The following is a 115,343-nucleotide window of genomic DNA, read 5'->3' as shown; positions in this document are numbered from 1 at the left end:
TATCCTTGTTCTACATAAGTTTTGAAGTTGAAATCTCTACCGGATTGTATGTTTTGAAAGTTAATGGTAACATATTGATCTCTATCGGCTCTACTTTGTTCATGCCATAGTCCAACGGCATGACCAATTTCGTGAATAGTGTTTCCTGTACTACAGCCACTTGCCAAATTGATATTTTGTCTTCCACCTACCATTCCTACACTTGATGAACATCCGCTACCAGGTCTAAAATAGATATAGTTGGATTCATTAGTTCTTTCGATAAAAGTAAGATTGGTATTGTTCTCCCAGCTAGCAATTGCGTTAGTAACTCTAGCTTTATTAGGAAGGTCACTTGCTATGGTGTAGTAAACTGTATTATCAGGCCATCTACCAGAGGTACGTCCAACACTTCTGCTTAAAGAAGCGTCTTGTCCATCTTCTAATACAAAATTAGAATTTTCTGTGTATACCTCGTCCTTAGGAAGGATAATGTCACCTTCAAAAATTCTTTTTCCATCTACTAGTTCATAGCTGATTGGTAATCCTGCGTAAAAACCTTCTTCGGTTGTTCCAATTTTATTGAAACTAGCTCTTTCAGCCCCATCAAAGACTTGAGTATCCGGGTTCAGGTTTTCTAATTCAGAAATTGGTTCATTTTCTGAACATGAGAGTACGGCCATGGCTGTACCCAACAATAAGATTGATTTGTTGATTTTCATTTGAGTTTGTGTTTAAATTATTAATAATATGTTAAACCCAAATGATTATCAAATATTACTTTTTTGTAACAAATTAACTTTTGATTAAAAAAAACGGTTAAAATGTTAAACTGAGTTTAAAAGTATTTTGAAATAGACGCTTTTATCCTTCCTTCAATACTATTGAATGTTTTTGTATTACATTTAATTGGGGGAATTTTACACCTTATGATTCGATAAATAAAATCCATTTATATTTAAGTTAGTAGCTAGTAGTTCAAGACTACGAGCTTTTCTATGTATCAAGAACCTGGATTCTGTATCGCCAAGTCGGATATAATTTGCCACTGATCTTCATTGTTTTTAATAAGAAGAAACGTGACTTGCATACTACTTTCTTTATTTTTTAAAAGAACAATTGCTGTTGCAGAATGTTTAGCGACATTAATGTTCAGAAATTCTGTATCATATTTTTTACCACCAATTTTCTCCTGTGTCATTAATGCAATGTATCCAGCTCCCGGAATGATCGAAGTTTTTTCTGGAGTAGGATATTGATTAACTATAACCCTAAAATCTGGATGTAATATTGTATCAAAGGCCGGTATATCTCTTTTTTCTCCAGCAATTATAAATGTTTCTATTACTTCTGTGATTTCTTTTTTCATATCCTTTTCTGAGTTTTGAGACTTACAATTGGTTGTACTTAAACAAAAAGTGCACACCATAAGAATTATCATGCTTTTCATCGTTTTAATTTTAAAGTTTTATACGATATGAAACTAGAAATATGAGTAAAGGAATAATGTGACTATCGTCACAAAATAAAACTTATAAGGATCTTTTTCTGATTCTACTTAGAGTTTCTCTTGTGACGCCCATATAAGAGGCTAAATGTTGAAGTGGAATTCGCTTAATTAGTTCGGGATTGTTTTTTAATATGTATTTATAACGATCTTCTGGTTTTAGGGAGGTTAGCATAGAAGTAAATTTATGTTGTTCACTTAACAGATGTTCTAATAACTTTCTTCCTAACCGTTCGAAAGAGGCTGACTTATCATATAGTTGTAAAAGATCGCTTCTTTTGATATAAAACCCTTCTACATCCGTAATAGCAATCATACTTTTTATAGAGGTTTTTTGAGAAGCAAGACTTGTAATTTCACTTGCAAAATCTGAAGATAGAAAAAAAGAACTATAAACTTCTTTAGTAATAATGATTAATCCAGTCGTTAAAATCTATATATCCGATAATATACTGAGGAACTGGGTCTTCCTTTAATTGTTCAGAAAGTTGATCAAATGCTTTTTTCTTTTCTTTTTCAGGATATTCAACAGTTTTTGATAAAAACTTTAATAATAATTTCTCATAGGATTCTATGTTTTTTTGCTTTTTTAAATGTTTTTTTATAGCATCAATTAGGTATCTTAAAGTAAACTCATTTTGGAGTTCATAATGCACTAAGAGATTAAGCCAATATGTATAAGTGATTAGATCTTTTCGATCTTTTTTGGTTTGACAATTAAGAATATCATTGATCCAATGTAATGCCTTTTTATAATCTTTTTTCTGAAAGTATATGTTGGCAAATTGAAAGCGGAAAGAAAGCCAGTAATCTGCAGGGATCATCGTTTTGTTATTGCTAATGAATTCCTGAATATTCTCAATCACCTCTTGCGTATTGTGAAGATCTTTAAGGTTTCTGTGGATTTCTAATTCAATGTTATAAAGTCGTAAGGTTTCTTTTATTAAAGAAGCAGAAGATGTTGTAATTTCTTTTGCTTTTTGTTTTAATAGTAAAATTCTAACAAAAGCTTCTTTGTGTAAGTTTTTAAATACCAGATACCCAAGATAGTTGTTGTAGACCGAGAAGTAGGTTGTGAAATACTCTTTTAGTAATTTTGGATTCTGTTCCCATTCTTTTATGAGTTTTTCTATAGTATGTTTTGCTTTTTCATAGTTTTTTGCTGCAAGCTGTTTTCGGTATATATGAAGGGTTTTTAATGTTTTGTTCTGAATTCGATGTGTTTTTTTATGAGATAAAGAGAAATTTATGGGATCAATATTTGCTAATAAAAGATTGATATACTCTACAGTTGAGTTAAGTGAAGTTTTTTGTTTTGAGACAATGTTTTTTAAAGTTTCGAAATCCTGCGGATATAGAGCCTGGTGTACTTTTCTTTTCCAATCCCGAAGTTGAAATAATAATAAATCTTGTTGGAAATGTATCGCTTTTTTCTCTGCTCGATTTAGTTCGCTTTCGCAAACGGTATATAAGCCTTTATGAAACAAAATTTCTATATTACGTAGAATGTCTGTTAATTCTGCTTGTATAGAAATTCGGGCATGATAATTTCTTAAAGATTGTAAAATACGTTGCTTTAAGTAATTTTTTATTGTGGTTAATTGATTTGTAAAGGCTTTGTTTTTAAATAACTCTTTAATTTCGGCTTCGTTATATTTTTTTTGCGCATCAATTGCATTAAATAATGTTACGTATTCTGACGTTTCATTTCCTTTTATATTAACTTTAAAATAACGCTTTTCGCTCTTGGTTAATGACTTTATCAGAAAAAATAATTCTTCGTTTTTTTTCATTTTAGAAACCTATGTTTTTTCAAAAATAATGTTTTTCTTGCTGACTTCTATCGTATACCTTTGAGATATTCTTAATCAATACAATATATTATTATGTCAAATGCAATTAGCTGGTTTGAAATACCAAGTACCAATTTTGAAAGAGCAGTAAAGTTTTACAGTGAACTTTTAGAGACAGAGCTTCAGCCTATGGATATGGAGTTTAAAATGGCATTTTTTCCATACAAAGATGGAGGTGTAGGAGGTTGTGTAACAAATGGAAATGGAAACACACCTTCTCAAGAAGGAACATTTGCTTATCTTAATGGAGGAGATGATTTATCTGTTCCATTAGCTCGTGTAGAGAAGGCGGGAGGAAAAATTTTAATGCCAAAAACGTCTATTGGAGAAAATGGTTTTATGGCAATTTTTCTAGATACGGAAGGAAATCGAGTAGCGTTTCACTCCATGACTTAACGTTTTTTTAGTTGTTATTTAGAGTGAAGTCATAACACGCAAGTTTTGATTTCACTCTAAATAACAGTGTGATTATATTTAAATTTTAATAATTTGGTTTATGCAATATTTCACCGAAGATTTCACCGGCTTTTTTGAAGAACTATCAAAGAATAATCATAAAGAATGGTTTCATACACATAAAAAGAGATATGAAGCAAGCGTCAAGAAACCTTTTGAGGTTTTTATAAGCAAAATGGTTCAGGAAATACAAAAATATGACCCTAAGTTAAAGATCGAACCTAAGGATTGTATACTTCGTATTAACAATGATATTCGTTTTTCTAAGGATAAATCACCATATAATCTACACTATACTGCATTTGTATCCAGAGGTGGTCGTAAAGACAAGAGTATTCCAGGGATGTTTTTGCGTTTTTCTCCGGAGATGGTAGGGGTTATGGGAGGATGTTTTGGTATTTCGAAGGAGCAATTACAGAATATAAGAACTAAAATCAATCAAGATCCCTCGGCATTTAGAAAACTGATAGAAGTTAGTGATTTTGTTCAAAAATTTGGGGAGATCAAAGGGAGAGCTTTGAAGCGAATTCCTAAAGAATGGAAAGAAGCATATAAAAAGGAACCTTTGATTGCCAACAAACAGTTTTATTTTGTAGGAGAAGAAGCTCCATCTCTTATTACTAGTGAATCTCTTGTTGATGAGCTTATGGATTATTGGAAAGTGATGCATCCTGTAAATGAGTATTTAACCAAAGCAATTCTATAATGGCATACAGCGAATATATAGCCGATCGGATTCATCGGGTTTTCCAGGAAAAAAGAGCAAATTTCTATACAAAGAAAATGATGGGAGGTCTCTGTTTTATGGTAGATGATAAGATGTGCTGCGGAATCCATTATGATAAAAAGAAGGAGACAGATCTTTTAATGGCTCGTATAGGAGAAGAAGCATATACAGAAGCGATAAAAAGAGAAGGTTGCCTTCCTATGGATTTTACGGGCAGACCAATGAAAGGATATGTTTTTGTAACCGCAGATGGGTTTGATCTGGATGAAGATCTGGAATATTGGATACAATTATGTTTGGATTTCAATCCTTTGGCAAAAAAGAGTAAAAAGAAAAAATAATTTTTCAAACCGATAACGGCTTTTCAATTAGGATACTTATTTCTTTTAACATACTTCTGTAATCCTATCCTTGCTTTCTCGACCTATGGGATATGTCTAAGCAAGTTTTTAATAAAACGAACGTATTTATAGCATTACAATATTTATTTGCAAGAAAGAAGCAAAGCTTTTTAGCAGCGATAGGAGTTTTATTAGGTGTAACAACTTTTATTGTTATGATCAATTTTATGACGGGAGTTAATGACTTTCTGGATGATGCAGTCTTTAATGGAAGTCCTGATATAATAGTTAGTGCAAAGTCTAAAAAACAATCTACCACAACTTCTAATTTATTATCCAATTATATAGAAAACAGTAACAAGATTGATGATGTTCTGAAAGTCGATGATAATGTTCAATCCTTTGCACACCAAATCATTTCGCCAGCAATTTTGATTAGCACATCTAAGCAGTTCCCTGGCAGTATCAATGGGGTTTTTCCTGCTCAGGAAAGTAATATGGTAAACTTAGAAAGACGATTAATAGAAGGAGAAGGTTTTCAGAGTTTGTTAAAAGAAAATTCTATACTGTTAGGAGTTAGTCTGGCCAAACGATTACAAGTTTCTGTAGGAGATCAGATAAAAATGATACTCCCTAATGGTAAGAATCAAGAGCTAAGAGTTTCCGGGATATTTAGTTTCGGAATAACCACTATTGATAATGTAAGAACCTATGTTTCTGCAAGCACGTTACAGAATTTATTAGACCAAAAAAATAGTATTACAAACATTCATGTAAAACTAAAAGATAGAGATGATGTTCGTCTAAAAAGCGATTTAACTGATAATATTGATGGAATCGCGACAGAAGACTGGAAGGATAGTAATAAGACGATAGTGATAGGGAATAAGGTTCGCGATATTCTTACCTGGTCTGTTTCTTTTGCACTACTTTTAGTAGCAGGATTTGGAATTTATAATATTCTTAATATTACAGTGATCCAGAAGAGAAAAGACATTGCGGTGCTAAAAACCATTGGGTATTCTAGTAATGATATTGTGTTTATTTTTCTTATACAATCACTTATTATTGGAGTATTAGGTGCGTTTTTCGGAGTTTTTTTTGGATACCTAATTAGTTATTTAATTTCTACCACACCATTGGATACATCAGATTTTATAATTGTGGATACCTATCCCATTAATTTTAAGATGTCATATTATATGCTAGGATTTTTCTTTGGAATATTGACAACTATTTTTGCAGGGTATTTTCCTTCCAAAAAAGCAAGTAAAGTGGATCCTGTGACTATTATAAGAGGAATATGATTTTAGAAACACAACATATAGATAAGTATTTTCTTGAACCAGAAAAGCATCAGGTATTAAGAGATGTTTCTTTGTCAATTTCTGAGGGGGAACTGGTTTCAGTATTTGGAGAATCCGGAAGTGGAAAATCAACCTTATTATATATTCTATCAACCTTAGATACCGATTTCGAAGGAAATTTGAATATATATGATCAGGATATTAAAAATTTGGCATCTTCGGCTCTCACCGATTTTAGAAATAAACATATTGGATTTGTATATCAATTTCATTATTTGCTTCCTGAGTTTAGTGTACTACAGAATGTAATGCTTCCAGCAATGAAATTATCTCAAAAAAGCAAAGAAGAGATTAAAGAAAATGCCTTGGGTTTATTAGATGAAGTAGGCATGAAAGCTTTTGCGAAACGGCCTTCATATCAGCTTTCTGGTGGTCAACAACAGCGAGTGGCTATTGCCAGAGCTCTTATTAATGACCCAGCCTTAATTATAGCCGATGAACCAACCGGAAATCTGGATCAAAAAAACTCTGAGTTAATTTTTGAATTACTTAAAGAAATAACCACATCTAGAAATAAAGCGGTGGTCATCGCAACACATAATCCTAAAATTTATCATAATTCTCACCGTAGTATTGAAATGATTGATGGTTCTATACGACTATAAGCGTGTAAAAACTTAAAAATCAATAAAATGGAAACTTCTTTAAACAAAAGTATTATTATATTCGATGGTGAGTGTAATCTATGTAATGGTGTTGTAGGTTGGTTAATGCAGTTTGCTCCAGAAGATCTTTTTCATTTTATTCCTTTTCAATCTCCTCAAGGTCAGAAACTACTAAAAGAACATGGATATCCTACGCAGCGATTAGATACTGTAATTCTTATTGATGAAAATGGATCACATACCCATTCGGATGGTTTCTTAAGGATAGTATCTAAAATTCCAAAATGGAAACGTGTAGCAGCTTTGTTAGCATTTGTTCCGAGAATGCTTCGGGATGGGATCTATAGATTAGCCTCGCGTAATCGAGTGAAATGGTTTGGTCAATCACAGAGTTGCACTATTAATTTTAAATAAGTTTCTCTTTATTTTAAGACTAATTACTTCAAAAACCAAATTAAAAAGAATGATTACATTTGAGAGCACACTTCTCAATTATTGTAATGGCTTTTTTTAAAACACAAATACTTTTCCTTTTCTTATTACTATTTATTATAATACCCATTTTTACGAAAGCGCAGGATACCAAATTCATCATTCCTGATAGTCTAAAAACTAAAACTCCAGAAGCGTTGGTAGACTTGATTACCTCTTCTGATGCTGATCATATAGAAGTCTATGAAGAAGTATTAGAGAGTTTTCATAAAAATGATACGGTTATTGGGAAGATATATATCGAATTAGGACAGTTTTTTTACATGAAAGAAGATTTTAAAAGAAGTGTTACATACGCGAATAAACTTCTTAATAAGAAACAGATAATTACGAATGATAAACTAATATTTTCAGCATACAGGATAATAGGGTCAAGTTTTTTACGTCAAGGAAAATATCAGAAATCGTATGATTACTATTATAAAGCACTACAAATCGCAAACCAACAAGAGAATCTTAGAAACATAATTATCGCAAATTCTGGACGAATATTAGTATTGCAAAAAATGAACAAATTGGACAAAGCTTTAGAAATTTCTAAAGAAATGTTACAAGCTATTAATAAAACTTCTTTTAAAAATGGAAAGAATCATGTAGCCATATTTACTAATATCAACGAAGTGTTCTTAGGTAAAGAAGAGTACGACTCTGTATTATACTATGCGGATAAAGGTATTAACATGAGTAAATCGTTGAACTATAAAGAAGGCCTCGTGGATTTGTATATTAAAAAAGGGATTGTCTATTATTATAAAAAAGAGTTTGATCAGGCTTTTGATAATTTAAAGAGTGCAAAAGATCTTTTAGATCTTTACAAGATAGGGAACAAGTTTTTCCCGACGGTAAAGGTTAACTACTATATGGCAGCTTGCTATTATGAACAACGAAACTATGATAAGGCAATTTCTTATTTATACAATACCATGGATTTTATTGAGGAAAAAGATAGAAGTAGGCTACCTGTAATCCAATCACACCTGTTATTAGCCAATTGTTATTTTAAGAAGAAAGATTACAAACAAGCACATTATTGGGAAAATATCTATGTAAAATTGAATAAGAACTATCAGGAAGAAAAGGATAAAACAGTAAACACAATTTATGAAAAAGAGATTGAAAAACACGAGAAAGAAATAACACAGTTAAAAAACAAAGAAAACATCTCAAAGTATCTGTTGATTGGTTCTATTACAATGTCTCTGATATTATTGTTTATAGGGTTTACATATTATAAAAAGCAACAATCAAACAAACTGGTGTTTTCAGAATTAGTTGAAAAAATCAAACATTTAGAGGGAGAAAAGAGTAAAAAAACCTCCAAAGATAGTAGTGCAACCATTGTAATTGATGATAAAAAAGTTACAGCAGTACTAAAAGGATTGGAAAAGCTGGAAGATGAGGAGTATTTTTTAAAATCTGAATGTGGTTTAGGGTTAATGGCTAAAAAAGTAAAGACCAATACCACTTATCTTACCAAGATTATTCATGCACATAAAGGTAAGAATTTTAATGAGTATATCACGGATTTAAGAATTGAGTATGCATTAAAACGATTAAAAAATGATAAAAAATTCAGAGCCTTTTCTGTTAAATCAATTGCTGCAGAAGTAGGCTATAAAAGTGATGATGCTTTTGCGAAACGTTTTAGAGCAAAAACAGGTTTAAATCCATCCTATTATATTAAGAATATAGAAAAGCTGCAACAAGATAATAACATTGCGGAAAGTGTATAAAAAAATAACCCGTTTTTGTCTAATATAGGGTAGATCTATTGTGATTAGTCCTCTTTAAAAAATATATTTCAGTAATGAATATAAATTATGGGGGATTCTGAAAATCCAAAAAAGAGTAAGAGCAACACCTAAATTATCTTGTTTATGAAGCAACAACAAAAAAACAAAATCGATCTAAAAAAGTTAACGATTGCAAGGATTAACTTAGATTCAATGCGTAATGTTAATGGAGGTAGTAGTGTCCCTACAAGTGGTGATCCAGATTATTTTTATTGTATTTTGGAGCATTGATTAATACTAATAAAATTATTGGAAGACCCTGTGTATTATGCAGGGTTTTTTTATTACCCTGTTTTATCCAAAACAGGGTTGTTTTGTTTTTTATCCTCTTTTTTTCAATCTAGCTTAGTCTCACAATCAAAGCGATGTCGACAATTGATTTTGATAAGGGGAAACCGAAAACCTTAAGATAGAGTAGGTACTTAAAACACAATATCATGAAAAAATCATTAAAAAATTTAGAATTAAAAAAACAAACGATTAGTAGTTTAGAACTTGATAAAGTAAAAGGAGGTGTGGGCTTACAAACATATTATTTATGTGGGAATACTGCCAGAACAGGAACAAATGGAGTTCCAGTTTGTATGGAACATTAATATAATGAATTATATAAAAAAGGGCAAACCGAAAACCTTATAACAGAGTAGGTACATAAAAACACGTAGATATGTTAGATAAAATTTTAGAGATGAAAAATGTCTCAATCATAGAAAAGAACCAACAACAATCTGTAAAAGGAGGAAACAATTATCCACACTGTATTTGGTTGGGTGGTCCTGATTGCCAACCTATACATATGCATTAATCCCATAATACATTTTGCGTTTTTTAGAAAAGATTCTTCAATAAGTGGAGAGTCTTTTCTTTAAGTGATTATCTCGTTAGGTCTTGATTACAATATGGAAATTATTGTAATTGATCCAATAAACTTATTTTAAGAAAGTAATTATTACATTTGGATCATCACACAATATTGATCCAAATGATTTCTTTTGTTAAAAGATGCATACCTAAATATGTACTTCTTTATGTATTTGCATCCGTTTTTTCAATAACAAAAACATACGGGCAAGAACAATCAACAATAATTCCCGATAGTTTACGATACAAAACCGCCGAAGAACTAGTAGAATTAATAAAAAAAATATACCCGGAAGAAACTGGTATATATGAAAAAACACTATTAGATAAGCGATATTCAGATGTTGCTATAGCAGAAAAATATTATAGTATTGGACGATTTTTCTATGATAAAGAAGCATACGCAAAAAGTTTAAAGTTTTTGGATCAAACCATAGTAATAACTAAAACTAAAAAAGAATTACAACGGTTAGGCAAAGCGTATAGTTTAAAAGGGCATGTGTATTTGCGAGAAGGTCAAGATCAACAAGCATTGGATGCATATTATGCAGCAATAGATATTGCGATTACAACAGGTGATATTGATCGTGAAATGATAACCAAATCTGGTCTTATCATAGTGCTTACCCGAATGAATCAGCTAGACAAAGCACATGAAATATCAGAGCATATGATACAGAATATCCATCGTACTTCGTTTGTAAATAGTAAAAATCATGTTCGTATATATACAACGATTAATGATGTATACATAGCGAGAGAGATGTATGATAAAGTATTGTATTACGCTGATAAGGGAATTGAGATTAGTAAATCTATCGATTTTAAAGTAGGACTTCTTGATTTATATATAAAAAAGGGAATGGTTTTTTATCATCAAAAAGATTATACTAAATCGCTAGATTATCTAATCAAGTCCGAGAAGATTTTATCGACAGAAAATATAGAAAACAAGTTTTTTCCAAGAGTTAATATCAACTATTTTATGGCTAGTTGTTATTATCAACAACAAAAATATAACCAAGCAATTACCTATGCGCATAAAAGTATTGATGTCTTAAAAGAGAGTGATAAAAACAAAGAACCTGTTATTCAATTGCATCTATTGGTAGCCAATTGTTATAGAGCAAAAAAAGAGTATGAACAAGCGCTATTCTGGAATGACGAATATGTAAGACTTAACAAGTACTATCAAATAAATAAAGATAAAACAGTACATAAAATTTACAAGAAAGAAACTCGACAACTAGAGTCGCAAATAGACATTTTGCAAAGTGAAATGATAGCAGATAGTAGAACTAAATATATAACCAATGGTATTTTGATTACTATTTGTTTATTACTTGTAAGTATGACAGGCGTGTATTTTAGAAAGCAACAAAAGAGTAAAAATAAATTTGTTCAGTTAGTTGAAAAAATAGATCAGTTAGAAGCTAAAAAAATGATAAAAAGTAGCAAGGTGTCTACAAAGGAATTAAGTATTGATGATCAAAAAGTTAGTACGATACTCCAGAAATTGGAAAAATTGGAGGCGCAAGAATATTTCTTAAAATCAGACTGTAACCTAAGAGGAATGGCAAAAAAGGTAAAAAGTAATGCAACCTATTTATCTAAGATTATTAGTACATATAAAATGAAAAACTTTAATGAGTATATCAATGACTTAAGAATAGAGTATGTACTTAAGCGATTAAAGGAAGATAAAAAGTTTAGATCTTTCTCTATTAAATCGATTGCTATGGAGATTGGTTATAAGAGTGACAATTCATTTACGAAACATTTTAGAGCCAAAACTGGAATCAATCCATCCTATTATATCAAGAAATTAGAAAAACTAGCAACCGAGTATACCTAATTTATTATGAGCAGTATAAGAAACGCAAATTGGACAATTTGAGGTTTGTTAGTTATGAATAGAAAAACATAAGAAGTATATTTCGTTTAATGAATAGTTGTATACGTTTCTATATGACTTAATTATATAATAAATATGAAAACTTTTAACTCATGAAAAACGAAAAAATAAATACAATTACACTGAAAAAGCTTACCATAGCTAGAATTACAATGACAGAAATGAATCAAGTTAAAGGTGGTAGTAGTTCTCCTACTACAGATGAGTTTTATGATACCCATATTCAATGTAATGACAGTGATACTTTTTAATTATTAGGAAGTAGTTTTCTAAAAAAGCACACAAATTTTAGTAACTCAAAATTAGCTCCGCAGTTTGAACAAACTGCGGAGTTTTAGTTTTTAAGCTTCTAAGTTGTCGTCTACTTTAGTCCTATCAGGATTTGATAAGGGGAAGCCGAAAACCTTAGTATAGAGTAGGTACATTTTAAATTTCATATCATGAAAAAATCATTAAAAAATTTAGAGCTTAACAAACAAACGATTAGTAATCTGAACCTTAAGAATATTAAAGGAGGAAGTGTAACAGGTACTATGTCCTTTGGTTGCGGAGGACCGAATGCTACAAATGCATTATGTAATTCAGTGCCTATTTGGGAAGGAGGAATAGGATGTGTGGCTAAATAAGAAATAGTTACCGTAATATTATAATCAAAATAATTTCTATTTCCCTACGATCTATTCGTAGGGAAATTTTAAAACCAATAACCTGAAAATGATAATAACATCTTGGAATATCTGATTAAAAATGATTTTTTGGAAAAATTCCTTGCTTAGTCATCTATTCGTTATTGTATGCTGTTTATCACTATATAGAATTTTCTGGATATAGTTTTCGATAAACGTTTTTATGCAAACAAAAGATATCTGATAATCATAATATACTTCTTTTTTAAAGAGCTTTCTCCTCATTTTGTCCAATATAGGGTCATATAATTTTTCATTTCTCTAATTAGGTGCTACATTAGACCACCAATGCAATAACACGAATTGATCTTCAATGAACACTACCAAAGTTTTAAAGGAAAAATTAAAAGAAATACACCATATTTTAAAAGAAAATTATACGAACAAAGAACATCTAGGTGTTTTGTCTGGTATTTCTGGCATCTCACTTTTTCAGTTTTATTATGCTCGATTTATAGAGGATGAACAAATTGCAGACATAGGAGTAGCCGTCATATCAGAAACTATACAACGTATGAACGATGGGTATTCTTTTCCTTCCTTTTGTACAGGTATAGCAGGAGCTGGATGGGTGTTAGAGTTATTAAATGAGGAAGAATTTATTGACATTGATAATGATGAACTTTTATCAGATCTGGACACCTATCTTTTAGAATCCATGAAATCAGATATCAAAAATGAATATTTTGATTTTTTACACGGAGCAATAGGGTACGGGTATTATTTTTTCAAAAGATATCAAAACACAGCGTCGGATTCATTAAAACAAAAGTACGCAGCCTATCTTCATTTGCTTATTGAAGCTCTTAAAGAGAGTGCTCGTACAGATCAGAGAGGTGTTTTCTGGATGTATGAATTGCATAAAAAGGATAAGCTTCACGGAGCTAATTTAAGTTTATCACACGGAATGGCGAGTGTCATTAATTTTTTAAGTAGATTGTATACGTATGAAGAGTTCCAAGAGTCCATAAAGGATTTGCTAATTGGCGCAGCGGATTTTATGATTAGTTATAAGTATCCTGATGAAAGCAACAGTTCCCTATTTCCGAGTTGGGTGTATCCGGAAATGGATGAATATACCAATAGTAGATTAGCTTGGTGCTACGGTGATTTAGGAATAGGCATTTCGCTTTGGAGAGTAGGTAAAGCATTAGATAATGATAAATATCAAGAATTAGCGATACATATTTTGAAATATGCTGCCAAAAGGAGAGACGCAGAAGAAGCAAGAATACATGATACAGGATTATGTCATGGCATGTTTGGAATCATTACTATATTCAATCACATGTATATAGAAACTAAAGAAGAAATATTTAAAGAAACAGCAGATTTTTGGATGGGAGAAGCGCTAAAGATGGATACATATAAAGACGGTTATGCAGGTTATAAACAATGGAGAGGTGATCTGGAACAATGGAAAAACGAATCTAATTTATTAGAAGGCATTGCCGGAATTGGCTTGTCAATAATTTCCTATTTGACGCCATCAGAAAATCAATGGAACGAATGTTTAATGATTAGCTAATCCGAAATAGCGAAGAAAAACTATGAGCTATAAAAATTTCCCAAAATACGTATTACGTACTCCACTATTTTCCTTTTCATTTTATAAAGAACTAACTAGTAATAGCACATTACAAGAAAACGAGCTAAAACAAGTTTGCTCTAATGAAATTATTAAAGAAGCTATTTTTTTGGCATCGCCTTCTTTATATCAGGAGTTTGAAAAATGGTTGAAAGGAGATATCAAAGAAAAAGCAGCTTCAGAGCGCATGATGTATTCTGTGTTAAAATACATTAGTAGAATGTCCTCGCGATGTACACCATTTGGGCTTTTTGCAGGAACAGCAGTTGGAAATTTTTCAGATACTACCAATATTGAACTTTTGGATAAATCAAAAAACAATCGTCATACCCGATTGGATATGAATTATCTGGTGGCGTTATCTCAGGATATTGTTAAAGATAAAGTCATTAGAGATCAACTTCTGTTTTATCCGAATACCAGTGTTTATAAGGCAGGTAAACAACTGAGATATGTAGAATACACCTATGTAGAAAGTAGAAGAGTTCATCATATCGTAGCAGTAGAAGATTCTGAATATTTACAAAAAGTACTTTCTGAAGCGAGAAAAGGATCTCAGCTTTGTGATTTAGCAGAATTATTGGTAGATGATGAAATTAGTAAAGAAGAAGCGTCTGGATTTATAGATCAATTAGTAGAAAGTCAATTGTTGATTAGTGAGTTAGAACCATCTGTTTCTGGGCCTGAATTTTTGGATCAAATCATACCAGTTCTTAAAAAAATATCAGGCACCGAACAAATCATTTCTGAGCTAGAAACTGTACAGCTAACACTGAAGCGAATAGATAAAAATATAGGAAACCCAACGAAGGAATACATTGATCTTAGTGAATCTTTAAAGAAATTAGGTACCGGTTTCGAATTGAAGTATATGTTTCAGACAGACATGAACCTTTCTTTAGAAACAAATACGATTAGTCACGAAACCTTAAGGAAGATCAAGAAAGGATTATCATTACTTAATAAACTTACATTACCACCAAAAGAAACGCTTAATTCCAGATTTAAAGCAGCATTTTATGAGCGATATGAGAGTAGAGAACTTTCTTTATCAAAAGCACTTGATGTAGAACTTGGAATTGGTTTTTTGCAGGATAAAGACTCGGGAGATGTGAGTCAAATAATTGATGATCTTGTACTACCATTCAAGCAGGAAAAAACAGTCGCAAGGGATGTTAGATGGTCACCCATACATGCAGTATTAAATAAAAGACTATTAGAATGCATTAAGGAGCAGCAGCGTACTTTGGTATTAACAGACAAAGACTTTAGTGATTTTGAGGAAAATTGGGATGATTTACCTGATACTATTTCTTCTATGATAGAGTTGGTTGAGGTAGACGGTGTCGAAAAAATTATTATGTCTAGTTGTGGAGGCTCAAGCGCAGCAAACCTTTTAGGACGCTTTTGTCATGGAGATGAAGATTTGGACACCTATACGAAAGAAATAATTGATCTAGAAACAAAGTTAAATCCCGATAAAATTCTTGCAGAAATTGTGCATTTACCAGAGTCTCGAGTAGGAAATATTTTGATGAGACCTAGCTTTAGAAAGTATGAAATACCATATTTAGCAAAGTCCATTCTGAATGATGAACAACAACTTTTGTTGGATGACTTAATGATTTCTGCCAGTCCGAACGGAAAGGTAACGTTGAGGTCCAAAAAATTCAATAAAGAAGTAGTTCCACACTTAACCAATGCACATAATTTTTCTAGTAACGCACTACCTATTTATCAGTTTTTAGCCAATATGCAAACTCAAAATCAGAGAGGAGGCATCGCTTTTGATTGGGGTCCATTTGCCGAAGAGTATGATTTTTTACCAAGAGTAGAATATAAAGATATTATACTTTCTAATGCTATTTGGAATATTACATCATCAGAAATTCAACCTTTATTAAAGAATCTGAATGATGAAAATAAGTTTTCCAAAGAATTGGAAAACTTTGTGGATAGTAAAAGTTTACCTCAGTTTGTTCTTCTGGTAGATGGAGACAATGAATTGCTAATCAATACTAAAAATATTACATCTGTAAAAATGTTATTGAATACAGTAAAAAAGAGGAGTAGATTTAAGCTCAAAGAATTTTTGCATGTTAATGGGAGTTTGATAAAAGAAAGAGGAAACGTATTTACAAATCAAATTGTTATGTCATTTTATAATGAAAAGAAATTAAAAAACTTGCAGAATTAATGATGGATGTACAAAGATCTTTTATAGTAGGTAGTGAATGGTTGTATTATAAAATATATACCGGACCAAAAACCTCGGATTTGGTTCTAACGGATATTATTAAGCCTACTGCAATGTATTTATTAGAAAATAATATCATTGATAAGTGGTTTTTCATTCGGTATAACGACCCAAAGCATCATATTAGAGTTAGATTCCATTATGAAAATCCTGAGAACGTGGCTGGAGTTATTAATGCTTTATATAGTTCACTTAAAGAGTTTTCTGATGAAGATCTGATCTGGAAGATACAACTGGATACGTATCAAAGAGAAATAGAACGCTATGGAGTAAAGACCATGAGTGAGTCTGAAGAATTATTTTTTCTGGATAGTAAGATGGTCGTAGATTTTTTGGATATGATTGATGGAGATGAAGGAGAAGAGCTAAGATGGTTATTTGGAGCAAGAGCGATAGATCAAAAACTCCAAGATTTTGGTTACAATGAAGATGAAAAAATGGTTTTAATGGAACGATTAAAGCTAGGTTTTGGAGCCGAATTTGGAATGAATAAAGGTCTCAAAAAACAGATGGATAAGAAATTCAGGAATGAGCATGATAAAATTAAGAGTTTTTTGAATTTCGAAAGAGAAACAGATGCTGATTATGCTCCTATTATTGATGTTTTGGAAGAAAAGAGTAAAAATAGTGAGCCTTTGGTTAGAAAGATTCTATCCGTTGTAAGTAAGCCTGAATTAGATGATATGATGGGTAGTTATATTCATATGCTTATGAATAGGTTATTTAGATCTAAAAACCGTTTACACGAAATGGTAATATATGATTTACTTTATAGAACCTATAAAGTAGCGTGGGGAATTAGAAAGTTTAAGAATAAAACAGAATCCACTTAACAAGTGTAAGGCATAATTTGTTTTTTCTGGATTTGGGCGTGACCACAAGGGCCGCGCTTTACATTCCAATTCCTCCCACTTCCTTTCAGTCAGGCTGTGGGATTTCTATTGCAATCGCTCACGAAAAAAAAAGAATCAAATTAACCAAAGGAAAATTTACCATAAACCACCTTTTGGTAGATATTTGTATTGCTGAATTACGATTACGAGCTTACGTTTCAATTTTATAGAATGTTATTCTTTGAGTATCTTTTTAGTGGTAGAGCCTGTTTCAGAATATATCATCATTAGATATAAACCAGAATGAAATGAAGAGATGTCAATACTATTGGTAATTGTGCCAGTATCTAGACGCTTCGAAAGAACTAATTTACCCTGAAAATCAAAAAACTCAACACGTTTTAACGATAAATTGATTTCACTCGATATATTGATAGTAGTATTGGATGGTATTGGATAAATAGTAATACCGTTTGCGAGGTTTTCATCATCAATTCCTAAAGTGTTGTCAAAATTAATACTAAATTGAGTTGCAGCAATATTTCCATTTCCGTATAGGTCAGTTAGACTATTTGTATTAATATTTATAGTGATGGTTGCGGATGTAATTGCCGTAATTGTAGCAGTATAGGATAGATCTCCTCCAGAAAGATTAGAAGCTATTCCATTTTCTACAATGATATCGTTTAAATCGAAACCAGTTATATCTTCACTAAAATTAATAGTGATTTCAAATGAGTCATTACTGGTTGGATTAGGTTCTGTAGATGTTATGCTTACCGTTGGCGGCGTTATATCAGTGATGGTTATATTTACACTAGATGAGTTAGTACAAGTTCCTGCTGTTATATATGTAATTATGTAGGCATTAGGTATTGAAGTAGATACGTCGATTTCTCCTGTACTACTATTAATTACTAATCCTGCTGGTGTAGATATGAAATCACCGCCCATTATTCCTGTTACAGTTGGAGTTGGATCTGAGCCAGTAGTTGAATAAGAAGTCTCTGTATATGAAAACGATGCATCATCTAAAGCATTGATGCTAATATCAAAAGTGGACGAATTACTACAAATTCCGTTAGTTGTATAGGTCACAGTATATTCTCCAGGCGCACTGTCCGCAATGTTAATAGTTCCCAAAGCAGGATCTATAACCAAACCTGTAGTGCTTGAAAATGTACCACCTATTAATCCAGTGATTGTTGGAGTAAGATTTGACGCATCTGTACAATAAAGTGCTGCATCATAACTAAAGCTAGGGTCGTCAAGTTCGGTGATAGTTACAGTTACATCACTTGTGTTCGGACAGGTTCCGTTAGTTGTATAGGTCACAGTATATTCTCCAGGAGTGCTGTCCGCAATGTTAATAGTTCCCAAAGCAGGATCCATAACCAGACCTGTAGTGCTTGAAAATGTACCACCCATTAATCCAGCAACTGTTGGAGTAGGATTTGATGCATCTGTACAATAAAGTGCTGCATCATAAATAAAGCTAGGGTCATCAAGTTCGGTGATAGTTATAGTTACATCACTTGTGTTCGGACAAGTTCCATTAGTTGTATAGGTCACAGTATATTCTCCGGGTGTGCTGTCTGCGATATTAATAGTTCCCGAAGAAGGATCTAAAACCAAACCTATAGTGCTTGAAAATGTACCACCTATTAATCCAGTGATTGTTGGAGTAGGGTTTGATACATCTGTACAATAAAGTGCTGCATCATAATTAAAGCTAGGATCGTCAAGTTCGGCGATAATTACAGTTACATCACTTGTATTTGGACAAGTTCCGTTAGTTGTATAAGTCACAGTATATTCACCAGGTGTGCTGTCTATGATATTAATAGTTCCCAAAGCAGGATCTAGAACCAGACCTGTAGTGCTTGAAAATGTACCATTAGCCAATCCAGTGATTGTTGGAGTAGGATTTGATACATCTGTACAATAAAGCGCTGCATCATAACTAAAACTAGGATCGTCAAGTTCGGTGATAGTTACAGTTACATCACTTGTATTCGGACAAGTTCCATTAGTTGTATAGGTCACAGTATATTCTCCAGGTGTGCTGTCTGTAATGTTAATAGTTCCCAAAGCAGGATCTATAACCAGACCTGTAGTGCTTGAAAATGTACCACCTATTAATCCAGTGATTGTTGGGGTAGGGTTTGACGCATTTGTACAGTAAAGTGCTGCATCATAACTAAAGTTAGGATCGTCAAGTTCGGTGATAGTTACAGTTACATCACTTGTATTTGGACAAGTTCCGTTAGTTGTATAAGTTACAGTATATTCACCAGGTGTGCTGTCTATGATATTAATAGTTCCCAAAGCAGGATCTATAACCAGACCTGTAGTGCTTGAAAATGTACCACCCATTAATCCAGCAACTGTTGGAGTAGGATTTGATGTATCTGTACAGTAAAGTGCTGCATCATAACTAAAGCTAGGATCGTCAAGTTCAGTAATAGTTACAGTTACATCACTTGTGTTCGGACAAGTTCCGTTAGTTGTATAAGTTACAGTATATTCTCCAGGTGTGCTGTCTGTGATATTAATAGTTCCTGAAGAAGGATCTAGAATCAAACCTGTAGTACTTGAAAAAGTACCACCCATTAATCCAGCAACTGTTGGAGTAGGATTTGATGTATCTGTACAATAAAGTGCTGCATCATAATTAAAGCTAGGATCGTCAAGTTCGGTGATAGTTACAGTTACATCACTTGTGTTCGGACAAGTTCCGTTAGTTGTATAAGTTACAGTATATTCACTAGGTGTGCTGTCTATGATATTAATAGTTCCCAAAGCAGTATCTATAACCAAACCTGTAGTACTAGAAAATGTACCACCCATTAATCCAGAGATTATTGGAGTAGGATTTGACGCATCTTTACAATAAAGTGCTGCATCATAACTAAAGCTAGGATCGTCAAGTTCGGTGATAGTTACGGTTACATCACTTGTATTTGGACAAGTTCCGTTAGTTGTATAAGTTACAGTATATTCTCCAGGTGTGCTGTCCGCAATGTTAATAGTTCCGAAAGTAGGATCTATAACCAAACCTGTAGTGCTTGAAAATGTACCACCAGCCAATCCGGTAACTGTTGGAGTAGGATTTGATACATCTGTACAGTAAAGTGCTGCATCATAACTAAAGCTAGGATCGTCAAGTTCAGTAATAGTTACAGTTACATCACTTGTATTCGGACAAGTTCCGTTAGTTGTATAAGTTACAGTATATTCACCAGGTGTGCTGTCCGCAATGTTAATAGTTCCGAAAGCAGGATCTATAACCAAACCTGTAGTGCTTGAAAATGTACCACCATCCAACCCAGTGATTGTTGGGGTAGGGTTTGACGCATCTGTACAATAAAGTGCTGCATCATAACTAAAGCTAGGATCGTCAAGTTCGGTGATAGTTACGGTTACATCACTTGTGTTCGGACAAGTTCCGTTAGTTGTATAGGTCACAGTATATTCACCAGGTGTGCTGTCGGCGATATTAATAGTTCCCAAAGCAGGATCTAGAACCAAACCTGTAGTGCTTGAAAATGTACCATTAGCCAACCCAGTAACTGTTGGAGTAGGATTAGATGCATCTGCACAATAGAGAGCCTGGTTATAATTAAAAGATGGATCATCTAAAGTATTAACCATTATTGTAATTGTTGTACAGGTGGCTATAGTTTCATCTATACATCCTAGATCACCATCTTCACCTCGTATGTAATAAGTGGTGCTTGGTATAGTGGGAGTTACTTCAAAAGTTGAAATATTTGTAGTAGTAGTCCCTAATAAGTTTTCTCCGCAAGAATCCGTATAAATAGACCAAGTCGATGCACTATTTAAATTACCAGATATGGTAATGATAGAACTTTCACCTTCGCACAATTCGGTTGTTCCAGTTACTTCTGTTATAATAGGGCTTATGCAAATAGGAACCTGTTTGAACCAAGCAAATCGAGGTGTATTAAAGCTACCTAATATAGCATCTTTTAAACCATCTCCATCTACATCTCCAAAATCTATAGTAGCAAAACTACCAATTTGTCCACTAGTAAGTTCACCATTAAATACGTTTTGGGTAGAAGCAAAACTAGGAATTGTTGTTGTACCAATATTTTCTATCCATCTAACGAAACCAGTATCAGTCATAAAAAACATGTCATAATCTCCATCTTTGTCAAAATCTTCAAATACAGGTATTGGAACATCCATATTATTAAAAGCATTTTCATCAATCCAAGGACTGTCCGTTTCAGACTGAAGTTCGAAGATGGGAGTGTTTATAGTACCAATATTTTTATAGTAGGTTAATTTATCACTACCTAATGCTACCATATCTAGATCTGAGTCATTGTCGAGGTCTACAAAACCTAAACCTGGAAATTCAGCGATCTCCTGATCGTTAAGTCCTGGTAAACCATCTGGGATATATTCAAAAACAGGGATTTCAGGGGTTCCTATATTTCTATAAAAAAGAACATCATTATTACGATCTCGTTCATAATCATAGTCGGTGCCTATGAATAGGTCTAGGTCTCCGTCATCATCAATATCTGTGAGTTGAGGTCTATTTTGATTTCTTACGGTCAGATCTCTGTCAATCCAAATAGTGTCCAAAGTCGGTATTGATGCTGCTATCCAGTTAGGAGCGGTTGCTGTTCCTTCGTTTTTAAAATAATGTATGGTACCTCCTTGACTACCAGAAATAAAATCTAGATCCCCATCATTATCTAGATCCCCAAGTATTGCAGAACGTAAGCGACCTCTTGTTATAGAGGTATTAGGTATTGTTGCTACATCTAATCCAGCAGGTTCAGATCCTGGTCCGGTAGACGTGCCGTCAGGATTTCTTAGAAGATTTCCTCCCTTAAACTCCCAACTTATGTAATCAGCTTGCGAAAATAGCAGTTGATTTCCTAAAATGAGGAGGACATAAATACATATTATATTTTTTATCATTCTATTCCAAATAAAGCCATTCACTCCATAAAATATAGAGTCTAATTACACTTGCTTTTGTATACAATTTATTTAAATAACAATATTACAGGTAACAAACCAATTATGTAAAAGAGGGTAATTCTGGAGAAATTTTACGTTCTCGTTATTTTTGGTTTCAAGAGTAATATTATAATTATCTAGAGGGGGGATGTTTGATAATATGATTTGGTTTACTACTTTTTGGCAAAACTAAGGATTAAGTCTTTGTTTAACAAAATAAAATAAAATTAACTTGTTGTGTATTTGGAAAAAGTTGTGCAACCTGCTAAGAGATAATAAATTGTATTTACCACACAACAATTAGGTATGCGCAACTTTCAGGCAAGTTAAAATAAAATACTAAAGGTTTTAAAAGAATTAGATTCTGAAATAGATTATTTATGTCTAATACGTAAACCTAAACTGAGAGATAAAGAGTTTATAGCTGTTGATTTAACTTCAGAATGTATGCGTATTGATAGTGAATGTCAACTTTTTCGAATTTTGCCTTCTGATTTATCTCACAAAATAGAACGGAGTGTTTACAATAGAAAGAAGCGCAGGTTGTTTTCTTTTAGAGAATCGCTTCGCAAGGCATTGGTAATGAAGTTGAATCAATCGCAACGCTGTTATATCATTGACAGTATGCCTTTGGAAGTTTGTAAGTTATCCAGAAGTAAAATATGTAAAGAACAAAACTATAGCTTACCTGAAAATTAATATTCCCTAAATGCTCAATGGGTTAATAGTATTAGACGAACCAATAGATTTTTATATAGTCGTAAATCCAATGTATGAAAATACTAAAACGTCTCCGGGAGAAACGTTAATTGAATAAGCTCCATCAAAATCAGTTTGTACTCCATTAGAAGTTCCTTTTACGATCACATTAACTCCTGGTAAGGGAGTTTCGTTAACAATATCAGTTACTGTCCCTGACATCTTTTTTTTCTTGAGAGATAACTCCAACTACTAAAAATAAAAATAAAGTGATTTTTTTTGCCTCATGTTTTCCTTTTATTGATTATTTGTGTTGTTCTAAATTAATAGTTTGAAGGTTTTCTTTTTTTTTTTTATCTCAACAACAGCATTTTGATAATGAACGACATATAACTGCAGATAACTGTTGTCATAAGTTTTTGTGGCTAAACTTTTTTTGTTTTTTATGTTATTTAATGATACTTTTTCACAATTTTTTAACTAAATCAAGATCATTCTGTGGCAAAAAGAGTGATTAAGAAGAAGTACCATTTCTATTTTTGGATAATATACTTTCTTTTTAATGTAATTAGATGAGGGTGTTACTTTAATGATTATTGGTAATCTTGTAGAGATTGGAGATAAAAGAATCCCCATAGGCCGAAACTATTCAATTCACGCTAAAAAACAAATATTAAAAAACAAAGGCAATCTATTTAATGAATAACTAATATCTTAATCCAATTCTATACAATATAAAAAAATAGCCTTTTTAGTACAATTGGCATAACCAAAAATATAGCAAATACATTCACATGAAACTAAGTACACTTGATTACTCAATTATAATAGTTATTCTTCTTACCACACTTTTGATAGGCTTAATAGTATCAAAAAAGGCAGGAAAGAATACTTCAGAATACTTTTTATCAGGAAGAAATATGCCTTGGTGGTTATTAGGTTTCTCTATGGTAGCAACTACATTTTCTACCGATACCCCGAACTTTGTAACAGATATAGTGAGAAAAGATGGTGTTTCTTCAAACTGGATGTGGTGGGCGTTTTTAATTACAGGTCTGCTCACTGTTTTTATCTATGCTAAACTTTGGCGGAGATCTAATGTGAGTACAGATATTGAGTTTTATGAGTTACGTTATGGTGGTGCTCCTGCTGTTTTTTTAAGATCATTTAGAGCTCTATATTTAGGTCTTGTTTTTAATGTTTTTGCAATGGCAGGTGTTACTCTTGCTGCGATTAAAATAGGTAGTATTATGCTCGGTTTAGAACCGTGGGAGACTATTGTATATGCAGGAATAATTACTGTAGTTTTTAGTGCTCTAGGAGGTTTTAAAGGTGTCGTGTACACAGATTTTTTATTGTTTTTTATAGCGATTGCAGGAGCAATAGGAGCAGCATATTATTTAGTGAACATACCAGAAGTTGGTGGGCTTAAAAGCTTGATGGAACATCCTAATGTGTCTGATAAATTATCTTTATTACCAGATTTTGATGATAAAGAAGCACTCATCACGTTATTAATTATACCATTAGCGGTACAATGGTGGAGTTCTTGGTTTCCAGGAGCAGAACCTGGAGGAGGAGGCTATATTGCGCAACGTATGCTTGCTGCTAAAAATGAAAATCATGCAATAGGAGCAACGTTCTTTTTTAATATAATGCATTATGCATTAAGACCTTGGCCTTGGATATTAGTTGCATTAGCTTCGCTTATAGTATTTCCTGATATCGCTAGTATTCAAGAGGCTTTTCCAAACGTATCCGAAGATAAATTAGGACATGATTTGGCATATTCAGCGATGTTGGCAAAATTGCCAAGTGGATTATTAGGTTTAGTGTTTGCTTCACTTATAGCAGCATATATGAGTACCATTTCTACACATCTTAATTGGGGATCATCTTACATTGTAAATGATTTTTATAAGCAACAGATAAAGAAAGACGCATCGGAGAAAGAGTTGGTAATGATTGGAAGAATATCAACAGTTGTTTTAATGGTATTGAGTGCTTTGTTTGCATTATATCTTAAGAATGCAAAACAACTTTTTGATATCATTATAATGTTTGGTGCAGGAACTGGACTTATTTTTATTCTAAGATGGTTTTGGTGGCGAATAAATTCTTGGAGTGAAATCTCTGCAATGATTATTTCGGGAATTGTTTCGTTAATATTTTCTTCATCAATTGGTGATTATGTATTTGGTGATGATGCAATAATGCCAAGTTGGGCAAAACTTCCTTGTATTGTGCTCATAACAACCATTATGTGGATAAGTGTAACGTTTTTAACAAAACCTGAAAGCGATAGTGTTTTGCAGAATTTCTACAGAAAAATACAACCTGGAGGACCTGGCTGGAAAGGTGTTATTGCCAAAGCAAAGCAAAACAATATTGAACTTATAAATAATATAGAAGGTTGGAGTGTACCATCAGGGATTTTAGCGTTATTACTAGGATGTTTCCTAGTATACGGAGTGTTATTTACTACGGGGCATATTATTTATGGAAATCTACAAGAATCATTGATTCTAGGATCAGGGACCATCATTTCTGGTGTTCTGTTAGTCATAGTGTGGAAAAGGATTGGAAAGAACCTTGTTGTTTAATAATAGAATAGATTTTTTATAAATTTAGTAATGAATAGCACTGATATTTCTCAGTGCTATTTTCTTTTTTAGAAGTACATTTCTTGTAATTTTTATTAGAGTTAACTAATTATAATAATACGATATCAAGTAATTTATTAGAATATCATAAAAATTACAGTTATAGGATTTTGCCTCATAATATCTACAAAATGATGTCATTTATCTATTTTAAAAATAGCTGATAAAAGCTATTCCGGAAAAATTATAAAACAATAAACTAGCCTTCGACAGGCTCAGACTGACAAACGTAACCTTCTTCTCCTATTAGAATGACAGTGATAATAGATTAGATATAAGTATTACCTATTCATCTCTAAAATGAAAATATATGTATTAATCTTGGAATAATCATTCCAAGATTAATACATTTGTTCTGTGAATAAAAAGCAGGCAATAGTATCATCCGCTTTAAAACTCTTAACAACCCAAGGAGTTCATAATACTCCAATGTCCGCCATCGCTAAGGATGCAGGAACTGGAATGGGAACTATCTACAATTATTTTCCAAATAAAGAAGTATTAATCAATTGGATCTATGTTGATATTAAAGAGAAGGAAAAAGACGTTTTTTTAGAGTTTCAATCTGATCGACCTATAAAAACTCAATTTGAAAATTATTTTATTTCAGTTGTTGAATTTTTTATTGGGAATCCAAGCTTTTTTAAATTTATGGAACAACTTCATGCCTCTCCAATTATCACTGAAGAAAGCAGAGAGGAAGGTGTTAAATCTGTTGAACCTTTTTTACAACTATTAAGTCAAGGAAAAAAAGAACATATTATTAAGAATATTGAAATTGAAGAATTATTAATGTTTGTTGGTGGAGCTGTTTTATCCTATTTAAGATGGTATTCAATAAAACCAAAAACCAAGAAAACATCTCTAAAAAGTCAGATGCAAATGACTTGGGATGCTATTAAGGAATAAAAAATTTAATTAACCATTGGAATGAATGTTCATTCCAAAATATTCACACAATTATGATTAAAAATGTATTAATTACCGGGACTTCATCAGGTGTTGGTTTAGAAAGTGCTATTCTTTTTGCGAAAAACGACTACAAGGTGTACGCAACAATGCGAAATCTTGCCAAGGCCGATATTCTTAGAAAGAGAATTAAAGAAGAAAATCTGAATATAGAACTATTACAACTCGATGTAACAAAAGTTGATACTATCAGTGCTGCTATAAATACTATTATTGAAAATGACGGAAAAATAGATATTTTATTTAATAACGCGGGAGCAGGTTTCGCTAAAACTACAGAACATGCTACAGAGGATGAAATTCGATGGGTTACAGAAGTCAATTATCACGGTGTTGTTTTCTGTACTCAAGCGGTATTGCCTTTTATGAGAAAGCAAAAGTTTGGTCAGATCATCAATATAACATCTGTTGGAGGTTTAGTCGGGCAACCTTTTAATGAACTATATTGTGGAGCTAAATTTGCAGTAGAAGGTTTTATGGAGGCATTAACTACCTATGTTAGTGATGCTTTTAATATCAAAATCACTTGTTTAGAACCTGGAGGAATAGTTACAGAATTTATGACTTCTGCAATTGACAAAACAAAGGTAGAAGGCGATCTGGCTTCTGGCGAATATTTACCGATATTTCAAAAATATTTAGCGGGGAATCAACAAAGAGCAAATGAAAGCAAAGAACAAGTCTATCAAACAGGCTTGGAAGTTGCTATGGTTGCACTAAAAGTGGCTCAAAGTGAAAATCCACCTTTACGTATGCGTACTTCTAAATGGGCAGAGGACTTTTGTAAACTAAAAACTCAGGCTGACCCCGATGGAAACAAACTAGTACAGCAAATAAAGAACAGTTTTTTATAGAATATGAAAGCAATATACTGGTCAACTACGATTCTATTATCAGCATTTCTTTTATGGAGTGCCTATACATACATGTTCCATAAGCCAACTATTCAAGGGGTTAAAATATTAGGTTTTCCTGATCATTTTAGAATACAGATTGCAGTCTTAAAAGTTATTGCATTAATTGTGATAATAATACCTCAGTTTCCAATTCAAGTAAAGGAATGGGCTTACGTAGGAGTTATTTTATTTTTTGTAACAGCTATTGTAGCGCATACAGCGCATAAGGATCCATTCATTATAACACTAGTCAATCTATTTTTAATAGTTGTAACAATAATATCAAACCTATACTTACATAGATTAGCAAACTTGCATTAATTTTGATTATTAAAGATATAAAATTGATAATCTCAAATACATAATAGAAACAAGCAAAACAGAGTTACTGGATAACTGGTTGGATAAAAAAAGCGATAAAACAAAAAAGCCTTAACTTGAATAAGTTAAGGCTTAATTTTGCTCCCCCTCTTGGGCTCGAACCAAGGACCCTTTGATTAACAGTCAAATGCTCTAACCAACTGAGCTAAGGAGGAATTTCGGTTAACAAGAGAGAAGTGTTTTTCTCTTTTGCGAGTGCAAATATATACTAATTTTTGATACTCAAAAAGATTTTTTTAATTTTTTATCAATTTCCGAAAATTGCGCGGTAGATATCATTACCATTTGCGAAAAGTAATAAAGCAATCAAGATTACAAAACCAACAAGTTGTGCATACTCCATAAACTTGTCATTTGGTTTTCTACCAGCTATAATTTCGTACAATAAAAACATCACATGTCCACCATCCAGTGCAGGTATAGGTAGAATGTTCATAAAAGCTAAAATAATCGATATAAAAGCCGTTGTACTCCAGAAAGCAGCCCAATCCCATACAGGTGGGAAAAGATTCCCTATAGCAGCAAAACCACCAATCTGTGTGGCTCCTTTTTTTGTGAATACATACTTAAATTGTGCGATATAGTCATGAAGCTTCCAATAACTATAATCAAACCCTTTGCTGATGCTTTGACCAAACGAGTATTCTTCTCTGTTTATTTTGTAAAAAACAGGTAATACTCCGATTGTTCCTTCTTCATCAGTTTTTACAGTAATAGTATTCTCAGATCCGTTTCTAAGGTAGGTAATATCAATTTCTTTTTCTTTGTTAGTACTTACTTCTTGTTTAAATTCATGCCACCAAGTTATATTCTTTCCATTAATAGATGTGACTTTATCACCATTTCTAAGTCCAGCAGCATATGCAGGTTTATCAACCACTACTGTATCCAATACAGTCTTGGTTCTAATCCCAAATGGCTTCATAACACCTTCCTCAAACATTGTTTGACCAATATTTTCTGGAATATCAATTGTTTTTGTATTTCCGTCAGCGGATAAAACGGTAATGTTTTTTACATCTCTTAGAAAAAGATACATATTAATATCAGTAGCATCCTTGAAATCCTCTCCATTTACTTTTAGTATTCTATCTCCATCCTGAAATCCAAATCCTTCGAAAATCTCTGCAACCTCATAACCATCAGGAATATCTTCTACAGATACATAAGAAGTTCCCCAGGTGAAGATAATTGCCATATAAATTAAAAAACCAAGAACAATATTTACAGTTACACCACCAAGCATAATAATTAGTCGCTGCCACGCTGGCTTAGATCTAAACTCCCAAGGTTGAGGTGGACCAGCCATTTGCTCTTTGTCCATGCTTTCATCGATCATCCCGGCAATTTTTACATAACCACCAAGAGGTAGCCATCCAATACCATAAACCGTTTCTCCGATTTTTTTCTTGAATAGTGAATATTTTACATCAAAAAACAAATAGAATTTCTCTACTCTAGTCTTAAATAATTTAGCCGGAATAAAGTGCCCTAATTCGTGAAGAACGATTAGAAGAGACAAACTTAATAGTAGCTGTAATGCTTTTACAATAATGGGACTCATATGGTCTTATTCAAAATTAAATCACGCAAAAGTAACCTTTTAGAGTAGTTTATGAAAGAAATCTAGTCTACAGATTGTGGTTTTAATATTTTTTTATGGAAAACTATAATTCTGTAAAAGATAATCCTCGTAATTTTGCAACTCTAAAATATCAGTATGCTTCGATTTTTTTCTAAGTACAAATTCTTTGCCATAGTTTTATTTATTCTATCCGCGATTATTATTTCTATTATTTATTCTATTCTAAAACCAAAACGTGTACTTAGAGTGTATGAACCGGATATGGTGAGTATAGAATTGGTTGATAGTACGGTACAACATGTTCGAAAATATCATAAAATAACGGATTTTAGCTTGTTAAATCAAAATGGAGAGAAAGTAACCCAAGCAAACTATCACAATAAAATATATGTAGCTGATTTTTTCTTTACCACCTGTCAGACGATTTGTCCGATAATGACAGGGAATATGAAAAAGATCCAAGAGGAATTAAAGAATGATCAGGAAACACTTTTATTATCACATACTGTTATTCCTGAAACAGATAGTGTGCCTCAGCTAAAAAAATATGCTTTAGAAAAGGGAGTGGATGATACAAAATGGAATTTAGTTACAGGAGATAAAAAACATATTTATGATTTAGCAAGAAAATCGTATTTGGTTGCAAAAACAAATGGTGATGGAGGGCCTTATGATATGATACATACAGAAAATTTCGTTTTAGTCGACAAAAAGAAACGTATTCGTGGTTTTTATGATGGTACAAATGAAGAAGAAATAGAGCGTTTACTGGAAGATATAGCAGTTTTAAAGAAAGAAAAATAAAATGTCACATTAAACACCTGAATGTTTAATGTGACAATAAGTAAATAGATTTATTATTAAAATGAATCAGATGTATTATTCCTGTAGTGGACAATCAGCGGGATTTTCATCGCACACTTCATTAATCCATTCTTGGAATCCTTCATAAAATGTTTCGTTAAAGAATTCTATAAGTTCATTAAAATCAACTTCCTCAAATAACTCATCAATATCAAGAGGTTCCTGAGGTTTGATATTGTAATTAAGGAACTCAATTTCAGAATCTTGTTCTAACTCTATCACTAGCTTAAGAGGTTGATTCATTACTGTTTCTGTTTGGGTTAATGGGAACGGGAATACCCAATTTTCATTAGCTTCTTCACAAGCTCCAATAGGCCCCGTTAATCTTATTCCTTGTCCACTATTCAAATAATATTCATTGCCAAATAATGACTGAACAGATGTGTTTTCTGGAACATAGTTATAGGGATGAGTTTCTACCACTTGACCTCCATTATCGAGCCAAATAAAACGCGACGCCTTAGATACTTTGATTCCGCAGAAATTATTTGGAAAAATTACTTCTCCATCATATTCAGGAAGTGTAGGCAAAAACTGAACTGGTATTTTGATAGTAGGTTTATCATCGATGATATTCGTGAAATCTAACTCAATACGATAGTTTTGCATCCCCTGAGTTCCATAAGATAATTGAATATAATCTGGCAATTGAGGAAAATCTTCGGGAGTAGGAGGGTTTCCACCTCCTCCTGGAGGATCAATCACTGGATCTGGTTTATCCATCATAAAATCGAATTGATCTTTACTCATTGCATTTTTTACGCGTAAACGAAAAGAGGTATTCGTTTTTGTATTCCAGGAATATGTATATACTTTGGTTGTATTTGCAGGAACTTCGAAACCTTCAGGATATAATCCGTTCGGGTTTTTCATTGATTTCCACTTACCATTAGAGTAATATTCAAAGTATAATTCAGGGCCCACATACGCATCGCAAGGAGGGCTTTGACAAAAACCTCCAGATGTATTGGAGGCAATATGATCATTGTCCCTGTTTTGAATCGCTTTACTACAGATTTTACCTTTCCATTTTTTGATTCCATTCATTACAGCATGGAGCTTATATCTTGGTCCTTTATTACAGTATGAAGCCGGTATACTTGCACAATCATTAATAAAACCAAAATAATTATTAGGCGTCTTATCTAATGCTACAAATTCTGGGGTTCCTAAAAATCCATATGCAATTGAACTTGTAAAATCACTATTCTTACAAGCAATTACCCGAGTAGGATTGCCTTCATTACCAATAGGAAAATCGACTGCTACATCTCTTGCCCATCCTTGTTCCTGTAGTTCACTATTTTTAGCTAATGTTTCTCCATGTTTTATTTTTAGAAAAGATGGAACCTGAGTTCCTGGTTCAGAAAGAGCCCAGAACACTTCTTGCTCTGATACTTCTTTTCCTGCGAGTTTAGTAATATTTTCTAATACAGAGCATTCATTACAATCACTTTCTTCTAATATGAAGGTTCCCTTAAGTTCTCCATCATCAATTTTTTGAAAGCGAACTATATTTCCATTTGATAAGGTGATTTTAGCTTTAGAATCCGAAATTTTGGAATGCTGTTCTAAGCTATTGGTTTTGGATTCATTAACATCAGCTTTCTCGCAAGAAAACAGAAGCAAGACAAATGAATACAACCAAAAGCTATATTTTGAATTTTTCATTATTGTAAGGTTTTATAAGGTATTGTGTACTTACTCTTTTGTAAGGCTTTTCAGTTTCCGCCTTTTCTAAATTTAGATAGGACGAAATTATAAGTAGAAGCATCGATGAATGTCCGAGAATTTTGAAATTCAAAGATTTCGGACTGATTTTGGGTGATTCACCCTATTATGGATAGGTGTAAAAACTGTGATTTTGAAAGTTCTATATAGTAAAGGGAAAGCGTAAAGGTTGTTTTTTAACTATTTGTTATCTGTTTTTCCAGAAGATAGCTTTTTCAATACATATTTTTCCACTACTTTTGCCTTGTTTAAAATTAATCTAAATAAACACTTGAAACTTACTATTGCAAATCTCAAAAAAGGTCAGCGTGCGTTGATTAAGGAAATAACCTCGGATATTATCCCTCTTAAGTTATTAGAAATGGGATGTCTACCAGGTAATGAAGTGCAGTTGTTACAGACAGCACCATTTCAATGCCCTATGTATCTTACAATTAATGGCAGTCATCTTGCCATTCGTAAAGAAATTGCTTCACAGATTGAGATTGAAATTATTTAACAGTATTACTTTTTATGGCCAAGCAGATTAAAGTTTCACTTATCGGAAACCCAAATACAGGTAAAACATCTGTTTTTAATTTGCTAACAGGATTAAACCAGCAAGTCGGTAACTATCCTGGTATTACAGTAGAAAAGAAAGAAGGAGTTTGCAAATTACCTCGTGGAGTAAAAGCTCATATACTGGATTTACCAGGAACATATAGTCTTAATGCATCCTCATTGGATGAAAATGTAGTCATAGAAATCCTTCTGAATAAAAAAGATAAAGATTTTCCGGATGTGGCTATAGTAGTAAGTGATGTAGAAAATCTTAAAAGAAATTTACTCCTTTTCACACAAATAAAAGATTTAGAGATTCCTACCATTCTAGTCATCAATATGGCAGATCGTATGAAGAGAAAAGGAATTTCATTAGATATTCCTCTACTCGAAAAAGAATTAAATACTAAAATCGCATTGGTAAGTGCTAGAAAAAATGAAGGGATAGATGAACTTAAAAAACTAATTCTTTCTTATACTTCTCTACCGACTAAACCTTGTGTTAATGCACTAACGTTTGCTCCAGAATATTTTGATAGACTTAAGCAGGCATTCCCTAATCAGTCACTTTATAAACTTTGGTTGGTAATTACACAAGATGTAAACTTTAGAAAAATTGATAAGCAGAAACCTTCGGTAGCCCCAGATTTTGAGATTAAATCCGAGAGTGAATTGAAGAGATTTCAACAAAAGGAAACTATAAAAAGATATCAGTTTATAAATGAGGTTCTTAAAAAGGGGTTAGTAGTTGATGAAAAAGCAGCAACTGGAATGCGAGCTAAACTGGATCGAGTATTGACACATAAGTTTTGGGGGTACTTCATTTTCTTTGCTATTTTATTATTAATATTTCAGGCGATTTATGACTGGTCATCGTATCCAATGGATTTAATTGATGAAGGATTTGCCTGGCTAAGTGAAGCAACTAGATCTGCACTACCATCAGGACCGTTTGTAGATTTAATTACAGAAGGTATTATACCAGGATTAGGAGGGATCGTAATTTTTATACCGCAGATAGCGTTTTTATTTCTTTTTATTTCTATTCTGGAAGAAAGTGGGTATATGAGTCGTGTCGTGTTCCTTATGGATAGAGTAATGCGACGTTTTGGACTAAGCGGAAAAAGTGTAGTTCCTTTGGTTTCAGGAACAGCGTGTGCAATTCCGGCAGTGATGGCTACTCGAAATATTGAGAACTGGAAAGAGCGTCTTATTACAATTTTGGTGGTTCCATTTACTACCTGTTCTGCTAGACTACCTGTATATTTAATAATTATTGCATTAGTTATTCCTGATGAAAAAATAGGTTGGATATTTAGTTATCAAAGTCTAACACTAATGCTATTGTATTTTATCGGTTTTGGAGCAGCCGTTGGGTCTGCTTGGTTGCTGAATAAAATGCTTAAGATCAAAAGCAAAAACTATTTTGTTATTGAGATGCCGGGTTATAAGATTCCTTTATTTAAAAATGTGGTGATTAATGTGGTCGAAAAAACAAAAGCATTTGTTTTTGGAGCCGGAAAAATAATTTTGGCAATTTCTATCGTTTTATGGGTGCTGGCGAGTTTTGGACCTAATGAAAACTTCAATAATGCTGAAGAAATCATAGCCGCAAAATATACAGATCTTTCTCAAGAAGAATTAGATCAAAAAACAGCATCTTACAAATTAGAATATTCGTTTATCGGTTATGCTGGTAAGGCTATTGAACCAATTGTAGCTCCTCTCGGGTATGATTGGAAAATTGGGATAGGAATTATTAGCTCTTTTGCTGCTAGAGAGGTTTTTGTAGGAACACTTGCTACAATTTATAGTGTGGGTAGTGATGAGGAGGAAACGATAAAAAACAGAATGGCCGCTGAGATAAGTCCGGTAACTGGAGGGCCTTTATTTAATTTGGCTAGTGGAATTTCTTTATTGTTATTTTATGCTTTTGCTATGCAGTGTATGAGTACCTTAGCTATTGTGAAACGGGAAACGAATAGTTGGAAATGGCCGATGGTACAACTTATATTTATGAGTATCTTAGCATATAGCGTGGCATTAATAGCATATCAAGTTTTAAAATAAAAAATATTAGTTTTTGTATCTTTATTCGACTGATTAAATATGAATATTCTTATCCAAAACATATTAGTACTTGTCGTATTTGCAATAGCAATAGGATTTTTGATAAAAAAGTTCTTTTGGAAGCCTCGAGTTTCTTCGGTAAATAAAAAAATACCTGGTTCTTGTGGTAAAGGTGGTTGTGGTTGTCACTAATTGAATCATGACAACTATAATTATTTTAATAGCATACTGGTTTGATTATAAGTCAAATAAAAAGCAGTTCATTTCGGATCTAAGAGGAGGATTGTTATTTTTTCTATTATTATTTTTTACATTCTCTTTATTACATTTTGTTCTAAATCTGGGGATTCTATATGCAGTATTAGCAATTGGAATTGTGATTCCGATAAGTTTGTTGGTAAAATATCTCATTAAAAAGAGTAAATATTATAGGTAATTTTAAGTCTGAAATGGTATAACCTATTTCCTTCGTAACCATTTTACAGAGCCGTTACTGCTGATCAAATACACACCGATAAAAATTAAAACACAGCATAACAGTTTGGTAACAGTAATATCTCCTTGATATTGACTATTAACCACAAAATATGCTATACCAGCAACTAATAACATTGCCACAGCCGGTTGTACATATATATAACTACTAGAAACTGTAGGTTTTACAAACTGCAAGGCAAACACATTTAATAAATACGCTAAAAATGTGGGTCCAATTATCACATAAAATAAGGATATCCAATTAGAAGTTTCATAGGATCCAAAATCTGTATCCAGTAATTGACTAATGCAAAAAGGAAACATAAAGATAAAACCAAAGAAAAAAGTCCAAACAATAACAGTGATAGGTTTATATTTTACCATTAGTGGTTTTACAAGAACCAAGTAGAACGCAAATGCTAATGCATTAATACCTACAAATATATTTCCCTTTAAGGATCCTGTTCCTAAACCAGAGTTGCCTAAATAAATGAGTAAAACAGCTCCACTTCCACCAATACATATACCAATAATCCGTGTTAGTGTTAGTGGTTCTTTTAATATAAAGTAACTAATAATGACTGTAAATATGGGCATCGCAGTAACAATAATGGCCGCATCTACCGGAGAAGTCAAACTCAACCCATTCATAGAGAAGAATTGGTTTGTAGCGACACCTAATAATCCACAAAGTAGTAATCTTGGAATATCTTCTTTTATCACTCGCTCTTTGATAAAAAACTTTAGGATAAAGAACAAGAGTCCAGCTCCACTAATTCTAAGGAAAACCAGAGCGGAAGCACCTATTTTATCAGGCATTAATCCTTTTGCGATAAGATAATTGGCTCCATAGATCATATTAACACATAATAATGCAATATGAGCTTTAGCTTTATTAGAAATCATCCTGTAAAGTTAATGAAACCCGATTTTAAAAAGTTTGAAAAACGCATTTAAAATGCTTGGTAGAATGAATCCTGTTGGAAACGGAATCTAAAATGCATTTTTTTAAATATTTAAACAAACCACTTAGTTAGTGATTTAACAAAAAACATAAAGTAATAAATAATCACTATTATTTATTTAACAACCATTTCTAAATAATACTCAGAAGGATCTGTTTTTTGATCCCCAGAAGGATGTGGACTTAGATTATATCCATATATCGTTTGATCCTCAGATTTTAAGATCTCTTTGTTATTACTAGGTGTAATTCCTTTTGCTCCTATAATTATTAGTTTTTGTTCTAAAAGAGTATCATTCTCATATATCCCAATGATAACTTTTGCCTGTCCTTCCCAAACGCAGGTAACATAAGTTGGACAACGCGAATCTTCTATTACTTTTACAAATTGGATACTTTTAGTTTTAAAATTAACCTTCTTACCTATTTTTAGCTTCGTAATTATTTTAGGAGGGGTTACCTTTTTTGTAGTGTTTTGAGCTTGAGCTTTTATAAAAAGAGGGCTAAAAACTAAAAGTAAATAGATGAATCGTTTCATTATCATTAGGTGTTTATTTTATTGTTGGTTTTTGTTTAATATATAATATCTATGTTCGTCTAGAATTCTACCGTTCTTAACAACAGCTTTTTGGAATATTCCTTCTTTGTTATATCCGTTTTTCTCTAAGGTTTTCATAGACCCTATGTTATGCTCGAATATACCAGAAAAAATTCTAATTAAATTTAATTTTTCAAATCCATATTCGGTAATTAAAGCTACAGCTTTTGTAGCAATTCCATTTCCCCAATAGGGTTCGCCAATCCAATATCCTATTTCAGCTGATTTTCGGTAAATATCTTCTTGTATTATTAAACTTATTACACCACAAAGTTCGTTTTTAAATTCTATACCAAAACTTTGCTTTGGATTTTGCGATTTTGTTAAGTTAATAAAAGATTCTGCGTCATTTTCATGATAAGGATGAGGAATATAGTCTCTTAAATTATTCCAGATATTTTCATTATTAGCAAGTTTCGCTAGCTGTGATTTATCTGATAATTCTAATCCTCTAATTTTAATTTTTTTATCCTTCAAATTAGTAAATTTATTAAGAAAATGTGCTTAGACATATATTTTCTATTAAAGATATATAAAAAACCATACCAAATTATTCAAAATATAATCACTTTCTGTTTTTTACTAATATCTTTACGTGCAGAATATGTCAAATAAGAAAGTAATAATTATAGGATCTGGTATTGCGGGACTTGCAGCAGCAATTCGTTTGCGTAACCAAAATTTTGATGTACAGGTTTATGAAACCAATACGTATCCTGGTGGTAAATTAACTGAAATTCAGACAGATGGATATCGTTTCGATTGTGGACCTTCATTATTTACAATGCCACAATTTGTAACTGAGTTATTTACTAATTCTAAGAAGAAAGTTTCGGATTATTTTGAGTATTCAAAGAAAGAAGTAGTTTGCAATTACTTTTATGAAGATGGAACTAGATTTTCAGCTTTGGCGGATGCCAGAAAATTTGCAATTGAAGCAGAAAAGATATTTGATGTAGAGGAAACAGAAATACTTCGATATTTTAAAAATAGTAAACAGAAATATGATTTAACTTCATCTCTATTTCTAGAAAAATCCCTACATAAATTATCCACGTATTTATCTTTTGATACTATAAAAGCTATTACAAGAATAGGAAATTTAGGGATTAACACTAATTTGCATAATCATAATATCAGTAGTTTTAAGGACCCAAAGCTGGTTCAGTTTTTTGATCGATTTGCAACATATAATGGATCTTCACCGTATCTAACACCGGGAATTATGTCTATGATTCCTCATTTAGAACAGTACTATGGAACTTTTTTTCCAAAAGGAGGAATGCATAGTATTACTAAAAGTCTTTATCAATTAGCCCTTGATTTGGGTGTTACTTTTCATTTTGAATCCAAAATAGATCAAATCATTATAAAAAAGAAAAAGGCAACAGGAGTTACAATAGATAATAAGTACCTGGAAGCTGATGTCATAGTGTCCAATATGGATGTAGTTCCAACTTATCGGAAACTATTACCTGATCAGAAACCTCCTGAGAAAACACTGAAGCAACCTAGATCAAGTTCCGCGTTGATTTTTTATTGGGGGATAAAAAAAGAGTTTCCTGAATTGGATTTGCATAACATCTTTTTCTCAAAAAACTATAAAGAAGAGTTCCAGTATATTTTCGAAAAGAAACAAGTTTCTAATGATCCTACTGTTTACATCAATATTACATCTAAAAATGAATTAAATGATGCTCCGAAAGGATGTGAGAACTGGTTCGTGATGATCAATGTTCCCTGTAATGAAGGGCAAGAATGGGATGAGGTCATCAATCAATCTAGAAAAAATATTCTGGATAAACTTTCAGGAATCTTACAAAGTAATATTGAGGAATTAATCCAAACAGAACAAGTTTTGGATCCAAGAAGTATAGAGCATAATACCCAATCTTATCAAGGGGCGTTGTATGGTTCTAGTAGCAATAATAAATATGCCGCTTTTTTGCGACATCCAAATTTTTCAAAAAAAATTAAGAATCTTTATTTCTGCGGGGGCAGTGTTCATCCTGGTGGCGGAATTCCATTATGCTTATTGTCTGGAAAAATAGTTTCCGAATTAATCCAGAAAGATTTTAAATCCTAAAAACATGCGTGCAGAAAGAAAACTACTTATTTCTATCATACTAATTTGGTTATTCAATATTTCAGGAATTATAGGGATTCTTATTGGATATGATGATTGGTTTTTGCCTTTGACTCCTCTTAATTTGTTGTTGTATTTAGGGTTGATTATTTGGAATTCTAAATTCAATAAGTTTTTAATCTTAGGATTATTAATTCCTTTTAGTATAGGAATGATTACAGAATACTTAGGAGTGAATTATGGATTAATTTTTGGGAATTATCAATATGGCGAAAACTTAGGTGTTAAGATTTTAGGAGTTCCCTGGATTATAGGAGCGAATTGGGCCTTATTAGTGTATTGTACTTCGGCTATTTCGAAAAAAATACATCCTAGTGCAGTAGTTTCCTCATTTATTGGAGCAGTACTAATGGTTGCTCTAGATGTTATTATAGAAGTTTCCGCACCAAGATTTGATTTTTGGGAGTTTGAAAATGGAGTAGTTCCTTTACAAAATTATGTTGGATGGCTGATCACTGCATTTATAGCACATCTTTTATTTCAAAAAGTTTATAAAACCTTACATTATGGCATATCGGTTCATGTTTTCCTAGCTATATTTATCTTTTTTACCACATTTTTATTCTATTAGATGCAAAAGTATGACTACATCATTACAGGTACAGGTGCATCGGGTTTGATGCTGGTATATCAAATGTTGACGGATGGTTTTTTTGATCAAAAACAGATACTCTTAATAGATAAAGAGATAAAAAATCAAAATGATCGTACCTGGTGTTTTTGGGAAGAAGAAAAAGGAGTTTGGGATGCTGTAGTTTCAAAAAAATGGAGTCATGTTTTCTTTGGTAGTGAAGATTTTTCAGATACCAAAGACATTTCACCTTATAAGTACAAACTCATTCGAAGCAAGGACTTTTATAATTTTGTTTTTACATTTTTACAGGAAAAATCTAATGTCACTTTGGTGCAAGAAAAGTTGATTGGTCTTGTTGATGAAGGTGACATTGTAGAGGTAGAAACGGATAAAAGAAAATACTTAGGAGATAAAGTTTTCAATAGTGTTCTATTATCTTCAGCGTATAAAACACAACAACGATATCCGCTATTAAATCAGCATTTTATTGGATGGTTCATAAAGACTGAAACTCCTATTTTTGAAATAGACACAGCTACTTTTATGGATTTTAAGGTAGATCAGAAAGGTAATACACGGTTTATGTACTTTTTGCCAACTTCAGAAACCGAAGCTTTGTTTGAATACACATTATTCTCTAAAGAACTTCTTTCTAAATCAGCATATGAAACGGAAATCAAAGTATATTTAGAGTCCAAAGGAATTAAAGAATATCAAATTACGGAAAAAGAGAAGGGTTGTATTCCAATGACCTGCTACGAATTTAGAAAACAAAATTCTAAGAATATACTTCACATAGGAACAGCGGGAGGATGGACAAAACCCAGCACCGGTTTTACATTTCGTAATTCTGAGAGAAAAGTAAAAAAACTTGTTGCGTTTCTTAAGAAGAATAATGACCTATCTAGATTCGAAAAGCGAACTAAATTCTGGTACTATGATTTATGGTTACTGGATTTTTTGTCAAAAGAAAATCAAAACGGAGCAGCCTTGTTTTCCAGGTTATTCAGAAGAAACAAAACAATCAAGATTCTTAAGTTTTTAGATGAAGAAACGTCTTTTTTAGAAGATATAAAAATTATGTCGACTATGCCAATAGCAAAGTTCTTAAAAATAATATGGAAAAGGTTCCTTAAATAAAATTGATTTATTCTATTTTAAAACCAACCATTGGGATTTCATTTATAACAATGATAAGTTCTTTAGCATTAGGAATAGTAGTTAGATCAATATCGAGTCCAATTTTTCCTTCATTGTATGCTATTTCTCCTGTATAATTGAATTGTGTGTTATTGATTAGATAAATAATAGAATATACAGGTTCCTTATACTCAATAACAAACTTCTGAATGGTGTTATCTTCTTTCTTAAGGATTCCTGAAGAAGGAGTAATTAAATTAAAATCTTGGGATTTTTTATGGTTATAGAATAATGGAGCTTCAGAAAATGTTTCTTTGGTAATACTTTCTGTTAACAAACTATTCTCGTAAAAATCAGGGTAGTGCTCTTTTATGAATACTTCAGGAGCTGTTCCAAAATAAAAATAATTAGGTTTTTCTACGAATTTTTTAGCGTCAATGTCATAATACCCAGTACTTCCCCAAGTAGCATCAATTAAATATTTTTTAAAATTAATTTCTATGATATTCCATGCGTGATCGATCCGATATTCTTTTCCGATGTGATTTATTTGATTTTTAGCTTTTCCTAATACATAAAAACAAGTAATTTCAAGATGATCACAAAGATCCTTATAAAGTTGAGTGTAACCTTCACAAACAGCGGTCCCATTTGAGATGACTCTTTTAGAAATTTTTTCTCTGTATTTTTTTTCAGTCTTTAAATGTTTTTTGGATCCTGATTTTGTTTTGTCATAATCCATATAGTTAGTGGAGCGAAAACTAGGGAAAGGATTATGGCGAACTGATTTATATGAATTAGCATAATCGGTATAATATTTTCCAGATTCTTTATAATCATACAATATGTTCTTTGTTATCCAGGAAAATACGGCTTTCGCCTTATCTAATTCAGAATCAAAATCTTTTGAAATTTGATCTGCAAGTTTTTTTGAAGTCTTAAATTTTTTAGGATATAGACTCACAATAGAATCAATCCTATCGAAGTCTTGACCATTGGATTGATAAAAAGATAGTAGGCCAAATAAAATAAGAAATACCAGCTTATACATATATTATTTTAGCATCAATTATTAAACCAAATAAGTTACAATTAATAGTTTAATTCTGAAAAGGAACCACTAATTATATCATACCCCGCTCTTTTTGAATCTGTTCGTAAGCTTTTTGCACTTCTTTAAATTTTTCTTCAGCCCCTTTGATATGAACTGGATCCATATGCTGTACCTTGTCTGGATGGTATTTTTTTGCCATTGTTCGATATGCCTTTTTTATTTCGGCATCAGAAGCAGTTTTTTCAATCTCCAGAATTTTATAGGCGTGATCCCCAGTTTTAAAGAACATTGCCTTGATACTTTCAAAATCACTAAAATTCACACGCATAAAACCAGCCATTTTTTGAATTTCTATGGCTTCAGCTTGACTTACATTTCCATCTGCATTAGCAATTCCGAAAAGAAAATGAAGAATTTGGAGCCTAGCAGCATATTGGGTGCGCTGCGTTAGAAACATACAAATTCGCTGAGCAGAAATCTCCCTATTTTTTATGATTTCGTTAAAAGTTCTAAAGGTGGCATTGGCACGTTCTTTACCGTAAGCGCTTACAAAGTATTGTCGTACATAATCTAGTTCTGTTTGATTAACGCGACCATCAGCTTTTATTACGATAGATGAAAGAGAAAGTAAATTAAGTTCGAAATCACCCGGACTCACTTGTTTTTCCTGAGTAAATACTTGAGTAAAACCCTTACTTCCTTTAGTTCTTGTAGCATCAAACAAGCTGCCTAAAATAAAACCTAGTATCGCTCCAGGGAATCTGAAAAATACACCTCCTACCAAAGCAGCAATCCATTTAATCATTCATAGTCAATTTTGAAGGTGTAAAGATAATTCAATTATTTACACAAATTCATTTATATCCTATTAGTAAGATACTATGGAGTTTTGTTACTAAAAATAATAATTAAGATAGTAATAGAGATCTTTTCCGACTACTTGGCAGTCATAAGGATGTGGTACATTATTTGTATCTTTGCATCAAAGTTTTAAATAAAAAAATAGTTAAGAAATATGTATCCAGCAGATTTAGTAAAACCAATGCGTGAAGACCTAACTAATATAGGTTTTGATGAATTACAAACAGCAGCAGATGTAGAGGCTGCAATTGCAAAAGAAGGGACTACTCTAGTGGTTGTGAATTCGGTATGCGGTTGTGCCGCAGCGAATGCGAGACCAGGAGCAAAAGCATCTTTGGCTAATAATAAAAAACCAGATAATTTAGTAACTGTTTTTGCAGGAGTTGATCGTGAAGCAACGGATAAGGCACGTGGATTTATGGTGCCATTTCCTCCTTCATCACCATCGATGGCTCTGTTTAAGAATGGAGAACTAGTGCATATGTTAGAGCGTCATCATATCGAAGGAAGACCTGCAGATATGATAGCAGAAAATTTAAAAGATGCTTATAATGAGCATTGCTAGACTATTATAAGTTGATTGTAAAATATAGATAAACCACTTACAGCTGTAAGTGGTTTATGTTTTGATATCATTTATAACCTAAGAATTGTTTCCTAATGTTTTAGTGATCGTAATTTTATGGACTAAAGAATTGGCTAACTAAAAATAATATCAGACCTTGCACAATGGTAACACAAGTCAAAAATTATTAATTGCTAAGAGAAGGTATGGGGGCTTTAAAAAGGATAATTTCATATCCGCTTTCGATAGTTTTCTATTTATTTTTTGGATTAACACTGTGTGTTTTTCAACCATTGCAGTGGCTTGGAGTCAAATTAGGTGGAGCAAAAAGCCATAGAGGTGTAATAAACCTGATGAATCTTTGTTTATTACGATGTTTGCATGTCTTAGGGGTAAGGATAAGTTTTAAAAACCAATATAAGTTACCAAAAGACCGTTCCTTGATTGTTGTTTCGAATCATCAAAGTATGTTTGATGTTCCTTTAATATCTTGGTATTTACATTCCCATAAGCCAAAATTTATTTCAAAAATTGAATTGGGTAAAGGAATTCCAAGTATTTCTTTTAATTTAAGGCATGGAGGACATGCATTAATTGATAGAAAGAATCCGAAACAATCGATACCTGCAATTTCTGACTTCGGAAAATATATTTCTGAAAACAAGTTTGCAGCGGTTATTTATCCTGAAGGAACGAGAAGTAGAAACGGACAACCAAAAGAGTTTGCGCATACAGGTTTAAAGATATTGATGAAGAGGGCTGCGGATGCATTGATCGTTCCGGTGACCATTAATAATAGTTGGAAACTGGTGCGATATGGTAATTTCCCGATGGGAATAGGAGTGCATCTTACGCTAGAAGTACAAGAGCCTATTGAACCACAAGGATTATCAATAGAAGAAGTATTGAATATCACAGAAAAGAGAGTGATCTCAACTATAAAAACGTAAAAACATAGTCATGGCTATAGATAACATAAGACTAGAGGTAATGCAATTACTGGAGAAAAAAATCGAATCCTATATTGATAGATTTTTGATTCCCATAGATAAGGTATGGCAGCCTACCGATTTTTTACCTAATTCTCAGAATGAAGACACTTTTTATGATGAGGTTAAAGAGCTAAGAGAATTAGCGAAAGAACTTCCATATGATTTCTGGGTAGTTTTAGTAGGAGATACGATTACAGAAGAGGCGCTACCTACCTATGAATCTTGGTTAATGGACGTTGAGGGAGTTAATCAACACGAAGGAGAAGGAGGAAATGGTTGGTCTAGATGGGTTCGTTATTGGACCAGCGAGGAGAATCGACACGGGGATACCTTAAATAAATATTTATATCTATCTGGAAGAGTAAATATGATAGAGGTAGAGCGTACTACACAACATCTAATTAATGATGGCTTTGATATTGGTACAGATAGAGATCCGTACAAAAATTTTATATATACTAGTTTCCAAGAATTAGCAACTAATATTTCTCATAGCCGAGTGGCTAAGTTAGCTAGAGGATATTCGAACAAATCATTGGCTAAGATGTGTAAGATTATTGCAGGTGATGAAATGCGTCATTTTAATGCCTATAGTGAATTTGTAAAAAATATTTTTGAGGTAGATCCTAGCCAGATGATGGTCGCGTTTAGTGATATGATGAAGCATAAAATTGTAATGCCAGCAGTGTTTTTAAGAGAATCTGGGAATACGATTGGTAGTGCTTTTGAAGAGTTTTCTAATGCAGCTCAACGATTAGGTGTGTATACTTCTCAGGATTATATAGACATTATGCAACGTCTGATAGATAAATGGGAAATTGATAAACTAGTAGATCTTACAGATGATGCCGAAAAAGCGCGTGATTTCGTAATGAGACTACCGGCTAGAATGCAACGTATCAGTGAAAGGTTGGTAATTCCGGAAGAAGTTTTTGAATTTAAGTGGGTACAACCTGCATTGATTAAATAACTGGTAAATACGTATGATTGAAGATCAGATCATAAGTAAAACTGTAGATTTTGTAAAAAACACACTTCACGGAGCAGAAGGAGGACATGATTGGTTTCACATCCAAAGAGTGTTTAAAACATCACAAAACATAGCCAAAGATGAGGATGTCGATTTTCTGATAGTTTCTTTGGGAGCATTACTTCATGATATTGCTGATTCTAAGTTTCATAATGGAGATGAAACTATTGGGCCTAAAGTAGCAAGTGATTTTTTAGTAAGTATAGAAGTTGATAAAAGAATCATAGATCATGTGGTTCTTATTATAGAAAATATTTCTTTTAAAGGAGGAAATACTTCACAAAAATTTAAATCTCCCGAATTAGATGTTATACAAGATGCAGACCGGCTGGATGCTATAGGAGCTATAGGAGTTGCTAGGTGTTTTAATTATGGAGGATTCAAGAATAGAGTCCTATATGATCCCGAAATAGCACCTAATCTTACTATGACAAAAGAAGAATATAAAAGTTCTACCGCTCCAACAATTAATCATTTCTACGAAAAACTATTGTTACTTAAAGATAGAATGAATACCAAAACTGGTAAAAAAATAGCAGAGGAAAGACATCGTTTTATGGAGGTCTTTTTAGAGCAGTTCTATAGAGAGTGGGAAGGGCAGTAAAAAATGTATTTGTTGTGTATAAACTTGCTATAAAATAAGTACAGAGTCGAAAGCAAAATTGTATTGACCCTGTACTTTAAAAAAGCATAAATATGACGATTGCTTATAACTTACTATTGTTTTAGAATCTTTATATTTTTCTGTACTCCATCTTTTTGCATCTTTAAGATGTAGAAGCCTTTTGCTAATTTCTGTGTATCAATTGTTGCCTGTTTTCCATTGATAGAAATTTTAGTTTTCTGAACAGCACCATTTGATCCGATAAGTTGAATGGAACGAGCTGTTTTTTTAGAGCTAATTCCACCTATGGTTATCTTATCTGTAAAGGGTATAGGGAATACTTTGATTCCATCAAAATCGGTAAGATCTACCAATGGTGGAGTAGTATCAGTATTTTGAATTGCAGGCATTATATCGGTTTGTTCTGATGTGTTATACCTAACCGTGAATTCTGCAACAGATGCCCATCGTTTATCATCGACTTCAGAAAGTGCTCTGAAATAAAGATAGCGACAATTAAAATTGTCAAACTCTACTGTTTGTTTTAAAGTAGATTTCTGAAAAGTTCCTGCAGATAACTGAATCCAAGCATTACCATCCCAACCAAAAAGTATATAATCTTTTACCATTCCAGTGGTACCTGTTTGTCTTCCTTGATAAGAAAATCCAACTAAGTCCCTCGATACACCAAGGTCAATGGCAATAAAATGAGGATGAGATGTGTTATCATCGTACCAATTAGAGTGCCAATAGGTGTTTGGGTCACCATCTGCTGCTTTTTCTTTGGCATGATCAGCATTTGTCGTTTCCTCACTATTAGTATCGTAGACCACGCAACCTTCACAATTGTCAATAATATCAGGAGGATTGACAATAGTTCCTACTTCTACCTGTATCAAATTTGAGTAATTAGAATAACTATCTACATCATAAGCTCTAACTCTATATGAATAAATTCCATCTGCTACGTTTTTATCAATATAGTTGGTTACACCAGTCCCTACATAATCTATCCTTTCGAACGAGTTACCACTACTTCTTTCAATAGTAAAACCATTTTCATTATTAGAATTATCTGCCCAAGTTAAGGTTACATCATTTTGATTAATTTGCGATGTTAACTCACTTGGTGGATTGATTTCATCAGTGTCGGTACCTTCATCAAAAAGATCAGCTTCCCATATTCCACGCCCGTAGGTAGCAACACGAATTTTTCGAGTAGGATAGTGTATTTCTAAATCTGAGGTTTGTACCCTTGGTAAGTTTGTAGAGAAAGGTATCCAAGAATCAAGAGTGTCATTCGTATAATATACTCCAGATTGCATTCCTACATATAATCCATTGGCAGCAGTGTCATCAAAAACTAAGCATTGAGCAGAAATATTAGGTAGGTTTCCTCTTATGTTTGTCCAAGTATTTCCTGAGTTTGTAGAAATATATACTCTGGATCCTGTAGCTGCTATAGCTACTCTTTCAGGATTGTTAGGATCTACCGAGATAAAGTTTACATCTCCTCTAAAATCACTTACTTCAGTCCAAGAAGGATTATTACTTTGCCCATTTTTGGTTCTCCATACTCTTCCTTCTTCAGCTATATAAATGTAGTTGTTGTTAGAGTTTGCAATTGCGATTTCATCTAGTTTACCACTAATATTGATATTTGCTGTAATGTTTCTCCAACTGCCATTACTACCTCCATTATTACTCCGGTATAGGTCGTTATAACCAACATATATCTTTTTGTTATCAATTGGATCCATCATAAATGGAGTTACCCATTCTCCACTAAAGTTTCCTGGCTTACTTATGTTTCCAATACTATTTCCACCATCAGTACTTTTATAAAGAGATCCGAATTGAACAGTTCCGTAAACAGTATTTTTGTTTTTATGATCTATGAAGCATTCCATTCCATCAGCTCCTAACCATTCTTTAAATTGACGATTAGAACCGCTCATAATATTAGTTCCATTATCCTGAGCACCTCCTACGATCATATTGGCATCCGTTTTAGCACCTCCAATGCGATAATATTGTCTTACTGCTAATCCGCCTTGGGTAAGATCGGTCGTGTTATTTCCTCTATCTCGACTTCTAAAAATACCACCGTCAGAGCCTATATATATGGAACCTTTTACATACTGCATTACTTCTATATCAGCATGTACATAGGAACGATCACCAGGAGAACTCCAAGTTGCTAAGGTGGTAAAACTCGAACCACCGTCTAAAGATCTGGAATAATTCATTCCTCCTACATGAACTTCATTTGCATTAGTGTCTGATACGGTGATAGCCATATCACGAGAAGCCTGAGTGAAATAAATCTGATCAGTGGAAATATTATTATAACTTGCACGAATACTAAAACTGGTTCCTTCGTTTAACGATCTATATAGATATCCAAAACCGCTTCCTCTTTTCTGTACAAGATATACAGCGTTTGGATTTGCTGGCGTCACAGCCATCTTCATACGTTCACTACTAGCAATACCGCTGGTAACTCGGTTAAAAGAGCTTCCGCTGTTAGTAGATCGATAAAAACTTGTTCCGCAGGCGTACACTATATTTGTGTTTCCAGGTTTAAAGGCGACATCTTCAGAACGCGTGTTTAGAACATTGCTAAAATTGGCACCACCATTGGTGGACCTATAAAGTGCTTTAGTAGTACCAATAAATATAAGATCACTATTGGGGTGAATAAGGATGGTCCTCGGTGTACCACTTACCCTGTAAATTTGTGACCAGGAATTCCCACCATTAGTAGATTTCATAATTTGACCTGCAGAATTTCCTAAATAAACAATGTTGCTGTTATTTGGATCGATAGCGATTGACCATATAGACATATTTGCCATTTGATCTCCTAAGGGTTTCCAGTTTTGACCAGCATTAGTGGACTTCCAGATCCCTCCTCCCGGAGATCCTGCATATATCGTATTTTGTTGATTTGGTTCTACAGCTATTGCTGTAATTCTCCCTAATCCAGGAGACCAGCTTCTGGTACGTGTCCAGTTAAAAGGCCCAAGTTCGGTCCAACCACTATTTTGTTGAGCATTTTTATTTAATGATTCTGTGTTTTTCAGAAATTTTTCAGTTTCATCTACTACTTTGCGGTCACTTATTATATATCCATTAGTGTCAGCATTTCTCTTCGCCCAATATAGGTTTCGCATAAATAGCTTATAACCACTTCCTTTTCCTTTATCTCTATTTTCAAAATGACGTTTTCCTATGCGCTCTAATTTTTTTATTTTGACGTTTTCTTCTTCCATAACTTGGAAAAATTCTTGTGCTTTTAATGGTATATAGCATATGTTCATAAATAACAGTAAGAGAAATACCTGTCTTTTTTGTAGTGCATATATGGTTTTAAAAAGTATCATAATATTTTTTTGGTTAAAAGAATAGTTTGATAATGGATACTGAAAAATCTTCAGTATCCATTATGTTTTTATTGTACAAAGAATTTTTTGGTATTGATATTATCCGTATTAATTATCTGAATAAAATAAACTCCAGTTACTAATTCATCTATCGCAATACTTTGTTTAAAAGACAAATTGCTTGGTCTTTCTTTGGGTTTGATTGTTTTTATAACACGACCATTAATATCTCTTATCAAAATGTGTTCAATCTTATTCGTTGAGTTATTAGCTTCGATATTTAAAATATCACTTGCTGGATTAGGATATATACTAAAACTTGGAGGGAGTGCATAATCATCAACCTCACCAGGAAATAGAGAACGAGAAGCATTACTACAGGATGCTAATTGCTCCCAACCGTTAGCAGTCCATTCGAAAAGGTTACCTTGATATATGATTTTATCTCCGACAGCATAAGAAGTATTTTCATTCCAATCATCTACTCCAGAACAAGGATCATTATTTTCACAAGATCCAAGGCTATCCCAATCTTGGTTGTTATTTCGTCTAAATAAGTTTCCTTGATATATCACTAGATCTCCAGGTGAGTAAGTCGTATTTTCATTCCAATCATCTACTCCAAAACAAGGGTCTATGCTGCATACTCCTAAAGTGTTCCAATCATTGTTTGTGTTTCTTTCAAAAAGATTTCCCTGATATGTAACCTTGTCTCCGGCGACATATGTCACATTTTCTGACCATTCATCTATACCTGCGCAACTAACTTCATCACCGTTTCCGCCTCCGCCATCTGTGTTACAAGTGTCTACACAATTAGCTCGATTGATTGTTCTGCGAATTACATCAGCAGGTTGATTTCCAAACCCTTTACTTAGGTTTATTCCTGCACTAGTTAAATGACAATAACTCATAGTGGTTCCGCCGTTTGATGGAATTCCAGGTCTGCCACAGCTACCTTCTGTATTGTAGCAACCATCGATCGCGGTATTATTTCCGTTCCAAACGCAAGAATGCGTATGATTAGATCCAAAATTATGACCTAGTTCGTGTGCAATGACATTTACTGTCCAAGAATAAACAGGAACATTGCTATAATTTCTATTAATACCGGATAAACCATATCGATAAGATCCACATAATCCATTTAACCAAGCTACACCACCAGAATAGTTATAGGTAACAAAGTGACCAAGATCACCGTTAAATCCATTTTGGTTTCTATAACTGCGATAGTTATCTAAATTATTAAATGGAGCTGAGGATGTCCAGGCTCTTATACCCGATATTTTTATTTTTATTCCTTCATTGTTATATAATATTGCAACCTGATTAAAAATAGATTGGATATAGTTAGAAGCAGCTTGCGAACCTCCTTTATCTCTTACAATATCATTTCCGATATCAAAAAATATCTCAGGACATTTAGTTTGATTAGCTGCGGGAGCATTTTTTTGATAATCTCTTTCTTCCGTAGTTTCTATCGAACGTAAATTTTCTGTTTGGCAAACAAAATCATTTAGATGATTGATATCTTTATCTTCGTATAGAATATGATCGTCACTAGTATCTAATTTAGCAAGTACTAAATTGCCCTTTCCGTCACTAAGACTAATAATTCCAGATATTTCGCCATCTTTAATAGTAATTGCGGCAATGGAGTTTGGACTGTTTTTAACAATACCACGATAATGTGTAATGTTTTTTAATGGTTTGATCACTTTTCCCGAAGGCATTTCTACAATCGAAAAATCTTCAGAAACAATAGTTACTTTAACTAATTCAAGAAGCATTGATGATTTTTCACTAGGTAATTGAAGGTTTAAAGCTTCAGGAGCAGCGCCAATTTTTTTCATAGCAGACTGCCGTAATGAAAGAATTGAATAGTTTTTAAATTCTTTTGGAATGATCACATTTGATTTACTAGATTTTAGATTAAAAAGAGAGATTTCTTCAAAATGTTTTCCAGATAATTTAGCAGAAGTTATCTGATGTTTAGGTTTGATATTCTGGGATTGGGCAAAAAAAGGTAATGTCATCAATAAGGTGATGAGCAAAGTAAAAATACGTTTCATAAGTTTAGGTTTTAAGATATTATTAGTTTTGAATTGATTTTAGTTTTTCATAAAAGGATGCTTAAAAGGGTTATATATTTTATATAATAGATAGGACCGATTACTATAAATCGATCAAAACGTTTGTAAAATGAAAGGTTTGGTAAAGAACATTTTTTAGATCATACCTTCAAGTTAATTTTCGGATGTATTCAGAAATAGTTTTATTCTATTTAAGTATTAATTAGAATTTGAAACTAGGAATTAAGTACTAACTTAAATTGAGATTAGCACATAAATTTTGGCAGGGATAGGTGAGGTTTTGCATTGTAAGAGTTTTGAGGTTAGTGTAATGTTAATAATTGTTAAATTGGTTGACCAAATTTACGATTTTATTATGATAATTAAGCAAAATAACGTTAAATAATTATTACGTTGTTTATGAGTGATTTGAGGGAAGTATTAGGTTTTTATTATGTATTAGTGAGCATAATAATGCTTCTAGAAAATAAAAATCTTTGGTGTAAGTTGATAATTTATCAACTTACACCAAAGATTTTAAGTGATAAAAAGATGGTTTTATCTTTAAAGAAAATTTAAAGATAAGCTAAAATATAGGTAAACATTGATGAATTGTCTACCTAATATAGTATGCTACCTATCCGCTTTTTGATTTAATTTGATTGTTCGTTTTTGATTATGCAAAAATGCCAACTACAAACTCTACTATAAAGAGGAAGTAGTTAAGGATGAAGTCTATTAAAATTTTTGTGAGTGCTATCATGATCAGTGATTTATAGTTCCATTGTTTATTGTTACAAGTTGTGATGAATATCGATTTACAAATTCCAAAGTAAACCTGTCAATTTCTTCATATCCATCAACTTTTCTTATTAATAATTGATTTATTCTGTCAGCCTCAGAGTTAAGATCAGAATACTTGCAATTTTTTAATTCATACTCAGCGGTTTCTGTAGAGATTCCTTTCTCGGAATTTGCTAAACCCTTTACATATATAAATTGTTTGATCTGATCACATTCACAATTTGATTGTAAGACCTTTAGAATCGCATTTGATTTATCTTCTACTTTAGTACCATAGAATATTGAATAAGCTAAAATCCCAGCTATTATTCCAATAGAAAATAAAACAACTTGTTTTTTCATTATTGATGTCTTTCGCTGTAATAATTAGTTTGATCATTACTTCGTCAAAGTACTTTTAAAAAAACAATAATAGCAAGGAAGTGAAACCCGTTTTAAAGAAAAACGGGTTATTTTTTTTATTGTAAACCATTGTTTTTGAATTACTTAAATGTTAAAAACTTGTTTAAGTACAAAAGAACGATGCAAACCCTAAATTTATGAATATAGGGTGTTTTTGGCTGATTTTAATTTCGAAAAGAAGAAAAACTATTTTTTAGATTTTAGTTTTTTTATGTAGAAAGAAGGAAGAAGTCCAGTATGAATTTTGAAGTATTTAGAAAAAGAATCCGCAGTTTTATAACCTACTTCTTCTGCGATCGATTTTATAGAATATGATCTAAATTTAGAATCGTTTTTTAATCTCAGAATTGCATAGTTAATTCTTAGATCATTGATGTAGGTATTGAAGTTTTTGCCAAAATGTGCATTAATTACTTTAGATAAATACGAAGTATTTGTATTAACCTTTTTAGCTACATTGTATAGATTACATTCTGTTCTTAGGAAATATTCTTGTGATTCTACTTTTTTTAACCCAAGAAGGATTTGTTCATACAATTCATCGCTAATGTCTAATGGATTTGATTGCGACTCTAATTTGGCGTCTTTAGTATCTATAATTGGAGTAATTACATCATTAATTCCAATAGAAGAGGAGCCCGCGCTTTCTTGTTTTTCTATTTTAGCAAGTAAGGCTTCAAATTTATTCTTATTATTCTTTTTAGCAGTTTGAAAAAAGAAGAGAACTAAAACTATACCTATTACAGCTATAACCAATCCAACTTGAGCATATGTTAGTTTATTTTTTTGCCTCTGTTTTTGATTTTCAAGATTGGAAATCTCATTTTGATAATCGCTTACTGCTATATCTCGAACTTTTCTAGATGCTGATGATTTTTTATTATTTAGTTTGCTTAGACTTAGAATATGTTTCTCATAATATTCATTGGATTTTTCTATATCACCATACATTTTGTAAGCTTGTCCAAGTAACTTATAACATTTACTGATCTCATCAGAATTACTATATTTTTTAGTAAGAATTTCTAGAGATTCAGAGAGAACATTGATACTTTCCTTATAGTCTTTTTGTGCTAGTTTGCATGCTCCTATTAAATTCAGAATCTTTCCTAAAAATACGATGTCGTTAGCTTCATAACAAAGACTTTTCGCTTGATCTAAAAAATTAAGTGCATTGACATAATCTTGTTGATTCTGATAAATAATACCTCGGTGCATAAGCAGATCAATATGAACATTATCAACTTTTACTTTTTTTGTAAGTGCCAATCCTTTGTTATTTGCATATAATGCAGAATCCAATTGGTTTAATTGAATGTAAGCTTCAGAAATTCGAGCGTTGAAAAGCATTACTCCTTCCTGAATTCTTTTTTCAGGTCTACTGTAGGGTTTTTTAAGGAGGTTTTTTTCACTGTTTTTAAGTTCTTTTAATGCTGCACTAAAATCACCGGTTCTTAGCTTAATAAAAGCTAGGTTACTCTTCACTCCAGAAATAAAATTTTTATTATCTAATTCTTGAGCTATATCTAAAGCCTTAGAATAGGCCATACTTGCGTTATCATATTCCTCAATATCAAAATAATGATTTCCCTTTAGATTCGTTACATACATTTCTTCAAAATCCATGTTGTTATCTACTGCGATAGAAGCCCCATTTTCCAAATACGCTATAGCTAAACTATTATTACCTGAATTAAGATTCGCAACGCTTAAATGAATTAAGGCATCTATCATGCCTTTAGGATCTTCATTGTCAAAAGCTATTTTGTATAGGATATTGCTTAAGGAGATAATTTCATCGATTTTACTTTCATCCAATGCCTTTATTTGAAGACGAATGTCTTCCACGTTTTTGGCAACTATTATATCATCGACTTGCGCAATTACATGGTTAAAAAATAATATTGCAGAAAAGATAAATAGACGATGCAATCTCATAAAGAATGGCTATAACCTTGGGTGAAATCCCAAAAATAAATAAAAAAGCCTCAAAAAAGCTTCAATTGACCATCTTTATGCGATTCGTGTAAATTACAGTTTAAAGATATTTTATTTTCTTCAGGGAAATACTTTTTTCTGGAAATGGCAAACATTTGATGAATCTGATCAGCTATGTTTCCAGATCCTTTCATTCTTCTACCAAACACGTTATCGTTTAAGTTACCATCATGACATTCCATAATCTGGTGTAAAATTTTGTCTTTGCGATCGGGCAGCGTGTTTTCTAACCATTTAGTAAATATCTGCCCAATAGCACCATTTAGTCTTACAACGGTATATCCTATACTTTTTGCTCCTCGTTTAGAAACTTCTTTAGAAAGAGGTAGTATTTCGTGATTATTAATAGATGGAATAATTGGCGCCATCATCACATTTGTTGGTATCCCTGATTCATTTAGTCTTTCTAAGGTTTCTAATCGCTTTATAATACTTGCTGTTCTGGGTTCTAATATTCTTCTTGTTTCTTCATTAAGTGATGTTATAGATAAAAAAACGGATACCAGGTTATCTTTTGCAAGCTTAGAAAGAATATCAATATCTCTTTGTATGAGGGCATTTTTGGTAATGATACCGACAGGATGTTTATATTTCAGGAATATTTCAAGAAGTTGGCGAGTTATTTTGAGTTTTTTTTCTGCAGGTTGGTAACAATCAGTATTACCCGAGAGCGCAATAGGATACGCTTTCCAATTTTTACTTTTCAGTTTTTTATCTAATAGTTCAGGAGCATTTTTCTTAACTAAAATTTTGCTTTCAAAATCTATTCCAGCACCATATCCCCAATATTCGTGAGAGTTTCGGGCATAACAATACACGCATCCATGTTCACATCCTTGATACGGATTGAGAGAATACATCATACCAACATCTGGACTGCTTACTTTGTTCACGATCGTTTTAGGAAAAGTCTCAATAAAAGTAGTTTTATGATTGTGTATAGGCTCTCCTTCTTTCTGAAGATAATTAAGAAAATCATCTCTTAGTTCATAATGATTTGTGGAAAAACGATTATGTATTTTTTCCTGTGCACCTCTTCCTTTTATATGTTTCTTTGGTTCCAAAAGCATTGATTTTTACGGTTTAAAAGTAAAACTTTTGTTGGAATATTTCCAATAAAAAATGGAATAATTCCAAAATTAAAAAACGGCCTTGTGGTAGGTTGGTTTTAGGTTGAAAAGTCAGTTATGAAGAATAAAAGTTGTGAATAAGACGTGCTTTATCTTTGGCAGCAGAGAATAGAGAATATGATAGAAATTAATTCTAAACTGATTGCTTGGGAAAATTAGTTCACGATTTTATTTAAAAAATTCTATGAAGTGAATCATTCGGTTTTTAATATTTGGTTTCTAAAACTCGAAGGTGTTACACTCTCGAATCTATGAAACGTTCTATTAAAACTGGTTTTGGAATTGAATCCACACTCTAAGGCAATAGCTAATAATGTATATTGTGAAAAAGAAGGGTTTTTAATTTTTTCTTTTACTTCTTCAACTCTAAAATGATTTATATAGTCATAAAAACTTATTTGCATATATTGGTTTAATAAGTACGAAAGTTTTTTGTCCGAAATATCTAATTTTTCAGATAGAGATTTTAAAGATAATTCTGCGTTTAAATACCATTTTTGTTTTTGCATTAATGTTTCTAATTGTTGTTGTAAAGATTGCATTTCATTAGTGCTATATGTCGTTTTGTTACCGTTTAGAGATATGACATCCGTTTTTGAGATGTCTTTTTTTACGGTAACTTCTTTTTCGAGTAAAAATTTAGGTAATAAAACTTTAGTTTGCGAAATTCCGTGGTAAGCTAAATAAACAATTAAGAACACTACAAAAAAAGCGATAATACCTATTGCTATATTAATATCCCCATAGAGTACTTCAAAAATAGTAATAGAAATATCTATACTGATTATCAAAATGGTAGCATATAAGAATTTCAATAACCAGTTGAAATCAGAATGATTCACATTGCTATAATATAAGTTGACCAACTTTTTTGTTTTATTAAGAATTTTTATAGCAATTATACTATAGATTAATGAGTAGATAATACTAAGCGCAACTAAATTTTCTAATCCTACTCGCAGATGACCAAAAACATTAGGACTGTTAAACAAGCTTACCAATTTGGGTATACTGGCAAACATTATATATATAAATGGTATAATAAAATGTTTTACATTCTTTTTTAGAATGTTCTTAGTGGGGTAAAAAATAGCTTTAACGTATAAAAAAAATAAAGGCCCAATGCTTATTGGAATTGTATCTAAAAATAAAAAGGTAGCATAAAAAATTATTTCATTTTTATTTATAAAACCAAAAAAACAGATTTGTGTAAAAAAGATCCATAAAAAAATTATGAAAAGTACTTTAATGTGAAATTCTTTCCAACCATTTTTCCATAAAATGTAAAGTAGCAAAGCATTGGCAAGTATACCTAAATGAAGGGTAAAATCTATAATAAGTTCCATTAGTAATTAATCACGTCTAAAAGTCAATATTAAACTAAAAAGGAGCGCGAAATTACTGTTAATTTTTGATAGAAAACAAGAATTATATATTTAGTTAAAAGATTTACTATCTAAGTAATAAATCAAGCTCGTTAATCTGCTTTAATGATTGTGTTTTTTGTTAACAAAAAACAACTCATTTTTGTATAGAACCTATTTTAAATTAGATTGATTTTTTTAAGATTATGTATTTATAAAAAAACTTAAAAAAAAGAGTGCCACATCTTCTTATGGTACGAATATTAAGTAAATAATTCATTAATTCGCGGCTTTATAATAATGACGCTTCATATTAGAGTTAAAAAATATCAAGTAAAATTATCTTACAATTTAGGGTAATGAGATCATTTTTTTATACGAAGATTTAAAAAATGACACACATTTATAATAAGAGTAAAGTCAATTAACAAAGAAGTTATTTATCCATAAATTTTATAATCAAAAGTTTTGACAAAAAAGAAAGTTACCCCTTTTGTATTAGGAATATCATTTTTGTTATGTTTTGCCAGTTGTTCAAAAGATCAAAAACAACCTGAATCAGAAATAGAGGATCGAATGTTTACTTTGGAAAAAGTAGGTTGGAAATCCAAATCAATTTCGCATTTCTTTCCTGATATGGAATATAGAGCAACAGAAGTACCTATCCAATATTATATTCTTAAGAAAGAAGGCGACAACGACTTAGAGAAAGTAGATTCTATTTATCAAAAATTAAAGGATGAGCGGGTTATTGAAGTTGAATTCCAACATAATAAAGAAGATGATTTATTAAAATCAGTATATACAAATCGAAACTATGAGGAATCAGTAAAATATATGTCGTTTAACATAAAAGAAGATTTTAACGTAGTTACAACAGTCGGTGATACCATAGCATGTTCGGGTGTTACGTTTGAAAGGAATTTTAAAGTAGCGCCATTTAAAAGATTATTACTTCACTTCGGAAATATTTCTGAGAAAGAAAGTATCCAATTAATATATGATGATCAACTATTTGGGAATGGTCTGATCAAGTCTAAGTTTACAGAAATCCCTATAAAATTATAACACAGATTAGTGATATGATGCATACAGTACGAAAAAGCAAAATAACGAAGATAATATCAAGTTATTTGGCAATACAAATGGTAGTGCAAATGATACAACCAGCTCAATTATGGGCGTTGACGAGTGGCCCATCACAGCCAGAATTCAACTCTTTTACGCCTGTAGGAACTTCGGATATGGTTAATCTTTCGTCAGGGAATTTTAATTATAATATTCCAATTATGGATGTAGGTGGTTATCCATTAAACTTGGCATATGATTCTGGAGTTACAATGGATCAGGAGGCAAGTTGGGTTGGTTTAGGTTGGAACCTTAACGTTGGTCAAATAAATCGTCAAGTTAGAGGAATACCAGACGATTTCAAAGGAGATAAGATTACGTATGAGGATAACTTAAAAGATAATTTAACAGTTGGTTTAACAGTAGATGTTAATCCTCAGTTATTTGGTAATGAAGTTAAGAATATACCTGGGACAAAATTCTTTAATGCAGGACTTGCTGTAGAGTATAATAATTATAATGGTATAGTTTTTAGACCCTCTTACGGGCTTAATTTTAACTTAGGTAATCATGTTAGTGTAGGAATGAATCTAACAACTTCTGCTACTGAGGGAGCAACGGTTACTCCTAATGTAAGTATAAGTAATATAAAGGGAGGAACTGATAAATATTGTAATAATGCTTTTGGAGGAACATTAAATTTCGGGGTTCCGTTTAACTCAAGACAAGGTTTAATGGCTTTCAATATGAAAGCATCTCTTGACAAATACACCTCAATTAATGATAAAAATAAAAAAGATGATGACTCACGAGGGTTAAATTTTGGTACTTCTGGATCTGGGAGTGTCTCTTTTTTAAATACTTCTTTTACACCTACAAAGAGATTGCCATTCAAAAATAGAGGGATCACATTTGGTATTTCTGTAGGAGGTGATTTTTGGGGTATTGATGGAGAAGTTGGATTGACAGCTTATGGAACAAACCAGAGTTTGGTAAGAAATATAAATGTAGAAAAAGCTTTTGGATACGAATATACCGAAAAAGCAACTCGCAATGATATCCTTGATTTTAATAGAGAGAAAGAGAATATAGTAACAAAAGGAACAAGAGTTTTACCATCTGTAAACTATACCTACGATACATATACTATAAATGGTCAAGGGATTGGAGGAATGTTTAGGCCATTTAGATCACAGACAAGTTATGTTTTTGACCAATATGTAGAAGATCAAGGAGAAAGTGATAGCGGTGGAATTGAGATAGAAGGAGCTACTGGTTTTCATGTAGGAGTAGATTATAAAAGTTCACCAAGTATTAGTTATACTGGTATGTGGAATACTACTGCAACGGGGTATTTAAAGGAAAAACAAGGATCAAATCCTGATTATGAAAAAGTGTATTTCAAATCTATTGGAGATTTGTCTGTTGATCCTGAAAAGGATTTGTTTCAAAATCAACTAGGAGGTTATAATCCTATGGCATTAGAAATTGATAATCCAGGAGACTTTGCTTCTAATAGATTTAGAGTAAAAAACTTTTCTTCAAATGGTAGTTCATACAATTATGATGCGGTAACCTTTAATTCTGGAATTAAAAGAAGAAAACGAGAAAAGAGAAATCAATCCATACAACCGGTGTCTGTAAAAGATGTAGAAAAATTTAATCTAGGTTTATTCGAACCAAATTCTAATGCAGAGCCTCATCATAAAGCAGGAATGAAAGTGCTTCAACCAGATGGATCTACCTACATATATGGTAGCACAGCTTATAATACAGAAAAAGAGGAAGTTACTTTTACAACCAATAACACCGGAAATTGTACAACAGGAAGCGTTGCTATCGGATTAAATGAAAATAGTTCTTCGAATAACAGCGGAATAGATAACTATTTTAATAGGATTTCTACACCTGCTTTTGCACATACTTATTTGTTAACTAGTGTTTTGTCGTCGGATTATGAGGATAGAACAAATAATGGGCCAACAGATGATGATTTTGGTGCATATACCAAATTCAATTATAATTCACCAGAACAAGAATATCGATGGCGTATACCATTTAATAATGCATCCTATAATGCAGGATTAAATTCTGCAAAAAATGATCAAAAAGGTAGCTATGTTTACGGAAAAAAAGAGCTAAAATATATAGATAATATAGAAACGAAGACTCATGTTGCTGTTTTTCATTTATCTAATAGAAAAGATGGTAGAGGGGCTAAAGGAGAAAATGGAGGAGGAGACACGGGTAGGTCTGCGTATATGCAAAAGATAGATAGTATATCATTATATACGAAACCCGAATATCAGAAATATGGTGAAAATGCTTCTAAGATTAAGACAGCTCATTTTGAGTACGATTATTCCCAATGCAGGGGTATTGATAATAATTTAGATACCAGTTTTGAGGGGAATGAATTAAGTAATGAAGGAGGTAAACTGACCTTAAAGAAAGTATACTTTACGTATCGTAATTCTAAAATGGGTAAATATACTCCTTACAGTTTTAATTATGGTACAGGAAATTTTGACAATCAGGGTAATTGGGTACAGGAAGAAGATTCCAACCCTAATTATAACCTAAAAGGGTATGACATATGGGGTAATTACAAACCTAATTCGGGTAGCTGTAATGTTAATGATATGAATGTCCCGGCTATGGAGTTCCCTTTTGTTGATCAAGAAAATAAAGATGATCAAGATGTTTATGTTACCGCATGGACATTGTCTTCAATAAGTTTACCTTCTGGAGGTTTATTAAAAGTAGATTTTGAAAGTGATGACTATCAGTATGTTCAGAACAAAAAGGCTATGAGAATGTTTAAAGTTGTTGGAGCTAGTAGAACAAATAATATCACGAATTATTCTAATGAATTATATACTCCTGGTTCATTTGGAGATTTAAACGAGGCCAAATATGTAATAGTAGAAGTTGATCCTAATGTTTCAAATATTCAGCAATTTAAAAGAGAATATTTGGGAGATCATATTAACAAACCTATTTATTTCAACTTTATGCTGAATATGTCTAAGCACGGAGGTAGAAATAGTAAGAATTTTAGCAGAAATGAGTTTGATTATGTTTCAGGATATTTTAGAATAGATAATTCAAAATTTACCAATGACAATCTTTTTACATCTTCAGGAAAGAAAATGGTAGCTATTCCTATGCGATGGTCTGAACAAGAAGGGGGTATAGGTTCACAACAAGTCAATCCAATTTCTAAAGCTGGTTGGTATTTTGGAAGAAAACACCTAAATAGATTGGTTTTTGGTTTACCATTGGATGCTAATGATACCAGTTTATCCAGTATCGCCAGGTCTCTTGCAAAAAGTATTGGAGCAATCAATGAGATATTCGAAGGACCTAATAACAAACTTAGAAATGAAGAATTTATAGCAAGAAGGTTCGTTCCTCAAAAGTCGTGGATAAGATTGCAGAACCCAAACGGTATCAAATTAGGTGGAGGATCTAGGGTAAAGAGATTATTACTAAAAGATCAATGGAGCAAAATGCTAGAAATACCTGATGATTCCTCTAATATTGATCGTTATGCAAAAAGTTATGGTCAAAATTATAGCTATCGATTAGATAACGGAAGTTCAAGTGGAGTAGCAACTTATGAACCTTTTGGGAGTAAAGAAAATCCATTTATTGAACCATTTTATAACCAAGGAGATAAAACTCGTCCTCAGGAGGTAAACTATGTCGAAAAGCCTTTCGGTGAAGCTTTTTTCCCATCTGCAAAAATAACATACAGTAAGGTCAGTGTTAGCAATTACAAACCTTTAGATAATATTTCAGTTCACGGAACAGGTAAAGTCGAGCACGAATTTTTTACCTCTAAGGATTTTCCGACCATAACTGATTATACGGATATTGATAGCCCAGAGAATTGGGAATCTAATAGTGATGAAATCTTTTCTGCCGTTGGAAACGTAATTAAGGGATTGGTTGGTCTTAATGTTTCAGTGAAGTCAAAATTAACTCTGTCTCAAGGGTTTGTGGTACATACTAATGATATGGATGGCAAAATGAAATCTCAAAACGTTTTTAATGAACTAGGAGAATTTATTTCTGGTGCAGAATATAAATATAGTACAAAGGAGAATGATGAAACCAAATTGAATAATGAATTAACCACGATAGATAAGAACGGCAATGTTTCAAATAATGAAATAGGTATGCATTACGATGTGGTAACTGACTTTAGGGAGAGTTATTCTAAATCAAATGTATTCGGTGTTCAGGGTAATGTTGCTGGGTTTTTTATAGGGATTTTTCCAATTATTATTCCAAAAGGAGTTCCAGAAAGAAGTGAAAATACAAATATTCTGCATACAACTACCACTACTAAAGTTATACATACTACCGGTATTTTAAAGGAAAAAATAGTTAGAGATTTAGGTTCAGAGGTAAGAACAAGTAATGAAGCTTGGGATGCTTCCACAGGACAGGTTTTATTAACTAAGACGGTAAATGAATACGATGATCAATACTATAACTTTAATTTTCCAGCATATTGGGGATATTATACTATGGGACAAGCTGCTCAGAATTTTGGTATGACTGGAGAGTTTCATAAGGATGGTAATTTATTTGGTCTTGTAAATAATCAAACCGCAAAAGAATTTTTTACGTTAGGGGATGAAATTCTTGTAGATGACGGTTACAACCCAATGCGATTATGGGTGGTAGGATTTGATCAATCTGGCAGAAAAATGATGTTGATGAATAGAGAAGGTAACATCATTAATGAACAGTTGCAAGATAATGTCAAATTTAAAGTGATAAGATCGGGGTATCGCAATTTGCAGACCGCACAAATGGCTTCGATTACTATGATGGACAACCCGATTGAGGGAAAATTAGGAGGAAAAATCAATAATGCTGATTTTATCCAAACAGAAAACTCTTCCGTAGCAAATAAGAGAATTGTAAATGCAAGTGCAGTGATGTATGATGATTTCTGGAACTCACAATGCGAATGTGGTTTGGATTACCTCACACAAGAAGATCTGAAGAATCAGAGTGTAGTGAACTATGGTTTTAACCCATATTTGAATAATCTTAAAGGAGAATGGAAAGCAAAAAAATCATATACTCACTTGGTTGAAAGAACAAAAGCAGTAGAAGGTAATGCAAATAGAGCACATAATAGGAGAGAAGGTTATTTTAAAACTTTTCAACCTTTTTATGCGTTGAATAATCAAAATCAATGGAAACCTATTGATACTAATAATAATTCATCCGATTGGACATTTGCGAGTGAAGTGACTCAATATAGTCCTTTTGGGATCGAAATAGAGAATAAAGATGCGTTAGGAAGATATTCTACAGTTCAATATGGATACAATTTCTCATTTCCTACTGTAATAGCTTCAAACAGTAGATATCGTCATATGGGAGCAGATAATTTTGAAGATTCTTACTATAACAATGCCTTAGATCATCACTTTAATTTTAGAGAAGCTTTAGATAGTAGTGGGGATACTGGAGTGTTAATTTCAGAAGATAAATCACATTCCGGAAGAAATAGTTTAGTGATCAATCCTTCCGTAACAGGAGCAAATCAGTCAACTAGTTTAATAGGAGAAATAGAAGAAGATTTAGATCCCGATGAAGATGGAATAACAAATGTAGAAGAGTATGTGAATGGATATATAAATCCAGCTGATAACTGCCCATATACCTCCAATTCTGATCAAGCAGATTATGATAATGATGGTATAGGTGATGCATGTGATGATGATTCGAGACCTTTAATTACCGGTGTTTATAGTAAGAACAAATTTGAAAATGGATTGTTTAGTAAACTTGGATGCGGAAAAACGGCTAAGTTTACAATACACGGTTCGCCTAATGACAACGTAAGGTACAGATTTATTGTACATAATAATAATCACAATGCAATTATGTTGGGAGCTTTTAATGATGAAGTTGTTTTTGACTCAAGAACAGATGTTCCTAGTGGACAAAATATGTCTGTAATAAAAACTGTTAGGTTAGGGAGTTCTGGTAAAAAAAATATAGAATACGATTTTAGTATAATTAGACAAAGTTATAGAAATACAGGTCGACCCTGGAAATTAGAACTAATTCTCTTAGATAAGGGGTCTGAAACCCCTATTGAGGGAACCTCCATTTATTTCGAACTTTATAATGGAGGGTTTCCATACCAAAGATGTAGAGGAGGTCATCCTAATTATGTCCCTATCAACTAACGCATCTTTTTCCAAACAAAAAAAAGCATAAAGTTTATGAAAACTTTGAAATGTAAAAATATAATGACAAAGCATATCGGTTTTATAGTAATGAGTCTGTTATTATCTATAAATAGTTATACTCAGATAAGTGTATCGCCGTTAGAGCGACAGGCATTAATTGATCTTTATAACGCTACTGATGGAGATAATTGGAAAAATACAAAAGCAGGAGATAGGCCATGGAAGATTAAAGACCCAAGTTCTAGTATTGCTTTATGGAAAGGGATTCGATATACGTCTAATGGTCTTGGTGGTTATACAATTACTCATATAGACTTACGATCTAATAATCTAACAGGGACATTACCGAATTCTATTGGAAATTTAAAGGGATTATTGCTTTTAGATTTCACATCAAATATGATAACAAGTTCTTTACCAAAAGAGCTTGGCGCTTTAACAAGCTTATATTATTTAAGACTTGGGAGTAATAAACTCACCGGGGATATTCCAAAGGAAATAAGAAATTTAAAAAGTTTACTAGACTTAGATTTAAGAAATAACAAATTTTCAGTGAATTTACCTCCAGAGATAGGAGAATTATCAAGTCTACAATTTTTAAAATTAACTGGCAATAAGTTTACAGGGAGTATTCCAAAAGAACTAGGTCAATTAACGAATTTAGAGGATATCGATTTATTTGGAAACAATTTTATAGGACTTATTCCAGATGAATTAGGTAATCTTTCTAGCCTGCAGTACATTGATTTTTCTTCAAACAATCTATCAGGTACTATTCCGTCGACTTTAGGACAACTAAGCAATTTAGTTGAATTACGACTTGGATTTAATCCAAATTTAGGAGGATCTATTCCTTTAGAATTAGGTCAACTATCTAAACTAGAAAACTTAGAGCTGACTTCAAGTAATTTTAAGGGGTTTATACCATCTCAAATTGCTCAGTTTAATAGCTTAAAAGTCTTATTTGTAAACGAGAATAATTTTGTCTTTTCAGATCTAGAAGGTAATCACGAGTTATTAAAGAATAAATTAGGAACTAGATATAGTTTTCTCAATCAAGCCAAAGTTGATCAAACAGAAAGTCTTTCGGTTTCAGAAAACGGAACAATTACTTTATCAAGCACTGCATTAACAAGCCTTAACAATAGCTATCAATGGTATAAAGATGGAGTGGCTATTACTGGAGCTACAAATAAGAATTTGGTGATATCTGGTGCTGCTACTTCAGATGCTGGAGTGTATCACTTTACAGCTACTAATAGTATTGTTACGGGTTTAACTTTAGAACGAAACCCAATTACACTAACAGTAGAAGAAGATACTTGTGGAGTATCAGCAGCAGAAAAACAAGCGTTAATTGATTTGTATAATGCTACAGATGGAGCTAATTGGAAAAATAATACCAATTGGTTAACCGATGCACCCGTATGTGATTGGTATGGGGTAACTGTTGAGGATGGTAAAGTGATTCAATTATGGATAATAAGGAATAATCTATCTGGTAACATACCTGTGGAATTAGAAAAATTGACAAATTTAAAAATCATTAACATTGGTGTAAACAGATTAACAGGTGCTATACCAAAGGAATTAGGGAAACTAGTTAATTTAACTTATCTAAGTTTAAGTACAAATCAGTTAACAGGTACTATTCCAGAAGAATTAGGAGCTTTATCTAATTTGGAAATTCTATTCTTGAAAGAAAACCAATTATCAGGTACTATTCCTGAAAAACTAGCCGACTTAACCGCTTTAAAATTACTTAGTCTAAGCCAAAATAGAATCACAGGTACTATTCCGAAAGAATTAGGCAAATTGTCTAATTTAACCTCAATGACTTTAGAATCTAATGAGTTAACTGGAGTTATCCCAGATGAACTAGGGGACTTAACAAAACTAGAAAACTTTAGAGTTAATGATAATCGATTAACAGGTGTGATTCCGATTAGTTTAGGAAATTTGAGCGATCTGAATACCGTTTATGCATCTAATAATAAACTATCAGGAAAGATGCCTTCTTTTAGAAATATTAAACTTCTTGAGTTTTATAATAATAGGTTTGTATTTTCTGATTTTGAAGAAGATCATACAGTATTTAGTAACCCTGTTAATCTCTATAGATATAGTCCTCAAGCCAAAGTTGATCAAACAGAAAGTCTTTCGGTTTCAGAAAACGGAACAATTACTTTATCAAGCACTGCATTAACAAGCCTTAACAATAGCTATCAATGGTATAAAGATGGAGTGGCTATAACTGGAGCTACAAATAAGAATTTGGTGATATCTGGTGCTACTACTTCAGATGCTGGAGTGTATCACTTTACAGCTACTAATAGTATTGTTACGGGTTTAACTTTAGAACGAAATCCAATTACACTAACAGTAGAAGAAGATACTTGTGGAGTATCAGCAGCAGAAAAACAAGCGTTAATTGATTTGTATAATGCTACAGATGGAGCTAATTGGAAAAATAATACCAATTGGTTAACCGATGCACCCGTATGTGATTGGTATGGGGTAACTGTTGAGGATGGTAAAATCGTAGAGGTTGCTTTTTTTGATAATAACTTGGTTGGAGAAATTCCCTCATCTATTGGGAACCTTAAATCTCTAAGAACATTGGATGTTTATAGCAATAAATTATCAGGAATAGTACCTGTAGAAATTGGAAATTTATTAGCGTTAAAAGAACTTTTTTTAAGTGGGAATAATTTGTCAGGAAATATCCCAAAAAGCCTTGGTAATCTGCATCAGTTGTTAATTTTGGATGCACATGATAATAATTTATATGGAGAGATTCCTATAGAATTGGGTAGCCTACAGAGTTTACAAACATTTTCAATAGCCGATAATAAACTTACAGGTTCTATTCCAAGAGAGTTAGGTCAATTAACAAATCTGAAGAAATTGTTTTTATACAATAATCAGTTAGTTGGAGTGTTGCCTGTTGAGGTTGGAAATTTAAAAAACTTAAAAAGCCTCAGTTTATATATGAATAAATTGTCCGGAGTCATTCCTAAAGAGTATGGAAACCTGACTAATTTGAAATCGATAGATTTACATAGTAATCAATTGTCTGGAGAATTACCTGAAGAATTAAATAGTTTAGAATTAAAAGATTTATTCTTACAGAATAATCGTTTTAGTGGTGAAATTCCTTCTGGTTTCACAAATTTTACAAGCTTAACAAAATTTTTCTTTGAAAACAACAGCTTTGTGTTTTCTGATTTTGAATCAGAGTATAGTACTTATCAAAATAAGCTAGGAGTTAATTTTAAATATGCGCCCCAAGCCAAAGTAGACCAAACCGAAAGTCTTTCTGTAACAGAAAATGGATCTATTACATTATCAAGTAATGCCTTAACAAGTCTTAACAATAGCTATCAATGGTATAAAGATGGAGTGGTTATTACAGGAGAAACAAATAAAGATTTGGTAATATCTGGTGCTGCTACTGCAGATGCTGGAGTATATCATTTTACATCTATAAATAGTGTGGTTACTGGTTTGACTTTAGAACGTAACCCGATAACACTTACTGTAATCGAAGATACTTGTGGTGTTTCTGCAATTGAAAAACAAGCGTTAATAGATTTATATAATGCCACGGATGGTCCCAACTGGACCTATAGCTGGGACTTGGATACACCAGTCTGTGATTGGTATGGGGTAAGAGTTTTTGATGGAAAAGTAACTATTGTAGAATTAAGATATAATAATCTTAATGGCACAATACCATCAACTTTAGAAAATCTTTCTAATTTAAGAATACTTAATTTAGGAAAAAATAAGTTATCAGGAAATGTTCCAATCGAACTAGGGAATTTGACAGAATTAACTAGTATTTTTCTTTCATCTAACGAACTGTCTGGAACTATACCCAGCGAATTAGGAAAGTTATCAAAACTAGTTAATCTACAGTTCCAAAACAACAAGTTCACGGGTACTATACCTGTTGAGATTGGTAACTTATCTAACTTGGCATTTTTACAATTGCATAAAAACCTTCTCACCGGAACTATTCCAATAGAAGTAGGAAATCTATCTCAATTAAAACAATTGTTTTTATCTGAAAATCAATTATCTGGTGATATTCCTGTTGAGATCGGATCCCTTACTAACCTTCAACAGTTATACCTTTATTCTAATAAATTATCAGGTGTAATACCTAAGCAAATTGGCAGACTGATTAATTTGAAACATTTATATATATATGATAATAAGTTAGAAAATAGGATTCCTACAGAATTAGGAAATCAACTAAGTTTAGAAAGGCTTAATATTTCCAATAATAAATTGTTTGGAGAAATACCAAAATCAATCAAAAATCTTCCTGATCTTAAAGAATTTAGATTTCAAGTAAATGATTATGTTTTTAGTGATTTTGAGTCTGAATATTATGATTATAAATCTAAATTAGATGTTTTTATTTATATACCTCAGGCCAAAGTGGATCAAACAGAAACTTTATCAGTTACTGAAGGAGGTACAATAACTTTATCAAGCACTGCCTTAACAAGTACTAACAATAGCTATCAATGGTATAAAGATGGAATAGTCATTCCAGGAGCAACTAATAAGGAATATGTTATAGAAAATGCATCAGCTACAGCTGTGGGCTCATATCATTTTATAGCTACTAATAGTATAGTAACAGACTTAACTTTAGAACGTAATCCGATTTCATTGACCCTGGATCCTTGTGGAGTTTCTGAAGTGGAGAAACAAGCGTTAATTGATTTGTACAACGCTACCGATGGAGTAAACTGGACCAATAATACCAACTGGCTAACTGATGCTGCAATTTGTGATTGGCACGGGGTTACGGTAGTTGATGGAAAGATAACACGATTAGATTTGTCAAGTAATAAATTATCGGGTACTATTCCTAGTACTATTTCAGACTTTACCTCACTTGTTTCTTTGAGATTAGATAGAAATACGCTAACAGGAGAAATCCCTATTAACATTGAAACTTTAAATGTGCTTGAGGAGTTATATCTAAATTATAATGAGTTGACAGGCGCTATTCCAAGTGGCTTGGAGATCATTACTACCCTCGAAGTATTACATCTTGATAATAATAAGTTAACAGGTACTATTCCAGAAAATATAGGACAACTGGTAAATCTTCGATCCATTGGTTTATCGAACAACCAACTAGAAGGAGAAATTCCTGTTTCCATAAGTAATATAACTGGTTTAAAATATCTAAGACTTGAAAATAATAGATTTGCAGGTAACATACCGAATAGTATTGGAACATTGACAGAATTAGTGCAAATAGGACTTGATCAAAATGCTTTTTCCGGTCAAATCCCTCAAGAACTAACCAATCTGCCGAACTTAAACTATCTTAATATTGCTAATAATGAACTAAACGGAGTAATCCCAAACTTTACTTTAACACCAAAGCTAACCATTTTTGCTTTCAATGATAACGGTTTTATATTTTCAGATTTCGAATCAGAATTTGATGCCTATACGCCTAAATTTGATCCTAACTTTGTTTATAAGCCGCAAGCTAAGGTAGATCAAGAACAAACTATAAGGGTACAATTGGGAGGGTCAGTAATTTTATCTACCCAGCAATTATCTAGTCCTAATAACACATATACTTGGTATAGAGGAAACAATCAACTTATAACAACAGCAGATACAAGTATAACCATAGACAATATTACACAAGATGATATTGATGAGTATTATTTCGTTGCTACCAATAGTATAGTTGACGGATTAGAATTAGAAAGAAATAAAATCAAATTGGTTTTAGGGTTAACTGCACCTCCTGCTCAGAAGTTTTGTAATACAGACAATCCAATTTTTATAAGGGACTTGACATCACCATTCACTAGTCCAGCAAATTGGAGTTTTAGAGAAACAGAGCAGCTTATGATTAGTCCAGACTATGAAATAACAAGCACTATAACACTATGGGCAGAATCGGTAGATAATCCTTTAGAGCCTAGAATTGCTGTTCAAATAGTTATTAATGAAGGAATACCACGAGCTAGTCAAACTACACAATATTTTTTAGAATCTATGAATCCGGTAATAAATGATATTATAGTAAATGGAACTAATATTTTATGGTTTGATTCTGTAACAAGTAATGTTCCATTATCAGGAAGTTTACCACTAGAGCACAATACCTATTACTATGCTCAGCAGAAAGATAAAGAATGTAGATTAAAAATTTTGGTTAAAATTAATTCAGCCAATACAGACTGTAATATATTACTAGGTGTCGCGGATGGTGGTTTCGAAAATTGTTACGCTACAGCTGGGATCATAGGGACTGCAATAAGCAACAACGATCTTACTTGTAGTAATTTTGATACACCAAGAAATCTTATGTATACTTGGAAAATAGGAATAGATAATCAGAGAAGTCCAGGTGAGATAACTAATTTGGTACAACCATCGCCAGAAGGAGCAGTTTTTGCATCTTGTCGTGTTTATCAGCCACAAAGCCAATTCCCTACCAGGTTCTCATCTGTTTTGCAAAAACAGTTAGATAATTTAGAAATAGGATCAGAATACAAAATTTCTTTTTATCAATCTAATGGCGGATACTTTGGAATAACTAGTGAGTTTAATGCATCGTGGAAAGTCTCTTGGGGTAATGATAGGATAGAAACATCAGGGATTACTCCTGTAAGGAGTGAACAAATTTCTACAGGAGGTATTGATATAGGAGTTATTCCATCAGGAAACTATCAGGTATCACCACCAATGATAGTAAAAACAGGTTTTTCTATCAATACTTTAGATACACCAACTTGGGATTTAGTAGAAATAAAATTTACCGCTACTAATGCTACTCAAACAATTAAATTTACACCTGTTGTACCTACTTTGAATACGGTAGATAATGGAGTGCTTATGCATCTGTTAATAGACGGGATCAAAGTAACAAAAGTAGATGGAGATTGCGTTAACAATTCGGAAGCAGTAAATTTTTGTAATACTGATAATCCAATTTTTGTAAGAGATTTAGCATCTCCTTTTCCTGGAGAAACTAATTGGAGTTTTACAGAAACAGAACAGCCTGTGATTAGTCCAGACTATGAAATAACAAGCACAGTAACATTATGGGCACAATCAAAAGATAATCCTTTGGAACCGAGAGTTCCTGTTCAAGTAATCATTAATGAAGGAATACCAACAGCTAGCCAAACTACACAATATTTTTTAGAAGCTACCAATCCAGTAATAAATGATATTATAGTAAATGAAACTAATATTTTATGGTTTGATTCTGTAATAAGTAGTGCTCCATTATCAGGAAGTTTACCATTAGAGCACAATACCTATTACTATGCTCAGCAGAAAGATAAAGAATGTAGATTAAAAATTTTGGTAAACATCATTCCGTCTAACCCAGATCCGGATCAAGATTGTAACATATTAGATGAATATGTGAATGGAACATTTGAGGATTGTTCAAGTCAAGCTAGTTGGTATGGTCATAATGGTAAAGTTACTTGTGGTAATTGGGTGAATGGACGAGGAACAGCAGATACCTGGAATATTCCTTTTAAAGCACACTCAGGTATTGCAGATAACATACCAGATTCTCCTGATGGAGGTGTAGTTGCTGGTGCTATTGCAAGAAGTACTGTGAATAATGAGTTAGAATCTTTTTATACTTCTTTAGAAAATTTAGAAATAGGTGCTAAGTATACCGTTAAGTTCTATCAATCTAATGTTACCGGAACTTTTACCTCTAATGGAGGAATGCTTGAAAGAGGACGATGGAAAGTTCTTTTTGGAGATCAAAAATTATTCTCTTCTTATATGTTGGTAACCAAAAATCCAGTTTGGGAAGAAGCATCTTTAGAATTTACTGCGACTACTTCTGATATTAGATTGGAGTTTGTAGCTTCTTCTGCAGGTATTGCCGGATCCGCATCCTACGTATATATGCTGATTGATGGAATTAGCCTTACTAAAGTTGGAGGTACAAATGAGGATTGTCCGCAAGAAGTAGTCTATGAAGAGCAAAAATTCTGTACGATGAATAGATTCCCTACGGTTGCGGATTTGACTGCACCAGGAGGTGGGTCTAGTATTAACTGGTATAACCAAGAAATAGGAGGTTATAAGTTTGAATTAGATCAACCTTTGGGACTTGGAAATGGAAATACATACGTGGAAGTTTATTGGGCCGATAGTCCGGATTATACTTCTAGAGTACCTGTAAAAGCAGTCATTGATGAAGGAGCTCCAATAGGGGATAGTTTTCAATTATTTATGGTTCAAAACAATCCCAACGTAGGTGATTTGCAAGCACAGGGAACCTCAATACAATGGTACGATAGTTCAACAGGAACTGTTCCTCTTCCTGCAAATACGTTACTAGTAGATGGAGGTATATATTATGCAGCAAGTACTGGTGTTATTTGTAGGTTAGCGGTAGAAGTAAAACTTACGAATGCTCCGGCAGAAGCAAATAGCTGGCAGGCATTTTGCTCAAGTATTAATCCTACAATCAGTAATATTCAGGTTAAAGCATCCAATACTAATTTCGAGATAAAATGGTTTGCTGAGTCAGAAGGAGGGCTTCCTTTAAGTCCGAGTACATCATTGCAAAATAATACATTGTACTATGCAGGTCAGTTTTCTGGAGGTATAGAAATATCAGATAGAACCAGTGTGTTTATTGTTTTCATACAATCTCCTCCACCATTAGGGCCAGCTCAACAAGTTTTTGAAAGTGACCAATCAGCTACTGTAGGAGATCTAATAGCATTTGGGAATAATATTCGTTGGTTTGATGGAAATGATACAGAATTATCTAATGACCTAGTATTAGAAAATGGAGGCATATATTATGCAAAACAGACAAGTGTTTTTGGGAAATGTTTGAGTGATACTGGTCTTGCCGTACAAGTAGTCATACAAACAGAAGAACCACCAGTCTATGTAGATTGTGAGAAATTTAGACCAGAACCAGGTAAACGCTATGTGATGAGTGCTTGGGTACGAGAAAATGGCGCTACCATTTCTTCGACAAAAACCAAAAGTTTTCAAGAAATTAAAGGACAATTTTTAGATTTAGTAAATAGTTTAAAGGATCGTATTCTTGATCAGATTCCAACACCTTCAATCTTTGACCCTTCTCCAGAGGAAAGGAAATATGATGATATCATTCCTTTTATCAATGCTACTAACAAGCCTACTAATTTGAAAATATATGATCTAAAACCGTATCGTGAGAATCAAAGCGGAATTAAAAGAACAGTTGGTTTTTCTTTCTCTTTGGATCCAGATGGACAAACCGAGATTTTATATAAAACACCGAATTATGGATCTATAACATATAATGAGCGTATTCCAATACTTGAAGAACCGTTGATTGAGTTTGATAACTTAGAACAAAGTGGAATCAATGGTAACATAATTCTGAATTCAATGTTGATATTTAGGTCAGATTTAATTCCTGCAATATATAGAGTTGATGTTAATGTTGATATAGGAAATGCGATAAAACCTTTAGCCAATTTTAATACATATGTTGATACTTCAGATTATCAAGTAATGAATTATGAAAATTCGTTTATCCAAATAATTTATACAGATAGAAATGGTAGTGAACTCACAGAGAATGGAACAATTACATTTCGACCTCAAGGAAATATTATTGATGGATGGCAACGAATCTCTTCAGATTTTACGATTCCGGATAACGCCGAATTTATGACTATTTCTTTAAAGAATAGTGGAGAAAACCTGAACGTATATTATGATGATATTCGTTTTCAGCCATTTGATAGTAGTATGAAGACATTTGTCTATGACCCCGAAAATTTAAGATTACAATCGGAACTTGACGAAAATAATTATTCAACATTCTATGAATACGATTTAGAGGGTGGTTTGGTTAGAGTAAAAAAGGAAACAGAAAGAGGTACGTATACAATTCAGGAAACTCGTTCGGGTAGTTCTTTATTGAATAACGATTAGAAAAATGAAAATGAATTTGAAATCTAGAAAAGTGTATTTGAGAATTATATGTTTTTTGGCATCGTTTTCAGTAGTTGCACAGGATACTAATACAGATGAGGTATTACAAACGGTAAGTGATTTTTATCAAAACACTAATGCGTATGCGATTACTATGAAGTATAATGTATACAAGAACGATAATGAAATCAAACCTGTAGAATCTTACAACGGCGTATACCTTAAAAAAAATAAGTATAGTAAACTTCAACTTTTAAACTCTGAGGTGATTCAGGTAGTAAATACTCAATTGATAATAGATCATACTAATAAGGCGATTTCGTACAATAAAACATTAGGAGAAACACAAGTGGTTAACACTTTAGATTTTAAAAATTATCTAAAGTTTTATAAAACTATCTGTGTAGAAGAAGATCAGGAAAAAATGGTATTACATCTTCAGCTCAAAAACAATAAGACACCGATCCCTTATTATAAAGTAATATTACACATAGATCAGAAGGAACATTTTGTAACTAAACAGGAACTATTCTTTTCCTCAAAACTCCCATTTGAATCATCAGATGGAAAGAAAGAGTGGGGTAATGCGAAGCTTTGTATCGAAATGGAATTACAAAAATCTGTGAATCAAGAAGTTTTGCAAATATCAGATTACGTAACTCCTAATCCTAACGGACATAAACAACTGACCGGGAAGTATAAAAACTATCAACTAGTAGATCTTACTAAATAAAGAAACTCATATCTATAGCATACAACTATGAATGTTAATAAATTAAAATTTAGACTCGTAACCGTATTTCTATTCTTAGGGTTAGGAATGTATTCTCAATGGGATGAACAATTTTCTTCAGAACAATTGAATCAATCGCTTACTACTGGTGATGTTCTTACCTATGAAGTAGCTGAATTGCCAAATTCGACAATTAAAGATGTAAATCCATATACGTATGTCGATCTAAAGTTGAAAGATGTAGTAGGCAATTCATTATGGTTTACTATAAAATTAAAACTGGAAATAACCTCCGTTTTAGCATCTGGAATGTTAGATACAGAAACAAAAGAAGTTAATTTACAACTCGATAGTAATTATTTACCTGGAGCAGGAGGTAGTTTTATTGATGTGACTAAATATGTTTTAGATAATCGTTACGGAGCTCATATAAAAGTAATAGAAGTTAGATATACTGATAATTCAAGTGGCGGTGTAGAACAAGTCAACGTACCTATTCCAGATAATGTAGAATTAAAAGTTGGTTTTAGTGCAGAGCGATATCATAAGTTGGCATATCAAGATGTACCTTCTCTAAACCCAGCTTTCTTACAACAAAGCACCAACGAGCTTGAGATAAGTTGGAGTGAAGTTAAGGGAGCAATAGGATATGATATAGAATGGACTTGGATAGATTCGTATAAAGATGAATTAAATACGACATATACTGCCAATGAAATAAAATTCTCGAATCGGGGTTTTGAGTTGAATAGCTCCAGAATACAAACAAATGATACGTTTTATAATATTTCGGCCCTATACCGTAAAGGTTTTCTAATATATCGAGTCCGAGCTGTAGGTAGATATTTTGAAGATATAAGCAAATATAAATATAGTAATTGGAGTAGTGGCTCTAATTCAAAGAGTAAGGTTTCCGACTGGCCACATTATTATGAAATAAATGCTGAAAAATCGCATCATTCATTAAAAAATTGGCAATTTAAAGCAAGTTATGCCGAAGAAGGCAAAAAGAAAGAGGTGGTTAGTTATTTTGACGGATCCCTTAGAAATCGTCAAACTGTTACCAAAATCAATAGTAATAATCATGCTGTTGTAGGTGAAGTAATTTATGATGCCCAAGGTCGTGCAGCAATAGAAGTGTTGCCAGTACCTGTTAATAGTACTAAAATAGATTATGTCTCCGATTTTAACGCAGTCGAAGATAATAATGGAACTCTTTTGCCATACAGTTATCAGGATTTTGATACCGATGATAAGGTTTCTTTAAATCAGACATTAACCGAAAGTATGTCTAATAAAACAGGAGCTAGTAAGTATTACTCTGTTAATAATGATATTGAAGGTTTTTTTAAAGAAAGGATTGCACAAGCAAGTGGAAAACCTTTTTCGCAAATCGAATATACTAATGATAATACAGGAAGAATAAAAAGAAAAGGAGGGGTAGGAGCTACTCACCAGCTTGGAAGTAAACATGAAATGAAATACTACTACAGTACTCCTAAACAAAAAGAGCTCAATCGTTTATTTGGGTACAATGTAGGAAATGAATCGCGCTACAAGAAAAATATTATTATTGACCCAAATGGACAAGTTAGTATTAGTTATATAAATCCACAAGGCAGCACTATTGCAACAGCACTGGCAGGAGGTAACCCAGCAAGCCTAGAGTCATTAGCAGATGAAGCTAATCTAGAATTGCATAAAGAAATCACCTTTAATTTATTTGAAAGTTCAGAAAGTAACAGAATATTCAGTACCAGTGAAAATGGAAACTTGAATGACGCTAAGTTGTATACTTCACAACAAATGAACTTGGCAGATAATACTAGTTTTTATTTTGATTATCAACTTGCTATTAACGACCTTTCGTTTAATTATGGTTGTTTAGATGGCACTACAGAAGGGTTCCCTTTTGCATACGACCTTCAATTAAACATACTCCACGAGCAAGGCAATAATCTGCTTAATCCTGTCAATGAAACATTGATTGCTAATAATAATCTTTCACTTTTTACATTAACAGGTTCTGATGGTACAGCAGAAAATGTAGCACTAGGATCTTTTGGTATTCTTAAGTTGTTAAAAGTTAATAAGGATAAGTTAGAGGAATATACAGCACAATATATAGCAGCTATTACAGATGAAAATAATCCAGAATGTTATGTAGATCCATCAGGTTTTGCACCAGAAGCCACTCTAGAAGGATGTTTTATAAGTTGCGAAGATTGTAAAACAAATCTTTTAACTTCTGGAGATGGGATATTGCTTACTATAAATGAAGCAATTGATAGCTATGTGGATACACAAATGGTTCCATATGTAGACAGCGATACTGATGAAAGAGATGCATTAATAGAAAGATTTAGAAGAGAGTGGGAGCTGCTATATCTTGCTTGTGATGAGCCTTGTAAGGAAGATGGTATAGGAGATTCTGATCCATCAGAAGAAGAATTAAATGTGATTACCAACTCGATCTCTTGTGAAAATGATGTTGCAAATCTACTCCAAGATATGGAACTATCCGGTCAGTATGGTATGCAGTTTATCGTAGAAAACGAAGATGCTCAGAATACAGATACGCTAGAAGCACTTAGTATTTTTAATGAAGAGAATTCATTGTTAAGCGCTGTTGGTAAAAGTTGGAGAAATCCAAAGCATTATGTATATGATATCGCTACCGACCAAGGTCACTATTATGATGAAAATGGATTGATAAGTTATGTGCTTGCACAGGAATTAGATGATGGAACATATGATCCCCCGATTCTAGATGATAGCCCAATAATGGATGCAAGTGAAGAAGGGTATGTAAAAGTAGAACCTCAATATCTGGATCTGGAGAATATTAAAGATATATCACGATATTGGTTAAATTCCTGGGCAGAATCACTTTTGGTGTACCATCCAGAATATACATACCTCGAATATTCACTTGCTGTTTGTAGTGTTACATCTAGAGTTGCCACAGCTACTATGAATAGTGATGGGTATAACAACTTCCTAAACACCCTAACGACCTACCAAAGTGCCACTAATGCTTCTTTTAACGTTCTTTCTAGACCTACCATATTAGTAGATAATGATCCATATTTTTCAGAGACTTTAACAGGTATTGAGCATAGCAATTCAGCATACACTAACAGAGTGAATCTGATGAAACATGCTTTAGATACAGATTATGATAATTTAGGAGTACGGATGTTACAGGTGGCATACAATACAGCTGTATGTAATAGTGTTTCTGATTGTGATTCTAATCTTGGATCTTTTAGTAGTTTAAGAAGTGCTATTGCCTCGTTAGATACTCCAGACAAGGATAAAGTTATACAAACATATGTGTCGTACTACCTGATGCTAAAACAACGGGTGCAATATGTATACGCTACATTATATGCATATAATCAAGGATTTTATAATGGATGTATTGGTGATGGAGAGGTTACTTCTTCTATCGTTTCGGTAATCCTGGATTATCCACAATCTTCTACCATTAATGGGTTCTTTTCTAAACCATTAGAGCGTTTGTGTGATGCAACCGGAAGTGAGTTCTATGATGATAAAATAAAGCGTTTTAAACCAGTTGATAATCTATATGATTCACAACAATCTCCAGAGGACGCTATAGAAGAATTGGCTTTACAAGTCAATTACGAGTACTTTTTAGAAACTGGCGTTTGTCCTCTGGCTAGGGATATGCAATTTTACCTAGACGGGCTATTTTCTGAAACCTTACCAGATGGTACACCCGCTCTTATAGTAGGTGATTTAGGGAACTATAAAGGGCAATACTTAACAAAAGATCTATATACTGATTTAGGAGGTAATTTGCCTATTGGTAATTTTACTTTAGAGGGAAACCAACAGGGCAATAAGGTATCTATTACTTTTGATGGAGGTACACCTGTTGATCTTACATTATCACAAGGATCAGGATATAGTTGGTCAGGATATGGTTCTTCTTGGTATATCGATACGATTAGTAATTTGTTTTATACAGGTAATTACAACGCAACAACAGGTGTATTTGATTTTCAAGTATTGGCAAAAATTAGATCAACAAATACTTCTGACACCTCTTTTGAAGAAATAGTGTTAACAGGGCAGACCCAGGCCAGAATAGGTGAATGTTCTATTAATAACTCAGGTAATACGGTCGGACAAGATTTAGGATCAGGAGCGACAGGAACGGCAGAAACCAATGACTGTGATATTTTACCAAGTTTTAAAAGTGCTTTTGTAGCCTTATTTAATGAACTAATTCAAACTGGTACTATGGGTACAGCCGATTATGATATCTCACAATTAGCTGTATATCGTAATGGGTATCTACCGGAGTATTTTGAGGTTGCTGGTACAAGTGCTGCATATTGGAATATGGTGGGTAATATCATTACCATTGCTACGGATACAGATACATTACTTACGTATATTTTGGATGAACCTATTTCCTTTACAGCAAGTGATATGATTTTAGGACTCTTTGTCGGTAAAACAGTGAATAAGATTTCTGGTTTATACAGCGAGGCTAATTTGAGTTACTACAATAGTAGTTTTGAAAGACAACGTATTACCGGTAGGCTATTTAAAGAAGGGGGAACCTTATTAAACTTCTCTTGCTGCGGGATTCAGGACAATCCGGGCGACCCTACGGATGATAGCTTTTTATCTTGCGCAGATGGAGCAGTATCCTTAAAGCAGCAGGTTGCTTATCACTTTAGAAATTTGATGAATGCCTTATTGGCTAATGGTGACTTCTACAGGGATAATGTAGCGTTAAATACATATCCAGAATTCAATGAATTTTTACAGGACTTTATAACAGCAACAGTGAAGTACGATTGTGAAGTAAAAAGCGATTGTGCTTCCGAGTGGTCAAATGTCGATTACAGAGATGTGACCCAGGTTGCTTGGAATGGATCTAAAGTTTTTTCAGATTATGGGAATCAATATATTGATTATGCGGGTGCATATCAATTTACAATTCGATATATAGCTTCAGGCCCCACTAATATGAATGAAATAAGTTCTATAGAGTCATTAAAATTTAGTACCGATAATATTATAGAAGGACGTCTAAATGATATAGAATTCAATTATTTGGATATTCAAGGTACTAATAATCTATATCAAGGCATGTCTCTTGGGCTTATGAATTATCCAGAAACAAGGCTTGTTCGACCTGCTCATTATCAATGTAGTTTATTAGACATATTAATAGAAGAACCTTTTATTACAACCTGTGAACAAAGTGCTGATGCCGAAGAAAGGCTTGAGAGTCATTTAGTAGAAATGTTTAACGATGTTTTTAAAGTTTTTGACTCTGAAAAGGTTCAAGTTGATATTAATACTACAAAAACGAATAATTTTCTAAACGATAATATATTAAATATTGATGAAGCTGTAAAAATAAGAATAGAGAATGAAGGTAATTATGGTTACGGTTCTCCAATAGCTAGAGATATTGCTTTTTATAGGTATCGTACAAATTCACCTAATAAAATTACATTAAGAATTGGATTTCCTTCTTTGGATCAAACAGTCGACAGTGATGGGCATAATTTTTTCCAGTTCGATTTAGTATTACAAAATGATGATGATACCTCTTTTTCGATAGAGCAAATGGGACAAATAGGTATAATCGAAAAAATTGATTTTTTACCTAGTCAAAAATTAAATATAACTTACATAGAGAAAACTATAGGTAATCGTATCGAAGCTAAAGGAGGATATTTTATGGGGCCACGTAAACAGTTTCCAATTGGAGTGCCTCCTGGAAACTTAACATATTCATTTGGTTTATGTGAAAATTTCCTAAATTTAATTGAGAATAATTCTGCAAGAAATTCTCAACCTATATCCTCATCTTCATTCGTTAATTCAAAAACTATATCTGTAGGGATAACTAATGAAGAAGCATGCCAGCCATGTATCCCACCTGTAATCCAACCCATAAGTTGTACAGGAAAATTTCCTGTTTTGCAATCGATTGCAACGGGTATTACGGGGTATAGCTTAACGGATTTATATACGGTAGATTATTTCTGCGATATGAAATATGCCTACGCCGTAGACGATTATAAAGACTATATAGAAAGCTTATCAGTGACAGACATAGAGAGCTTACAATTTATGACCGTAGCAGAATTTGCTGCTTCTGGCATAAATATAGGAGGTTCGAGTACATCTCGAATCATCGATGCCTATGCTGTGCACGTATCGCAACAAGGAGAAAATGCAAAGGATTGGGCAGTGTTTGTAAAGGAGTATAAAGCTACAAATCCATTGCCCTGTGAGGCTTCTATATTGTTATCATTGCCAAACGCTCCTGTGATCATTGAAGACCCACAAACCGATTGTGAGGAGTTTATATTGAATGTGAGCGAATTGTATAATGCGGATAGTTATCAAAACTTTTTGGATGCGAAACGAATAGAATTCCAAAAAGCATACATCACTGCTGCATTAGAGAATGCGAATGAAGATTTTAGTATGCGTTATTTTGATAAAGAATATCAATATACCTTGTATTACTATGATCAAGCAGGAAATCTCAAGCAAACTGTTCCACCAGAAGGGGTAGATCGTTTTACAGAAGAGGAGCTAGAAGATCAAGGGATTCATGCGGCGATTAACGCCTATCGAAATAGCAATGCCGCTATCGAAAATGAAACCTTATTGCCAAAACATGAGTTGATTACCAAGTATCGATATAATTCATTAAATCAGCTTATTTGGCAAAAAACACCAGATGGTGGAATCACGGTATTTGCCTACGATGATTTGGGTAGAATTATAGCCTCACAAAACGCAAAGCAAAAGACACAAAATAGCTTTAGTTATACAACCTATGATAAATTAGGAAGGATTGTCGAAGCAGGAGAATTAAAAGCCAATACAGCAGTATATATTGATGATACCTCTGGTAAGTTTTTATACAGCAACATCAATGATAAGGTAGATGTTAGACTAGAACAAGGATATCCGTCAAACATTTCCAATATTCAGAAAGAGGTAACTCGCACAATATATAGCCAACCAGTAGCAAATGCTCAAGCCGTGTTTAACACTACCTCTGATCATATCCAGAATAGTAGAAATCGGGTAACGGCTATCTATTATTTTGATCAAAAACCTACTGGTACTTTAACTAGTCAGTATGATAACGCTATATTTTACTCATATGATATTCATGGTAATGTAAAAGAATTAGCGCAGCATAACCGAGAAATGTCTATTGATCAAAATGATCCGTTATCACAGATCAAAAGGACTGAGTATGAATATGATCTAATTAGTGGTAATGTGCATAAGGTAATTTATCAAAAAGGAGAATTAGATCAGTTTATTCATCAATATGCATATGATGCTGATAACCGTATTGTAAATATAGAAACCTCTGGAGATGGAATGATATGGGAGCAGGATGCAACCTACCAGTATTTTGCACATGGGCCATTAGCCAGAACAGAAATAGGAGACAAAAAAGTACAAGGAATCGATTATGCCTATACGCTACATGGATGGCTTAAGGGCGTAAATTCAGAAAGCCTAACACCGGATAGCGATATGGGTGGTGATGGAGCCGTAGAATCTAAGGTAGCCAAGGATGCTATGGGATATTCTTTAAGCTATTTTGAAGATGATTATGTGCCAGTAAGTAGTGTTACGACAAATGCATTTGGGTATAGCAATACTGCTGCTTTGCAAAGTCCTAAAAACCTTTATAATGGTAATATCAAACAGATGGTAACCAGTTTGTTAGATAATGACGAATCGATGCTGGATGCACAACTGAATCACTATCAATATGATCAGTTAAATCGTATTAGAGGAATGCAAGGATATAGTGCTAATGGAGCTACGATTGCAGAAAACTATAGTTCGAGTTATACTTATGATAACAATGGTAATTTGGAGACTTTGCAACGATCTGCAGTTAATGCGAGTGGTATAGTTACTCCAATGGATGATTTTACCTATAATTACAATACAGATGCTACAGGGAATAAGATTAATAATCAGTTACGCTCTGTTAGTGATGTGGCATCATTAGATGCCAATTTTGATACCGATATCGATAGTGGGCAATCTGTAGATAATTATCAGTATGATGCAATAGGTCAGTTGACAAAAGATGAAGCAGAGGGACTTACTAATATCGAATGGAGAGTAGACGGGAAAATACGTCAGATTACCAAAACTGACGGTTCTACAATTGGTTTTAATTATGATGGATTAGGAAATCGTATCTCTAAGACGGTATTGCCAGAGAATAAAACCACCTATTACTCCAGAGATGCCCAAGGCAATGTTATGGCGGTGTATAAAGAAACTGTGGATGTAACTAACAATACCAATGAGCTACGACTACAAGAACATCATATCTATGGTAGCAGTCGATTAGGGTTACAAGAATCTGATGTGCTACTAACAGCTGATACCCAAAATCCAACACCGGATACCTACATCAACGAGGTTGGTGACAAACGTTATGAACTATCTAATCATCTAGGCAATGTATTGAGTGTAGTAAGTGATCGAAAAGTAGTAGAGACTAATTATTTATCAGAAGTAAGTACGTTTGAGTTTACAGGATGGCAAAATCTAGAGGAAGATACTAACTGGAATCGTTATGGAGGATCGGAAATAACAACGACAGCAGATAAACTACAAGTTACCGTAGATGATAAGAGCGAAGGTGTGATACATACAATGCTCACAGATCCAGGAAATACATATACGGTTACCTATGATTTGGAGTTACAAAACTCTCCAGATATTGATATACAAGCAGAAGCATTTGGCACAATACTGACAAGTACCATAAATACCAATAGCGGTAGGCATAGTATTCGTTTTACAGCTACACAGGTAGTAACGAATGTCTCTTGGGCACGTACTCGTGATAAAGATGATATTGTAGATACATTTGCAATAGATAATATAGTGATTACCACACTGGGTACATTGGCAGATCACACAACTGAAAGTAGTACCTTTATACCAGACGTTCTTGCATTTAATGATTATTATCCCTTTGGGATGCTACTACCTAACCGACACGAGAACTCCGCTGAATATCGATATGGATTCCAAGGGCAGGAAGCTGACAATGAGGTAAAAGGGGAAGGGAATTCCGTAAACTATAAATACAGAATGCACGATCCTAGAGTGGGTAGGTTCTTTGCTGTGGATCCTCTAACCGCAAAATACCCCCATTATACTCCGTATTCTTTTAGCGGAAATAAAGTTATTCACGCTGTTGAATTAGAAGGTTTAGAAGAAGCATTAATAAATCGTGGAACAAGTTCTATTCGAAATGAAGGAGATACATCATGTGACAATGTTTATCATTGTGGTACATTTAATGAAGATGGAAGTGCTAAATTCAAGGAAGGTTGGTATACTTATAATGATTACGGAAAGGTTACCAATACAAATAGAAAAGTAACTCATTCTTACAGTAATAAAGATGGGAGTTTTACTCAATTTTCTATGTCTGCCTTAGCATTAAGAGTTACAACACAAGGAGCTAAGAACGCAGCAATTGCAGAAGTTGATGGGCCTTTTATTGCAGGTGACATATTATTGGGGTTATACTTAATATATTCGGCAATTCCCGATAAAATAGAAACTAGTTGGGAGGCCATTCCAATAGATGTTCCAATTACTCAGGTAGGGGCAAAGCCTAGAAATGGAGATAGTCCAGAAATGATTACATTTTTTAGAGGCGTAGTTGCTCCAAGAGCTGATGAAGCAATTAAAAATCAAGATTTGTCATATACTTCAAATGGACATCCTCAGTTGAATATGGCTCCTGGGTTTTATTTTACAACTAATCCTGCGCAAGCAGTTATTTGGGCTAGAACCAGTGATTTATCTGGAGTTGGAAAGATCGTAGGATATAAAGTTGTGGCTATTTCAATTGAGAAAAAAGTATGGGAAACATTTAAATTAGCTAATCCTGGTATAATAGATGGTCAACAAGTTTTAAGACCACCTTCATACAAAGAGCTTTTTTGGGATGAGACGATAATTCCGAATAATTTGATTAAATCATTTTCCAAGACTGGTATAATTTTTCCTGCTACACCTGACTTTGGTCATTAATAAAACAAAATTAACATGACAAAATACGCAATAATAAAGACAGAAAAATTATTTGATTCTGAACCTGAAAAAACTATCAAAGATTTATATAGTGACAATTGCATAAACGAAATAAAGTACTATTTTAAATTAAACCCAAGTAAGGTTCCATATTTAAAAATTGATGAAAAGTTTTATGTGATAGAAAATGTTTTATATTTCAAAATATTAAAAAACAAAAAAAGCGAGTTTTTAGTATTGTTGCCTAATACTATAGAATTAGAAAAAATAGAAGATAAAATTGAAAAAATACTATCTTTTGAAGATCTAAATAAACTGTATTTGAAATCAGCGCCTTCAATTAATATTATTTCTTTCCAAGAAACACTCACAGAAAAAATAGTTAAAAATTTGATTGAAGATGTTAAAGATTATTTAGACTCAATGAAAATCCCTAGTAGTAGTGTTTTTTTTAATAATGATTTAAATTCTGTTTGTTACGAATCTGATATAGTTGGAGGAGAGTTTTTTCAGTTCAAAGATTTTTTAAAGTCTTTAGTAAAAGAATATGGAAAAATACTTTGTGTGAATGGAGAAAAAAAAATAAGAGGAATTTCAATTGAAAGTGATTTGTAATTGTAAACCCGATGGCCTTTAGATTCGTATCAAGATAATTTTATGATTAAATTTAAAAAGAACGGAGTGAACTTTCCCGATCGCTAGATTTATAAGATCCAGTCCGCGTATTAGTCTCCGTCCTTTTTTCAAGTTACTTAGAACCATATAGAATTTTAGTTTGTCCTTATTAAAGGTCTTAGTTAAAGTAACTCAATTATTATCTTAAAATTAAAGTTATGAATTTTAAAAATGTAATTGGTATTGATATTAGTAAAAATACCATTGATGTATGTAATCATTTAGATCAGAAAAATGCTCAATTTAGTAATAGCAAGAAGGGTTTACAGAACTTTTATTTGTGGGTCAAAAGTTCAAAAAATGAAATCGAAGATGTGCTTTTTGTGTATGAACATACAGGTATGTATTCGCATTTAATAACCGAGTTTTTAACAGATAAAGAATGCCATTATCACATTGCACCTGCTTTAGATATAAAGCGTTCAATGGGAATCACAAGAGGCAAAGACGATGTAATTGATTCTAAAAGAATTGCTTTATACGGTTATCGATTAAAAGATGAAATAACTCCAACAAAAAGCTACTCAAAATCCATTACTCAATTGAAATCATTGATGAGTCTTAAAGCTAAGCTAATAAAACAACGAGCCGCTTATAAGGGTACTCTAAGTGAGCAAAAAAACATATATAAAACAAAAGACTTTAAAATCATTTTTGAAGTCCAGGAAAAGATGATTCGTTACATAACAAAACAAATCAAGACTCTTGAATATCAAATTTTGGAAGTTATAAAAAGTCAAGAGGCATTGAAACAAAGTTTAAAGTTAATTTTAAGTATTAAAGGTGTTGGAATGCAAATGGTTACAACGATGATTATTGCTACAGAAAACTTTACCAAATTTAAGAACTGGCGAAAATTTGCATCATATTGTGGTGTAGCTCCTTTCCCTTATCAATCAGGAACAAGTGTAAAAGGACGTAATAAAGTCTCACAACTCGCTAATAAAAAAATAAAAGTATTGATTCATATGTGTTCAATGGTAGCAATTCAACATAATCCAGAGATGAAAAAATACTATGAAAGAAGAATTGAAATAGGTAAAAATAAAATGAGCACAATTAACATTATTAGAAACAAGTTAATAGCTCGCATTTTTGCAGTAATTGATAGACAAACTCCATATGTGGATACAATGAAATTTGCTTAAAAAATAATTTGAAAAAAGCTTGTTTTAATCATAGAATACGCGGAGTTTGCTGTGAGAGAATCGAGAGATTCTCGTAACTGAAAATAAGATGGTAGCAGGCCTACCGATATCTGCTTGCAGGAGCTGGTATCAAACTGCCTTTCTAGTGCTAAAGGAGTGATTTTTTAGTTCGGAGCGAGAAAGGAAAAGGCTTTGTAAGGAGTCAATTAAGAATAAAAGAGATGAGCCTCCGCTCGTCCTAGAATGAGTGATCCCCTGATGGCGCGAGCGTCTCGTAATGATCGCTAGTGCTAGCATACATGCTAGTACCGTTTGTGATAATCGGTATGAGTGTTTCGTCCTAAAAAAAGTTTACATATTTTACGTTAATCCTAAAATAGTTTTACAACTTATACTTAGTCCTATTATTGGTTTACAATAATAGGATTTTTCCATAATTTTTCCATTTTTATATTGTTTTGATGCACTTGATTTGGAGTCAAATTACCTATACTCATATGTGGTCTTTGATTATTATACAATTCAACCACAGTTTTTAATAGCTCCGCAGCTTCCTTTATGTTTTCTATTTGCTAATCTAAAGGCTCGTCCTCGACTGAGTAAGGCTAGTGCTCGACTCTGTCGGGTACCGATGAGCATGTTTCGTCCTAAAAATTTATAGAACATGAATATTTTCAATCAATAGGGTTCGTAATAAAACTACTTTCTACCAGATTATTATGTATATAATCGATCTTTTGCTTGATCTCTTCTATATTCCATAATTCTATTGGTTTATAGTAATGCTGCCAGAATTGATATTTATTTATATTTTCTTTCTTTTTACTAGCTCGTTCAAACCCTTCGACATAGCTCAGGACAGGCATCCATAATAACCATTCTTTTCTACTCTCTTGTGTATAATTTTCTTTGGTCCCAAAAACATTGATTTTTACGGTTTAAAAGTAAAACTTTTGTTGGAATATTTCCAATAAAAAATGGAATAATTCCAAATAAAGAAAGTAATTTTGTAATGAGCTCATTTGGACTTCTTCATTCAACCGAAAAAGCAAGATTTATCTAAATGCGAAAGATGGTTTTGCAGGAAATGATGAAGCCTGAAGGAGTTCAATTGGTCAGTTTTAGGTTAAAAAAATAGTCAGTGATGAAGAATAAAAGTTATGAATATGATGTTGCTTTATCTTTTGCAGGAGAGAATAGAGCATATGTAGAGGAAGTGGCAAATAGCTTGAAAAATAAAGGCGTTAAAGTGTTTTATGATTTATTTGAGGAAGCTAATTTGTGGGGTAAAAACTTGTATGAGTATTTGTCAGAGATTTATCAAAATAAAGCAAGATATACAGTACTGTTTGTATCCAGCTTTTATAACAAAAAATTATGGACAAATCATGAGAGAGTTTCGATGCAAGCGAGAGCATTTCAGGAAAGTAGAGAATATATATTACCTGCTAGATTCGATAATACAGAAATTCCTGGAATTCTTAAAACAATCGGTTATATTAATTTGGAAAATAAGACTCCTGAAGAATTAGCCGTTCTTATCGAAAATAAGTTAAAAAGGGATCAGACATTTTTCAGAAATCGATGGTCGAAACTCTCTACTATGATTAATCCTAAGCCTTTTATTTTTACGATTAAAGTAGTAGATGAAAAAAAGCAATTGGTTACACATGCAAAGGTAGTGCTGGTAGCGAATAATTCTACTTATCTGGAAGGTTATACGGATGAGAACGGATTAGCACATTTTGTAATTCGGACCAGGAAGCTATATACCGTTCTTATAGCGCACTCAGAATATCCAGCTGTAATTTTTCATAGTATGAATCCTAAGGAAGATATTAAAGTTACTATTGAGAAATCCAATAACTCAGGTTCAGTTATTATCAATAAATTGGGTCAAATTCCTGGAATCTCGGGTAAAGTAGAACCCATTTTGAAGCCTGATAAAAAGTTGAGTTTATATGCTGATAATATCGCAATTGAAGACGGAAAAGATCAACCATCCGATTTTGAACTTAATAAAGCGATCACTTTAGAGGACAATGGAGGAAATATCATGCACTTAACCTTTCGGTTTTTCCAAGGTAGGATTGCTTTAATTGATTTTTATAAAGATATCAAATAACATATATTTTTGTATCTATAGCTAGTTCTTTCTTTAGACTAGTGTGATGGAATCCAGGAAATAGGCAGCAAATGAAGTGCATTTCATTTGATTGTTAATGAATTGTTAAGAAAAATCAAAATACGTTAAAACCATAACTTTAACATATTTTTAATGATATTAAGTATGCGAATCGCGTTCTATTACTATGAAAGTGATATTCGCAGTATTTTTTGTAATTGGATTACAACATAGTTTAAGTGTACAATCTATAGAGATTGTGGATAATGACCCTGATGTGGAATTAAACATTAATAGTAAGTTCCTTTCGTTTCAGGAAAATACAGTATTTAATACTTGTATAGGCATTGATGAGGTTGATGTGAAAAATCAACAAATTAGTTTAGCTAATAAACCGCTAGCACAATTAATGTATTGGCGATATGAAGTTATGACTTCTATGACTGATAAAATGAAATCTATTGCAAGTATTTCTTCCTATACTTCCAAAGAGGAATTCACTAGTTTAGGAAGACGATTATTTGATTTAGGGGTAATAAACAACATCATAAATTAGATATAATAGAATCTGAACGTTATCCGATTTTTTATCAAATAAAAAACTGTCTCGTCCAGAAACAGAGTTATACTAAATCTAAGAACTCATCTTAAGTAGTGTTTTTCGACCGAAAAGTATTACTTAAGATGAGTTTTGAGTATAATTAATACTATTTATCCATTAAAATTTAAAATTCACTATTTTCAGGGGATAACTGCATTTAAAAATGTCTTACATTTATGAGGTCAACTAAATTCACTCAATATGCGATTATCACGTATCCCGTATCTTTTCTTTTGTATTGTATTTGTTTTTTCTTGTAAAAAGAAAGATGCTAAAGCCATAGCCGAAGCAAATGCATCAGAACTTAATAAATATCAAGAGTATATTTCAGATGTATCTACTGGAGTAATTTCGGTTCTGGATAATGTATACGTGGTTTTACAAACACCTGTAGAAGGCTGGGATGATAACCAAGAACTTTCTAATAAAGTACTTTCGGTTTCTCCAAGTGTAGAAGGAAGAGTGTTCGCTGTAAATAATCAAACAATTGCTTTTCAACCAGAAAAAGGTTTTAAGGAAGATACAGAATACACGTTTACTCTAAATTTAGATGGTTTAGTGAAAGATTTAAAGGATGAGCTGGATGGAAATTTTGTTTTTAGCGTTAAAACATTAAAACAACAGTTTTCTATAATTACAGATAACCTGCAATCTTATAGTAAAGATTGGCAATATATTAGTGGAACAATTTCTGCGAGCGATCAATTAAGTTTTGATACAGCAAAACAGCTAATTACGGCTACACAAAAAGGTAAAAATGTTCCAGTTACTTTTGGAGAATCACTTGATAAAAGCCGTCAGTTTAGTTTTAGAATAGATAGTATACAGCGTTTTGAAGAAGACTCGGAAGTAGCCATAAAATGGTCAGGGAAATCATTTGATATAGATACAGAAGGAGAAGATGTGCTAAAAGTGCCAGGAAAGAATAATTTTTCTGTAATTAGTGTTTCTGTTTCTAACTTTGAAGGGCAATATGTAGAGATTAATTTTTCAGATCCGTTGAAAAAAAATCAAAACTTCGATGGTTTAGTAACAATCGCAGGAGCAAAAGATCTAAAATATACAGTAAAAGGTCAGAATTTAAAAGTATATCCAAAACAAGAACTAAAAGGAACATTAGAGGTAACTGTTTTTGAAGGGATTAAAAGTATCGACAACTACAAGCTAAAGAATACTTATTCCGAAAACATTTCGTTTCAGCAACCTAAACCAGAAGTTAAATTATTGCAGAGCGGAGTAATTCTGCCAACTTCAGAGAATCTAAAGTTTAATTTCGAAGCAATAAACCTGCGTGCAGTAGAGGTTCAGGTGGTTAAAGTATTCGAGAATAATGTGCTGCAATTTTTACAGAATAATAATCTTGATGGCTCAAGTAATTTAAGAAGCGTGGCGAGACCAGTTGCTAAAAAACTAATTAACCTTCAGGAGAATGCTTCGTTAAATTTAAGTAAATGGAACGCTTTTGCTATTGATTTAAAAGAATTGATTTCGCCCGATCCGGGAGCAATATATAGAGTGGAACTAAAATATAAGAAGGTATATTCTCTGTATAAATGTGATGGAGCGGCTGCAGATGAAACCTCTATTGATGAACTTTCTGAGAATTATGATGACGAAGAAGAGGAGTCTAGCTTTTGGGATAGTTCCCAATATTACTATGATGAGTATTATGATTATGATTGGAATGAAAGAGACGATCCCTGTAGCAACTCGTTTTACAGAAATAAAAAGGTTGCAGCAAATGTATTGGCCTCCAACCTGGGAGTAATTATAAAAAAAGGATTAAATAATTCATATACAGTTACAGTTAATGATATCCTTACCACAAATCCAATTCCTAATGTAAAAGTTGCCTTTTATAACTATCAGCAACAAGAAATTGGAATTGCTACCACAGATGCGCAAGGTATGTCAGGATTTGATGCTGATAAACCTGCATTTTTTGCTATTGCTACATCAGGCAAACAACAAACTTATGTTAAACTGAATGATGGTAATGCATTGTCGGTTAGTAAATTTGATGTTTCTGGAGTACGATTGCAAAAGGGAATTAAAGGATATATCTATGGAGAACGAGGCGTTTGGCGCCCTGGAGACACTTTATTCCTTTCATTTATGCTTAATGATAATGCAAATAAACTACCAAAAGGTCATCCAGTTAAATTTGAACTAAAAGATCCTTATGGAAAAGTAATACATCAGGAGACCAAGACAGAAGGAATTGGTAATTTCTATAAATTTATAGTAGAAACTTCTGATGAAGCACCTACCGGAAACTGGCAGGCCAAAGTAAATGTTGGTGGAGCAAGCTTTGCTAAATCATTAAAAATTGAAACGATTAAACCCAATCGCCTTAAGATCAAAGCAAATTTTGATGATGAAGTACTAGGAGCAAATAAGAGTATAACAGGTGATTTAGAAGTACTATGGCTGCATGGCGCTGTAGCTAAGAGTCTTCAGACCGATATTAATGCGCGTTTTAGCCCGAAGAGGACCAGTTTTAAGACATTTCCTGGATATATCTTTGATGATCCATCAAGGAGATTTGGGACAGATGAACAAGAAGTATTTAGAGGTAAACTTTCTTCGGAAGGAAAAGTGAATTTTTCTATGAAACCAACATTAGAGAGTAAAGCAGCTGGAATGCTTAGAGCATCATTTATAACCAAAGTGTATGAAACCGGAGGCGATTTTAGTACTGATGTTATTTCGAAGGACTTTTCACCTTATGAAACCTATATTGGATTAAATGTTCCAAAAGGAGATAAAGCAAGAGGAATGTTACTTACAGATACGCAGCATAATTTTGAAGTAGTTTCTGTGGACAAAAAAGGAAATCCAAAATCAGTGAAAGACCTGGAAGTTTATGTTTATAAAGTAAATTGGAGATGGTGGTGGGATACTTCAGAAGATAATCTATCCTCTTACAATCGAGGATCATATCGTAATGAAGTATTTAAAACTAAAGTAACAACTAATAGTAGTGGTAAAACCAATTTTAATTTCGAAATTAAATATCCAGAATGGGGAAGATATCTGGTAAGAGTTATAGATCCGAATGGAGGCCATGCAACGGGAAAAGCAATTTACGTAGATTGGCCAGGTTGGGCTGGTAGAGCTAATAAAAATGATCCATCTGCAGCAACGATGTTAATGTTCTCTGCTGATAAAAGCACGTATAATGTTGGAGAAACGGCAATAGTGACATTTCCATCCAGTGAAGGGGGAAGAGCTTTGGTTACCGTAGAAAATGGTACTGAAGTATTGTCATCATTATGGGTAACTCCACAAAAAGGAGAAACCAAATTCGAATTACCAATAGAAGACCTGTATACACCAAATGTATATATACATATTACATTATTACAACCACATAGTTCTACCGCTAATGATCTACCCATACGATTGTATGGTGTGATACCTATTTCTGTAGAAAATCCTGCTACAAGAGTTAAACCTGTTGTAAAAATGCCAGATGTTTTACGTCCGGAAGAAACAATTGATGTAAAAATTAGTGAAACAAGTGGAAAAGCGATGACCTATTCTATAGCGATTGTGGATGAAGGATTATTGGACCTAACAAGATTTAAAACGCCTAATCCTTGGAATACTTTCTACGCCAGAGAAGCATTGGGAGTAAAAACCTGGGATGTATATGATGATGTAATTGGAGCATACGGAGGAAGTATTAACCAAATCTTTAGCATCGGAGGTGATGGAGAAGCTGGCGGTAGTAAGTCTAAAAAAGCAAATCGATTTAAACCAATGGTTGTATATAAGGGACCCTTTGAACTTAAAAAAGGAGAAACGAAGTCTCATAAAATCAAAATCCCAAAATATATTGGTTCCGTTAGAACCATGATTGTAGCTTCGGATGCTACAAATGCAGCTTACGGAAGTGTTGAAAAAACCACTCCTGTAAGAAAACCATTAATGGTATTGACCTCGATTCCTAGAAAAATTACACCAGGCGAAAAAGTGACAATTCCTGTTACCGTTTTTGCCATGGAAAACAAGGTGAAGGATGTCAATGTGACTCTAAAACCTAATAAAGGATTTACAGTTGTTGGAGAGACCAGCCAGCGTCTTAATTTTTCGCAACCTGATGAGAAAATGGTCTATTTTGACATAGAAGTGATAGAAGGAGCTTCGATTACAGATATAGAAGTGGTTGCTAGCGGAAATGGAGAAAAAGCGTCTTATAGTATTCCTATTGATATTATCAATCCAAACCCAATGACTACCGAGATCACCTCGATAGTTTTGGAACCAAATAGTGAGCAAGAGTTAGATTTTGCATCTTTCGGGGTGGATGGAAGTAATAGTACTACGATCGAACTTTCTTCGTTACCACCTATGAATTTTGAAGGTAGACTAAAGTATTTGATTCGATATCCTCATGGGTGTGTCGAGCAAACTACATCAGCAGCATTTCCGCAGTTGTATTTAGGGGATGTATTTACATTGCCTTCTGAGAAGAAAAATAAAATACAGCGTAATATGGAAGCTGCTATTTATAGGCTAAAAAGCTTTATCCAGCCCAATGGAGGAATGTCATATTGGCCAGGATATAGTAACGCCAATGATTGGGGAACGAGTTATGCGGGACACTTTTTACTGGAAGCTAATAAAAAGGGATATGTATTACCAATTGGATTTAAAAGCAATTGGATTAATTACCAACAACAACAAGCAAAGCGATGGAGAAGCGGAGGTAGTGATCTTGCGCAAGCATATAGATTGTATACGTTAGCTTTAGCAGGAAGCCCTGACTTGTCATCTATGAATAGATTAAGAGAGACATCTAACCTTTCTAACGATGCTAAATTAAGATTAGCTGCAGCCTATGGATTGATTGGACAGAAGAGTGCAGCCGACAAATTATTGAATAGTTCCAATATTGATTTTCAGCCAAGAAAAAACTATTACCATACCTATGGATCTACAAACAGAAATCGAGCCATGGCGTTGGAGACATTGGTGTTATTAGATCAAAAAGCAAAAGCACAAAAAGTGGCAGAAGCATTGGCTAAGGAATTATCTTCAAAACGTTGGATGAGTACCCAAACGAGTTCATACGCTTTAATGGCTATGGCTAAATATGCAACCTATGTAGGAGGGAAGGGAATAGAAGTTAATTACACACTTAATGGAAAATCCAATAGTGCAAATACCAATAAAACTTTACTGTCTTCTGGTGAATTATCTATTACTAAAAATAATAAGTTATTGCTTAAAAATAATAAGGAGAACACCATTTTTGTGCAACTGGCAACTAGCGGAATCCTACCTGTTGGTCAGGAGAAAGTGATACAAAGTAATTTTAAAGCGATTGTTGACTATAAAAATCGAGATGGAAGAATCATTGATGTTACTAAGTTATCTCAAGGAACCGATTTTGTGGCAGAAGTAACGATAACCAATACTTCTGGAAGTAACGTAAAAGATATCGCCTTAACAGAGATTTTTCCATCGGGATGGGAAGTGGTTAATACTCGTTTCACCGATTTCGGGTCTTTTAGGACTAACAAAGTCACCTATACAGATATTCGAGATGATCGTGTTAATTTCTATTTTGATCTAAAGCCAAAAGAAAGTAAAACAGTAACACTACTTCTTAATGCTTCGTATTTAGGAAAGTATTATTTACCAGGTATTCAATCCGAAGCTATGTATGACAATGATTATTTGGTTCGTACCAAAGGTAAATGGATTGAAGTAGTGAAATAGTATATAGTTGGTAAAGAATCGTGATAGTTTTGTTATTCCAGCGTCTCACACTGAGCCTCCTCCTGAGGCGGACACGGTGTCGAAGTGTAGGCTGTAATCCATTCTTTATTGGGGATATATAATATTCTATTCAAAAATGATGCAGTATACTATTAATAACAAAAACCTTCCGGAAGTGGGAGAACTTAAAGGTCTTTTTGAGCAAACTAGTTGGGCAAAAAATCGATCATTAGAAGGTGTTGAAAAGCTATTACAAAAAACGGAAGTATTTGTAGTAGTTCGAGATACGAATACGGAACAACTTATCGGATTTGGGCGAGCACTTTCGGATGGAGTTTATCGTGCTTTGTTAGACGATATTGTAATAGAAGCTAGTTACAGAAAAAGAGGTTTGGGAAAACGTATTGTTCAGGAATTATTGGATCAGTTACAGGATGTCGAGCAAGTATTTTTGAATACAAAACCTGAATTGGAGGTTTTTTATAATGAATTTGGCTTCACTAAAACTAAGGCATTAACAATGAGTTTATGATGATACATTTTATAAAATGATATTAGAACAAGCAATTTTATATATAAAACAAGGAGAATCTAAGACCTTCGAAAAAACCTTTGGCGAAGCTCGAAAAATTATTTCCTCTATGAAGGGGTTTATCAAGTTAGATTTGTTAAAATGTGTAGAAGAGATAGATAAATACTTGTTATTGGTATCATGGGAAACGATAGAAGATCACGAGATTGGGTTTAGACAATCATCAGAATATCAGGAATGGAAACGATTATTGCATCATTTTTATGATCCATTTCCAATAGTTGAACATTATAAATCAGTTTTTTGATAAGAACCGAACTTAAGAATTTGTTTTAGAAACTCATGACTGCTATGTGTATCATAGCGGATGAAAATCATACCTAGTCATTGACTTTTTCCACCTAGAAAAAATTAATACCTCCAACTTTTCAAGTCGGCATCTTTAGGAGCAACTTTATAAACTTTATCACCGTATTTTTTGATAAACATACGGTGATATCGCAGCCTACTAATATGATTTCCATTATCGTGATCGCCATTCCAGCAGTGTTCTGCTCTGTCGCCATAATCTACTTCACCATTATAATAGGGAGCAGTGGTTTCTGATAGGACTTCTTCGGCTAGATATACTGCATTGTTTAGATAATAATTGTCCATATCACCGCAATACAAATGAATTTTATTTTCCCAATCCTTACCGTTTTTTGCCCAGTCTCGTTTCAAAATATAAGAGAGGTCGTAGTTTTCTTTCCAATATGAAGCTACTTCTTTATCTATTTCTCCAGTTAGGCGATCCCAGATTCTTTTAGGATAGCCTTCTTCATCTAATGGCGAATACGTTGCTTCCCAAATATCCCATTGTTGTCCTGACCGAGCCTTTGTACCCAATATTAATTCTCGGTAATTCATGTCTTTTAAGCTAGCATCTACATTTCCTAAATAATCTCGATGACCAGGAACCAGTGTTTTTTTGAATGTACCTTCTTTGTAGTATGCATTTTTGTCTTCGTATATATTCACCAAACAATATGCTCTAAAATCAATTGGGTCCGGACAAGCGGCAAAACACATCCCATACTCTTTGGGATATTTTACCTGTACGGCAAGAGACTCCCATCCACCAGTACTTCCTCCGTAAACAAATCGTGACCAACCTTCTCCTATTCCTCTAAATTGTTGCTCGATATGCGGAATTAGCTCATAGGTAATCGCATCTCCATATGGTCCCTGTGCGGCACTATTTACAGCATATGAATCATCATAGTATGGTGTTGGGTGTTGGATTTTGATTGCAATGACTCTAGGGAAATCAGGACCTGTCCAGGTTTTATAAAAATCATACGCTTCTTGCTGGACCATCAAATTATATCCTTCAACATTAAAACGCTCACTGTATTCCGACTTTAAATTGGGATCGGGTGGAGTCATTCGAAACCCTCCAAAATCTTTCGGGAAATGCCCGTGCATGATAGCAAGCGGATATTTAACATTAGGGTGTGTTTCCCATCCTTCGGGCAACAGTATATGAGCTCCCAAATACATATCTCTTCCCCAAAAATCGCTCAATAACTTGCTTTTAATTTTTATATGCTTTACATACTTTGTGTCCTCAGGTTCGGAGATTGGAGGTATTTTCTGATCTAATTTTATAGCGATAGAAGGAAATAACCCATTCTTGATTGTGACTTTTTGAGGAGTAGAATATAGATTGCCTGGCGCTTTGTTCCACTGTTGTCCTTCACCTCTGTCCATAGGTAATTTCACTATATGTCCATCAGCCCTTTTAAAGGTTTCGTATTTGTGAAATAAGACTTGTACAAAGAATTCACCTGATGGTAGTTCTTTAAAACTACGAATTGGATATCCAAATGCTTCTGTGTCAAACTGCAGCGACTCTTCAGGTTTCCAGTCGTTAATATCCATCCCAAAGGCTTGACAAGTTTTGGAGTCGTCCCTGAGCTGAAATCTAGGTTCTGTTTCGATTTGTTTTGAAATCAAAACAATTAACCTTCCATCCAATGCTTCATGATAATGTTCTGTTGGAAAGGAAAATTGGATATATTCTGAAGTATCAGGATTAGAACAAGAGAAAAAAAATAGGGTAATAGGAAAGATAACAAGCAAGAATACATTTGTGGATGTGATGTCAGGTTTTTTCATTTTGTTGTTAGTTTTGATATATACTTGATTTGTGTTTTGGATTTTTTTTAAAATAGGACTACGCCTAAATATTTATTCAACCTTCTTTATAATAACGTCTCTTGTATGTTGCGTTTACTGGCCACCAAGGTAGCATATGCAATATACAAATTGTTATTTCCTTTTTAATTAGTTATAAACCTATTAAATGATTGCCAATATTTATCTTTATAAATATCAAAGTCTATTTCAATTATATTTTTGTATTCTTTTTTGATATTGTGGAGAACTTTAGATGGTTTTCTGAAATCAATACAGGTAAAGTAAATCTCCCTTAAGGAATCGGCAGTTTGCCTGCCTATATTTAAATATCCATCAGAATCTTTTAAATCAGATATTACTTTGTCTTCAATTTCATTGAGTAATTGATATTCCTTTTCGTTTGGCATTCCGTTATTTCCTTTTCCATCATATTTAATTTCGACTACTGCAACCCAAGGGTGAGATGCTTTACAATCCCAGTTTAATAAATCTGAATTTACTATTGCAAGTAATGGAAGTCCATTTTCTAATGTAGCTTCTAGGCTTGAAAAGTTATCATCATTTGTATTATGTCTTAGTCCTTTATATTTCTCAATAAATTCCTTCTCTCTCCAAATTAGAAAATCTTTCAATTTTGAAATTGAGATAAGTTCTTTCTCTGCTTGATCCTTTGGAATTACTTTCAAATTGTCAATAGTAGTCACCGAGTTTAATTCTCCAAGATAATTGTCGAGAAAAATATAAGTACCATTTATTATAGTTGATTGGTCCTTTTCATTGTACTCATCATGAACAATTACAATCTCAATTTCATCAGGATAGTTTTTATGGTCAATAGAATAAAAGGATAGATTTTCACTATCAAAAGTATAGCCTGCCATTTCTATACTTACATTTTTTATGTCAATTGCTGGTTTTAAAGCAGTGAATTTCCAGTTTGTCATTTTAGGAGCGGTTTGAACAAGCTCTTCTACAAAAACAATATTTTTGATTACTCCATCAGGTGTGATAACTAGTTCTGAAATATTTTCTTCATACATTCCTGCTAAATACCAAAATCCGTCTTTTAACTCGTTCAGTTTTGGTGCTAGTTTGTCAAAGAAATCACGTTTAATATTTCCTTGTTTTTTGAGAACGTTATGGAATTTTTTTTCATTTTCCAGAAACCAATCCCAAAACTCAGAGTATGAGTTTATTGGCTGTTCTTTTGTATTGAATAGTGATTTTAAAAAACTCATATTTCTTATTGATTCTGATTTTTTACGCATTGCATCTAACGGTTAATATATGTATCATAGCAAGGCAAAATGTTACCCTATTTTCGACAAAAATTGAGCACTGATTGTTAACCTTATCTTTTTACAAGCATTATGGCCTGTTAAATATATAATAATCATTCGATGAATTATCTAGTTGCTAATGATCACATATGTCGTGTTGTATAAAGTTCTTTTTTTAGGTATTCGTTTATCAAGTCAGTAGTTAAATATTGCGCCACTTGCATCAAAAGTATGTGAAGAGTCATTTCTTTTAACTTTATAAATCATTTCTCCTTTGTGCTTAAAAATAGAATCGCCAACAAAAAATGAGATATGTGCATTTTGCACAAAAGTATTCCAAATTTGGAATGTATCTTTTCGCTCTGTCACCAGTAAAGAATAGCCGCCTTTTCCAGTTTTGGTTGCGATAATCAATCCTTGTATTTTAATAGCTTTTAATTTCTCATAATTCTCTTTAGGAGTTTGAGAGCATGAATTGCATATTATTAAAGTTAACAATAGTATAGATATTTTGAATATTTTATCATTCATAACTAATCTCCATTTTGGACTATTGATTATATTTTGGTAATGTTATACAACAGGGGTCGCATACGTACTAACACACATATTTCTTTTATATATCCAATTGTAACCGCTTACGAACATATAATAAACGTTTAATTTTACGGTTCATTTTTAGTATACATTCAGAAAGTAACATAAAATTCCCTACATTACAAAATAAGATTGATACGTACAAGGTATTTTGTTTTATTTCATGTATTAAGAATAAGGTCTGATATGGTAAACTTGGATGTTTAGGTATTCTTCTCAAAACTGTTAGCTATCAAATTTCTATGGATAGCATCTCTAAGATGGTTTTTGTTTAGCGGTTTATTGATGAGGTCATTCATACCAGCTTTTTTACATTCGTCACCAACTTCGCTTAATTCTGAAGCGGTTAAAGCAATAATAGGAGTCGTTGTATCATATTTACGAATTTTTAATGTAGCTTGCATACCATCAAGCACAGGCATATTAATATCCATCAGCACTAAATCAAAACGCTGGCTTTTCAAAATCTGCACGGCTTCCAATCCATTTTCTACCATCGTACAATCACAACCAATGTTTTTTAGTAGGTTCTTAGTAACCAATTGATTTACCTTATTATCTTCTGCAACTAGAATTTTTGCGGAGATACATTCTGTTTTTTCTGGATTTTGCGAATCACTTACGAAATCATTTAAACAATCTTCGATCTCCACATCTAAATCAAAATAAAACATAGAGCCTACATCTTTTTTGCTTTCGAAGTGAATCTGACTACCCATTACCTGAACGAGATTTTTAACAATAGATAAACCTAGACCAGTTCCTTGTTTATTATCATATACACTCCCGATTTGAGAAAACTCTTCGAATATGTATTCTTTTTGGTCTTCTGGTACTCCCATACCAGTATCTTCTACCTCATAACGAAGTCTAATAGTTTTGGCATCTATTGATAAAGGTTTAATTCGAAGCCAGATTTTTCCTTTATCCGTAAACTTAATGGCATTTCCGATTAAATTAATCAAAACTTCAGATATTCGTAATGCATCAATGTTAACTAGTTTAGGGATACTATGGTCATGCTCCAAAATTAATTCGTTATCCTTTTTTTGAGCCTGGTACTCAAAAGATTGTAGAATGTTTTGAGATAATGAAAATACATCTGTGGGAGTCTTGATAAGCTCTTTTTCTTCGGAGTCTATCTTGCTTACTTTTAGTACTTTATTTACTAAATCGAGCAAGTAATCTGCAGAAAATTTCAATGAATTAAGTAACTTTTTATCTTTTTCCGTTTTTGGATTATTCTCTAATAGAATTGAAGAAATCCCAACGACACCATACAAAGGAGTTCTTAGTTCATGACTAATAGTGGATATAAATTGCGATTTAATCTTACTTAACTGTTCAGCTTGTAACGTAGCTTCTTGGAGTTCAGCATTTTTGATTTCCAGAATCTCGGATATTTTTTTCTTAGATTCATACCCTCTGTAATAAAAGAAAACAATTCCTGCCAATAAAAGTAAGCCAACGAAAGAAATATAATTAATAGTCTTGTTATTATTGGCAATGTTTTTTAATAACTGTTTTTCTCTTCCGGCAGTTTCTAGTTCTTGTTCATACTGATCAATTTTGAATTGGGTTTTTGCCGTTTCCTCATTTTTTATTCTTGCTTCTTTAAAAACCTTGAGTTCACTTTCATAGAACTTTTTTAAATCGGCATTTGCTTTGGGATAATCTCCAAAATTTTCATACATCTCTGCTCTATATTGATAGAAATAACTTTTCCCCTTTTGCCAGGATGCTTCTTCGTTTTCCAGAGTTTGAAACATTTTCTCAAAGTTTTCTTCGGCTTTTTTGAAATTCCTTAAATACGCATAATTACGTGCTCTAACAAGATGTAATGAGCTTTTACCTAATATGGCATCTTGATGAATCGTACTAGCAATACTATCCACTTCCTTTAGATAAGGGGCAGCGTCATCAAAGCGATTCAGATCCATATAGGTCCAGATCAAATTGGTAAGCGGAATGATAAAGTTGTTTGGGGGTACCTTACCTCTTGCGATATCTACTCCTTTTTTATAATAAATCAAGGCATTTTCATAGTCTTCATTATCCTCATAATATAGATTAGCTAGGCTTTGTAAAATATAGGGTAATAATCTTTTAGATTCAGATTTATCGCTGTATTCCAGTGCTTTTTGCAAATTTATTTTCGCATTTTCATAGTCAATAATTTCGTATTGAACATTACCTATAACAAAGTAAGAATGAGATAAGTAATGATGATGATTAAGTTTTTTTGCAATAGTAGTGGCCTTGAAAGCTAATTCTAGAGCTTCGTACATCTTGTTCTCTATCATTAACTTCTCTGATGTTCCGATAAGAACTTCTAAGGTGTCAATTCTCTCAAAAGACGGTTTTTCTTGCGAAAAGGAAGTTAGAGAAAGAATAAAAATAAATATGTAAATAGTATTTCTTTTCAAGGCAAAACAATTTTTGAAAAAAATAGATATAGTAAACAAAAAAGTTTCATATCCCATTTTATATTATATAAGCCACAATATTTCGAGTTAGATTTGAACAGAGTTTTACAGCTAAATTGTTTTTAAGAGTCATATAATTTAATGAAATTAAAGGGTTTTTCTGTTATAATTTAAAGGAAAACTAATGATTATACATTCTTATTTGTTGTTAAAAAGGGGATATTTCCTCTTTTTTTGACAAGTGTAGTTGAATGAATTAAACATGTTCCGAAACCTAGTACTAGAGAATTAAATGTAAGGTCATTACAAAACTTTTAAAGTGGTTCAAAAGATTATTTCTATGAGTAGATTTATGAATCTTGACTTACTTAATAGGTATAGGAAAATGATAAATACTTACTATAGTTTACGGAAAACAACATGAAATAATGAAATTATATTTAAACAAAGAAGTATCAAGAATGGAAATGTTTCTCACATCATTTTATTAACCATTTGTTGTTGTTAAATACTGTGAGACTGTTTTTTTAGATTTCGTTTTCAGTACTATTAATGATTAAGTTTTTATGGATAGCATCTCTAAGATCGTTTTTATTTAGTGGTTTATTGATGAGGTCATTCATACCTGCTTTTTTGCATTCGTCACCAACTTCACTTAATTCTGAAGCAGTCAATGCAATAATAGGTGTAGTTGTATCAAATTCCCGAATTTTTAATGTTGCCTGCATACCATCAAGCACAGGCATATTAATATCCATCAGTACTAAATCAAAAGTCTCGTTTTTCAAAATTTGTACAGCTTCTAATCCGTTTTCTACCATTGTACAATTACAGCCAATGTTTTTTAATAGGTTTTTAGTAACCAATTGATTCACCTTGTTATCTTCTGCAACCAGGATTTTTGCGTAGATACTGTCTGTGTTTTCAGGGTTTTTTGAATCATTAACTATATCATTTAGACAATCTGCGATCTCCAAGTCTAGATCAAAACAAAACTTGGATCCTACACCTTTTTTGCTTTCGAAATGGATCTGACTACCCATTACCTGTACGAGATTTTTAACTATAGATAATCCTAAACCAGTTCCTTGCTTATTGTCATATACACTACCGATTTGAGAAAATTCTTCGAATATGTATTCTTTCTGATCTTCTGGTACTCCTATACCGGTATCCTCTACCTCGTAACGAATTCTAACAGTTTTGGTATCTATCGATAAAGGTTTAATTCGGAGCCAGATTTTTCCTTTATCCGTAAACTTAATAGCGTTTCCGATTAAATTAATCAAAACTTCAGATATTCGTAATGCATCAATATTTACTAGTTTAGGGATACTATGGTCGTGCTCCAGAATTAATTCGTTATCCTTTTTTTGAGCTTGGTACTCAAAAGATTGTAGAATGTTTTGAGATAAAGAAAATAGATCTGTAGGAGTCCTGGTAAGCTCTTTTTTCTCTGAGTCTAGTTTGCTTATTTTCAAAACCTTATTAACTAAATCGAGCAAGTAATCCGCAGAAAATTTTAGTGAGTCTATTAATTTTTTATCTTTTTCTGATTTAGTGCTGTTTTCTAATAAAATAGAAGAAATACCGACTACACCGTACAATGGAGTTCTTAGTTCATGACTGATAGTGGATATAAATTGTGATTTAATTTTACTTAGCTGTTCGGCTTGCGCTTTAGCTTCATGGAGCTCTGTATTTTTTACTTCAAGAATTTCACTAATTTTTTTCTTAGATCGGTAGGCTCTAAAATAGAAAAATAATACTCCGATCAATAGTAATAGAGCTGCAGAGGATATAAAAATAATAATTTTGTTGTTCTTATCAATGTCAAGTAATAATGCTTTTTCCCTTTTGGCTGCCTCAAGCTTTCTTTCATATTCATCTACCTTAAATCTGAACTTTGCAATTTCCTCATTCTTGGTTTTTGCGTTTTCAAAAACTTTATGTTCATTTTTTAATAATTTTTTAAGATCCTGTGCAGCTTTGAAATAGTCTCCTATATTCTCATACATTTGAGATCTGTAGTCATAAAAATAACTTTTACCTTTAACCCAGTAGCTTTCTTTTTCTAATTGTTTCAAAGATTCGCTAAAAGCTTGTTCAGCTTTACCGATTTCTTTATTGTTAGAATAGTCTCTTGCCTTAAGAAGGAACAAGGAACTTCTGTCTACTTGTAAGCTATCAGGAATTGTTTTTTCAATACTATCTGCTTTTTTAAGATAAGGCCTTGCTTCGTCAAATTTATTTAGATCCATATAAGTCCATATTAAATTATGTAAAGTAATCTGGTAATTATCTGGATAACGTTCTTTATTAGTCAGTTCTAGTGCTCTTTTGTAATAAACCAGAGCATTTTTGAAGTCCTTATTGTCATCATAATATATATTAGCAAGACTATGTAATATGGCGGGGAGGAGTATTTTATCTTTTGTTTTTTCTGTATATTTTAAAGATTTTAGTAGGTTTTTTTTAGCATTTTTATAATCTATGATTTCGTGTTGAATTGTTCCCATTATCATATAGGAACTCGATATGTAATAATTATCTTGTACTTCGTGTGCATAGCTAACAGCTTTAAATGCGTATTCTAAAGCCTTATACATATCATTTTTGTAGCTTAACTCTTCTGCAGTTTTTAATAAGTAATCAATGCTATCATTTTTTTTAAAAGAAACATTTTCCTGTGATAAAGAAGAATAGGAAATAAAAACAATGAATAGAAAGTAATATTTTTTCAACACAAAAAACAATTTTATTAAATGAATAACAGCCCTAAAATGTACAGATGCTTATTTGTGGCACTTGCAGTAATTGTTATTATCAAAAGGATTCGTGTGAAGAATAATACCTGATAAATGCAAAATGTCTAAGTTAGGGAATTTATGCATTCTTTTGATGTAATTAAGAAAGAAAAATGTACGAAAGGAATTTTTTCATAGACTATAAAGAATCTTTTATTTACATAAATTTTAGTACCATTGTCTAAATATATTAATTGACAGTAATAGTGTTGAATACTCTTAAAAATTATATAAAGAAACACCCTAAGCGATTCGTTATTATTGGAATATTAATGATTTGGTACTATTTCTCCTTACCAAAACCATTGTTCGATGACCCTACGGCAACCGTAATCGAAACTAGAACAGGTGAATTATTAGGGGCTAAAATTGCTTTAGATGGGCAGTGGAGGTTTCCGGAAACAGATAGTGTTCCGGAAAAGTTTAAACATTGTATACTCGCATTCGAGGATCAACAATTTTATAGACATGTTGGATTCAATCCGGCTTCTATGATAGAGGCTGTAAGCGAAAATATAAGGGCAGGCAAAGTGGTGCGCGGAGGAAGTACCATAACACAGCAAGTAATACGGCTGGCACGAAAAGGACAAAATCGAACTTATTTTGAAAAATTAATTGAATTAATTCTATCCACAAGACTGGAATTTGGAACTTCTAAAGAGGAAATTTTAAAGCTTTATTCTTCTCACGCGCCTTTTGGAGGTAATGTTGTGGGTGTTGACATGGCTTCTTGGAGATACTTTGGCCTTCCAGCACATCAATTATCATGGTCAGAAAGTGCAACACTAGCCGTTTTACCCAATGCTCCATCACTAATTTATCCAGGAAAAAATCAACTAAAGCTATTAGAAAAAAGAAACCGATTACTCAAAACGTTATTAGAACAAAAAACAATTGACTCTATAACCTACGATTTATCTATAAGTGAATCATTACCAAAAAAACCATATAGTCTTCCGCAAACTACACCTCACTTACTAAATCGACTAGCTAGAAAAAATAAAGGAAAGCGATTACAAACTACAATTGATGTATCATTACAACAGCAGGTAAATCAACAAGTAAAAAGGCACTATAACATTTTACGCCAAAATGAAGTATATAATATGGCGGTTTTGGTATTAGATATAGAAACTAGAGAAGTTTTAAGTTATGTAGGTAATACACCGACAGATAAGTCGCATCAAAAAGATGTAGATATTATTCAAGCTGGTAGAAGTACAGGAAGCACATTGAAACCTTTATTGTATGCCGCTATGATGGATAAGGGAGAATTATTACCAGAACAACTGGTATCCGATGTACCTACCGTTATAGCCGGATATGCTCCGATGAACTATGATGAAACCTTTAGCGGGGCTGTTCCAGCAAATAGAGCTTTGGCGCGTTCATTAAATATACCCGCAGTTAGATTGTTACAACAATATGGATTACAGCGATTTCGAGATGAATTACACGCTTTTAGAATCAATGACCTTTCGTACAGTGCCGATCATTATGGATTATCACTAATTGTTGGTGGTGCTGAAGGAAATCTTTGGGATTTATGTAAGACCTATGCCGGATTTGCAGGTACATTAAATCATTATGAAAACACCTCTAGTGAATATTTTGCAAATGAATTTGCAGAACCTGTAATTCTTGCTGATAAAAAGGTTGATTTTGGTAAAAAAGTAATACAAAAACCAAAATTTGGTGCGGGAAGTATTTGGTTGACTTTTGAAGCTATGAAAAAAGTGAATCGTCCTGAAGGTGATGAAGCATGGGAGTTTTACGATTCGTCAAGGGAAATTGCATGGAAAACAGGAACTAGTTTTGGTAATCGAGATGCGTGGGCGATTGGTGCTAGTAAAGATTATGTAGTAGGTGTTTGGATTGGTAATGCAGATGGAGAAGGTAGACCAGAACTCACGGGATTAAACTCGGCGGCACCTGTTTTATTCGATGTAATTAATTTATTGCCTAATTCTAAATGGTTTCCTGCGCCATATGATGATTTGGTGCAGGTAAATGTTTGTAAACAAAGTGGATTTTTAGCAGGAAAAGAATGCCCGAGTAAGGAAATGTATATTGCTGCTGCTGGAACTAAATCAAAACCTTGTCCATATCATCAATTAGTGCATTTAGATCCCACAAAACAATATAGAGTGAATTCTTCTTGCGAATCAGTAGATACTATGATTCATGAACCTTGGTTTGTATTGCCTCCTTTACAGGAATATTATTTTAAAAATAAAAATGCTGATTATCGATCGTTGCCTTCCTATCGATCAGATTGTACAAAGGAATTGTTAGGAAGTATGGATTTTATTTTCCCCAAAGGGAATAGTAGCGTCTATTTACCCAAAGGATTTGATGGTAAAACAAATGAAGTAGTTCTTAAAATAGCACATACACAACCAGAAGTGAGAGTGTTTTGGTATATAGATAATCAATTTGTAGGAGTCACCAGACAGTTTCACGAAATGGCTGTTAGACCAATGCCTGGAGAACATCTTATTACCGTCCTTGATGAAAAAGGAAATGAACTAAGAAGAAAGATAGAAATCAAAGAATAAAAGCAAATCAACAATTGATTTTTTTGAAGTATTAGATGCTGCTTATTTCTTAAACGTGTTAATGAAAAGATCTAGATTATAATAAAGAACATTTAAGTATATCTCCTGGTTTTAGTGTGACTTTTCCTTTTGTAATTTCTCCATTTAACAGTTGTTTTTTTACTCCAGATATATTGATTTGTATTTCCTGATCATCAATAGATTGTATAATTAACTCTTTGGAGGTTTTTTTGACAAAAACATCGATGACTTCAGAAAATGTAATTTCAATGTTTTGTAGAGAAAGTTGTTCTGCATCAAAAAATAAGGAGGAATCCTTGTTGGATAAAGAAATTACATTAGGACCTTTAGCGTTCCAAGGAGATGTATTTAAAATCCAATCTTTAATTTTTGGAGTAGTTAAACTTTCATCAATGCGATCAGAATATCGAGAAAAAGGATATACTAGAGTGATAAAACTAAAAGTGTTATGGTCGTTTTTCGAAACCACAGACCATTGTTTTCCACGAGCTCCAGAAGAAATAACAGTATCTACTTCCCGAAGCTGAAAAATATCACAACCACTACCATCATCAAAAGAAGATCGTAATAGGTCAGGAGTATTTTCTTTAGAGTAATGCCCTTGCCAGACTTGTTTGTAAGAATGGGCTTTTTTCGAATTAAAATTGTCTTTAATAATCCAAAAATCATTTTTTATATATACAATTTGTCTGCTGTATCGAACACCTATATTTTCAAAACCATTATGACTGCCCATAAATACATCCAAATCATCTGTACTTTTCCATGCGATTGTTTTAGGTTTTGGTAATAGTTTAAATTTTCCGAAACCACTACCTCCTTTGTTAGATGTATATTCTTTGCCTTGTAATTCATCATCGACCAATGCTACATTTTTAACCATAGAGTTTTTAAACAATTCGAGGTCTTTAAGAGAATAACGTACTTGATAATTGGGTAAAATTACGTGACCATTAGCCATTGCCTGTATACCCAACATATCGCCATGCTGATGATCAGGTTTTTTATCATCTAATCCAGAAGAAATTATCATCATATTATCTTGATGATCCCAACCTTCTCTCATGATATAATATCCTGTTTCAGGAAATGTCGATGATCTGAATTTAGGAGCTTGTTTTTGTATATTTTTCAATAAGTTTAGTTGCTGTTGGTTTAAGAACCAATACGTGGTAGCATCTACAGTGTTTTTGGCAAAATACCCTATAAGAGGATCTTCAAAAAGTAAATATCCTAAAGTTAATGTAGCAGAGATATCATTTTTTTCTGCCCAAGGGATGTCTGTATCATCCTGCAAAACAGGTGCAGAGGTATCGGGATAGGCAATTTTGGAAAGCGTTATAAAAAGTGATTTTAGACGATTAGTCCAGAGTTGATCAATTTTGATATCACTAATTTTTGCTAGCTGATATATGTAATAATAATTATTAATATCGCTCATATGGTAGTGTACAGAACGCTCAAACTGAAAACCATCTTCATTAATTTCTTTGTCTAAGTGCTCTTTTAATAAGGTCATGGAATGAGTATACCATTTATCAGTATCTACAAAATCACGAAGAAGAATAGAAATAATGGCCAATGCAGATAATCCTCTGGTTTGGTGATTACCCGATTTAAAAGCAGCATTTTTTTCAAATAAATGAGCACCATGTTGTAACAATGTTGCTATGGTTCTAAGTTGATCAGCGTCAGAATAATGTTTTTGAGATAAAAACATGGCATGAATGCGAAACCAATTTAGTACTCTGTATCCAGAACGAAAGGCTTCATATACACCGTTTCCATCAACTATTTTTTCATATTTCTCTTGCTCAAGAGCCTGATTGAGCGATTGCATTTGGTTCGTAAAATAACGAAGTAACGTAGTATCTTGGTTTGAATAATGATACTGAAAACCAATATCAACCATCTTGTGTTGCCGCGCTAAATGTCTTAATGCATAGGCATTAACAGGTTTTCCGTTAAGGTAGTTAAAAGGGAGTTTCCAATGGGTAGCATCAGAAAATTTAGAAATATGATCGTTTGCTCTTATCTGGTGGTATTGTTTTCTTTGCGGATATATAGTATTATACTCATCAAATCGATTATTAAATGTTTTCCAATCATAGAAATAACGTTTAGAAAATTGATTGCGAAGATACTCGGCAAGACGTTTTTGCGATATTTTCTTGGTAGGGTCTAATTCTTTTTTGACATCTTCTCTTAAGTAGTCATATAACGATTCATTTGTAATTACTTTGTTAATAGGGATTTGTTGAGAATACATATAAAAGGTACTACAAAATAAAAACAGAAGTAATGTTGATTTAGATGTCATTGGAAATGGGTTTTTGACCAGGATTAGTGTGTGTAACCCTTTTACAGCTCACTAAGGATGTGTTTAGGTATTAGATTCATATTAACGAAGCTACGAAATATTGTGCATTAGAGGAGTTTCTTGTTTCCGCAACAATATGACTCAGCAGTTAATCGAACTAGTTCTAGCCAGAAGATTGGAATTTGGAGCTTCCAAAGAAGAAAGATAGAAATCAAAGAATAATATCATAAAAGTAGCCATAGAGTAACTCCAATTCTATGGCCACTTTTTTAATCTAAGAATAGAATAGTTATAATGAAGAATACACTAAGCCAAAACTTAATGCAGATTCTTTGCTAAAATTACGACCATCTAAAGTTCTTGTATAACCAGTAGAAACCCCCAGTTTATTCTTATATATGGGAATATATAAATTAAAAGAAAGGTTTGTGAAATCTACTTCGGTTTCTGGAAGTATATTAGGACCTCCTGCTTCGGCAAATTCTGGCGTTCCAATATCTAATCCAGACATAGAGTCCTGTATTTCTAAATTAGCGTGAACGTAGAAGAATGGATTATAATACCCTAATTTAAATCCGTATAACACAGCATTAGGGATATCAAAATCTTTACTATCTCGATTACTGTATCCTACTTGAACTTCAGTAAAAATGCTAAGCGGACTGATATAGTTTAGGATTATTGCACCATTGATAGTTGTTGCTTCATTTCCTAAAGAAAGTACGCCTGCTCCTTCATAATCACTTACTGGAAATGTAATCCCTGCAGCTCCACCTAGCGTAACTTTAGAATTACTATTTAAAGGCTTTTCGAAAATTTTTGCTTTTGCAAAAATTCCTAAATCTTGAATACCATCTACCTGATCTGTTTGTTGTACAGGATCAAGAACACCATCTTGACTTTTGGTAGAAATATAAGGTAATGTTACTACTGTGGATAACCAATCATTAACAGTATAAGAGGCGTATAATGAGAAGATATAAGAAGAAATATCTCCTAATCCGGCAGGGTTTCCTTCTGATAACTCAGAACCTCGATAAAACTGATCAAAACTTTTGTAGGAATAAGTCGGAGCAACAGTCAATGTTTTTTTTTCCGAATAAAATCCATTGATTGGAAACTGAGCGATTGCAGTAAAAATTGGGCAAAATAGCATAAGCCCTAAAATGTAGCGCATTATTGATTTGTGTAACATGAAATATATTTTTAGGTTAATAAGACGTTTTAGACGGGAAATATCACCTAGGTTAACACGTAAAAAATGCAAAGAATATGTTAATTCAAGTACTGTTATTTTCTAAGACTTTTTTTTATTGATTTCTTGTTTTTGAAGAAGTTTTTTTGGGGAATTTTCGTTTTTAAAAAAAATATGAAACAAATTTTTGAAGAATTGATTTTTTGTTAAGATTTGCGGTCTAACAAAAAATAACATTTAATTGTGAGTTTATCTGTGTGAAGTTCTAAAATTATTTATTTAGAATTTTAGCTCCAGTTTTTAAAAGGGTTCTTGCTCAATTGAGAATTGTAATACCTAGCATCTCCAGTAACTTCTTTTCCTAACCAATTTGGTTTTATGAAAGTTTCATTTTCAGTGCTTAATTCGATTTCAGCAATAGTTAATCCTTTATTTTCTTCAAAAAATTCATCTACTTCGATAATATGATTCCCAGACGGGAGCTCATATCTCGTTTTTTTGATGACTCCTTTTTCGCAAATATTTATAAGTGCTTCCGCTTCAGTAACAGGAATTTCTTTTTCCCATTCAAAGCGTGTAGTACCGGACGTATTACCAATACCTTTTACAGTAATAAAAGCCAGTTTTCCTTTAATTCGAACTCTAACCGTTCTCTCAGGATCAGTATTCAGAAATCCTTGTATAATAAGAGTGCTTTTTTTAGCTTCTTGTTTATAGAGCTCTGATGCGACTAGGAATTTACGTTCTATTTCGATCATATATGATACTTGATGTTTTTTTAAATGTAGATTCAAGATATTGTATTTTTCAAATCTAATATCTTGAATCTACAAAATGATTTTATCTAGACCATTTTTTGATGTTTTTCTCGTTTAATCTGATAAAATCTTTGTTTTTTACTTTTTTAGATAATTCCAAAGATCTTTTGGCAGCTGTTATTGCTTCAGTTTTTCTGTCTAGATCTGCTAGAATTAATGACTCTCTATATACCTGAAAAAATAAGGCATTTTTATTTTTGGTGACTTTTTTAATATATTCTAATGCTTTGTCTAAATCTGTTTGTGTTTCGTGTAAATACAATGCTACCTGGAAATATTGAAAATCAGTTGGTCCAGAAATGGTTTTTTCGATACTGGTCATTGTTTTTTTATGTGTGTCAAATTTTAGTGGTAAAACTATTTTGATCTGATCCCAAGCAAAAACTAACTGCGAACTATCTAAAGTGATTTGATCCATATAGATCATAAAGGTTTCTAAAACTTCATTTAATTCGATAAACTTGGCAGTAAAACTGGCAATAGGTGTTTGGTCTACATAGGTATTCCAGTTGCCAGATGTATAGGTGTAAAAATATACTTCCCAAGTGCTTTTTCCTGGTTTAGTAAGAATAGCATAAGAACCTTTTTTTATAGGTGTTTCCATAATGGTGACATCATCAGTAAAAGTAATCTTGGTTGTAGCGTTAGCACCAGTTCTCCATAACTCGTTATAAGGAATGATACCGTTTTCTCCGAAAATTGTTCTTCCTCTTTTACTCGGTCTGGAATATTCAATTTCGATTTCGGTTAATCCTACAGTTTGTATTGTTTTTGAAGATGGGCTTAGTGCAGGAACGGTAAGTTGCGAATTAACTGTAGCTATGGTAATAATACTGATAAAAAATATTTTGAACATAATTTATTAAAATTTTGATGTGGTTAAAGATTAGAAAAGTACTCTTTTGGAGTAGTTCCCATTAAATCTTTAAACGACTTGTTGAAGGTAGTTTTAGAGTTGAAACCTGCTTCTTGGGCAAGTCCAAAGAAGGTCATGTTTTTAGCTTTATCTGTTTTGGCCAAGGCGATAAATTCTTTTATTCTGTAATAGTTTACATATTCAAAGAAATTCATTCCTATCCGCTCATTCAGTAAACGTGCTATTTCGGGATTACTGACGCCTAACATTTCTGCCAGTTCGGATTTTAGAAGTTTTCTGTTTAAATAAGGTTTTCTTTCTTCCATTAAATGCTCTAATCGAGATTTTAAACTATTTAATTGTTGGTTTGATAATTTAGACTGAGCATATTTTTTTGGACTTACTAGCTGAGTAACTCTGAATAATTGCGGTTCTTTTATGTTGTAAAATGTAATAAACAGAATAATAAGAGCTATGCTAATCCATATTATTTGCCAAGCAGATTTATCTAAGAACTGGTATCCCAAGAGCCAGTAGATAAACATACTAAACCAGCAAAGCATACAGATCCCTACTGCTATCAGAAAATTCATGAAAAACTGAGATTTTACAGTATAACTTAATTCGTTCTGGATGTCTTTTCTAAATTTTAAAAAGATCCTAAAACTTAAGACCCAATATGTGATATTAAATAGTAATCCAATGGCGATAAAAAATAAGGTAAATCTAAATTGTTCTCCGCTTTCGAGTCTTTCTTGTAATATTTCGTCAGATGGGAGGATAAAAGCGGCAGTTACAAATGTATTATATGCCAAAGCAGGCACGTAATGTAGTAATTCTTTATATGAGAACTGCCTGTTCAATAAACTGGATCGAGTAAATAGGTAGATCGTAGCACCAAATAAGAGTGTTGCGAATTCAGAAAAAATAACCCATCGGTAATTATCCCCAAAGAAGCCAGAGATGTATAATATACGACCGCTTAATCCTATTGCTAAAACAAGTACTAAAAAAGCAATATATCTATTGATACTTTTTCTTTTTTTAGGAGAAAAAACATAAATAAACAGTAAAAATAAACTTTGGAAATACCCGAAATAAACTAATTGATTTAAGAATGATTGCATATTAGTAATGATCTGGTTTTTTGTTTACCCGGTTTATGTGTTTAGAAATTCTAAAAACATAAACCGGGTTTAATATACTAGTTTAATACAAACTGATTTACATGTAACACGCCTTTGTGATCCATTTTAAGATTTTCTTTGTAAAAAGCATCAAATTCTTGTTTGCTTTCCCATTGAGTAATAACTAGTAAATCGGGGTTGTGATAATACCCTAGTGGTGATTTTCCGTTAGTTAATTGAAGAATTTTTTTTCCTCCTTTTGCTGCTGATTTTTGAGACCAAAGTTCTGTGAATTTTTTGAACGATTCAGTATCTTTTTTCCAGTAAGATGTAGCTACAATGTATTTACTCCTGTCTATTTTGAAAGAAACATCTCTTGGCATTTCATAGTAGGTTAAATTAAATATAGACCACATTTTTCTACGTTGTACATGGAAATCCGGAACTATATCTTCAATTTCTGAAATAAATTGTTCACGATTTTTTAAGTCATTCCATTTGCCTAAAATAAAAGTAGTAGGTTGAATGTTTCCCTGAGTTGTTTCTTTGATATTAAATCCAGGTAATGGTTTATATGTTTTTTCTAATCCAACTGGAAAGACAGTCTTTTTGTATCTTTCAAAGTCTTTTTCGATATCTGGTTTATTGGTTAGTAAGAGAATATCTAGAACTTCTCCTTTTTTAAAGTCAAAGGATTTTACATCAGATTGAGCAACAAGACTTGTTGTTAATAGACAAGTTAAGAAGACTAGAATGAGATTTTTTAATAACTTCATTGTTTGTTTTTTAATGATTCATAATTTTCAAACAAATGTAGAAGCTGTTATGGATATTCAGTAATTATAGGAGCTCAGAAAGATACGGATACGGTATATGAACCAATTAGATACTTTTTTTCGTATGAATTACTTTGATTTCATCAGAAACGATTCTTTTACTATTGAATTCATTATTTGCTAACCATATCATTGCCGAAACGATTGTTTCAGGATGAATCGAACGATATTTTTTTAAAGATCCGAGCAATAGAGGATTTATTACTTTCATTAACTGTTTAAAGAAATATTCTCCAGTTCTTTTTTCATCTCTTTTACCACTAATTAATGACGGTTGTAAAATATGTGTTTTAGGAATTTCTAGAGATAAAACTGTTTCTTCCATTTCTCCTTTAGTAAGATTATAAAATACTCGACTTTTTGGGTCCGCTCCTAAAGCAGAAATAACAATAAAAGTTTTAATATTATTTTGCTTACAAAGTTGGGCTGCTGTTACCGGAATACCATAATCAATAGTACGATACAATCCTTTATCTGGGGTTTTAGCATTTGTAGTTCCAATACAGCAAAATACTTCATCTCCAATAAAATCCGAAGCTACAGTTTTTAATTGAAGCATGTTAATCAGATGCTC

Annotated in this window: 77 protein-coding genes and 1 tRNA gene (2 of these 78 running past the window's edge); 44 read left to right on the top strand and 34 right to left on the bottom strand. The window is 32.8% G+C overall.

The window, feature by feature from the left end:
- The 4 genes from D1818_RS13340 to D1818_RS13325 form a co-directional block, all read right to left on the bottom strand.
- A protein-coding gene (locus D1818_RS13340; RefSeq protein ID WP_162897281.1) for a M12 family metallopeptidase crosses the window boundary here: on the bottom strand, positions 1-701 show its 5' portion. The gene continues 334 nt to the left of window position 1, outside the view; the window shows 701 of its 1,035 coding nt (coding positions 1-701); the start codon lies at positions 699-701; the stop codon falls past the left edge of the window.
- 281 nt (positions 702-982) lie between these two features.
- Entirely contained in the window at positions 983-1,348 is a 366-nt protein-coding gene (locus tag D1818_RS13335) for a nuclear transport factor 2 family protein (protein ID WP_158596847.1), read from the bottom strand.
- Between the two features lie 163 nt (positions 1,349-1,511).
- Positions 1,512-1,802, bottom strand: coding sequence for a Crp/Fnr family transcriptional regulator (locus tag D1818_RS13330; RefSeq protein WP_118459500.1), 291 nt, complete (start codon positions 1,800-1,802; stop codon positions 1,512-1,514).
- An 85-nt stretch (positions 1,803-1,887) separates the two neighbouring features.
- Positions 1,888-3,279 (bottom strand): hypothetical protein, encoded by a 1,392-nt coding sequence (locus tag D1818_RS13325; RefSeq protein ID WP_118459499.1) that lies wholly within the window; start codon positions 3,277-3,279, stop codon positions 1,888-1,890.
- A 93-nt stretch (positions 3,280-3,372) separates the two neighbouring features.
- Here D1818_RS13325 and D1818_RS13320 point away from each other — a divergent pair, with 93 nt between their 5' ends.
- The 16 genes from D1818_RS13320 (at position 3,373) to D1818_RS13265 (ending at position 17,260) form a co-directional block, all read left to right on the top strand.
- A complete protein-coding gene (locus D1818_RS13320) occupies positions 3,373-3,735 on the top strand; it encodes a VOC family protein (protein WP_118459498.1) in 363 nt (120 codons plus the stop codon).
- A 100-nt stretch (positions 3,736-3,835) separates the two neighbouring features.
- Complete coding sequence (locus D1818_RS13315) at positions 3,836-4,501, top strand: DUF2461 domain-containing protein (RefSeq protein ID WP_118459497.1); 666 nt, start codon at positions 3,836-3,838, stop codon at positions 4,499-4,501.
- Positions 4,501-4,863: a TfoX/Sxy family protein gene (locus tag D1818_RS13310; protein WP_118459496.1), complete on the top strand. Its 363-nt coding sequence runs from the start codon at positions 4,501-4,503 to the stop codon at positions 4,861-4,863. The genes D1818_RS13315 and D1818_RS13310 overlap by 1 nt, the downstream gene beginning before the upstream one ends.
- 92 nt (positions 4,864-4,955) lie before the next feature.
- The gene (locus tag D1818_RS13305) at positions 4,956-6,170 is read left to right on the top strand and encodes an FtsX-like permease family protein (protein WP_118459495.1); all 1,215 of its coding nucleotides are present in this window, start codon (positions 4,956-4,958) and stop codon (positions 6,168-6,170) included.
- Positions 6,167-6,835 (top strand): ABC transporter ATP-binding protein, encoded by a 669-nt coding sequence (locus D1818_RS13300; protein WP_118459494.1) that lies wholly within the window; start codon positions 6,167-6,169, stop codon positions 6,833-6,835. The genes D1818_RS13305 and D1818_RS13300 overlap by 4 nt, the downstream gene beginning before the upstream one ends.
- A gap of 27 nt (positions 6,836-6,862) precedes the next feature.
- A complete protein-coding gene (locus tag D1818_RS13295; protein WP_118459493.1) occupies positions 6,863-7,249 on the top strand; it encodes a thiol-disulfide oxidoreductase DCC family protein in 387 nt (128 codons plus the stop codon).
- 59 nt (positions 7,250-7,308) lie between these two features.
- Positions 7,309-9,060: a helix-turn-helix domain-containing protein gene (locus D1818_RS13290; protein WP_147406086.1), complete on the top strand. Its 1,752-nt coding sequence runs from the start codon at positions 7,309-7,311 to the stop codon at positions 9,058-9,060.
- A gap of 144 nt (positions 9,061-9,204) precedes the next feature.
- On the top strand, positions 9,205-9,351 hold the full coding sequence (locus D1818_RS25360) for a hypothetical protein (protein ID WP_158596845.1): 147 nt from the start codon (positions 9,205-9,207) through the stop codon (positions 9,349-9,351).
- 206 nt (positions 9,352-9,557) lie between these two features.
- Positions 9,558-9,716: a hypothetical protein gene (locus D1818_RS25355; RefSeq protein WP_158596843.1), complete on the top strand. Its 159-nt coding sequence runs from the start codon at positions 9,558-9,560 to the stop codon at positions 9,714-9,716.
- Between the two features lie 71 nt (positions 9,717-9,787).
- The gene (locus D1818_RS25350) at positions 9,788-9,925 is read left to right on the top strand and encodes a hypothetical protein (protein WP_158596841.1); all 138 of its coding nucleotides are present in this window, start codon (positions 9,788-9,790) and stop codon (positions 9,923-9,925) included.
- A 177-nt stretch (positions 9,926-10,102) separates the two neighbouring features.
- A complete protein-coding gene (locus D1818_RS13285) occupies positions 10,103-11,836 on the top strand; it encodes a helix-turn-helix domain-containing protein (protein ID WP_118459491.1) in 1,734 nt (577 codons plus the stop codon).
- Between the two features lie 152 nt (positions 11,837-11,988).
- Positions 11,989-12,147 carry a class I lanthipeptide gene (locus D1818_RS25345; protein ID WP_158596839.1) on the top strand — a complete coding sequence of 53 codons (159 nt, stop codon included), beginning with the start codon at positions 11,989-11,991 and terminating at the stop codon, positions 12,145-12,147.
- A 189-nt stretch (positions 12,148-12,336) separates the two neighbouring features.
- Positions 12,337-12,522, top strand: a complete 186-nt coding sequence (locus tag D1818_RS13280) for a hypothetical protein (RefSeq protein ID WP_118459490.1) — start codon at positions 12,337-12,339, stop codon at positions 12,520-12,522.
- 373 nt (positions 12,523-12,895) lie between these two features.
- Complete coding sequence (locus tag D1818_RS13275; RefSeq protein ID WP_118459489.1) at positions 12,896-14,110, top strand: lanthionine synthetase C family protein; 1,215 nt, start codon at positions 12,896-12,898, stop codon at positions 14,108-14,110.
- Between the two features lie 22 nt (positions 14,111-14,132).
- Entirely contained in the window at positions 14,133-16,367 is a 2,235-nt protein-coding gene (locus D1818_RS13270) for a lantibiotic dehydratase family protein (RefSeq protein ID WP_118459488.1), read from the top strand.
- A gap of 2 nt (positions 16,368-16,369) precedes the next feature.
- On the top strand, positions 16,370-17,260 hold the full coding sequence (locus tag D1818_RS13265) for a thiopeptide-type bacteriocin biosynthesis protein (protein ID WP_158596837.1): 891 nt from the start codon (positions 16,370-16,372) through the stop codon (positions 17,258-17,260).
- A gap of 234 nt (positions 17,261-17,494) precedes the next feature.
- Here the strand turns inward: D1818_RS13265 and D1818_RS13260 are convergent, their stop codons facing one another.
- Positions 17,495-22,222: an Ig-like domain-containing protein gene (locus tag D1818_RS13260; protein WP_118459486.1), complete on the bottom strand. Its 4,728-nt coding sequence runs from the start codon at positions 22,220-22,222 to the stop codon at positions 17,495-17,497.
- A 792-nt stretch (positions 22,223-23,014) separates the two neighbouring features.
- The gene (locus tag D1818_RS13255) at positions 23,015-23,185 is read right to left on the bottom strand and encodes a carboxypeptidase-like regulatory domain-containing protein (RefSeq protein ID WP_118459485.1); all 171 of its coding nucleotides are present in this window, start codon (positions 23,183-23,185) and stop codon (positions 23,015-23,017) included.
- A 572-nt stretch (positions 23,186-23,757) separates the two neighbouring features.
- On the opposite strand from D1818_RS13255, the gene D1818_RS13250 reads away from it, so the two are divergent.
- The 4 genes from D1818_RS13250 (at position 23,758) to D1818_RS13235 (ending at position 27,812) form a co-directional block, all read left to right on the top strand.
- A complete protein-coding gene (locus D1818_RS13250; protein WP_118459484.1) occupies positions 23,758-25,566 on the top strand; it encodes a sodium:solute symporter family protein in 1,809 nt (602 codons plus the stop codon).
- Between the two features lie 417 nt (positions 25,567-25,983).
- On the top strand, positions 25,984-26,535 hold the full coding sequence (locus tag D1818_RS13245; RefSeq protein ID WP_118459483.1) for a TetR/AcrR family transcriptional regulator: 552 nt from the start codon (positions 25,984-25,986) through the stop codon (positions 26,533-26,535).
- Positions 26,536-26,588: 53 nt separating this feature from the next.
- A complete protein-coding gene (locus tag D1818_RS13240; RefSeq protein ID WP_118459482.1) occupies positions 26,589-27,449 on the top strand; it encodes an SDR family oxidoreductase in 861 nt (286 codons plus the stop codon).
- A gap of 3 nt (positions 27,450-27,452) precedes the next feature.
- Positions 27,453-27,812, top strand: a complete 360-nt coding sequence (locus D1818_RS13235) for a DoxX family protein (RefSeq protein WP_118459481.1) — start codon at positions 27,453-27,455, stop codon at positions 27,810-27,812.
- Positions 27,813-27,953: 141 nt separating this feature from the next.
- On the opposite strand, the gene D1818_RS13230 is transcribed toward D1818_RS13235, so the two are convergent.
- Together D1818_RS13230 and rseP are read right to left on the bottom strand one after the other, a co-directional pair.
- Positions 27,954-28,027: transfer RNA gene (locus D1818_RS13230), tRNA-Asn, on the bottom strand.
- A gap of 92 nt (positions 28,028-28,119) precedes the next feature.
- Complete coding sequence (rseP, locus tag D1818_RS13225; protein WP_118459480.1) at positions 28,120-29,436, bottom strand: RIP metalloprotease RseP; 1,317 nt, start codon at positions 29,434-29,436, stop codon at positions 28,120-28,122.
- 156 nt (positions 29,437-29,592) lie between these two features.
- Here rseP and D1818_RS13220 point away from each other — a divergent pair, with 156 nt between their 5' ends.
- Complete coding sequence (locus tag D1818_RS13220) at positions 29,593-30,261, top strand: SCO family protein (RefSeq protein WP_118459479.1); 669 nt, start codon at positions 29,593-29,595, stop codon at positions 30,259-30,261.
- Positions 30,262-30,336: 75 nt separating this feature from the next.
- Here the strand turns inward: D1818_RS13220 and D1818_RS13215 are convergent, their stop codons facing one another.
- Entirely contained in the window at positions 30,337-31,992 is a 1,656-nt protein-coding gene (locus D1818_RS13215) for a hypothetical protein (protein WP_118459478.1), read from the bottom strand.
- A 331-nt stretch (positions 31,993-32,323) separates the two neighbouring features.
- Here D1818_RS13215 and D1818_RS13210 point away from each other — a divergent pair, with 331 nt between their 5' ends.
- The 3 genes from D1818_RS13210 to D1818_RS25340 all read left to right on the top strand — a co-directional run bounded on the left by D1818_RS13210 (position 32,324) and on the right by D1818_RS25340 (position 35,098).
- Complete coding sequence (locus D1818_RS13210) at positions 32,324-32,551, top strand: FeoA family protein (RefSeq protein ID WP_118463709.1); 228 nt, start codon at positions 32,324-32,326, stop codon at positions 32,549-32,551.
- A 14-nt stretch (positions 32,552-32,565) separates the two neighbouring features.
- Positions 32,566-34,662: a ferrous iron transport protein B gene (gene feoB, locus D1818_RS13205; RefSeq protein ID WP_118459477.1), complete on the top strand. Its 2,097-nt coding sequence runs from the start codon at positions 32,566-32,568 to the stop codon at positions 34,660-34,662.
- 199 nt (positions 34,663-34,861) lie between these two features.
- Entirely contained in the window at positions 34,862-35,098 is a 237-nt protein-coding gene (locus D1818_RS25340; protein WP_147406220.1) for a hypothetical protein, read from the top strand.
- A gap of 23 nt (positions 35,099-35,121) precedes the next feature.
- Here the strand turns inward: D1818_RS25340 and D1818_RS13200 are convergent, their stop codons facing one another.
- The 3 genes from D1818_RS13200 to D1818_RS13190 all read right to left on the bottom strand — a co-directional run bounded on the left by D1818_RS13200 (position 35,122) and on the right by D1818_RS13190 (position 37,178).
- Entirely contained in the window at positions 35,122-36,045 is a 924-nt protein-coding gene (locus D1818_RS13200) for a DMT family transporter (protein ID WP_118459476.1), read from the bottom strand.
- 173 nt (positions 36,046-36,218) lie between these two features.
- A complete protein-coding gene (locus D1818_RS13195; RefSeq protein WP_118459475.1) occupies positions 36,219-36,641 on the bottom strand; it encodes a hypothetical protein in 423 nt (140 codons plus the stop codon).
- Between the two features lie 18 nt (positions 36,642-36,659).
- Positions 36,660-37,178 carry a GNAT family N-acetyltransferase gene (locus D1818_RS13190; protein WP_118459474.1) on the bottom strand — a complete coding sequence of 173 codons (519 nt, stop codon included), beginning with the start codon at positions 37,176-37,178 and terminating at the stop codon, positions 36,660-36,662.
- 127 nt (positions 37,179-37,305) lie between these two features.
- Here D1818_RS13190 and crtD point away from each other — a divergent pair, with 127 nt between their 5' ends.
- From crtD to D1818_RS13175, 3 genes are read left to right on the top strand one after another with little or no spacing between them, the layout of a single operon-like run.
- Positions 37,306-38,787, top strand: coding sequence for a 1-hydroxycarotenoid 3,4-desaturase CrtD (crtD, locus tag D1818_RS13185; protein WP_118459473.1), 1,482 nt, complete (start codon positions 37,306-37,308; stop codon positions 38,785-38,787).
- 4 nt (positions 38,788-38,791) lie between these two features.
- A complete protein-coding gene (locus D1818_RS13180) occupies positions 38,792-39,418 on the top strand; it encodes a carotenoid biosynthesis protein (RefSeq protein WP_118459472.1) in 627 nt (208 codons plus the stop codon).
- The gene (locus tag D1818_RS13175) at positions 39,419-40,561 is read left to right on the top strand and encodes a lycopene cyclase family protein (protein WP_118459471.1); all 1,143 of its coding nucleotides are present in this window, start codon (positions 39,419-39,421) and stop codon (positions 40,559-40,561) included. It begins immediately after the preceding gene.
- Positions 40,562-40,568: 7 nt separating this feature from the next.
- On the opposite strand, the gene D1818_RS13170 is transcribed toward D1818_RS13175, so the two are convergent.
- Together D1818_RS13170 and D1818_RS13165 are read right to left on the bottom strand one after the other, a co-directional pair.
- Positions 40,569-41,612, bottom strand: a complete 1,044-nt coding sequence (locus tag D1818_RS13170) for a transglutaminase-like domain-containing protein (RefSeq protein ID WP_118459470.1) — start codon at positions 41,610-41,612, stop codon at positions 40,569-40,571.
- A 73-nt stretch (positions 41,613-41,685) separates the two neighbouring features.
- On the bottom strand, positions 41,686-42,420 hold the full coding sequence (locus D1818_RS13165; RefSeq protein ID WP_118459469.1) for a TerB family tellurite resistance protein: 735 nt from the start codon (positions 42,418-42,420) through the stop codon (positions 41,686-41,688).
- Positions 42,421-42,630: 210 nt separating this feature from the next.
- Here D1818_RS13165 and D1818_RS13160 point away from each other — a divergent pair, with 210 nt between their 5' ends.
- From D1818_RS13160 to D1818_RS13145, 4 genes are all read left to right on the top strand, one after another.
- A complete protein-coding gene (locus D1818_RS13160) occupies positions 42,631-43,041 on the top strand; it encodes a BrxA/BrxB family bacilliredoxin (RefSeq protein ID WP_118459468.1) in 411 nt (136 codons plus the stop codon).
- Positions 43,042-43,232: 191 nt separating this feature from the next.
- Positions 43,233-43,991 (top strand): 1-acyl-sn-glycerol-3-phosphate acyltransferase, encoded by a 759-nt coding sequence (locus D1818_RS13155; protein ID WP_240338262.1) that lies wholly within the window; start codon positions 43,233-43,235, stop codon positions 43,989-43,991.
- A 10-nt stretch (positions 43,992-44,001) separates the two neighbouring features.
- Positions 44,002-45,003 carry an acyl-ACP desaturase gene (locus tag D1818_RS13150; protein ID WP_118459466.1) on the top strand — a complete coding sequence of 334 codons (1,002 nt, stop codon included), beginning with the start codon at positions 44,002-44,004 and terminating at the stop codon, positions 45,001-45,003.
- Between the two features lie 13 nt (positions 45,004-45,016).
- Positions 45,017-45,667 carry an HD domain-containing protein gene (locus D1818_RS13145; protein ID WP_118459465.1) on the top strand — a complete coding sequence of 217 codons (651 nt, stop codon included), beginning with the start codon at positions 45,017-45,019 and terminating at the stop codon, positions 45,665-45,667.
- A gap of 113 nt (positions 45,668-45,780) precedes the next feature.
- On the opposite strand, the gene D1818_RS13140 is transcribed toward D1818_RS13145, so the two are convergent.
- The 6 genes from D1818_RS13140 to D1818_RS13115 all read right to left on the bottom strand — a co-directional run bounded on the left by D1818_RS13140 (position 45,781) and on the right by D1818_RS13115 (position 56,484).
- Positions 45,781-49,053, bottom strand: coding sequence for a discoidin domain-containing protein (locus D1818_RS13140; protein ID WP_118459464.1), 3,273 nt, complete (start codon positions 49,051-49,053; stop codon positions 45,781-45,783).
- A 68-nt stretch (positions 49,054-49,121) separates the two neighbouring features.
- Positions 49,122-51,128: a carbohydrate-binding protein gene (locus tag D1818_RS13135; RefSeq protein ID WP_118459463.1), complete on the bottom strand. Its 2,007-nt coding sequence runs from the start codon at positions 51,126-51,128 to the stop codon at positions 49,122-49,124.
- A 765-nt stretch (positions 51,129-51,893) separates the two neighbouring features.
- Complete coding sequence (locus D1818_RS13130) at positions 51,894-52,274, bottom strand: hypothetical protein (RefSeq protein ID WP_118459462.1); 381 nt, start codon at positions 52,272-52,274, stop codon at positions 51,894-51,896.
- A gap of 246 nt (positions 52,275-52,520) precedes the next feature.
- Positions 52,521-54,272: an AraC family transcriptional regulator gene (locus tag D1818_RS13125; protein ID WP_118459461.1), complete on the bottom strand. Its 1,752-nt coding sequence runs from the start codon at positions 54,270-54,272 to the stop codon at positions 52,521-52,523.
- A gap of 50 nt (positions 54,273-54,322) precedes the next feature.
- Entirely contained in the window at positions 54,323-55,396 is a 1,074-nt protein-coding gene (locus tag D1818_RS13120) for a PA0069 family radical SAM protein (protein ID WP_370449454.1), read from the bottom strand.
- 260 nt (positions 55,397-55,656) lie between these two features.
- Entirely contained in the window at positions 55,657-56,484 is an 828-nt protein-coding gene (locus tag D1818_RS13115) for an AraC family transcriptional regulator (protein ID WP_240338261.1), read from the bottom strand.
- An 810-nt stretch (positions 56,485-57,294) separates the two neighbouring features.
- Between D1818_RS13115 and D1818_RS13110 the strand changes: the two genes are divergently transcribed.
- The 7 genes from D1818_RS13110 to D1818_RS13080 all read left to right on the top strand — a co-directional run bounded on the left by D1818_RS13110 (position 57,295) and on the right by D1818_RS13080 (position 86,759).
- Positions 57,295-57,894, top strand: coding sequence for a hypothetical protein (locus D1818_RS13110; protein ID WP_118459458.1), 600 nt, complete (start codon positions 57,295-57,297; stop codon positions 57,892-57,894).
- A gap of 14 nt (positions 57,895-57,908) precedes the next feature.
- A complete protein-coding gene (locus tag D1818_RS13105) occupies positions 57,909-64,118 on the top strand; it encodes a hypothetical protein (RefSeq protein ID WP_118459457.1) in 6,210 nt (2,069 codons plus the stop codon).
- Positions 64,119-64,154: 36 nt separating this feature from the next.
- Positions 64,155-74,093: a hypothetical protein gene (locus D1818_RS13100; RefSeq protein ID WP_118459456.1), complete on the top strand. Its 9,939-nt coding sequence runs from the start codon at positions 64,155-64,157 to the stop codon at positions 74,091-74,093.
- Positions 74,094-74,148: 55 nt separating this feature from the next.
- Positions 74,149-74,826: a hypothetical protein gene (locus D1818_RS13095; protein WP_147406154.1), complete on the top strand. Its 678-nt coding sequence runs from the start codon at positions 74,149-74,151 to the stop codon at positions 74,824-74,826.
- Between the two features lie 27 nt (positions 74,827-74,853).
- A complete protein-coding gene (locus tag D1818_RS13090; RefSeq protein WP_118459454.1) occupies positions 74,854-84,936 on the top strand; it encodes an RHS repeat-associated core domain-containing protein in 10,083 nt (3,360 codons plus the stop codon).
- A 15-nt stretch (positions 84,937-84,951) separates the two neighbouring features.
- Positions 84,952-85,551 carry a hypothetical protein gene (locus D1818_RS13085; RefSeq protein ID WP_118459453.1) on the top strand — a complete coding sequence of 200 codons (600 nt, stop codon included), beginning with the start codon at positions 84,952-84,954 and terminating at the stop codon, positions 85,549-85,551.
- 218 nt (positions 85,552-85,769) lie between these two features.
- Positions 85,770-86,759: an IS110 family transposase gene (locus D1818_RS13080; protein ID WP_118459452.1), complete on the top strand. Its 990-nt coding sequence runs from the start codon at positions 85,770-85,772 to the stop codon at positions 86,757-86,759.
- 404 nt (positions 86,760-87,163) lie between these two features.
- Here D1818_RS13080 and D1818_RS25915 read toward each other — a convergent pair whose 3' ends face one another.
- Positions 87,164-87,319: an integrase core domain-containing protein gene (locus D1818_RS25915; protein WP_370449370.1), complete on the bottom strand. Its 156-nt coding sequence runs from the start codon at positions 87,317-87,319 to the stop codon at positions 87,164-87,166.
- Positions 87,320-87,433: 114 nt separating this feature from the next.
- The gene (locus D1818_RS13070) at positions 87,434-87,625 is read right to left on the bottom strand and encodes a transposase (protein WP_118459450.1); all 192 of its coding nucleotides are present in this window, start codon (positions 87,623-87,625) and stop codon (positions 87,434-87,436) included.
- Positions 87,626-87,903: 278 nt separating this feature from the next.
- Between D1818_RS13070 and D1818_RS13065 the strand changes: the two genes are divergently transcribed.
- From D1818_RS13065 to D1818_RS13045, 5 genes are all read left to right on the top strand, one after another.
- The gene (locus tag D1818_RS13065) at positions 87,904-88,884 is read left to right on the top strand and encodes a TIR domain-containing protein (RefSeq protein ID WP_118459449.1); all 981 of its coding nucleotides are present in this window, start codon (positions 87,904-87,906) and stop codon (positions 88,882-88,884) included.
- A 187-nt stretch (positions 88,885-89,071) separates the two neighbouring features.
- Positions 89,072-89,440 (top strand): hypothetical protein, encoded by a 369-nt coding sequence (locus tag D1818_RS13060; RefSeq protein WP_118459448.1) that lies wholly within the window; start codon positions 89,072-89,074, stop codon positions 89,438-89,440.
- 246 nt (positions 89,441-89,686) lie between these two features.
- Positions 89,687-95,215, top strand: coding sequence for an alpha-2-macroglobulin (locus D1818_RS13055; protein WP_118459447.1), 5,529 nt, complete (start codon positions 89,687-89,689; stop codon positions 95,213-95,215).
- Positions 95,216-95,354: 139 nt separating this feature from the next.
- Positions 95,355-95,747 carry a GNAT family N-acetyltransferase gene (locus D1818_RS13050; protein WP_158596910.1) on the top strand — a complete coding sequence of 131 codons (393 nt, stop codon included), beginning with the start codon at positions 95,355-95,357 and terminating at the stop codon, positions 95,745-95,747.
- Positions 95,748-95,763: 16 nt separating this feature from the next.
- Positions 95,764-96,054: an antibiotic biosynthesis monooxygenase gene (locus D1818_RS13045; RefSeq protein ID WP_118459445.1), complete on the top strand. Its 291-nt coding sequence runs from the start codon at positions 95,764-95,766 to the stop codon at positions 96,052-96,054.
- A 104-nt stretch (positions 96,055-96,158) separates the two neighbouring features.
- Here D1818_RS13045 and D1818_RS13040 read toward each other — a convergent pair whose 3' ends face one another.
- The 5 genes from D1818_RS13040 to D1818_RS13020 all read right to left on the bottom strand — a co-directional run bounded on the left by D1818_RS13040 (position 96,159) and on the right by D1818_RS13020 (position 104,975).
- Positions 96,159-97,907, bottom strand: a complete 1,749-nt coding sequence (locus tag D1818_RS13040) for an alpha/beta hydrolase-fold protein (protein WP_118459444.1) — start codon at positions 97,905-97,907, stop codon at positions 96,159-96,161.
- 164 nt (positions 97,908-98,071) lie between these two features.
- The gene (locus tag D1818_RS13035; protein WP_233558510.1) at positions 98,072-99,196 is read right to left on the bottom strand and encodes a DUF695 domain-containing protein; all 1,125 of its coding nucleotides are present in this window, start codon (positions 99,194-99,196) and stop codon (positions 98,072-98,074) included.
- Positions 99,197-99,403: 207 nt separating this feature from the next.
- The gene (locus D1818_RS13030; RefSeq protein ID WP_118459442.1) at positions 99,404-99,739 is read right to left on the bottom strand and encodes a hypothetical protein; all 336 of its coding nucleotides are present in this window, start codon (positions 99,737-99,739) and stop codon (positions 99,404-99,406) included.
- 269 nt (positions 99,740-100,008) lie between these two features.
- Entirely contained in the window at positions 100,009-102,231 is a 2,223-nt protein-coding gene (locus D1818_RS13025; protein WP_158596909.1) for a response regulator, read from the bottom strand.
- A gap of 527 nt (positions 102,232-102,758) precedes the next feature.
- Complete coding sequence (locus D1818_RS13020; protein WP_120752398.1) at positions 102,759-104,975, bottom strand: response regulator; 2,217 nt, start codon at positions 104,973-104,975, stop codon at positions 102,759-102,761.
- A gap of 272 nt (positions 104,976-105,247) precedes the next feature.
- Here D1818_RS13020 and pbpC point away from each other — a divergent pair, with 272 nt between their 5' ends.
- Positions 105,248-107,596, top strand: a complete 2,349-nt coding sequence (gene pbpC, locus D1818_RS13015; RefSeq protein WP_370449369.1) for a penicillin-binding protein 1C — start codon at positions 105,248-105,250, stop codon at positions 107,594-107,596.
- Positions 107,597-107,672: 76 nt separating this feature from the next.
- Here the strand turns inward: pbpC and D1818_RS13010 are convergent, their stop codons facing one another.
- The 7 genes from D1818_RS13010 to D1818_RS12980 all read right to left on the bottom strand — a co-directional run.
- Positions 107,673-109,937: a heparinase II/III family protein gene (locus D1818_RS13010; protein WP_118459438.1), complete on the bottom strand. Its 2,265-nt coding sequence runs from the start codon at positions 109,935-109,937 to the stop codon at positions 107,673-107,675.
- Positions 109,938-110,226: 289 nt separating this feature from the next.
- Positions 110,227-111,132 (bottom strand): hypothetical protein, encoded by a 906-nt coding sequence (locus D1818_RS13005; RefSeq protein ID WP_147406109.1) that lies wholly within the window; start codon positions 111,130-111,132, stop codon positions 110,227-110,229.
- Positions 111,133-111,419: 287 nt separating this feature from the next.
- Positions 111,420-111,890 (bottom strand): CYTH domain-containing protein, encoded by a 471-nt coding sequence (locus tag D1818_RS13000; protein ID WP_118459436.1) that lies wholly within the window; start codon positions 111,888-111,890, stop codon positions 111,420-111,422.
- Between the two features lie 82 nt (positions 111,891-111,972).
- Positions 111,973-112,806, bottom strand: a complete 834-nt coding sequence (locus D1818_RS12995; RefSeq protein WP_118459435.1) for a DUF2911 domain-containing protein — start codon at positions 112,804-112,806, stop codon at positions 111,973-111,975.
- 23 nt (positions 112,807-112,829) lie between these two features.
- Positions 112,830-113,933, bottom strand: coding sequence for a helix-turn-helix domain-containing protein (locus tag D1818_RS12990; protein ID WP_118459434.1), 1,104 nt, complete (start codon positions 113,931-113,933; stop codon positions 112,830-112,832).
- A gap of 77 nt (positions 113,934-114,010) precedes the next feature.
- The gene (locus D1818_RS12985; protein ID WP_118459433.1) at positions 114,011-114,709 is read right to left on the bottom strand and encodes a hypothetical protein; all 699 of its coding nucleotides are present in this window, start codon (positions 114,707-114,709) and stop codon (positions 114,011-114,013) included.
- Between the two features lie 106 nt (positions 114,710-114,815).
- Positions 114,816-115,343: the 3' portion of an NAD(P)H-binding protein gene (locus D1818_RS12980; protein WP_118459432.1), read on the bottom strand. Its footprint extends 141 nt past the window's final position; 528 of the gene's 669 nt are visible here — the last part of the coding sequence; its start codon lies off the right edge, out of view; it ends in the stop codon at positions 114,816-114,818.

It is taken from the genome of Aquimarina sp. BL5, assembly GCF_003443675.1.
Classification (GTDB): Bacteria; Bacteroidota; Bacteroidia; order Flavobacteriales; family Flavobacteriaceae; genus Aquimarina.
This window is presented reverse-complemented; position numbering and strand designations above follow the sequence as displayed.

Excerpts from the sequence above, each read along its gene's own strand:
- D1818_RS13335 (WP_158596847.1), bottom strand. The coding sequence starts at position 1,348 with ATGAAAAAAGAAATCACAGAAGTAATAGAAACATTTATAATTGCTGGA.
- D1818_RS13330 (WP_118459500.1), bottom strand. The coding sequence starts at position 1,802 with ATGATTGCTATTACGGATGTAGAAGGGTTTTATATCAAAAGAAGCGAT.
- D1818_RS13325 (WP_118459499.1), bottom strand. The coding sequence starts at position 3,279 with ATGAAAAAAAACGAAGAATTATTTTTTCTGATAAAGTCATTAACCAAG.
- D1818_RS13320 (WP_118459498.1), top strand. The coding sequence starts at position 3,373 with ATGTCAAATGCAATTAGCTGGTTTGAAATACCAAGTACCAATTTTGAA.
- D1818_RS13315 (WP_118459497.1), top strand. The coding sequence starts at position 3,836 with ATGCAATATTTCACCGAAGATTTCACCGGCTTTTTTGAAGAACTATCA.
- D1818_RS13310 (WP_118459496.1), top strand. The coding sequence starts at position 4,501 with ATGGCATACAGCGAATATATAGCCGATCGGATTCATCGGGTTTTCCAG.
- D1818_RS13305 (WP_118459495.1), top strand. The coding sequence starts at position 4,956 with ATGTCTAAGCAAGTTTTTAATAAAACGAACGTATTTATAGCATTACAA.
- D1818_RS13300 (WP_118459494.1), top strand. The coding sequence starts at position 6,167 with ATGATTTTAGAAACACAACATATAGATAAGTATTTTCTTGAACCAGAA.
- D1818_RS13295 (WP_118459493.1), top strand. The coding sequence starts at position 6,863 with ATGGAAACTTCTTTAAACAAAAGTATTATTATATTCGATGGTGAGTGT.
- D1818_RS25360 (WP_158596845.1), top strand. The coding sequence starts at position 9,205 with ATGAAGCAACAACAAAAAAACAAAATCGATCTAAAAAAGTTAACGATT.
- D1818_RS25355 (WP_158596843.1), top strand. The coding sequence starts at position 9,558 with ATGAAAAAATCATTAAAAAATTTAGAATTAAAAAAACAAACGATTAGT.
- D1818_RS25350 (WP_158596841.1), top strand. The coding sequence starts at position 9,788 with ATGTTAGATAAAATTTTAGAGATGAAAAATGTCTCAATCATAGAAAAG.
- D1818_RS13285 (WP_118459491.1), top strand. The coding sequence starts at position 10,103 with ATGATTTCTTTTGTTAAAAGATGCATACCTAAATATGTACTTCTTTAT.
- D1818_RS25345 (WP_158596839.1), top strand. The coding sequence starts at position 11,989 with ATGAAAAACGAAAAAATAAATACAATTACACTGAAAAAGCTTACCATA.
- D1818_RS13280 (WP_118459490.1), top strand. The coding sequence starts at position 12,337 with ATGAAAAAATCATTAAAAAATTTAGAGCTTAACAAACAAACGATTAGT.
- D1818_RS13275 (WP_118459489.1), top strand. The coding sequence starts at position 12,896 with ATGAACACTACCAAAGTTTTAAAGGAAAAATTAAAAGAAATACACCAT.
- D1818_RS13270 (WP_118459488.1), top strand. The coding sequence starts at position 14,133 with ATGAGCTATAAAAATTTCCCAAAATACGTATTACGTACTCCACTATTT.
- D1818_RS13265 (WP_158596837.1), top strand. The coding sequence starts at position 16,370 with ATGGATGTACAAAGATCTTTTATAGTAGGTAGTGAATGGTTGTATTAT.
- D1818_RS13260 (WP_118459486.1), bottom strand. The coding sequence starts at position 22,222 with ATGATAAAAAATATAATATGTATTTATGTCCTCCTCATTTTAGGAAAT.
- D1818_RS13255 (WP_118459485.1), bottom strand. The coding sequence starts at position 23,185 with ATGTCAGGGACAGTAACTGATATTGTTAACGAAACTCCCTTACCAGGA.
- D1818_RS13250 (WP_118459484.1), top strand. The coding sequence starts at position 23,758 with ATGAAACTAAGTACACTTGATTACTCAATTATAATAGTTATTCTTCTT.
- D1818_RS13240 (WP_118459482.1), top strand. The coding sequence starts at position 26,589 with ATGATTAAAAATGTATTAATTACCGGGACTTCATCAGGTGTTGGTTTA.
- D1818_RS13235 (WP_118459481.1), top strand. The coding sequence starts at position 27,453 with ATGAAAGCAATATACTGGTCAACTACGATTCTATTATCAGCATTTCTT.
- rseP (WP_118459480.1), bottom strand. The coding sequence starts at position 29,436 with ATGAGTCCCATTATTGTAAAAGCATTACAGCTACTATTAAGTTTGTCT.
- D1818_RS13220 (WP_118459479.1), top strand. The coding sequence starts at position 29,593 with ATGCTTCGATTTTTTTCTAAGTACAAATTCTTTGCCATAGTTTTATTT.
- D1818_RS13215 (WP_118459478.1), bottom strand. The coding sequence starts at position 31,992 with ATGAAAAATTCAAAATATAGCTTTTGGTTGTATTCATTTGTCTTGCTT.
- feoB (WP_118459477.1), top strand. The coding sequence starts at position 32,566 with ATGGCCAAGCAGATTAAAGTTTCACTTATCGGAAACCCAAATACAGGT.
- D1818_RS25340 (WP_147406220.1), top strand. The coding sequence starts at position 34,862 with ATGACAACTATAATTATTTTAATAGCATACTGGTTTGATTATAAGTCA.
- D1818_RS13200 (WP_118459476.1), bottom strand. The coding sequence starts at position 36,045 with ATGATTTCTAATAAAGCTAAAGCTCATATTGCATTATTATGTGTTAAT.
- D1818_RS13195 (WP_118459475.1), bottom strand. The coding sequence starts at position 36,641 with ATGAAACGATTCATCTATTTACTTTTAGTTTTTAGCCCTCTTTTTATA.
- crtD (WP_118459473.1), top strand. The coding sequence starts at position 37,306 with ATGTCAAATAAGAAAGTAATAATTATAGGATCTGGTATTGCGGGACTT.
- D1818_RS13180 (WP_118459472.1), top strand. The coding sequence starts at position 38,792 with ATGCGTGCAGAAAGAAAACTACTTATTTCTATCATACTAATTTGGTTA.
- D1818_RS13175 (WP_118459471.1), top strand. The coding sequence starts at position 39,419 with ATGCAAAAGTATGACTACATCATTACAGGTACAGGTGCATCGGGTTTG.
- D1818_RS13170 (WP_118459470.1), bottom strand. The coding sequence starts at position 41,612 with ATGTATAAGCTGGTATTTCTTATTTTATTTGGCCTACTATCTTTTTAT.
- D1818_RS13165 (WP_118459469.1), bottom strand. The coding sequence starts at position 42,420 with ATGATTAAATGGATTGCTGCTTTGGTAGGAGGTGTATTTTTCAGATTC.
- D1818_RS13160 (WP_118459468.1), top strand. The coding sequence starts at position 42,631 with ATGTATCCAGCAGATTTAGTAAAACCAATGCGTGAAGACCTAACTAAT.
- D1818_RS13150 (WP_118459466.1), top strand. The coding sequence starts at position 44,002 with ATGGCTATAGATAACATAAGACTAGAGGTAATGCAATTACTGGAGAAA.
- D1818_RS13145 (WP_118459465.1), top strand. The coding sequence starts at position 45,017 with ATGATTGAAGATCAGATCATAAGTAAAACTGTAGATTTTGTAAAAAAC.
- D1818_RS13140 (WP_118459464.1), bottom strand. The coding sequence starts at position 49,053 with ATGATACTTTTTAAAACCATATATGCACTACAAAAAAGACAGGTATTT.
- D1818_RS13135 (WP_118459463.1), bottom strand. The coding sequence starts at position 51,128 with ATGAAACGTATTTTTACTTTGCTCATCACCTTATTGATGACATTACCT.
- D1818_RS13130 (WP_118459462.1), bottom strand. The coding sequence starts at position 52,274 with ATGAAAAAACAAGTTGTTTTATTTTCTATTGGAATAATAGCTGGGATT.
- D1818_RS13125 (WP_118459461.1), bottom strand. The coding sequence starts at position 54,272 with ATGAGATTGCATCGTCTATTTATCTTTTCTGCAATATTATTTTTTAAC.
- D1818_RS13115 (WP_240338261.1), bottom strand. The coding sequence starts at position 56,484 with ATGTTTGCCAGTATACCCAAATTGGTAAGCTTGTTTAACAGTCCTAAT.
- D1818_RS13105 (WP_118459457.1), top strand. The coding sequence starts at position 57,909 with ATGATGCATACAGTACGAAAAAGCAAAATAACGAAGATAATATCAAGT.
- D1818_RS13100 (WP_118459456.1), top strand. The coding sequence starts at position 64,155 with ATGAAAACTTTGAAATGTAAAAATATAATGACAAAGCATATCGGTTTT.
- D1818_RS13090 (WP_118459454.1), top strand. The coding sequence starts at position 74,854 with ATGAATGTTAATAAATTAAAATTTAGACTCGTAACCGTATTTCTATTC.
- D1818_RS13085 (WP_118459453.1), top strand. The coding sequence starts at position 84,952 with ATGACAAAATACGCAATAATAAAGACAGAAAAATTATTTGATTCTGAA.
- D1818_RS13080 (WP_118459452.1), top strand. The coding sequence starts at position 85,770 with ATGAATTTTAAAAATGTAATTGGTATTGATATTAGTAAAAATACCATT.
- D1818_RS13070 (WP_118459450.1), bottom strand. The coding sequence starts at position 87,625 with ATGCCTGTCCTGAGCTATGTCGAAGGGTTTGAACGAGCTAGTAAAAAG.
- D1818_RS13065 (WP_118459449.1), top strand. The coding sequence starts at position 87,904 with ATGAAGAATAAAAGTTATGAATATGATGTTGCTTTATCTTTTGCAGGA.
- D1818_RS13060 (WP_118459448.1), top strand. The coding sequence starts at position 89,072 with ATGAAAGTGATATTCGCAGTATTTTTTGTAATTGGATTACAACATAGT.
- D1818_RS13055 (WP_118459447.1), top strand. The coding sequence starts at position 89,687 with ATGCGATTATCACGTATCCCGTATCTTTTCTTTTGTATTGTATTTGTT.
- D1818_RS13050 (WP_158596910.1), top strand. The coding sequence starts at position 95,355 with ATGCAGTATACTATTAATAACAAAAACCTTCCGGAAGTGGGAGAACTT.
- D1818_RS13045 (WP_118459445.1), top strand. The coding sequence starts at position 95,764 with ATGATATTAGAACAAGCAATTTTATATATAAAACAAGGAGAATCTAAG.
- D1818_RS13040 (WP_118459444.1), bottom strand. The coding sequence starts at position 97,907 with ATGAAAAAACCTGACATCACATCCACAAATGTATTCTTGCTTGTTATC.
- D1818_RS13035 (WP_233558510.1), bottom strand. The coding sequence starts at position 99,196 with ATGCGTAAAAAATCAGAATCAATAAGAAATATGAGTTTTTTAAAATCA.
- D1818_RS13030 (WP_118459442.1), bottom strand. The coding sequence starts at position 99,739 with ATGAATGATAAAATATTCAAAATATCTATACTATTGTTAACTTTAATA.
- D1818_RS13010 (WP_118459438.1), bottom strand. The coding sequence starts at position 109,937 with ATGACATCTAAATCAACATTACTTCTGTTTTTATTTTGTAGTACCTTT.
- D1818_RS13005 (WP_147406109.1), bottom strand. The coding sequence starts at position 111,132 with ATGTTACACAAATCAATAATGCGCTACATTTTAGGGCTTATGCTATTT.
- D1818_RS13000 (WP_118459436.1), bottom strand. The coding sequence starts at position 111,890 with ATGATCGAAATAGAACGTAAATTCCTAGTCGCATCAGAGCTCTATAAA.
- D1818_RS12995 (WP_118459435.1), bottom strand. The coding sequence starts at position 112,806 with ATGTTCAAAATATTTTTTATCAGTATTATTACCATAGCTACAGTTAAT.
- D1818_RS12990 (WP_118459434.1), bottom strand. The coding sequence starts at position 113,933 with ATGCAATCATTCTTAAATCAATTAGTTTATTTCGGGTATTTCCAAAGT.
- D1818_RS12985 (WP_118459433.1), bottom strand. The coding sequence starts at position 114,709 with ATGAAGTTATTAAAAAATCTCATTCTAGTCTTCTTAACTTGTCTATTA.